General features: G+C 52.3%; 91 protein-coding genes. 38 read left to right on the top strand and 53 right to left on the bottom strand.

The features are described 5' to 3' along the window. The 4 genes from PMI41_RS07115 to PMI41_RS07100 form a co-directional block, all read left to right on the top strand. Nucleotides 1-503: FtsX-like permease family protein (locus tag PMI41_RS07115; protein ID WP_040853997.1), on the top strand; the 503-nt coding region annotated here is incomplete at its 5' end. Between the two features lie 248 nt (nucleotides 504-751). Then, nucleotides 752-1,210 carry a (2Fe-2S)-binding protein gene (locus PMI41_RS07110; protein WP_008123220.1) on the top strand — a complete coding sequence of 153 codons (459 nt, stop codon included), beginning with the start codon at nucleotides 752-754 and terminating at the stop codon, nucleotides 1,208-1,210. Nucleotides 1,211-1,214: 4 nt separating this feature from the next. Beyond that, nucleotides 1,215-3,371 carry a xanthine dehydrogenase family protein molybdopterin-binding subunit gene (locus tag PMI41_RS07105; protein WP_008123218.1) on the top strand — a complete coding sequence of 719 codons (2,157 nt, stop codon included), beginning with the start codon at nucleotides 1,215-1,217 and terminating at the stop codon, nucleotides 3,369-3,371. An 11-nt stretch (nucleotides 3,372-3,382) separates the two neighbouring features. Continuing rightward, nucleotides 3,383-4,033, top strand: coding sequence for a hypothetical protein (locus PMI41_RS07100; RefSeq protein WP_008123216.1), 651 nt, complete (start codon nucleotides 3,383-3,385; stop codon nucleotides 4,031-4,033). Nucleotides 4,034-4,042: 9 nt separating this feature from the next. Here PMI41_RS07100 and PMI41_RS07095 read toward each other — a convergent pair whose 3' ends face one another. The 16 genes from PMI41_RS07095 to PMI41_RS07020 all read right to left on the bottom strand — a co-directional run bounded on the left by PMI41_RS07095 (nucleotide 4,043) and on the right by PMI41_RS07020 (nucleotide 22,482). Then, nucleotides 4,043-4,681: a nucleotidyltransferase family protein gene (locus tag PMI41_RS07095; RefSeq protein ID WP_008123214.1), complete on the bottom strand. Its 639-nt coding sequence runs from the start codon at nucleotides 4,679-4,681 to the stop codon at nucleotides 4,043-4,045. A gap of 91 nt (nucleotides 4,682-4,772) precedes the next feature. After that, entirely contained in the window at nucleotides 4,773-5,588 is an 816-nt protein-coding gene (locus PMI41_RS07090; RefSeq protein ID WP_244423914.1) for an ABC transporter permease subunit, read from the bottom strand. Nucleotides 5,589-5,623: 35 nt separating this feature from the next. Beyond that, nucleotides 5,624-6,397 (bottom strand): taurine ABC transporter ATP-binding protein, encoded by a 774-nt coding sequence (locus PMI41_RS07085; protein WP_008123211.1) that lies wholly within the window; start codon nucleotides 6,395-6,397, stop codon nucleotides 5,624-5,626. A gap of 30 nt (nucleotides 6,398-6,427) precedes the next feature. Continuing rightward, a complete protein-coding gene (gene tauA, locus PMI41_RS07080) occupies nucleotides 6,428-7,396 on the bottom strand; it encodes a taurine ABC transporter substrate-binding protein (RefSeq protein ID WP_244423913.1) in 969 nt (322 codons plus the stop codon). A gap of 188 nt (nucleotides 7,397-7,584) precedes the next feature. After that, on the bottom strand, nucleotides 7,585-8,910 hold the full coding sequence (locus tag PMI41_RS07075) for an NtaA/DmoA family FMN-dependent monooxygenase (protein ID WP_008123209.1): 1,326 nt from the start codon (nucleotides 8,908-8,910) through the stop codon (nucleotides 7,585-7,587). A 41-nt stretch (nucleotides 8,911-8,951) separates the two neighbouring features. After that, nucleotides 8,952-10,313 carry an LLM class flavin-dependent oxidoreductase gene (locus tag PMI41_RS07070; protein WP_008123208.1) on the bottom strand — a complete coding sequence of 454 codons (1,362 nt, stop codon included), beginning with the start codon at nucleotides 10,311-10,313 and terminating at the stop codon, nucleotides 8,952-8,954. A gap of 49 nt (nucleotides 10,314-10,362) precedes the next feature. Further along, nucleotides 10,363-12,036, bottom strand: coding sequence for an ABC transporter ATP-binding protein (locus PMI41_RS07065; RefSeq protein WP_008123207.1), 1,674 nt, complete (start codon nucleotides 12,034-12,036; stop codon nucleotides 10,363-10,365). Beyond that, nucleotides 12,033-12,905, bottom strand: a complete 873-nt coding sequence (locus PMI41_RS07060; protein ID WP_008123206.1) for an ABC transporter permease — start codon at nucleotides 12,903-12,905, stop codon at nucleotides 12,033-12,035. The genes PMI41_RS07065 and PMI41_RS07060 overlap by 4 nt, the downstream gene beginning before the upstream one ends. After that, entirely contained in the window at nucleotides 12,902-13,903 is a 1,002-nt protein-coding gene (locus PMI41_RS07055; protein WP_008123205.1) for an ABC transporter permease, read from the bottom strand. The genes PMI41_RS07060 and PMI41_RS07055 overlap by 4 nt, the downstream gene beginning before the upstream one ends. A gap of 49 nt (nucleotides 13,904-13,952) precedes the next feature. Next, nucleotides 13,953-15,578, bottom strand: coding sequence for an ABC transporter substrate-binding protein (locus PMI41_RS07050; RefSeq protein WP_008123204.1), 1,626 nt, complete (start codon nucleotides 15,576-15,578; stop codon nucleotides 13,953-13,955). 53 nt (nucleotides 15,579-15,631) lie between these two features. Next, a complete protein-coding gene (locus PMI41_RS07045) occupies nucleotides 15,632-17,263 on the bottom strand; it encodes an ABC transporter substrate-binding protein (RefSeq protein ID WP_008123203.1) in 1,632 nt (543 codons plus the stop codon). A 73-nt stretch (nucleotides 17,264-17,336) separates the two neighbouring features. Further along, nucleotides 17,337-17,894, bottom strand: coding sequence for a GNAT family N-acetyltransferase (locus PMI41_RS07040; RefSeq protein ID WP_008123201.1), 558 nt, complete (start codon nucleotides 17,892-17,894; stop codon nucleotides 17,337-17,339). Nucleotides 17,895-17,922: 28 nt separating this feature from the next. Continuing rightward, nucleotides 17,923-18,927: an MsnO8 family LLM class oxidoreductase gene (locus PMI41_RS07035; protein ID WP_008123199.1), complete on the bottom strand. Its 1,005-nt coding sequence runs from the start codon at nucleotides 18,925-18,927 to the stop codon at nucleotides 17,923-17,925. Nucleotides 18,928-19,136: 209 nt separating this feature from the next. Next, nucleotides 19,137-20,210: an amino acid ABC transporter permease gene (locus tag PMI41_RS07030; protein ID WP_008123198.1), complete on the bottom strand. Its 1,074-nt coding sequence runs from the start codon at nucleotides 20,208-20,210 to the stop codon at nucleotides 19,137-19,139. Beyond that, complete coding sequence (locus tag PMI41_RS07025; protein WP_157179333.1) at nucleotides 20,207-21,418, bottom strand: ABC transporter permease subunit; 1,212 nt, start codon at nucleotides 21,416-21,418, stop codon at nucleotides 20,207-20,209. The genes PMI41_RS07030 and PMI41_RS07025 overlap by 4 nt, the downstream gene beginning before the upstream one ends. A gap of 20 nt (nucleotides 21,419-21,438) precedes the next feature. Next, nucleotides 21,439-22,482 carry an amino acid ABC transporter substrate-binding protein gene (locus tag PMI41_RS07020; protein ID WP_008123196.1) on the bottom strand — a complete coding sequence of 348 codons (1,044 nt, stop codon included), beginning with the start codon at nucleotides 22,480-22,482 and terminating at the stop codon, nucleotides 21,439-21,441. A gap of 382 nt (nucleotides 22,483-22,864) precedes the next feature. Here PMI41_RS07020 and PMI41_RS07015 point away from each other — a divergent pair, with 382 nt between their 5' ends. Beyond that, nucleotides 22,865-23,068: a hypothetical protein gene (locus PMI41_RS07015; RefSeq protein ID WP_040853994.1), complete on the top strand. Its 204-nt coding sequence runs from the start codon at nucleotides 22,865-22,867 to the stop codon at nucleotides 23,066-23,068. 14 nt (nucleotides 23,069-23,082) lie between these two features. On the opposite strand, the gene cysE is transcribed toward PMI41_RS07015, so the two are convergent. The 6 genes from cysE to PMI41_RS06985 form a co-directional block, all read right to left on the bottom strand. Then, entirely contained in the window at nucleotides 23,083-23,877 is a 795-nt protein-coding gene (cysE, locus tag PMI41_RS07010; protein WP_008123195.1) for a serine O-acetyltransferase, read from the bottom strand. 155 nt (nucleotides 23,878-24,032) lie between these two features. Next, the gene (gene msuE / locus PMI41_RS07005; protein WP_008123194.1) at nucleotides 24,033-24,596 is read right to left on the bottom strand and encodes an FMN reductase; all 564 of its coding nucleotides are present in this window, start codon (nucleotides 24,594-24,596) and stop codon (nucleotides 24,033-24,035) included. A 161-nt stretch (nucleotides 24,597-24,757) separates the two neighbouring features. Continuing rightward, on the bottom strand, nucleotides 24,758-25,063 hold the full coding sequence (locus tag PMI41_RS07000) for a hypothetical protein (RefSeq protein WP_008123193.1): 306 nt from the start codon (nucleotides 25,061-25,063) through the stop codon (nucleotides 24,758-24,760). Continuing rightward, entirely contained in the window at nucleotides 25,060-26,091 is a 1,032-nt protein-coding gene (locus PMI41_RS06995) for a saccharopine dehydrogenase NADP-binding domain-containing protein (protein ID WP_008123192.1), read from the bottom strand. The genes PMI41_RS07000 and PMI41_RS06995 overlap by 4 nt, the downstream gene beginning before the upstream one ends. A gap of 1 nt (nucleotide 26,092) precedes the next feature. Beyond that, entirely contained in the window at nucleotides 26,093-26,488 is a 396-nt protein-coding gene (locus PMI41_RS06990) for a VOC family protein (RefSeq protein ID WP_008123191.1), read from the bottom strand. 14 nt (nucleotides 26,489-26,502) lie between these two features. Beyond that, nucleotides 26,503-27,246 (bottom strand): SDR family oxidoreductase, encoded by a 744-nt coding sequence (locus PMI41_RS06985; protein ID WP_008123190.1) that lies wholly within the window; start codon nucleotides 27,244-27,246, stop codon nucleotides 26,503-26,505. Nucleotides 27,247-27,379: 133 nt separating this feature from the next. Between PMI41_RS06985 and PMI41_RS06980 the strand changes: the two genes are divergently transcribed. The 6 genes from PMI41_RS06980 to PMI41_RS06955 all read left to right on the top strand — a co-directional run bounded on the left by PMI41_RS06980 (nucleotide 27,380) and on the right by PMI41_RS06955 (nucleotide 35,857). After that, the gene (locus PMI41_RS06980) at nucleotides 27,380-28,267 is read left to right on the top strand and encodes an AraC family transcriptional regulator (protein WP_008123189.1); all 888 of its coding nucleotides are present in this window, start codon (nucleotides 27,380-27,382) and stop codon (nucleotides 28,265-28,267) included. A gap of 195 nt (nucleotides 28,268-28,462) precedes the next feature. Then, nucleotides 28,463-29,446 (top strand): TerC family protein, encoded by a 984-nt coding sequence (locus PMI41_RS06975; RefSeq protein ID WP_008123187.1) that lies wholly within the window; start codon nucleotides 28,463-28,465, stop codon nucleotides 29,444-29,446. A gap of 217 nt (nucleotides 29,447-29,663) precedes the next feature. Continuing rightward, a complete protein-coding gene (locus tag PMI41_RS06970; RefSeq protein WP_008123186.1) occupies nucleotides 29,664-30,506 on the top strand; it encodes a MipA/OmpV family protein in 843 nt (280 codons plus the stop codon). 173 nt (nucleotides 30,507-30,679) lie between these two features. Beyond that, a complete protein-coding gene (locus PMI41_RS06965) occupies nucleotides 30,680-31,420 on the top strand; it encodes a response regulator transcription factor (RefSeq protein WP_008123185.1) in 741 nt (246 codons plus the stop codon). Further along, on the top strand, nucleotides 31,420-32,829 hold the full coding sequence (locus PMI41_RS06960; RefSeq protein WP_008123184.1) for an ATP-binding protein: 1,410 nt from the start codon (nucleotides 31,420-31,422) through the stop codon (nucleotides 32,827-32,829). Before PMI41_RS06965 ends, PMI41_RS06960 begins: the two co-directional genes overlap by 1 nt. A gap of 412 nt (nucleotides 32,830-33,241) precedes the next feature. Further along, the gene (locus PMI41_RS06955; RefSeq protein ID WP_040854039.1) at nucleotides 33,242-35,857 is read left to right on the top strand and encodes a glycosyltransferase family 39 protein; all 2,616 of its coding nucleotides are present in this window, start codon (nucleotides 33,242-33,244) and stop codon (nucleotides 35,855-35,857) included. 3 nt (nucleotides 35,858-35,860) lie between these two features. Here the strand turns inward: PMI41_RS06955 and PMI41_RS06950 are convergent, their stop codons facing one another. The 4 genes from PMI41_RS06950 to PMI41_RS06935 all read right to left on the bottom strand — a co-directional run bounded on the left by PMI41_RS06950 (nucleotide 35,861) and on the right by PMI41_RS06935 (nucleotide 39,088). Then, nucleotides 35,861-36,928 carry an ionic transporter y4hA gene (locus PMI41_RS06950; RefSeq protein WP_244423910.1) on the bottom strand — a complete coding sequence of 356 codons (1,068 nt, stop codon included), beginning with the start codon at nucleotides 36,926-36,928 and terminating at the stop codon, nucleotides 35,861-35,863. A gap of 147 nt (nucleotides 36,929-37,075) precedes the next feature. After that, nucleotides 37,076-37,258: a hypothetical protein gene (locus tag PMI41_RS06945; RefSeq protein ID WP_040853991.1), complete on the bottom strand. Its 183-nt coding sequence runs from the start codon at nucleotides 37,256-37,258 to the stop codon at nucleotides 37,076-37,078. Between the two features lie 234 nt (nucleotides 37,259-37,492). Continuing rightward, on the bottom strand, nucleotides 37,493-38,452 hold the full coding sequence (locus PMI41_RS06940; protein ID WP_008123180.1) for a pyridoxamine 5'-phosphate oxidase family protein: 960 nt from the start codon (nucleotides 38,450-38,452) through the stop codon (nucleotides 37,493-37,495). A gap of 24 nt (nucleotides 38,453-38,476) precedes the next feature. Then, nucleotides 38,477-39,088 carry a glutathione S-transferase gene (locus PMI41_RS06935; protein WP_008123178.1) on the bottom strand — a complete coding sequence of 204 codons (612 nt, stop codon included), beginning with the start codon at nucleotides 39,086-39,088 and terminating at the stop codon, nucleotides 38,477-38,479. 115 nt (nucleotides 39,089-39,203) lie between these two features. On the opposite strand from PMI41_RS06935, the gene PMI41_RS06930 reads away from it, so the two are divergent. Both PMI41_RS06930 and PMI41_RS06925 read left to right on the top strand, forming a co-directional pair. Continuing rightward, nucleotides 39,204-40,103, top strand: a complete 900-nt coding sequence (locus PMI41_RS06930) for a LysR family transcriptional regulator (RefSeq protein WP_008123177.1) — start codon at nucleotides 39,204-39,206, stop codon at nucleotides 40,101-40,103. Between the two features lie 327 nt (nucleotides 40,104-40,430). Then, complete coding sequence (locus PMI41_RS06925; RefSeq protein WP_008123175.1) at nucleotides 40,431-43,523, top strand: hypothetical protein; 3,093 nt, start codon at nucleotides 40,431-40,433, stop codon at nucleotides 43,521-43,523. Nucleotides 43,524-43,531: 8 nt separating this feature from the next. Here the strand turns inward: PMI41_RS06925 and hutH are convergent, their stop codons facing one another. From hutH to PMI41_RS06870, 11 genes are all read right to left on the bottom strand, one after another. After that, complete coding sequence (gene hutH, locus PMI41_RS06920) at nucleotides 43,532-45,001, bottom strand: histidine ammonia-lyase (RefSeq protein ID WP_008123173.1); 1,470 nt, start codon at nucleotides 44,999-45,001, stop codon at nucleotides 43,532-43,534. Next, complete coding sequence (locus PMI41_RS06915; RefSeq protein ID WP_040854036.1) at nucleotides 44,998-45,999, bottom strand: ornithine cyclodeaminase family protein; 1,002 nt, start codon at nucleotides 45,997-45,999, stop codon at nucleotides 44,998-45,000. Before PMI41_RS06915 ends, hutH begins: the two co-directional genes overlap by 4 nt. Nucleotides 46,000-46,013: 14 nt before the next feature. Then, nucleotides 46,014-47,339: an LLM class flavin-dependent oxidoreductase gene (locus tag PMI41_RS06910; protein ID WP_008123169.1), complete on the bottom strand. Its 1,326-nt coding sequence runs from the start codon at nucleotides 47,337-47,339 to the stop codon at nucleotides 46,014-46,016. Further along, entirely contained in the window at nucleotides 47,336-48,406 is a 1,071-nt protein-coding gene (locus tag PMI41_RS06905; RefSeq protein ID WP_008123167.1) for an LLM class flavin-dependent oxidoreductase, read from the bottom strand. The genes PMI41_RS06910 and PMI41_RS06905 overlap by 4 nt, the downstream gene beginning before the upstream one ends. A gap of 16 nt (nucleotides 48,407-48,422) precedes the next feature. Beyond that, a complete protein-coding gene (locus PMI41_RS06900) occupies nucleotides 48,423-49,355 on the bottom strand; it encodes an ABC transporter ATP-binding protein (protein WP_008123165.1) in 933 nt (310 codons plus the stop codon). Next, complete coding sequence (locus PMI41_RS06895; RefSeq protein ID WP_008123163.1) at nucleotides 49,352-49,993, bottom strand: ABC transporter permease; 642 nt, start codon at nucleotides 49,991-49,993, stop codon at nucleotides 49,352-49,354. The genes PMI41_RS06900 and PMI41_RS06895 overlap by 4 nt, the downstream gene beginning before the upstream one ends. A 4-nt stretch (nucleotides 49,994-49,997) precedes the next feature. Further along, a complete protein-coding gene (locus tag PMI41_RS06890; protein WP_008123161.1) occupies nucleotides 49,998-50,615 on the bottom strand; it encodes an ABC transporter permease in 618 nt (205 codons plus the stop codon). A 106-nt stretch (nucleotides 50,616-50,721) separates the two neighbouring features. After that, nucleotides 50,722-51,603, bottom strand: coding sequence for a glycine betaine ABC transporter substrate-binding protein (locus PMI41_RS06885; RefSeq protein ID WP_008123159.1), 882 nt, complete (start codon nucleotides 51,601-51,603; stop codon nucleotides 50,722-50,724). 245 nt (nucleotides 51,604-51,848) lie between these two features. Continuing rightward, on the bottom strand, nucleotides 51,849-52,184 hold the full coding sequence (locus PMI41_RS06880) for a hypothetical protein (protein ID WP_040853989.1): 336 nt from the start codon (nucleotides 52,182-52,184) through the stop codon (nucleotides 51,849-51,851). 134 nt (nucleotides 52,185-52,318) lie between these two features. After that, nucleotides 52,319-53,017 carry an anti-sigma factor gene (locus tag PMI41_RS06875; RefSeq protein WP_008123155.1) on the bottom strand — a complete coding sequence of 233 codons (699 nt, stop codon included), beginning with the start codon at nucleotides 53,015-53,017 and terminating at the stop codon, nucleotides 52,319-52,321. Continuing rightward, nucleotides 53,014-53,616 carry a sigma-70 family RNA polymerase sigma factor gene (locus PMI41_RS06870; RefSeq protein WP_008123153.1) on the bottom strand — a complete coding sequence of 201 codons (603 nt, stop codon included), beginning with the start codon at nucleotides 53,614-53,616 and terminating at the stop codon, nucleotides 53,014-53,016. Before PMI41_RS06870 ends, PMI41_RS06875 begins: the two co-directional genes overlap by 4 nt. Nucleotides 53,617-53,799: 183 nt before the next feature. On the opposite strand from PMI41_RS06870, the gene PMI41_RS06865 reads away from it, so the two are divergent. The 6 genes from PMI41_RS06865 to PMI41_RS06840 all read left to right on the top strand — a co-directional run bounded on the left by PMI41_RS06865 (nucleotide 53,800) and on the right by PMI41_RS06840 (nucleotide 57,664). After that, a complete protein-coding gene (locus PMI41_RS06865; RefSeq protein ID WP_008123151.1) occupies nucleotides 53,800-54,585 on the top strand; it encodes a DUF4394 domain-containing protein in 786 nt (261 codons plus the stop codon). Between the two features lie 139 nt (nucleotides 54,586-54,724). Further along, nucleotides 54,725-54,970 (top strand): hypothetical protein, encoded by a 246-nt coding sequence (locus tag PMI41_RS06860; protein WP_040853986.1) that lies wholly within the window; start codon nucleotides 54,725-54,727, stop codon nucleotides 54,968-54,970. 87 nt (nucleotides 54,971-55,057) lie between these two features. Then, the gene (locus PMI41_RS06855; RefSeq protein ID WP_008123146.1) at nucleotides 55,058-55,393 is read left to right on the top strand and encodes a hypothetical protein; all 336 of its coding nucleotides are present in this window, start codon (nucleotides 55,058-55,060) and stop codon (nucleotides 55,391-55,393) included. Nucleotides 55,394-55,506: 113 nt separating this feature from the next. After that, the gene (locus PMI41_RS06850) at nucleotides 55,507-55,938 is read left to right on the top strand and encodes a BA14K family protein (RefSeq protein WP_008123144.1); all 432 of its coding nucleotides are present in this window, start codon (nucleotides 55,507-55,509) and stop codon (nucleotides 55,936-55,938) included. 191 nt (nucleotides 55,939-56,129) lie between these two features. Next, on the top strand, nucleotides 56,130-57,002 hold the full coding sequence (locus PMI41_RS06845) for a lipid kinase (RefSeq protein ID WP_008123143.1): 873 nt from the start codon (nucleotides 56,130-56,132) through the stop codon (nucleotides 57,000-57,002). An 80-nt stretch (nucleotides 57,003-57,082) separates the two neighbouring features. Beyond that, on the top strand, nucleotides 57,083-57,664 hold the full coding sequence (locus tag PMI41_RS06840) for a GNAT family N-acetyltransferase (protein WP_008123140.1): 582 nt from the start codon (nucleotides 57,083-57,085) through the stop codon (nucleotides 57,662-57,664). A 9-nt stretch (nucleotides 57,665-57,673) separates the two neighbouring features. Here PMI41_RS06840 and PMI41_RS24190 read toward each other — a convergent pair whose 3' ends face one another. Continuing rightward, nucleotides 57,674-58,294: an isoprenylcysteine carboxylmethyltransferase family protein gene (locus PMI41_RS24190; RefSeq protein ID WP_052025848.1), complete on the bottom strand. Its 621-nt coding sequence runs from the start codon at nucleotides 58,292-58,294 to the stop codon at nucleotides 57,674-57,676. A gap of 162 nt (nucleotides 58,295-58,456) precedes the next feature. Here PMI41_RS24190 and PMI41_RS06830 point away from each other — a divergent pair, with 162 nt between their 5' ends. Beyond that, nucleotides 58,457-59,131, top strand: coding sequence for a response regulator transcription factor (locus PMI41_RS06830; RefSeq protein ID WP_008123136.1), 675 nt, complete (start codon nucleotides 58,457-58,459; stop codon nucleotides 59,129-59,131). Then, nucleotides 59,128-60,471, top strand: a complete 1,344-nt coding sequence (locus tag PMI41_RS06825) for a HAMP domain-containing sensor histidine kinase (protein ID WP_008123134.1) — start codon at nucleotides 59,128-59,130, stop codon at nucleotides 60,469-60,471. Before PMI41_RS06830 ends, PMI41_RS06825 begins: the two co-directional genes overlap by 4 nt. 1 nt (nucleotide 60,472) lies before the next feature. Here the strand turns inward: PMI41_RS06825 and PMI41_RS06820 are convergent, their stop codons facing one another. Continuing rightward, entirely contained in the window at nucleotides 60,473-60,862 is a 390-nt protein-coding gene (locus PMI41_RS06820) for a hypothetical protein (protein ID WP_008123132.1), read from the bottom strand. A gap of 377 nt (nucleotides 60,863-61,239) precedes the next feature. Between PMI41_RS06820 and PMI41_RS06815 the strand changes: the two genes are divergently transcribed. The 3 genes from PMI41_RS06815 to PMI41_RS25555 all read left to right on the top strand — a co-directional run bounded on the left by PMI41_RS06815 (nucleotide 61,240) and on the right by PMI41_RS25555 (nucleotide 63,830). Beyond that, the gene (locus PMI41_RS06815) at nucleotides 61,240-62,766 is read left to right on the top strand and encodes an ABC-F family ATP-binding cassette domain-containing protein (RefSeq protein ID WP_008123130.1); all 1,527 of its coding nucleotides are present in this window, start codon (nucleotides 61,240-61,242) and stop codon (nucleotides 62,764-62,766) included. A gap of 101 nt (nucleotides 62,767-62,867) precedes the next feature. Then, the gene (locus PMI41_RS06810) at nucleotides 62,868-63,575 is read left to right on the top strand and encodes a glutathione S-transferase N-terminal domain-containing protein (protein ID WP_008123129.1); all 708 of its coding nucleotides are present in this window, start codon (nucleotides 62,868-62,870) and stop codon (nucleotides 63,573-63,575) included. 129 nt (nucleotides 63,576-63,704) lie between these two features. Then, complete coding sequence (locus tag PMI41_RS25555) at nucleotides 63,705-63,830, top strand: hypothetical protein (protein WP_280113445.1); 126 nt, start codon at nucleotides 63,705-63,707, stop codon at nucleotides 63,828-63,830. A gap of 24 nt (nucleotides 63,831-63,854) precedes the next feature. Here PMI41_RS25555 and PMI41_RS06805 read toward each other — a convergent pair whose 3' ends face one another. Next, a complete protein-coding gene (locus PMI41_RS06805; protein WP_008123127.1) occupies nucleotides 63,855-64,178 on the bottom strand; it encodes a hypothetical protein in 324 nt (107 codons plus the stop codon). A gap of 246 nt (nucleotides 64,179-64,424) precedes the next feature. On the opposite strand from PMI41_RS06805, the gene PMI41_RS06800 reads away from it, so the two are divergent. Continuing rightward, nucleotides 64,425-64,670: a hypothetical protein gene (locus PMI41_RS06800; RefSeq protein WP_008123126.1), complete on the top strand. Its 246-nt coding sequence runs from the start codon at nucleotides 64,425-64,427 to the stop codon at nucleotides 64,668-64,670. 7 nt (nucleotides 64,671-64,677) lie between these two features. Here the strand turns inward: PMI41_RS06800 and PMI41_RS06795 are convergent, their stop codons facing one another. Beyond that, complete coding sequence (locus tag PMI41_RS06795) at nucleotides 64,678-65,148, bottom strand: flavin reductase family protein (RefSeq protein WP_052025850.1); 471 nt, start codon at nucleotides 65,146-65,148, stop codon at nucleotides 64,678-64,680. 465 nt (nucleotides 65,149-65,613) lie between these two features. Here PMI41_RS06795 and PMI41_RS24975 point away from each other — a divergent pair, with 465 nt between their 5' ends. Beyond that, nucleotides 65,614-65,763, top strand: a complete 150-nt coding sequence (locus PMI41_RS24975) for a hypothetical protein (RefSeq protein ID WP_008123124.1) — start codon at nucleotides 65,614-65,616, stop codon at nucleotides 65,761-65,763. A 243-nt stretch (nucleotides 65,764-66,006) separates the two neighbouring features. Continuing rightward, on the top strand, nucleotides 66,007-66,165 hold the full coding sequence (locus tag PMI41_RS24970; protein WP_008123123.1) for a DUF5320 domain-containing protein: 159 nt from the start codon (nucleotides 66,007-66,009) through the stop codon (nucleotides 66,163-66,165). 202 nt (nucleotides 66,166-66,367) lie between these two features. On the opposite strand, the gene PMI41_RS06790 is transcribed toward PMI41_RS24970, so the two are convergent. Then, a complete protein-coding gene (locus PMI41_RS06790) occupies nucleotides 66,368-66,814 on the bottom strand; it encodes a host attachment family protein (RefSeq protein ID WP_008123122.1) in 447 nt (148 codons plus the stop codon). Nucleotides 66,815-67,051: 237 nt separating this feature from the next. On the opposite strand from PMI41_RS06790, the gene PMI41_RS06785 reads away from it, so the two are divergent. Together PMI41_RS06785 and PMI41_RS06780 are read left to right on the top strand one after the other, a co-directional pair. Beyond that, on the top strand, nucleotides 67,052-67,231 hold the full coding sequence (locus PMI41_RS06785; protein WP_008123121.1) for a hypothetical protein: 180 nt from the start codon (nucleotides 67,052-67,054) through the stop codon (nucleotides 67,229-67,231). 66 nt (nucleotides 67,232-67,297) lie between these two features. Then, nucleotides 67,298-67,663 carry a putative quinol monooxygenase gene (locus PMI41_RS06780; protein ID WP_008123119.1) on the top strand — a complete coding sequence of 122 codons (366 nt, stop codon included), beginning with the start codon at nucleotides 67,298-67,300 and terminating at the stop codon, nucleotides 67,661-67,663. Nucleotides 67,664-67,705: 42 nt separating this feature from the next. Here PMI41_RS06780 and PMI41_RS24965 read toward each other — a convergent pair whose 3' ends face one another. After that, on the bottom strand, nucleotides 67,706-68,092 hold the full coding sequence (locus PMI41_RS24965; RefSeq protein ID WP_157179328.1) for a hypothetical protein: 387 nt from the start codon (nucleotides 68,090-68,092) through the stop codon (nucleotides 67,706-67,708). On the opposite strand from PMI41_RS24965, the gene PMI41_RS06770 reads away from it, so the two are divergent. The 5 genes from PMI41_RS06770 to bfr all read left to right on the top strand — a co-directional run bounded on the left by PMI41_RS06770 (nucleotide 68,077) and on the right by bfr (nucleotide 70,840). Next, the gene (locus PMI41_RS06770; RefSeq protein ID WP_008123117.1) at nucleotides 68,077-68,385 is read left to right on the top strand and encodes a hypothetical protein; all 309 of its coding nucleotides are present in this window, start codon (nucleotides 68,077-68,079) and stop codon (nucleotides 68,383-68,385) included. The genes PMI41_RS24965 and PMI41_RS06770 overlap by 16 nt on opposite strands. Nucleotides 68,386-68,596: 211 nt before the next feature. Continuing rightward, on the top strand, nucleotides 68,597-68,842 hold the full coding sequence (locus tag PMI41_RS06765) for a hypothetical protein (protein WP_008123116.1): 246 nt from the start codon (nucleotides 68,597-68,599) through the stop codon (nucleotides 68,840-68,842). 142 nt (nucleotides 68,843-68,984) lie between these two features. Continuing rightward, on the top strand, nucleotides 68,985-69,446 hold the full coding sequence (gene rirA, locus PMI41_RS06760; RefSeq protein ID WP_008123114.1) for an iron-responsive transcriptional regulator RirA: 462 nt from the start codon (nucleotides 68,985-68,987) through the stop codon (nucleotides 69,444-69,446). A gap of 631 nt (nucleotides 69,447-70,077) precedes the next feature. Continuing rightward, nucleotides 70,078-70,389 (top strand): (2Fe-2S)-binding protein, encoded by a 312-nt coding sequence (locus PMI41_RS25185; protein WP_081497110.1) that lies wholly within the window; start codon nucleotides 70,078-70,080, stop codon nucleotides 70,387-70,389. After that, nucleotides 70,355-70,840: a bacterioferritin gene (gene bfr / locus PMI41_RS06750; protein WP_008123110.1), complete on the top strand. Its 486-nt coding sequence runs from the start codon at nucleotides 70,355-70,357 to the stop codon at nucleotides 70,838-70,840. The genes PMI41_RS25185 and bfr overlap by 35 nt, the downstream gene beginning before the upstream one ends. A 66-nt stretch (nucleotides 70,841-70,906) precedes the next feature. Here the strand turns inward: bfr and PMI41_RS06745 are convergent, their stop codons facing one another. The 6 genes from PMI41_RS06745 to pcsA form a co-directional block, all read right to left on the bottom strand. Then, nucleotides 70,907-71,974, bottom strand: a complete 1,068-nt coding sequence (locus PMI41_RS06745) for a BMP family ABC transporter substrate-binding protein (RefSeq protein WP_086003511.1) — start codon at nucleotides 71,972-71,974, stop codon at nucleotides 70,907-70,909. A gap of 70 nt (nucleotides 71,975-72,044) precedes the next feature. Continuing rightward, nucleotides 72,045-72,965 (bottom strand): ABC transporter permease, encoded by a 921-nt coding sequence (locus tag PMI41_RS06740; protein WP_008123108.1) that lies wholly within the window; start codon nucleotides 72,963-72,965, stop codon nucleotides 72,045-72,047. 1 nt (nucleotide 72,966) lies between these two features. Beyond that, nucleotides 72,967-74,058: an ABC transporter permease gene (locus PMI41_RS06735; RefSeq protein WP_008123105.1), complete on the bottom strand. Its 1,092-nt coding sequence runs from the start codon at nucleotides 74,056-74,058 to the stop codon at nucleotides 72,967-72,969. After that, the gene (locus PMI41_RS06730) at nucleotides 74,058-75,644 is read right to left on the bottom strand and encodes an ABC transporter ATP-binding protein (RefSeq protein ID WP_008123103.1); all 1,587 of its coding nucleotides are present in this window, start codon (nucleotides 75,642-75,644) and stop codon (nucleotides 74,058-74,060) included. The genes PMI41_RS06735 and PMI41_RS06730 overlap by 1 nt, the downstream gene beginning before the upstream one ends. A 115-nt stretch (nucleotides 75,645-75,759) precedes the next feature. Beyond that, entirely contained in the window at nucleotides 75,760-76,737 is a 978-nt protein-coding gene (locus PMI41_RS06725; protein ID WP_040853981.1) for a quinone oxidoreductase, read from the bottom strand. Continuing rightward, nucleotides 76,737-77,489, bottom strand: coding sequence for a phosphatidylcholine synthase (gene pcsA, locus PMI41_RS06720; protein WP_040854018.1), 753 nt, complete (start codon nucleotides 77,487-77,489; stop codon nucleotides 76,737-76,739). The genes PMI41_RS06725 and pcsA overlap by 1 nt, the downstream gene beginning before the upstream one ends. Nucleotides 77,490-77,641: 152 nt before the next feature. Here pcsA and PMI41_RS06715 point away from each other — a divergent pair, with 152 nt between their 5' ends. Beyond that, nucleotides 77,642-78,841 carry a UbiH/UbiF family hydroxylase gene (locus tag PMI41_RS06715; protein WP_008123097.1) on the top strand — a complete coding sequence of 400 codons (1,200 nt, stop codon included), beginning with the start codon at nucleotides 77,642-77,644 and terminating at the stop codon, nucleotides 78,839-78,841. Here PMI41_RS06715 and PMI41_RS06710 read toward each other — a convergent pair whose 3' ends face one another. Together PMI41_RS06710 and PMI41_RS06705 are read right to left on the bottom strand one after the other, a co-directional pair. Then, nucleotides 78,842-80,188, bottom strand: a complete 1,347-nt coding sequence (locus PMI41_RS06710) for an Nramp family divalent metal transporter (RefSeq protein WP_008123095.1) — start codon at nucleotides 80,186-80,188, stop codon at nucleotides 78,842-78,844. Between the two features lie 89 nt (nucleotides 80,189-80,277). After that, entirely contained in the window at nucleotides 80,278-81,222 is a 945-nt protein-coding gene (locus tag PMI41_RS06705) for an AEC family transporter (RefSeq protein ID WP_008123093.1), read from the bottom strand. Between the two features lie 89 nt (nucleotides 81,223-81,311). Between PMI41_RS06705 and hspQ the strand changes: the two genes are divergently transcribed. After that, on the top strand, nucleotides 81,312-81,644 hold the full coding sequence (gene hspQ, locus PMI41_RS06700) for a heat shock protein HspQ (RefSeq protein ID WP_040853979.1): 333 nt from the start codon (nucleotides 81,312-81,314) through the stop codon (nucleotides 81,642-81,644). Nucleotides 81,645-81,705: 61 nt separating this feature from the next. Here hspQ and PMI41_RS06695 read toward each other — a convergent pair whose 3' ends face one another. Next, complete coding sequence (locus tag PMI41_RS06695; RefSeq protein ID WP_008123088.1) at nucleotides 81,706-82,326, bottom strand: invasion associated locus B family protein; 621 nt, start codon at nucleotides 82,324-82,326, stop codon at nucleotides 81,706-81,708. A 377-nt stretch (nucleotides 82,327-82,703) separates the two neighbouring features. Between PMI41_RS06695 and PMI41_RS06690 the strand changes: the two genes are divergently transcribed. After that, nucleotides 82,704-84,428 (top strand): extracellular solute-binding protein, encoded by a 1,725-nt coding sequence (locus tag PMI41_RS06690; RefSeq protein WP_244423912.1) that lies wholly within the window; start codon nucleotides 82,704-82,706, stop codon nucleotides 84,426-84,428. Nucleotides 84,429-84,436: 8 nt separating this feature from the next. Beyond that, the gene (locus tag PMI41_RS06685) at nucleotides 84,437-85,102 is read left to right on the top strand and encodes a DsbA family oxidoreductase (protein WP_008123084.1); all 666 of its coding nucleotides are present in this window, start codon (nucleotides 84,437-84,439) and stop codon (nucleotides 85,100-85,102) included. Here the strand turns inward: PMI41_RS06685 and mfd are convergent, their stop codons facing one another. Beyond that, the gene (gene mfd / locus PMI41_RS06680) at nucleotides 85,103-88,603 is read right to left on the bottom strand and encodes a transcription-repair coupling factor (RefSeq protein WP_008123082.1); all 3,501 of its coding nucleotides are present in this window, start codon (nucleotides 88,601-88,603) and stop codon (nucleotides 85,103-85,105) included. It abuts the gene before it with no gap. Between the last annotated feature and the right edge of the window lie 31 nt (nucleotides 88,604-88,634).

Below are 88,634 nucleotides of genomic sequence, written 5' to 3'. Positions count from 1 at the left end.
CAGTGATGCTGACTGACTGGCGTCAGCGTAATGTAAGCTTTTTCTCCGCCCTGCAAGTGCAGCGCAATGTGATGTTCATGATTTTGACGTTGATTGTTCTGGTGGCGGCTCTGAACATCATCTCCGGGCTGATCATGCTGGTGAAGGACAAGGGTCGGGATATCGCCATTCTTCGCACAATGGGTGCCACACGAAATTCAATCCTGCGCATATTCCTGATGACCGGAGCGGCTATCGGTGTGACCGGCACGATTGCGGGTGTGATCTTGGGCGTTCTTGTTTGCCTGAACGTCGAACGCATCCGCCAATTCTTCTCCTGGTTATCCGGCACTACTCTGTTTGACCCGAAGCTTTATTTTCTCAGCACCCTGCCCGCCAGAATGGATTTCAATGAAACTTTTTTGGTCATTATGATGGCGCTTGTCTTGTCGTTTCTGGCAACGCTTCTCCCAGCTTGGCGTGCAGCCAAACTCGATCCTGTTGAAGCTCTGAGGTATGAATAACCTCAACTAATGGCAACTTGTCGCTTAGCTATAACCAGATTCGTTTGCACGCTAGTCGGTTGTATTCTCAGGTGGGTCGCTTAAATTTGTAATTAGGATCATTCTTCGGCTGATGAATCTTTTCAACTAGAAAAATCATTCACATCCATGTTGATTGGCAGATAGACTTTTTGTGCTATCGTCAAACGAGATAACGACCAACTCAAGCCAGCACCAGTTGCGTGCACAGCCAGATGCGGGATATCAAGATGATCACTTTCAAACTCAATGGTCAGCAACGGACTTTCGATGGAGATCCCGATACTCCGTTGCTTTGGGTCCTACGCGACTTCGAAAAACTCACCGGCACGAAATACGGGTGCGGCATAGCCCAATGCGGGGCATGCACCGTTCATCTCGATGGCATGACCCGACGCAGTTGCATTACACCGATTGCAACTGTTGATGGATCAGAAGTTGTCACGATTGAGGGCATCGAAGGCAAGGAGGCCGAAGCCGTCCAGAAAGCCTGGGTAGCAATTGATGTGCCGCAATGCGGCTATTGTCAGTCCGGGCAGATCATGTCGGCTGTATCCCTGCTTCAGATGACACCAAAGCCGAGCGATGATGATATCGATGGTGCGATGGCAGGCAATATCTGCCGCTGTGCCACCTACCAGCGCATCCGGCAGGCAATCCACGACGCTGCCGATACGATGGAGGGTTGATCCCATGACCGTACATTCAATCAAAAGCACACGTCGTTCATTTCTGGCTGGCGCAGGACTCGTCATCGGCTTTACCCTTGCGCCAAGAATGTTTTCAGCCCGCGCGATGCAGGGTGTTCAGGCGGGTGGCGATACCGCATTGTCGCCGATGAATGCCTTCGTCAAGATTGGCGCGGATGATACCGTGACTGTCCTGTCAAAACATATTGAGTTCGGTCAGGGACCGTTTACCGGGCTTGCCACGATTGTGGCGGAAGAGCTTGACGCTGATTGGAGCCAGATGCGGGCTGTCCACTCTCCGGCAGATGACAAAGTCTATGCCAATCTCGCTTTTGGCTTGCAAGGTACAGGCGGTTCCACGTCGATTGCAAATTCCTATGAGCAGTTGCGAAAGGCTGGTGCTACCGCACGTGCCATGCTGGTCGCTGCAGCGGCAGAGGAGTGGAAGGTTCCTGCAAGCGAGATCACAGTTGAGAAAGGCCGCATAAAACATGCTGCTACGTCCAAGGAAAGTGGTTTTGGTGCATTCGCCAGCAAAGCCGCCACCAAGACACCTCCCGCTGAACCCAGGCTGAAGGACCCCAAAGATTTTATCCTCATTGGACAAGAGCTTCCTAAGCTCGATACGGTCAGCAAAACGAATGGCAAGGCTGTATTTACGCTCGACGTGACCGCCGACAACATGCTGTATGCCACGGTGGCTCATCCGGATCATTTTGGAGCCACGGTAAAATCATTTGACGATTTGCAAGCCCGAAAAGTTCAGGGCGTCGTTGATGTCAGGCAAATTCCCCAAGGTGTGGCGGTATACGCGGAAAATACTTTTGCGGCGCTCAAGGGTCGTGCTGCGCTTGAAATCGAATGGGATCTTACCAAGGCTGAAACCCGATCCAGCGATCAGTTGACGGCTGATTATGAAAAGCTCTTTGCCGAAAAGGGTCTTGCCGCGACCAATAATGGCGACGTTGAAAAGGCTTTCTCCGGCAATGGCGTGCAGAGCATTGAAGCAGTGCTTGCTTTCCCCTTCCTTGCCCACGCCCCGATGGAGCCGCTGGATGCGGTATTCGTCAAGGCTGTTGATGGTTCTGTAGATATCTATACTGGAGCGCAGTTTCCGGGAATGGATAAGAGCACCGCTGCGAAGGTTCTTGGACTGGATCCGGAAAAAGTTCGGGTTAATACCCAAATCACTGGCGGGAGTTTCGGGCGGAAAGCCCAGTTTGGCTCACCTTACATGCAGGAAGCTGCGGCAGTCTTTGCGGCGACTGATGGCAACCGCCCTCTCAAACATATGTGGACGCGTGAAGACGATATTCGTGGCGGCTACTACCGGCCCATGTATGTGCACAAGATGCGCGGTGCCGTAGATGCCGATGGCAAGATTGTCGGCTGGGATCAGTCTATCGTTGGTCAGTCCATTATGGCCAAGGCGGATCTCGATGAAACTTCTGTCGAAGGTGCATCCAACCTGCCCTATGACATTCCCAACCTGCGGGTCATTTCGCATAACACCACACTGGTGGTGCCGCCACTATGGTGGCGCTCGGTCGGCCATACCCATACCGGGTTTGCTGTAGAGACATTTGTGGATGAACTGCTTGAAAAAGTTGGCAAGGATCCCGTCGAAGGGCGTCTTGCCCTGCTGTCCAAGGAACCTCGGCATATCGCGACACTGAAGAAGGTTGCCGAGATGGCAAATTGGGGTTCTCCTGTCCCTGAAGGACGTCAGCGGGGTGTAGCCGTCGTCAAAAGCTTCGGTAGCTATGTTGCTCAGATTGTCGAAGTATCAGTGAGTAACGAAGGCTCGCCTCGCGTTCACAAAGTTTGGTGCGCTGTTGACTGCGGTATCGCGATCAATCCCAATGTTATCAAAGCCCAGATGGAGGGTGGTATAGGTTATGGTCTGGGCGCTGTCCTGTTCGATGCAGTTACGCTTGGACCGGGTGGCAAGATCATCCAGTCGAACTTCCACGACTATCGTTCCTTGCGCATCAATGAAATGCCGGCTGTTGAAGTTGCCGTTATACCCTCCGGCGAACCGCCGACCGGCGTAGGAGAACCCGGCGTCCCGCCTATTGGTCCTGCTGTGGCCAATGCATGGCGACGGCTGACCAACAGTCCAGTTCGGCGCTTGCCGATTGTCAATGTTCTTTCCGCTTAAGGGGACGCAGGATGATACGGAATATCACGTTCACCTCGATATCAGTGTGCCTCGTTCTCAATGCGGTAATCGCTGCTTCCAATATTTCATGGGCGCAGGACAAGGTTGCGGCCAAGGCTGTCGAACTTAAGCCGGTATCGACGTTCCAGTCTATCACTGATGAAAAGCAGCGTTCGGTTGCACTTTTTGAAGAGGCCGGAAAAGTTATCCAGCATCCGCGCTGCGTCAATTGCCATCCTGCAACTGACCGGCCGCTGCAGAACCTCACCATGCATCCGCATCAACCGCCTGTTACCCGCGGTGACGGTGGCATGGGCGTTCCGGGCATGATGTGCACCACCTGCCATGGTTCAGAAAATGTCCCGGTGATCGGGCAGGCGGAAACCATTAAAAGCATTCCCGGCAATCCCAATTGGCATCTGGCACCAATCGAAATGGCCTGGGAAGGCAAATCACTGGGTGCAATCTGTGCGCAGATAAAGGACCACGAGCGGAATGGCGGTAAATCGATCGATCAAATCGTCGAGCATATGGGTCAGGATCATCTGGTCGGTTGGGCATGGAACCCGGGCGAAGGTCGCGAACCGGCTCCTGGCACTCAAAAAGCGTTTGGCGAATTGATCAAAGCATGGGCGCAGACTGGGGCAGCCTGTCCGTCATAGGCAAATCAATTACAATTCAGTTTGACTTGCCTCTTGATCAAGAAGACCTCCTGCTGCGATGATCGCTTCAGGTGTATCAACGTCGCGGATGGCTGCATTCCCTATATCTACCTCAATTGTATCGCCTTTGGATTTGTCCATGATTTGCCGGGCTCCAAAATCACCGTTCAAAGCAATTACCCTCTCGTAAAATGTTGAGGGTAAAATAACGGGATGGCCGGGACTGCTTCCGGATACTGCGCGGACAATGGACCTGCCGTTGTTTTCCCGAAAGACTGCGATCAGCCTGTTCAGATGCTCAGTTTCCAGTTTCGGCATATCGGCAAGCATTATGATGGCACCAGCTGCGGATTTTACGTGTGATCCTGAAAAGCCAGCCACGATAGAGCTGCCAATGCCGACAGAAAAATTCGGATTGTGCACAATATGCGCGCCCATGCCGTCAATGGAGTTTTCGATATCGTCGCGCCGGTAACCTGTGACAACCGTAACGGATGATGACCTGCTTGCCATTGCGATTGAAACTGTTCGTCTGATTAGCGGTACGCCGTCAAATTTGGCCAGCAATTTGTGACCGTGATCACGCATTCTGGTTGCGCGGCCCGCAGCAAGTATAATTGCTGCGACAGTGATACTGGATGGATTCATAATTCACTCTATCGCAAAAAATCTTCCGTATCAGTCGAAAAGGTAATTCTGCGATCTACGAGTTGGCAGCGCGCTTTTGCCTGCCGAAATTTCACTCGCGTCCGGACCAAGGCACCAGCCAGCGTTCAAGCCGTCTGAGCCCGACTTCAAGAATGAACGCGATAATGGCAATCGTGAATATGCCCATGATCACAACATCGGTTACAAGAAACTGCGCAGCCGACTGGATCATGAATCCTAATCCGCGCGTAGCCGCTACAAGTTCGGCAGCAACAAGTGTCGTCCATCCCGTACCCAGCGCAATGCGCAATCCGGTAAGAATTGAGGGAGTGGCGCTGGGCAGAATGACATTCAGCACCAGTTGGATGTTGCTGGCGCCGAGCGTTTTCGCGGCATTGATACGATCATGCGATACGCCCCTCACCCCTGAGGCAGTGGAAATGGCAATAGGTGCCAGCATGGCAATCGCGATAACAAGTATTTTTGAGGGCTCGCCTATACCGAACCATATAATCACCAGAGGCAGATAGGCTAGCGGCGGAATTGGTCTCAAGAATTCGAGTATCGGATCAAAAATGCCTCGTCCGATCCTGCTGATACCAATGGCGATACCGACAGGAATTGCCACCAGCAACGAAAAGAACAAGGCAGCAAACACCCGTAGAAGGCTTGCGCTCAAATGCTGCCATAGGGTGGCGTCAACAAAACCTGAGGTGGCTACTGTGTAGAATTTCCAAAGTACAGCCAAAGGCGATGGGAGGAATACGGGAGATACAAGCCTGAAATAGGCAACAAGTGTCCACGCGATGAAAAACAGTGCTATCGTGCCAAGGCTGATTGAACGCGTACTCCACAGATGACCCGCTTTTGTGCGGCGCCCTGGTGAAGCTGCCGGTTCTCCACGCAGCTCAGCAATATCGCGCTGGGTTTCAACGGAGAGCGTCACACGGTCTCTCCTTCAAAAATCGAGTCCTCGATGTCCGCCCGAGCCAGAGCGAATGCGGGATCGGCCTTGATTGATCGCACCGTTTCACCTTCGACATAACGTCGCCCAAAGCCTGTTTCTATCTCGCGGATAATGCGTCCCGGTCCCGGTGCAAGTACGACAATCCTTGTTGCAAGCAGCAAGGCCTCGTCGATCCCGTGTGTGACCATGAGAGCACCGACTTTGCTTTGAGCCCATATGTCGAGAAGCAATGTCTGCATGCGCTCCCTCGTCAATGCATCAAGGGCACCCAAAGGTTCATCCATAAGCAGGAACGCCGGTTGTGCCGCCAATGCACGCGCAAGTCCGACCCGTTGCCGCATGCCACCTGATAGTTGCCAGATTTGCTTGTCCCCGAATCCATCAAGCTTGACCAGACCAAGCAACCGATCGGCCATCTCCCCGCGATCTTTACGGGAAACACCGCGCAGCTTGAGGGCAAACGCAACATTCTCACGAGCGTTGAGCCAAGGAAACAGGGCATCATTCTGAAACACCAGCGCGCGATCAGCGCTGGGCCCTGTTATTGTCTCTCCATCGATGCGGACCCTGCCATCCGTAGGCTTCAACAGTCCGGCGACCACATTGAGCAGCGTCGTCTTTCCGCAACCGGAGCGGCCGACGAGAACGACGAATTCACCCGATTTCACGTAAGTAGACGCTCGGGTCAAAGCCGGCCTTTGCTGACCGGGATAATAAACCGAGATATCTTCAACGGCGAGATGAGGCATGATTACCCGATTGACCAGTTGCCCGTCTTATCAATTCGAAACGGCTGCCTCTTTGACATATTTTGTCGTGACATAATTGCTGTAGTCGGGCAGCACAGCGTCCACCTTGCCTTGTTCCTTAAGGAACTCCGATGTTGCTGCGATAGCCTTTACGGTGTCGGCTCCAAGGAGTTTGTCTGATGCCTGCTCTGCCAAATTCGGAAAAACGTAACCCTTGAGCAGTGCTGGCACCTCGTCCTGTTTCGCTCCTGTCAGGCGGCTGATCTTTTCAGCTTGTGGTGATGAAGCGGACCAGGATTCCGGCTTTGCCAGATATTCGGCATATGCCTGCCCGGTCGTCTTGACGAAATCGCGCACCGCATCCGGATGCTTTTCGGCAAATTCGGTCCGGACAATCCACGCGTCAAACGTTGGTGCACCCCATTCTGCCACTTTGGCAGAATCCACGATGATGGTGCCGCTTGTGCGTATTTGCCCAAGGGCGGGGTCCCACACATAGGCAGCATCGATATCACCACGCTCCCAGGCTGCGGCAATTTCCGGCGGGCGCAGATTGAGGATCTCGACAGTCTTCGGGTCAACTTTCTCATGCTTCAAAGCCGCCAGCAGGCTGTAATGGGTTGTAGAGACAAATGGCACAGCCACTTTCTTTCCAGCCAAGTCAGTGATTTTCGAAACACCTGAGCCATTGCGGGCAACCAACGCTTCGGATTCGCCGATGAGACCGACCACCAGAATGGTCTGAATTGGCAACTCACGGCTGGCAGCGGCTGCAAGCGGACTGGACCCGACATATCCGATGTCGACCGAACCCGACGCTACGGCTGTGATGACATCGGCACCGGAATCAAACTTTCGCCAATCAATTTTTGCTCCGGTGGCTTTCTCATAGGTGCCATCAGCCTGCGGTACTTTTGATGGCTCTACCACAGTTTGATAGCCAATCGTAAATTGGAGATCTTCGGCACGAGCGGACCCGAATCCTCCAACAACCAGCATGACGGTGCTTGCAAGAAACAATTGGCGACGATTTAGCATTGAGAGAAAATCCTAGTTGAAATCTGCCGTCAATTTTCGCCATCCCAATCGGATTGTAGAGATATGTTCTGCCAACTTTAGGCAAAAGGCGGGAATTTAATTCCCGCCCGCATGGTGAAAAGCTTGTGCCACTTGAGCGCGAACTTGTCTCAACCGGTGCGTGCCGAAAGTTCTTCTCCGGCTTTTACAATGGCGGGTAATCCAAGGTTCGCACGGAATCCGCCCTCCAGATATTCCTCATCAATGAGGAAGCGTTTGCGCAACTCCGGCAGGAGACCGTTTAACAGTAAATCCTCCTGATCCGGGTTTCCCAGACCGTGAAGGGAAATAACATCCAGCGCATTGGCACGGAAACGTTCTTCCAGAGCATCAGCAAGTTGTACAGGCGTGCCAGCAAGTGACCAGTGGCCGGTTTCCTGTGCTTGAATGATCAATTCGCGCAGGGTCAGACCGCTCTGAGCATAGCGACGAAATATTTCGACCCGCCCGCGGCGTCTGTTGACACTTTCCACATCGGGAAGCAATCCTTCGGGAAGAGGCTCATCAAGCCGTAGTTCAGACAGATCAAGATCGCCGCCAAGCATATCAGCCAACTTCAAGCGGCCTTGTTCGTAATCAATCTTCTCATGCTTTTCCCGAACCCGGCGTGCAACATCCGCTTCGCTTTCTCCGATAACTGCATGGAATGAATTCATTATCAGTGGAAGATTATGGCCACGGCCAAAGGCGCGGGCCTGGCGCCGAAGTTCACCAGAAAAGCTGATGGCCGCTTCGAGTGTTGGCTGGGACGTGTAGACCACTTCAGCGTAGCGCGCACCCAATGTGACGCCTTCCGTAGATTGACCTGCCTGAAATTGCACGGGCCTTCCCTGCGGCGGCGTCGGCACGTTCAGTGGGCCTTGCACCTGAAAATGCTCACCAGCGTAATCGATCCGGTGCAGTTTGGCCGGATCAACGCCGATTGATCCATTTGGATTTCTGAAAGCTGCCCGTTCATCATTGGCGTCAAAAAGTGCGTTAATCACTTCAATGAATTCCGTGGCGCGTGCATAGCGCTTTGCCGGGTCCGGCAATGTATCACCGCCGAAGTTCTCTTCGCCCACCGAAGATGTAACAGCGTTCCATGCTGCCCGCCCGCCGCTCGCGTGATCCAGTGTCCCGATCAGTCGTGCCAGATTGTAGGGATGGTGATAGGTTGTCGAGACTGTAGCGACAAGACCAATATGCGATGTCACCTGACTTAAGGCGGCAAGTGCAACAATCGGTTCTTGTGTGCCGGTCGTGCCTGCCAAGCCAGCCGGATCTATATGCAGCAGGTCGGCGGTAAAAAGACCGGTAATCTTTTCTGCTTCCGCTTTGCGGGCCAATTCAACGGCACGGCGTGGACCTGTGGTGGCGTCAATGTCATTGCTGGCAAAAGCGAAATTTCCGGCACCCACAAGAGTTTTCAAACGGCGTGGACGTAGGGCGGTCATGACGATACTCCTTGGATAATATGGTTTGGCTCAAAGTGTGCTCAGCTAGCGCGAGCGATTACTTCTTCAGGAAAATCCGCATAACGATTGACGGGGAACGGCAAACCCAGATGCTCGCGGAGCGTGGAACCTGCGTAATCCTCACGGAACAATCCGCGCGCCTGCAGCAGGGGAACAACATTGTCGACAAAATCGTCGAATGCCGTTGGTGTACCACCTCTCACAATGAATCCATCCGTCGCTCCGGCTTCAAACCATTGCTGGAGTCCGTCAGCCACTGTTTCAGCTGTGCCAAGAAATGATGGCAGCGGCGTAGCGGCCTGCAGGGCGACTTGGCGCAGTGTGAGGCCATTTTCTTGGGCATTGCGTTTGATGGTGTCAGTGGTACTGCGGAAACTATTCTGACCAAGGTCACCAATATCCGGAAATGCCTCGTCCAGTGGATGCTGCGAGAAATCATGGTGCTCGAAATAACGTCCGAGGTAATCAAGCGCATTATCGATTGTCACCAGCTCGGCTGTTTCCCAATATCTGCGTTCTGCATCTTCCTGCGTTTCACCAACGATCACGCTGATGCCCTGAAAGAGCAGCAGACTATCTTCGCGGCGTCCGTTTTCGAGCAGCCGTTTTTTGACATCGCGGTAGAAGTCCCGTGCAAGCTCTATAGTTTCCTGCCGGGTATAAATTGCATCGGCTTCTGCGGCTGCAAGCCATTTGCCATCTTCTGATGCGCCAGCCTGAAAGACTATGGGACGGCCTTGCAGCGAGCGCCCCACATTCAGCGGACCTTCAACTGAAAAATATTCGCCGCGATGATTGAGCGTATGGAGCTTGTTGGGATCGAAGAAAACACCGGATTCCTTGTCACGCACGAATGCATCATCTTCCCAGGAATCCCAAAGACCTTTTGTGACTTCCAAAAACTCCTTGGCAATACGATAGCGCTTGCCGTGCTCGGGATGTTCGCTGCGGGAGAAATTCTTGGCCGAGCCTTCCAGCGGAGATGTGACGACATTCCACCCGGCCCTGCCATCACTCACATGATCAAGACTTGAGAACTGGCGGGCCACCGTAAAGGGATCGCTGTAGGAGGTGGAAAGTGTAGCGACCAATCCAATATTTGAAGTCACGGCCGCCAGCCCGGACAACAATGTCAAAGGCTCGAAGCGGTTAAGGAAATGGGGAATGGATTTGTGGTTGATGTACAGACCATCAGCGACGAACAGGAAGTCAAACTTGCCGACTTCTGCCTTGGCGGCGAGTTCCTTGCAATATTTGAAATTGATACTCGCATCCGCGACCGCATCCTTGTGACGCCACGCTGCCATATTGCCGGATGCACCCTGAATGATCGCTCCAAGCTTTATCTGCCTGCCACTCTGGGCTTTTCTTTCATTAATCATCTACGAGCTTCCTTTGGTCATTCTGAATGTTCATCTTCGCCCAGATGGATCAGGCGATGCTGGGAATGGCCTCCAGCAGGGATTGAGTGTAGCTGTGGCGCGGTGCCGAGAACACGGAATCGACATTTCCTGTTTCGACAATCCGGCCCTCCTTCATCACTACGACGCGGTCGGTAAGATGATGAACCACGCCAAGATCGTGAGATATGAAAAGCAGTGATGTGCCCGATGCAGCCTGCAGTTCGGCCAGCAGATCCAGCACTTGCGCCTGAATGGAAACATCAAGCGCGCTGACGGGTTCGTCGGCGACGAGCAGTTTCGGTCGTGGCGCAAACGCACGCGCGATGGCAACTCTTTGCCTTTGCCCGCCGGAAAGGTCACGCGGATGCCGATTGAGATATGCGGGCCCCAGGCGTACTGAATCGAGGACTTCAAGGACCCTGCGTCTGCGCTCGGCTCCAAAGACAGCCACCGAGTCGAGACTTTCACCCACGATCCGCTCAACGGTATATCTTGGATCGAACGAGCTCAGCGCGTCCTGGGCAATGAGTTGTACCCCCGCCCTATGCGCTCGGCGTTGACCTTCGCTCAGTTCACTCCATGGCTGTCCGTCAATTGATACTTTTCCAGCATCGGGTTTGACAAGACCGAGCACAATTCTGGCGACTGTTGTCTTGCCGGAACCGGACTCTCCAACAATTCCCAAGGCTTCGCCAGCGGACAGATCGAATGACACATCGTTGACAACGAGAGAAGCGGCGGCGCCGCTTCCATAATGTTTGGAAAGATGCTCGACACGCAGCATCTTTCGTTTTGGATCAATCGATTTTGCGGGAAGCAGAACTTTCAAGCGCTCAACCTGCCCAATCACTGCCGGGTTTTCAGCAGGCGATGATGAAACGACGCTACCAAGGTCGGGGGCTAATCGATAGCCTCGTGAAGTGGCTGATGGTATCGCATCGAGCAATTGTCTTGTGTAGGGATGGCTCGGAGCAGAAAGAATTTCTGCAGTCGGCCCCTCTTCAACGACTTCGCCGTTTCGCATCACCAGAACACGATCGGCAAGCCGCGAGACAATGGCAAGGTCATGACTGATCAACAGCAGCGTATTGCCCGCCCGCTTCCTTTCGGCAAGCAGATCGAGAATTTGTTTCTGCACCGTTGCGTCAAGTGCAGTTGTAGGTTCATCGGCAATCACGAGTGCGGGCTCGCGGGCTATTGCCGTGGCAATTAATGCCCGTTGACGCAAGCCACCTGAAAGCTGGTGCGGATACTGAGGCAAACGCTGTACAGGATTGGGTATACCGACCGAATTGAGCAACGTCAGGCTTTCGTCATGAATATCACGCCGGCTGAACAAGCCACCATTGCCGAGTGCGTCCGAAACCTGCTGGCTGATGCGTCGCAGCGGGTCCAACGAGACCAAGGCGTCCTGCAAGACAAATCCAATCTTGCTCCCGCGAAGCTGCCGCCATTTTCGCTCGTGAAAATTGAGTGCATTTTCGCCGTCAATATCGAAAACATCGGCTGTAACGCTGGCGCCTTGCCCGGTCAGTCCAACGAGCGAGCGGGCAGTTACGGATTTGCCGGAACCGGATTCTCCGACAAGCGCTACGGATTCGCCGCGATGAATGGTAAGATCAAGACCGCGGACAACGACATTGGCCTCGTGGCCTTTGGGAAATCCAATTGTAAGGTTTCGGATATTGATGAGCGCAGTCATTGCTGCCTCCTGCCTTCAAATGCCGCCTGCCACTGACGTCCGAGAACGCTTACGGAAATAACTGTCAGCGTGATTGCGACACCCGGCCAAACCCCGATCCACCAGGCAACGCGCAGGTAGTTTCTGCCTTCGGCCAGCATTGCGCCCCACTCTGGAATGGGAGGTTGCGGCCCCATGCCAAGAAAGCTCAAACCCGCTGCTCCAATAATTGCAGTACCAAGCCCGATGGTGGCGAGGATTGGCACTTGAGCCATCGCGTGAGGAAGAATGTGGCGCAACACCAGCACTGCTGGAGTAAGCCCAAAGGTTCTTGCCTGTTCGACATATCCTGACTCGGCTATGACAAAAGTTTGAGCCCGCACCACTCTTGCAAAACGCGGTATGGACGCGACGCCAAGGGCGAAGATCAGATTGAATGTACCGGGTCCTGTGAAGGATATCAGCACGAGTGCCAGCAGCAGATCTGGAAATGCCGAGACCACATCGAGAAACCGTGTGATCGCTTCGTCTACAATGCCGCGTGCGAGCCCTGCAAACAGCCCGAGGATCGATCCGACGACTGCAGCGATAACAACCGCACTGACGCCGATGAGGATCGAATAGCGTGCGCCATGTACAACTCGTGAAAACACGTCGCGTCCGAGCTGGTCTGTGCCAAACCAGTGCGCTGCACTTGGAGGCAATTGCGCCTGCAACGGATCGGCGGCAATCGGATTATAGGAAGTCAGCAATTGTGGCCAAGACGTGCCCGCAGCGATGATGAGGAGAAACACTACAGCCGCGAGCAGGCCGGGACGGCGCAGAGCACTGTAAACAATCTGCCGTCCGTTGAACCCGGCCAGCGGAGTACCTGTCGAAACGACGCTCATGTTCGTGCTCGCAATCGCGGATCCAGCAGCAAATACAGCGTATCTACCAATGTGCTGAGGACGACATATATAAAAGCCGAAAGGATCGCGACGGCCAGAACCACCGGCAAGTCCTTGCCAAGTACGGCATCAACCGTGATCTTTCCCAAGCCGGGTCTGCCGAAGACTTGCTCGGTAATCACTGCCCCAGACAATAGATTGCCGATCAGCCAGCCTGTGAGTGTCACTGCAGGTAATGCAGCATGCCGCAGGCCATGCCTCAGTCGTAAAGTCAGTGCGTTGGCGCCCCAACTCCGCACCGTCAGTGCAAAGGGTTCTTCCAGCGCACGCTCCAATCCTTCACGCAGGACCTGGCCGATAACTGCGCCAAGCGATAGCCCTAAAGACAATGCCGGTAGAACCAGCGCGGCAAAATTCCTGTCTCCGGCGACTGGAAACAGCTTGAGTGTAAACGAAAATACAAACAGCAGGACTATGCCAAGCCAGAACGATGGCGTGGAGACCAGAACTAGTTCCATGCCACCAGCGATCCGGCGTGGCCACCGCAGTCCCGCAGTGGCCACTGCGCTCACCACAGCAAAAACGACTGCGACAACCAGAGCTGCTCCGGTCAACTTGAGTGTCGGCCATATCTGCGAGAGGACCAGTGTCGCAACGTCTGTCTGCAATACGTAAGAGCGGCCAAAATCGCCGTGCAGAACCCTCCAGAGATAGGAAAGATATTGCTTTATCAAAGGCTCATCGAGGCCCCACTCGGCCCGAATGGCAGCTTCGATCGCGGGTGTGCGAATTTGTTCACCTATCAACAGGCTGACAATATCACCCGGAGCGACGTGCAGGCTGATGAAGCTCAGCGTGATCGCAGCCCAAAGAACTATGATACCAGAGCCGATACGTCCGAGTATCTGCGAGAGCAGAGTGGTGCGTATCGACGAAAAACGGCCCTGCAAACTGGCAATAGGTGCCTGATGAAGCGCGGTCACATTTTCTACGTCCATATTCTCTCTCCCTATTTCACATCGTGTGAGCGAAAAGCGGTTGGCTTCACTATTCGCTGCGCCAGATGTCGTAGGCGCTTTCCGGCAGTTGCTTGAATTGGCGGAAGCTGATGCCCTTGACGTAGGAAGCCGCGGCAATCTGATCCTCAGGTTCATAGAGCGGCAGCGCATAGGCCTGTTCGATAATGGCAAAGCGCTGTAGTTTTGCGTAAAGCGCAAAGCGCTCTTTGGCATCCAGAGTAGATGCGGCAGCTTTAAGCCAGGTCAGAAGCTCCGGAGCCGAAGCACGACTGTAATTGATGGAGCCGCCCTGATCGATTGGCAGATAGTGGTACTCAATATCAATCGCATCGGTTGGGGTGTTGGAATTGGCGATGGAGCCGAACTGGCCGGTTTTGCGGCGGTCGGTGTAGGTGCCCGCATCCACATAAGACACGCTCAGATCAATGCCTGCGTTTTGCCGTGCTTGCGCTTGGACAGCCTCAAGCAATACGTTGCGCTGATCGCGAACTGTTGCCTGCGCCTGTACAATTTCGATAGAAAGGCGCTTGCCATCCTTGGTGCGGAAGCCCTCACCATCGCGTGCGCTCCAACCGGCTTCATCGAGCAACTGGTTTGCAAGCTTGGGATCGGTGCCATAAGCGCCTTCAATCGTCTTGTCATAGAATTGCGCATCAATCGGTGACGTTATGCCCCAAGCCCGCGTGCGCTCACCACGGTAGACGGATTTGAGCACTGCATCGACATCCACAGCGGCAAGCAAAGCCTTGCGCACTTTGACATCTTGTGTCGGACCATAGGTTACATTCAAGAACAGCGAATAAGGCGTCCCGGTGTTCAGTGCATTTTGATACGTGAAATCAGGATTATCCTTGAAAAGACCGGCGTCATTTCCGGAAATGCCTTCGATCACATCAACCTGACCGGATGACAACGCACCCGTCCTGACGGAAGATTCAGGAAGGAATCTGTATGTAACTTCGTCCAGATAGGCAGGGCCTTGATGAGCTGCGGTCTTCGGCGCCCAGTTATAGGCGGCGTTCTTGACGAAATGGATGTCCTGCCCTTTGACATAGCGCTTCAGAATGAACGGGCCTGTACCGGCAATTTCAGTGCCACCTGACTTGAGCTGTGCGGAATCAAACGCTTTTGGCGAAAGGATCTCGAGGCTAGCCGCAAAATCGAGAAAAGGTGCATATACTTCGCTTAAAGTCAGCTCGACGGTATGCGCATCCAGTGCCTTGGCATCGGCAACCTTTGATACCGGACCGGCGCTCGCGCTGCCGGAATAGGCCGCGTCTTTCAGCCGGGTAAAATTCTTCACAACTGCCGCAGCATCAAGCTTCTCGCCGTCGGTGAAAGTGACGCCGTCCCGCAAGGTGAAGGTATAAGTCTTACCATCATCGGAAATCCGGTACTCATTCGCCAGCCAAGGGACGTAGCCGCCGTCCGCCGTTCGCGAGAGGAGCGATTCAAAGACATTGCGCAACAACAGTTTCGTCTTATCTTGGCCGTTAAGTTGCGGATTGAGTGTTGCCGGGTCGGTTTCCACACCCCAGACGAGAGCGCCCCCTGTGACAGGCGTTGCGTCGGCGGCCTGTGTGACACCGGCAGCAAATGTTGTGCCGGCGGCCGCAATGAGCGGGAGGAAGTACTGGCGGAAAGGTATCTTCATGGACTAACCCCTTGATCTGAAACTGGCGACAAGCCCGGAAAAGCAACAAACGCTTATCGCTCAACCCATATGTCGTATGCGTTTTCCGGAAGATGTTTGAACGGGCGGAATTTTACTCCGCGAACATTGACAGCAGCGGCAATCTGATCTTCCGGCACGTAGAGCGGCAGACCATAAGCCTGTTCGAGAATGGCGAAGCGCTGCAGCCTGTTGTAGATTCTCGAGCGTTGCGCGTGGTCCAACGTGGAGGCTGCCTCTTTCAGCCATGCCAACACCTCCGGCGCTTCTGTCCGGCTGTAATTGATTGAACCGCCAAGGCTTCTTGGTAAATAATGGAAGTAAATGGTTACGGCGTTTTCCTGAGTGGTTGTGGAGTTGGGAACCGCGCCATATTCGCCATTTTTTTGGCGATCCACGTAAGTACCCGCGTCAACATAGTTCAGAGCAAGGTCGATGCCTGCATTCTGTCGCGCCTGCGCCTGCAACGCTTGAAGAAGCACATCACGCTGGTCACGCAATGTTGCTTGGGCCTGCACGATTTCAATGGACAAACGCGCCCCGTCTTTCGTACGGAAACCGTCGGCATCGCGCTTTGTCCAACCCGCATCATCGAGCAGATCATTGGCTAGCTTCGGGTCGTAACCATAGCTACCTTCGATACTCTTGTCATAGAAGTCCGTGTCGGCGGGCGTCAGCACGCCCCAAGCCCGGGTTCGTTCACCGCGATAGACAGAGTCGATTACCTTGGCCACATCTATGGATGCGAGAACCGCCTTGCGTACCTTCACCTCTACAGTCGGACCGCGTGTAACGTTGAGATATAGCGTGTAAGGCGTTCCGGTGTTTATGGCGCTCTGATAGGAAAATTCCGGATCGTCTTTGAAAACAGCTGCATCATTGCCGGAGATACCTTCGATGACGTCTACCTGTCCTGACGCCAAAGCGCCTGTGCGAACTGCGGACTCCGGCAGAAAACGATAGGTAACTTCATCAAGATAGGCCGGGCCTTGGTGTCCGGCATTCTCTGGTGCCCAGTTATAGGCAGGGTTTTTCACGAGATGTATTTCCTGACCTTTGACATAGCGATCAAGAATGAATGGTCCTGTTCCGGCTATCTCCGGGCCTCCGGATTTCAACTGTTTCGAGTCAAAACCTTTTGGTGAAATGATTTCAAGACTTGCTGCGCCATCCAGGAACGGGGAGTAGACGCTATCGAGTTTCAAGATGAGCGTACGTGGATCGGGCGCAAGCGCTTCAACCACATGCGAGACATGTCCTGCACTGATACTGCCCGAATAGGTCGGTTCCTTGAGTTTTGTGAAGTTTAGCGCGACTGCGGCGGCATCAAGCTTTTCACCATCACTGAAGGTGACATCGTCGCGCAATGTGAAGGTATAGGTCGTCCCTTCATCTGAAATCTTGTAATCCGTAGCCAGCCAAGGGACGTAACCGCCATCAGCAGTACGTGCCAGCAGGGATTCATAGACATTGCGGAGAATGAGCTTCGCCTTTGCCTGCCCGTTCAAATGGGGATTGAGCGTGCTTGGTTCTGTCTCGACGCCCCAAACCAGCGAACCGCCTGATACAGGTGTCACCGTTTCCTGCGTGTAAGCGCTTTGCTGTCCGATCATGGTGGACACGACCAACACGCTCACACCGCCGATGAAGGCTCTTCTCGTCACCATTTGCCGAACTCCGAAATCTCGTGAACTCCTTCGTTCGTATTAGGGTGCTGGTGTAAATGGGGTGTTGGTTTCGTCATTGTGCGTGCGCCAATAGAGGTTCAAAGCGTTGATATTCAGCCACTTCCAGTGTTTCGTAGATGTGTTGGTTCAGGATTTTACGCAGAAGAACCATTTCATCGCCGTCCTTGTCGCGCTTGTAAAAGCCTTCATATCCACGCCGTTCGTAGATGCCGACAAGCCACGGGTGCCGTGTTGCAGTGGCGAGATAGACAGCCGGCGCTTTGATCTGATCGCGGAGGAAGTTCAGTTCAACATAGTCAAGTAAAGAGCTGCCAATTGATTGGCGCTTGAGTTCCGGCGCAACAGCAAACCAGTGAAGAAACGGATAACTTGTCAGGTGATTTTCCCCCATCGGCCAGGGAAACCGGACCGATATTGTCGCTATGATCTGAGCATCGCGCTCGACCACAAAAGTGGTGTGCCGTTCAATTTTCTCACGCACCAGATCAACATCCGCAGTCGTGGCGGTGAACTTGATGTTCATCTCCCGCAATGGCTCGTAAGAGGCCTTTATCAGGCGGTGTAGAGCTGTCGCATCTTGGGCTGTTGCTATCCGAATAGAGTCACTCATGATTAGCGAGCCTTGATTCTGTTATGGGTCATGCTGCAACTGCCAGATGTGATTCAGCCAACAGCCTGAATGAATTAATCCGGCTTGCAGCTTCTGTTACGGGGCAATCGATGATGAATTCCTTCACTCCATAGCGCGCGTGCAGCCGCTCCAGCTCGCCATGAATGCGGCCGGGCGTCCCACGGATGACACCGGGCATTTTTTCTTCGATACGGTAATCGGTTATGCCGGATTGGCGGATATATTCCTGTGCCTGTGCCAGGCTGCCAACGGTGACGCCCTGCCCGTTTGCTACTTCGACCTTAAATCGCCTCAGATCACCTTCAAGACGCTCCGCCAACGCGTCGGACTCGGCGGCAATCACACCAATGGCGAGTATTGGTACCTGTCCGTTTGTCACCTCGCTATAGGTGGTAAACACGTCGTGCAGCAGGGATTCGTCGCCGTTCAGATGGCCTGCATAGACAAATTGCCAATCATGAGCTGCGGCCAGTTTTGCACTTTCAATACTTGCGCCAAGCAGAAAGCGTTCCGCAGGAATAGGAGGCGAAGGAATGGCCCGCAGATTGGTCGCCGGGTCGGCACTTGCCGCCGCATCACGCAGATAGATGTCCAGTTCACCAAGCTGGTCGGCAAATGCCGGTTTCTGCTTTTGGTCAAAGGCTTTTTGCAGCGTCTTTGTGGAAAGAGGTAAGCCTCCCGGCGCTTTTCCTACCCCAATGTCGACCCTTCCGGGTGCTAGCGTGGCCAAAAGATTGAAGTTTTCGGCAACCTTATACGCGCTGTAGTGCTGCAGCATGACGCCGCCTGAGCCTATGCGGATTGCTGAGGTATGAGCCAGCAGATGCGCAATAAGTATTTCAGGTGACGAGTTTGCCAGCCGTGCATTATTGTGGTGCTCAGCAACCCAGAAACGGCGAAAACCCCAGTTTTCGGCCTGCCGTGCCAGAAACAACGTTCTTGCCAAGGCTTGGCCAGGTGCTTCTTCTCCGTCAACCGGGCTCTTGTCGAGCAAACTTAGTGAGTAATTCATTCAGCGTACCATTTGTTTCACTGCTGAAACTATAGTAATCTGGTCGAGTATAAGACGAGGAAGGATGTTCCAATGTTGCAGTGTATTGCAGAAGATATTTCGTAACTTGAGAGCAATCCTGATACCTGCGATGAGATTGCTACTTCTGTTGAAGCAGACATCTTCATTTTGTTACCCGCCAAACCATTGTCCCGATTAAAGCGTGACGCTTATTTCGCAGCACGCAAATGCCGTTCGAGCCAAAGGCTGTAGCGGGATGCAGAATAGCAAAGTGCGAAATAAATCACACCGACAAAGACATAACTCTCGTCGTAAAAGCCGAGCCAAACCGGGTCATTTGCAGCATTCTTTGCAGCGTTCAGCAGATCAAAAATTCCAATCACCGCAATCAATGTAGAATTCAGCAATATGCCGATTGCCAAGTTGACCAGCGCCGGAATCACTGAGCGCAGAGCTTGCGGCAGGATGATCAAGCGCAGCGTGGTCCAATAACCAAAACCAAGGGATGCGGCGGCTTCCGCCTGACCATCCGCCACAGATTGGAGCCCTGCCCTTACAACCTCCGCCAGATAGGCCGAGACGAAAAGTGTCAATCCGATCTGCGCGCGAACAAAGGCATCGGGTGAAAGCCCCGGCAGCATCATGGGTACAAGCAGCATGGCAACGTACAAAATTGCGATCATGGGCACACCGCGCACCACTTCAATGAATATGATCGATACAGTGCGAAGGCCCGCCATCTTAGACCGTCTGGCCAAGGCAAGAAGCACCGCAATCGGGAATGCACAGGCAAAGCCGACGACCGAAATTAGCAGAGTTAGTGCCAATCCACCCCATCGCCCCGTCGGCACTGATGGTCCAATGAGAGTGCCCGCCATAAGAATCCAGACGGTTACAACTGTCCCTATCCACAACAGCACGAGATGCCGTGACCAAAATCTGGGCGTACCCGTGATCACAAGCAAGAGCGCTATCAACCCAATCGTCAGCGCGGGTCGCCAATCCAGTTCGGGCGGATAAAGCGCAAACAATATGAAGCGTATCTTTGCCCCGATAAATGCCCAGCATGCGCCGGTTGACGCCGCGCAATCCTTGGCGCTTCCGGTCCATGTTGCGTCGAGTAAAATCCAGCGAAACAAAGGTGGAATTGTCCAAAGGAGAAAGCCGGCCGTAGCCAGCGTGATAAAAATATTCAACCGTGTTCCGAACAGGCCGTCGCGCCATTTTTGCCAATGGGCTGACGATGCCGGACGAACGCTTCCAGTGTAAAACAATGCAGTCATCGCGGCAGGAATCCACGTTGTTCGATACGTTTGTTGTATTTGTTCATGATCGTTGAGACGGACAAGTTGATCGCCAGATAGGACACGACGATTATCGCCAATGCTTCAAGGGCCTGACCGCTCTGGTTTGCCGTGGTGTTGAGAACGCTGACGAGATCCGGAAAACCGATTGCCACGGCAAGGCTCGAGTTTTTAGTCAGATCAAGGTAGCTTGAGGTCATCAGCGGGACGATAACCCGCAGGGCCTGGGGCAGTATTACCAGCCTCATGATACGCCCGGGTTGGAGCCCCAGAGACCGCGCTGACTCCCATTGGCCGGAGGGTACGGATTGAATGCCGCTTCTGATGATTTCCGCTATGGTGGCGGATGAGTTGACGACGAGACCGATCAGCAATGCTGCAAATTCGGGCGTGAGGTTAAATCCGCCGGCGATATTGAATCCGCGCAGCAATGGCAGTTCAAGCGCGACACTTGCTCCGCTCAGCCGAAAGGCCAGTCCAAACCCTAAAACGGCCAGCAGGCCCATTGCTGAAAACTCAATAATGCCGTGTCGTACACTCCGTTTTGAACGCACCTTATAGAACGCGAACAGTGCGGCAATACACACGACCAAGATGGCTAAAGTGACCAATGACAATTCGTGCAGGCGGAATGCGGGAATCGAAACCCCTCGATTGCTTAGGTAAAGAATTCCCAATGGATTGAAGGCCTGACGCGGTGGCGGAAGTGCGTGTGTAACAGCACTCCAGAAAAAGAGTTGCAGAAGCAAGGGCGTATTACGGATGATTTCGATGTACCAGCGCACAAGGCCTGAAAGCAGCATGTTCCCGGAGAGACGTGCTATCCCCAGCGAGACGCCAAGAAGCGTTGCCAGAATACAGCCGGAGACTGCGATCGCCCCCGTATTGAGCAAACCGACGAATGCTGCCCGCCCAAATGTGTCACTTGGGGAGTAGGCAATCAGACTCTCGCCAATGGCGAAGTTGGCGCTCTGGCTCAGGAATGCAAAGCCTGGCTGAATGCCAAGCCGGTGCATGGTGTGCACCATATTCGATCCCATCAGCCAGAATATGCCGATCAGGCCGATAAGCACTGCCAGTTGCGTAATCGGGTAGCTTCCCCACCACTCACGAATAAAATAACCAATACCGGGCTTGGGAGAGCCCGGTATTGGCAATGGCTTTGATGTTATTCCACTCACGGACATTTCACCGGAAACCATCAGCCTCAGCGGAATGGTGGCGAGTAAAGCAGACCGCCTTGAGTCCACGGTTGGTTGTAACCGCGCTCAAAGCCTACTGGTGATCCCTTGCCGATAGTACGTTCGAATATTTCGCCGTAATTGCCAAGTGTTTTGACGATGTTATAGGCGAACTTGGGATCCAGTCCAATCGCTTCACCAAGCGATGGGTCAGTGCCAAGAAACCTCTTGATTGCCGGATCTTCGCTGGTCAGGAACGTATCGATATTATCCTTGGTGATCCCGAATTCTTCAGCCTGAATAGTGGCATTGACAGTCCAGTTGACGATTTCAAGCCAACGGTCATCACCGGCAGCAATTGCTGGAGCCAACGGCTCTTTTGACAGGCGTTCCGGCAGCAATATGTAGTCATCTGGATTTTTCAAAAGGGTGCGTCTCAAGGCTAGATCAGATGCGTCTTGAGTCAGTGCATCAACGCGGCCGGATTCGAGCGCCTTCAAAAACTCATTGCTGTCTTCAATTGTAACTGGAGTGAACTTATGTCCGGATTTGCGGAAGAAGTCGGCAATATTCAACTCGCCTGTCGTTCCGCTCTGCACGCCGATGGTTGCGCCATCCAGGTCGCTGCCCTTGGTCACCCCAAGCGATTTGTTCACGAGCAAGCCCTGCCCGTCATAAAAAATTGTCGGCCCGAAGTGAAAGCCCAGTTTAAAGGCGCGTGTGATGGTCACGGTCACGCCCGAAAGCAGGATGTCGAATTCGCCAGACTGAAGGGCTGGCAATCGCTGTTGCGGCGAGGAAGAGGTAAACTCGACCTTATCCGGATCATTGAAAACAGTAATTGCGAGTGCTCTACCGAACTCGACAAAGAAGCCTTGCCATTTGCCACTTCCGTCCGGTGCAAAGAAGCCCGGCGAAGTGCCAACTCCGACCTTGATCGTGCCACGCTGCTTGATTTTATCGAGTGTAGGTCCGGCGTGGGCAATACCCGTGAACAATGTCGCGGCGGCCACAAGACCGGCAGCAATCTTAGTTCTCCAGCCATGTGACTGGTTTTGTTCTGCTCGCATAATCCAAATTCTCCTGATGAAGTGCGTTCCACGGGTCAGATAAGTCTGGATCGTGCGATCCCCCTGCTAGCCCCACGAAAAGACTATTGAATTGGTGGGCTGAAAGGAGACATCGTTTTGCGAATGCGAGGGAGAGTTTGTAGTATCTTGCTCAAATAAAGTGCATTGGCGGTTTAATTTCTCAGCAGAAATCCTTCGCTTTTAGTCGTTATAGCGGTGTGTAATCGATGATAATACTGCTTGGGCGGAACACGTTTCTTCTTTTTTCGAAAGCAAGAGCAAAGCTTTCCACATCAACGCCAAAACCATACTTTGGCGTGCGTTGCGCAGGTCCAATTCGTTAGCCAGAATCCAGCGAAGGAATATTGTAATGGGCAATTGAATGACGATGCTTACCAGAACGGAAATAATTGCGCGATTCAGGCACATACTTCAGGGAATCAAGGAGGCCGACAGTGATAATTTTGCTGGTCAACGCGAGCTTGATATTGTGCGAAACACGCTGGAGTTCTCTATCTCGCGGCTGCGTCACACGGATGCGACGCCAACAGCGAATGACAACCCGCCAGCGCTTGATCCGAGATGAGGTCCTTAAGCCGTTTATAGACCAACATCAAAGAGCATGTGGTTCATGGTCTTGGCGGGCTCTTTCTCTTTAACCCCTCCAACAACACGGGCGGGAACGCCGGCAACCGTTTTGCGCGCTTCTACAGCCTTCAAGACGACAGAACCGGCACCGATCCGTGAGTTGATACCGATGTCTATGTTGCCCAAGACGGTGGCTCCCGCCCCAATCAAAACACCGTGCCTTATCTTTGGATGACGATCACCTGTGTCCTTGCCGGTACCGCCAAGTGTTACCCCTTGGAGAATTGACACGTTGTCTTCAATGACTGCCGTTTCACCGATAACAATGCCTGTGGCGTGGTCAAAGAAAACGCCAACGCCCAGTTGCACTGCAGGATGTATATCGACCTGTAAGACCCGGGAAGATCGCGATTGCAGGTACATTGCAAGATCTGCCCGTGCCGTTTTCCAAAGGTGATTTGCGAAACGGTGAATCTGGATCGCGTGAAAACCTTTTAGGTACAAAAGAACATGAAGTGGGCGCGTAGCCGCCGGGTCTCTCTCCAAGACCGCCCGAATATCCCGCGCAAGTCCATGCAGCAGCCGTGGCTCTTCGGACCTTATACTATCAAAAAGCTCTATTAATCGGTTTCCTGATAGCGAACCATTGGCCAATAGCTCTGACAACACGCGGCAAAGTGCATCTTCCAGATTATCGAATTGAAATACGGACTCTCCGAGAAATGATGCCAGCCATGGTTCCGAATTCGCCACTTGTTCGGCATGAGCGACTATCTGTCGCCAAATTACTCCAGTCGTAGCAGGCATGGTGTGACCTTTGGAATTATCGAAGAGATATGTAGCAGATATTCAGCATAATATGGTTCAGGTTCTGCTTATAAACAATCGATATTTTCCATATATTTCATGTAGTTAAAGTAAAAATCATTGAAACAGCTTGAGCCTTGGTGATCCGGTTTCTGCTATTCTGCCGCGCTTGCAACCACCGGGCTTTGCCTTGTCAACAATGGTTGAACTTCACTGACGACCTGATCGATCTGGGCGCTGATGTGCGCAGCAGCAACTTCGTGGTTCTGAAAATCCCGATCCGTCGCATAAATGCCGGTTGGCAGGGTGTGTGCTGCAAAGAATCCGAAAAGTGGCCGCAACTGATGTTCTATGATGAGAGCGTGCCGGTCGCCTGCCCCTGCGGCTGTCAGAACAACCGGCTTTCCCTGTAGGGCGCGAGCATCGATCAAATCGATGAAGTGTTTGAACAGTCCGGTGTAACTACCCTTATATGTCGGAGTTCCAACCACAAGAATTTCGGCGGACAGAACTTTTTCCAGTATATTGCTGGCCGCCGGGCTGAGTTCATTTATATGGCGCGCAGAACCGAGTGAATCGCCGATATCGATAAGATCATAAACTTCCTGCGTCAGACCGTAGCTCTCACTGATGCGACTGACCACGCTTGTGACGAGTGCCCTTGTCTTCGAAGGGCGATGGAAGTTGCCGGAAAGGCCAACAACGGTCGGGTTGGACATGATCTGGATCCTCGGTAATTGCGTTTGCCGTTGGACGGCCATCGGCAAACATTACCAAAGCAGTTCACATAAAAAAGGAAACTGACCCTGAAGTATGCCCCTGTTGTAGTATATTTTTCTCAAGCGCCCGATTGCAGTCACGCCATGGTTGGGAAAGCCTGCTAGCCGTCCATTGTGTGGTGGACGGCTGAGATTGTCCAATCGACTGTGGATTGGTTTATTGCTGCGTGAACAGGTGAACCGGCCATTTCCGTGACAATTCCAGAGGCTGCCCTTCGGCCATCTTCGGCGGATTTCCAGATCAGCATGTCGAGTATGGAGCCATCATCACGTTCGCAGATACGACGAGACACAAATCCCTTCTGGCTCTTGAGCCAAATATTGATGTCCTTATTGGCCTTTATGAAGTCCTTCATCGTCAGGCCGTGTGCCAGTTGAAACGTTGTGATTTCGACGGCCTCGGTCATTGTGAATTCGCCTTCTTGTATGAGTATTGTTCGGGCATGTTGAGATGAACGTGGGTGATTGTTGTATCGGCGATGGTTTCTGCAAAATATTTGCCGAACAGCCCGGCTGGCGTCTGGAATCCCGGGCGTAGCTCTCCTTCCAGCACCCTGCGTCCGGCTTCCGCTGCCGCCAAGGCGGTAAAACTATAGCCATTTACAGTATCCAGAACTGACCGGAAGACCAATCCGTGTGCATCTGTGACCTCCGCTACAGCCTGATACCGGTTAGCCAGCCGTTCCTCATGGCTTGGCCCATCGGGTAGTTTGGAAAGATCACCTTGAGGAAATCCGGCTCCCGTCACATGAACGAACGTTTCGACGTTGGAAATGCCGGTTGCGCGCCAGATGGTTATGAGATCCGGCAAAGTGACAGGGAAACAATCCACGGGACCTCTGCCGAAATCGAACTGTTGAAGGTTGTTGACGGCACGATCAACCAGAGCACCATTCAAGCGTTCCAGACATTGGACAGTCAAATTTTCTGTTGCGCTGATCGCAGATCCTCGTGAAAGGCCTCCGGCAACATGAAGTGCGACCCTGATCCGGCGAGGATCAGTCACCCGATCAAAGGTTCGTTGCGCAAGGCAACCAAGTATTGCCACACTGCCGCCGCTTCCCGGCAGGAGCATGACACCAGCCGAATTTGCCTCCGTGTCCAGCGTCTCCGCAAGACGATAACTGTCGAGTTCTGCTGCAACGTCCAGATAGTGTACGCCATTTCGGATTGCTGCCCTCATCAGAATACCAGCCGTCCGCATGAACGGGCCGGCACAATTCAAAATGGCCGACACTCCCGACATTGAACGATCAATCGCTGCGGTGTCTTCAAGCGTAAAGACACGGTATTCCGCATCGAGTCCAGTGGCCAATCGCGCCAGCATTGCCTCGCTGCGTCCTGCAAGAATGATAGGTGTTCCGGTTGCTTTTGCATGCTCGGCTACCATGCGACCGGTATAGCCAGTCGCCCCATAGATCATCAATTTCTTCATATCAGTGCTGCCATTCCTTGTGGACGAATTCCAGGCTGTAGCCGTCCGGATCAAGGACATTCGCCGCATAGTAACGGGGATCATAATAAAGGCGTGCGCTTGGCACGCCATTGTCGGTGGCTCCCGCATCGATAGCTGCCGCATAGGCCGCGTCGACCTGTTCTGTGCTTTTGGCGACGAAACCGACATGCGCGGCCCGCCCTTCAACCACGCCTTCACGCAGCCAGAAGAACACCCGGCCATTTGCGCCGAATCCTTTGAGATCAGGATGTCCGGCAGGGCCATCTTTTCCGTTGTAATCAAGCACATGGGTAATGCCGAGCGGCGCAAGTGTGCGCTCGTAGAATGCTATAGAACGGGCGATATCACTTACCGATATGAATACGTGATCCAGCATTATCTATCTCCTTGTCAGATTATGTAACCGCCAGCGACTTCGATGTTCTGGGCATTGATCCAGCGGTTTTCATCAGAAAGCAGACTTGCAATGACACCTCCGACCTCTTCGGGTTCACCGACGCGGCCAAGAGCTGTCTGTCCGGCAAGCAGCGCTTCGAATTCGTCGTTCAGTCCGCCGCCAAGCTCTGTCCGTATCGCTCCTGGTGCAATCGAGTTCGCCCTTATCCGGCGCTCGCCAAATTCCTTGGCCATATACCGCGTCAATACTTCAAGCCCGCCTTTGAATGCAGCATATGGCGCGACGCCAGCCGTAGCCACGCGGCTAGTTGCACTTGTCAGGTTGATAACATGCCCCCCATCTTCCATCAGGGGTAGCAGAGTTTGGGTCAGAAAGAATGGCCCTTTGAGGTGAACATTGAAGAGACCGTCAAACTGCTCATGTGTCACCGTAGAGATCGGATTGTAGAGGCCGTATCCGGCATTATTGACGAGATAATCAAAGGTTTGGCGCTCCCAAATGCTTTCAAGCTTGGAGCTGACAGTCTTGCGAAACTCATCGAACGTACTGCTGTCTGCAACATCCAGCTTCAATGCCACCGCTTTTCCGCCTTGCGCGATGATGGTGTCCACCACTTCGCCTGCTCTCTCGGGATTTGCGTTGTAGGTGACAATAACACCCATGCCGCGCTCTGCGCATTTCAGGGCTGTACTTGCACCCAAACCCCGGCTGCTGCCGGTTATGATTACGATCTTCATTCATCTCTCCTGTACGTTGGTGTGAGAAGAACCTACGTCTATCGGTCGGTTTGCACTCACCCGATCCTCGTCAAAACTTGCCTATTTCTGCTTTTACCTTGCGCGAGCCCACAGCCTCTGTCAGGCTAGTTTCATGGAACAGCAATTGCAGGAACTTCGACGGTTAGCTTCAAAGGCAGAGAACCGGCGCACCGAGACGGGCATTCCGCGCATTGCCATGGTTCAGGGAGAAATCCCCGAGCATCAGCTTTCCGCGCTCTATGATCCCATGGTCAATCTGATCCTCACGGGATCCAAAACCATGACGATTGGCGATCGTACGTTGCATTACGATCCTGCCACCTATTTCGTCATGTCTATTGATCTTCCGGCTGCCGGGTCAGTTCATCCTTCGGTCTCGGGCGATCCGTATTTGGCGATCAGCCTGACGCTCGACCCGACGATCTTGGCAAAACTGCTTTCTGATTTACCGAAACCGTCCGGCAGCAGATCGTTCGATACGGGATTTTCGGTAGCGCCGGTGACGCCTCATCTTCTCGACGCCTGGCTCCGGATGATGCAGCTTCTCGAGCGCCCCGATGAGATCGTCGCGCTTGCTCCAGTCTATGAACGGGAAATTCTTTTTCGTGTACTGCAGGGACCGCACGGATGGATGCTGCGGGACATCGCGACGCCTGACACTGCGATTTCGCGTATCAGTATAGCGATTGACTGGATCAGAAGAAATTTTGCCGAGCAAATGCGAGTAGAGTCACTTGCAGATATGACTGCTTTAAGCGTTTCTGCGTTCCATCGCCACTTCAAGACGGTCACTGCACTCAGCCCTCTGCAGTATCAAAAGCGTGTGCGCCTGCTGCACGCTCGCTCGCAACTTATCGCCGGGCAGGAAACCGCCACGTCTGTCGCCTTCAGTGTGGGATATGAAAGTCCCAACCAGTTCAGTCGCGAATATGCCCGCCTCTTCGGGTTGCCGCCGTCACGCGATATTGCAAAGGCGATGCGCGATTTGAGAGCCGCCTAGATCGGAAGGCGATTCCACTTTCGGCAAGCATTGACAAAAGTTTGATACGAAATTCTCTGTCTCACTCTTGAATCATCAATTCGGCCTGCCTAAGTTCTCGGCAACCCGCTGGTCCGGGCCCCTCTGGCAAGTTCCCCGGCTAACTTGCGATGTCGGACCGTTTCCCGACAACGCACGCCGGAGGAGAAATCCGTTTTGGACACCACCTTCTTTTTTGTCGACTGGCTGGGTAAGCCGGTCTGGATGTGGCTGAGCTTTTTTGGCTTGGTTCTTGCCATTCTCTCATTCGACCTTGGAATTTTGCACAAGGAAAACAAAGAGATCAACGTCGTTGACAGCCTGAAGCTGTCCGCGCTTTACATTTCACTGGGTCTCGCTTTCGGCGGCTGGGTCTGGTGGTATATCGGACCCGATGCCGGCATGGCTTACGTAACAGGCTTCGTCGTCGAAAAGACACTCGCGCTAGACAACGTCTTTGTCATAGCCCTGATTTTCTCCTTCTTCGCTGTCCCTCGCCTCTACCAGCACCGTGTCTTGTTCTGGGGTATTCTTGGCGTCATTGTGCTGCGCGCTATAATGATTGGCGTTGGCGCAACCTTGGTCGCTGAGTTCTCGTGGCTACTCTACATCTTCGCTGCATTTTTGATCCTCACCGGCCTCAAGATGTTGTTCATGAAGGAAGCCGAGCCTGATATTGCCAATAATCCGCTCGTCCGCTTCATGCGCCGACGTTTCAATGTCACCGAAAACCATCATGGTGAACATTTCTTTGTAAAGCAGGCTGACCCGAAGACCGGTAAGTTGATCTGGTTCATCACACCGCTCTTCATGGCACTTGTCCTGATTGAAGTCGCCGATGTCATATTTGCAGTAGACTCGGTGCCAGCCATCTTCGCCATCACAACCGACCCGTTCCTGGTCTACACCTCGAATATCTTTGCCATCCTCGGATTGCGCGCTCTGTATTTTGCACTCGCAGCGATGATCCATCGCTTCCGTTATCTGAAGCCAGCGCTGGCGCTCGTTCTGATCTTCATCGGTTCGAAGGTTTTTGCGGCAGATATGTTGGGCCTCGAAAAATTCCCCGCCGCACTGTCGCTCGGCGTTACCTTTGCCATCATCGCCAGTGGCGTGGTCTGGAGCATAATCAAGACCCGCAACGACGAGATGGAAGCGTAACACGGTGCTGCAAAACGTTTTTTAACCGACTGAACAATGAACGAGGCTGCCTATTCGGGCAGCCTCGTTCTGTTGCCTTCGGAAGCACATAATTGCGCAACATTTCTTAACATTACAAAACCCCTGAAAATACGGAAATGGCGATAATCCTGATTGATGAGGGCAGATGGCTGCCAGTTGGACAAGGTCCCTCGGACAATCTCAGGAGCAGTTTTATATGCCAGTCACCAAGCACGTTCGTTTTGAGCTACGATTGCTGCTGCCAATCGTGGCATTCGGTATCATCTGTTTGGTGCCTCAACGGGCGATCGCCCAAAGTTCAGATGAAGCAAGCCCCGAGCGCATCAATCCGAGCCGTTTCGAGAAAATCACTGATCGGCTGAACAAATGGAATGTGGTGATTGGTGCAGGTGGCATCTATGCGCCGAAGTTTGAAGGGTCTGATGAATTTGAAATTCAACCCTTTCCTATGTTTTCCGCAACATTTGGCGAGCATGTAACTGTCGATCCGCGGGGTATTTCCATCAATATCTACCGCAATCAAAGCTTCAGTTTTTCCACCAAGATCGGCTACGATTCAGGCCGCGACGAAGATGACAGTGATCATCTTAAAGGGCTGGGAGACATAGATGCCGGTGCCGTCATTGGTGGCAAGCTGACATATGAGCTCGGGCCCGTGGAATTGTTTACGTCCTTTGACAAGACGATTGGTGGCAGTGATGGCCTGGTCGGTACAATTGGTGCGAGTGTCTCGCATTCCTATAACCAGTTTCTTTTTTCGGCTGGAGCTTCTGCCACATGGGCCGACTCCAATCACATGGATGCATATTTCGGGGTGACGAAAGCTCAGTCTGTGCGATCCGGCCTTGCGTCATATGATGCCGGGGCGGGATTTAAGCGCGTCGATTTCGAAGCTTCTGTGATGTACGTGACGGAGAAGAGTTGGCTCATTCAGGGTCAGGTAGGCATTGGCTATCTTGTCGGTGACGCAGCAGACAGCCCAATCGTCCAGGATGCATTTCAGCCGTCGGCCATGCTTATGATTGGCTACAAATTCTAGCCGCGGATGGGCCACAGAAATGTTGCAATGCTACGGCACCCAAGCTCGCAGATGTCATGTTTGGCTGCCTGATTCACAACGAAATCAAATATGGCCGCGAGTGACAGTATAACGCCATTCATGGGACACGATTTGCCCCCACTAACGGCGATGCTTTTTTGGGGGACTTGGGGATGAATATTCAAATGCGCATTCCAGTCTCAGATTACACTGCCAATATTCTTCTGGTCGAAGATGACAAGGAAATCGCCAAAATGGTGATCGAAACCCTGTCGGACAACGGGTTTTCAGCTGTCTCAACAGGATCGGCTGCCGAAATGGAGGTTCTGCTTCGCGAACAGTCGTTCGATCTGATCATGCTGGATGTCATGCTTCCCGGTGAGGACGGCTTCAGCATCTGCCGCCGGTTGCGTGCACAGGCAACCACGCCGATTATCATGCTCACCGCGTTGGGCGATAATATTGATCGTGTCGTCGGCCTTGAATTGGGCGCGGATGATTATGTCACCAAGCCTTTCAATTCACGCGAGCTGCTGGCAAGGATCAAAAGCCTGCTTCGTCGGTCGTCCTATACGTCTGCCGGTCCGCAGGCACAGGAACCAATGCAGTTTGAAGGATGGCATATCGATCCTGTGCTGCGACGCCTTCGCGATCCCAATGGCGTTCACATTTCCATGACAACCGCCGAATTCGATGTGCTCCTCGCTTTCTGCCGCAATCCCGGCAAAGTGCTCGCCCGCGAACAACTCCTTGGACTAACACATGCAGGTCTTGCGGGACCGGTAGAGCGCAGCATTGATGTTCATGTCAGCAGGGTCAGGCAAAAAATTGAGCCCAATGTCCGCGAACCCACCCTGATTAAAACGGTTCGCCTTGCGGGGTATCTCTTCACACCCAAAGTGGAGCGTGCGTGATGTCGCAATCATCCAATCTTGATACTATCCGGGGACAGATCATAGCACTCGCAATCGTGCCAATTTTGATTGCCTGCGCCATGGATGTGGTCACCGAACCTCTGGTGTCCGACGACACCATCCCGTATCACCGCTCGACAGCAATCAAGATTGATACGGTCGTAAATCAGTTTCTGGCAGCTAAAACTCCAGAAACCAGCAACGCTATTTTGGAAGCAACGGCCAATAGCGATATTCCGGTTGAAAAGATTAGTGCCGCAGAATTCAACAGCGCGGCAAGCGACACCGAGCAGACGAATGATTTGGGAACGCGTGTACGCGATGCTCTTGGAAACAAGTTCACGATGGCACTGGAGTCATCCAATATTTCTGGCGAACTGCGCAATACATTGCTCGTCAAAGTCAATGCTACCGACGCGCTCGCCTTTTCCATACGCCCGGAGCCAAAGGAATTCTGGTTGCCGGAAACGCGTTTCAATTCTGTTCTCAAAGGATTGCTGATTGTCGTTCCGGTTATTCTGCTGGCGTTTTATGCCGGATGCATGATCGTTGCTCCGCTGTCACGTTTTTCGGCTGCGGCTCTTGTATTGGGCGCAGATGAAGGACCGGACAGGCCCTTTGAAGAACGTGGCGCGCAAGAAGTCGTTGCTCTCGCCCGCGCGCTTAACGATATGCGCAGCCGCTTGCGCAGTATGATGAATGATCGAACGCGGATGTTACGGGCCATTGGCCACGATCTAAGGACACCGCTTACGCGTTTGCGACTCCGCGTCGAGCGCTCAAAAGAAGGTGCTTTGCGCGAAGCGATGCTGAATGACATCGCCACTATCAACGGGATGATGGAAGAAACCCTCACCTATCTCGGTAAGGAAGTGGCTTCGGAAGCGGCACTACGTTCGGATTTGCCCAGTCTCTTAGGTACAGTCTGTTCAGACTTCGCAGATGTGGGATTCAATGTGAGCTATTCGGGTCCGGACCGCCTCGCCTATTCCTGCAAGCCTCGCGCACTCAGTCGGGCCATTACCAATCTGGTAGATAATGGTACCAAGTTTGGCACGCAGGTCGTGGTGTCGCTCATACCATCGCCTGACGGCGCTTTGGTAATCGAAGTTTCCGATGATGGCCCGGGACTACCGGTGGAGCTTCAGAACACCGTGTTCGAACCGTTCTTCAAGGCTAGTCCGGCACGCTCCACCAGCGGGTTCGGCTTGGGCCTTTCCATTGTTCAAGACATCATTAGGGGGCATGGCGGCTCAATCTATCTGAGGAACAAGCAAACGTCTGGATTGATCGCTCGTATTAGCCTTCCGTGTGATCCAGCCGTAGCGGACAAGAAGCGAGCCTTGATGACGACAAAGCCCGGGTTACTGGCTATGTACAAGACTGTTTCGGACACAAGTTTTCTTTAGTTGAAATAACCAATTCGAAACCGAAGTATTGACTTTGTAAACTCTGTATCAATTCATCGATATTATCAGTCTGATGATACAAAATCATATAGTCTGAAACATATCTAAACATAGTTTCGCAAAATAAGCCGGTTTTAAGCTGATAATCGCTGGAATACCGCCATTTGAGGTGGGAATATATTTACCAGTGAGTATCAATGATCCACGTTAATCGATCAGTTCGCCGTAAATCACGACGCTTCAGGCTTCTGGCGCGGCGATATTCATTTGCGGAAGAACCTGCGGGATAGCTCCGTTTTAGCAAACGCATAACGTTATCAATCTCCCTTTGCCGGCTATGTATCGCCTCCTTCTGCACAAACAGAAGGTGAGCATTGGGAACCTGTTGTCTCCGCGAGCTCCCGATTACATCATGAAACATATTCATTCAGTCTCAATTGTCGTGCCTACACTCAATGAGGTAGACAATATCGATCTCCTGTTATCATCCATTTTATCCCAGCCAGCCCCAAATATAATGCTCGAAATCCTTGTGGCGGACGGCGGTTCAACGGACGGGACACGGGAACGCGTTCAGGCTTGGGAGGCAAAATCCCCTGTCCGACTCATTCGCGGAGATGGAACACACGGTCTGGCCGGTGACGTTTTAACAGCCACGCGTTGCGCCAATGGCGGTATCGTGGTGGTGATGGATGCGGACCTCAGCCATCCCCCGGATCGCATCCCGGATCTGATAAAGCCGATAATGGATGGCAGCTTCGATATGATGGTCGGAAGCCGTTATGTGCCGGGTGGTGCAACGCCCGACTGGCCTAAATCCCGCCGCCTCCTGTCACGCCTTGGCGGTGCCTTGGCATGGCCGATTACCGAGTTACGCGATCCCATGTCCGGTTTCTTTGCGGTTCGAAAGGAGCATCTTCTGGCTGTAGACTCCGACGCGAGCGGCTTCAAGATCGGTCTTGAGGTGATTGCCACGGGCGGGGAGCATTTTCGCGTCAGCGAGATACCAATCATCTTTCGCGACAGGGTCCTGGGGCAGTCAAAGATCGGCCTTGGGCAAATGATCAGTTACATTCATCGTCTACTGGCTTTGGGTGGCGGTGTTGTGTCGTTTGGCACTGCAGGCCGCTTTGCAGGCGTTGGATTGATCGGTCTGGCTTCGGATATACTCATATTCCAGGTCCTGTTTGCTGCGGGCTTTGGTTTGGGTGTGTCTCACGCCGTGGGTTTCGCCTTTGCCGCAATACTCAACTATATCCTCAATTCCCGGTGGGCATTTGCGCCGAAGATTGCCCATAATCAACGGCGCGACTGGACGCGATTTGCCCGGTTTCTGACGGTCTGTCTTCTGGCCTTCTCATTGCGCGGCGGCATAATCGCCTGCGCCGTCCAGCTCTTCGGCTGGCCTCCACAGGTGTCATTGATTTTAGGCATTGGAGCTGCCGCCGCAGTGAACTATTTCGGCAATGCTTTCTTTGTTTTTCCATCCCCTAAAGAGCGTGCGTCATTTGTCATCCCTTGGCGCGTCGCTGCCATTGGTGTTCTCGGATATGTGCTCTTGCTTCGATTGGCTTTTCTCGGGGTCGTGGATCTCATTCCGGAAGAGGCATATTATTGGAACTACGCACAACATCTTGATATTGGGTATCTTGATCATCCGCCCATGGTTGCGTGGCTCATCTGGTTGGGAACATCACTTTTCGGCAATACCGAGTTTGGTGTGCGTATCGGCGCATATGTCGCGTGGATAGCGACGGCCATCTTTGTGTTTCAGTTCTCCCGCAACCTGTTTGGAAAATCGGCTGCACTTGTCAGTGTTTTACTCGTAGCAACTTTGCCGTTTTTCTTTTCGACCGGGATCATGATGATGCCGGACGCGCCTCTTACTGCGGCATGGGCTGGCACCCTCTATTTTCTGGAAAGAGCACTGCTTGGAGATAAGCGCTGGGCATGGCTCGGCGCAGGTGCCTGGGTCGGTTTCGGTATGCTCTCCAAATATACGATTGTCCTGCTCGGGCCAGCCACGCTGATTTTTCTTCTAATCGACGCCAGGTCGCGACGTTGGTTGTTGCGGCCGGAGCCCTATATTGCGTTCGCAATCGCTGTGGCACTGTTCTCGCCGGTTATCATATGGAATGCGATGAATGAATGGGTATCGTTCGCCTTCCAAAGCACGCGTCGGCTCGACAGCTCAACCAATTTCTCACTTCCGGCGTTGGCGGGCAGCATTGCAGTTCTGTTGACTCCATTCGGATCAATCGCCGCGCTCCTTGCATTCCGCCGGCTGAACTTCAAAGACAAAGCTGCGGAAAACTTCCGCCGCTCGACCTTCGTTGGGGTCTATACAATCGTCCCGCTATCAGTGTTTGTCATGTTCAGCCTCTTTCACAGCGTAAAACTGAATTGGACCGGACCGATCTGGCTTGCGCTTATTCCGGCAATTGCCGCCTCCATTGTGGCGGCAACCGGTAAAGCGTCAAAGTTCGACAATATGGTCCGGCAATTATGGGTTCCCACCATGGCTTCAACGCTCGTTATATATGGACTTGGGCTGCACTATCTGGTTCTGGGGCTGCCTATGACTGGTTATGTCGGCACCATTCGCACCCTGCCCGTTGCTTGGCAGGAATTTGGCCATACGGTCGGGCTCGTCCAAAACGAGATTGAACGAGCGACAGAGAAACCGGTACTGCTCATTGGCATGGACCGGTATTTTCTTGCCAGCCAAACCGCATTTTACAATCGTCTCGATGAAAATGCGGTCAAAAGCTCTGTCGGAAGCGGTGTCGTCGGCAAAAACAGCCTGATGTATAATTACTGGTTTGAGCCGGAAAATCTGATGGGCAGCAATGCAATCCTGTTCAGCCTGAAGCGTCATGAGCTGGAACAGGAATCTTTAACCAAATACTTTCAGAGCCTTACTCAGGTTCATCAGCGTGAAGTCGTCAAGCAGGGCGTTCCGGTCGGCAGGTTTTATTACCGCATCGGCTATCAGCTTCGTAACTGTGCAGTCCCTGAGTGCCGGTGATGCTTATGGAATTGCGGAAAAAAGCATGAAGACCGCGAAAATCACAAGATGGACTGCGCCCTGCAGCACGGTTGTTCTTCCCGTACCAAGCGTAAGCGTGCTGACAAAGAGCGTAAGCAGGAGCAGCGTCATGTTCGCCGGAGATATGCCAAGCACGAGATTCTGATTGAGCATCAGCGACACTATCGCGACTGTCGGAATGGTTAGTCCGATACTCGCGATAGCCGAACCCAAAGCGAGATTTATACTGTTCTGGAGCTGGTTTTTAACGGCGGATTTGGCTGCCGCGATCCCTTCCGGCAAGAGCACGATTGCGGCTATGACGACGCCAACAAAGGCTTGCGGAAGACCCGCAAAGGCAATTGCCTTGTCCAGCGATGGCGACAGCGCTTTTGCCAGAAGAACGACGGCAACAAGCGAAATCAGCAAAAGCACAAGTGAAGCCAGCGCTACACGATCAGTTGGCTTTTCGTATTGCGTGTCGTTCTCATCCACGCCTTGGGTCACGACAGGCGCGTCCACGAAATAGTTCCGGTGTTTCACGGTTTGTACGAATACGAAAACACCCCACAAAACCAGCGCGACTGCACCGACGAATATTACCTGCGTGCTGGAAAAAGATGGTCCCAGCGCTGTCAGCGTATAATTCGGCAGAATAAGTGTGAGTGCAGCCAGGGTGCCAAGAACCGCAAGCGCTGAAGATGCTCCCTGCAGCTGGAATTTCTGCTCGAAATGCCGCGCCCCACCCATGACAAGGCAAAGACCGACAATGCCATTAAGCACAATCATCAGCGCGGCAAATACCGTATCGCGAGCCACAGCGTCGCTACCGGGCGCACCCGATGCCATGATTGATACGATCAGCGCCACTTCAATGACAGTGACTGCAACAGCGAGGAGAATTGACCCGAAAGGTTCGCCGAGCTTGAACGCCAGCACTTCAGCATGATGGACTGCGGCGAAAACGGAGCCTCCAAGAAATATGCCTGCCAATACGAGTAGGATGGCTGCATCGCCCGGGACGAGATCAAGAAATTTGAGTGCCAGCAGCCCGGATGCCAAGGCAGGCATGACCCATGTCCAAGTCGGGATTGTCGCATGGTGGGCACTGGCCATAGCACTAACTCTCAATTCAAAAATCGTAAACTCTCTCTAACATTGGCATAGACTTAAGTTCTATCCCTGATGCCAGAATAAGTTTCAAAAAGTGATTTAAGGTTATTGTCCGAGATCATAACGGATCGTATTGATCCGCTCAGTCAAAGTCAGAGAAAAACGGGCATCTCCGACGCTGGAAGCCGTTCGTGCAATAACGTCAAAGTCGATAATGTCTGAAATGCCATTTGCCGATAAATTCGATAATATTCCGGCAATCAATGTGCGTTCCACTGCATAATCCATACTAAGTCTCTCAATCATGTCTGATTGTTCTTTCAGTATGCCGGGTAGACCATAGGAGTTAGATTTCATCGATTTGCCGTGTCTGGATGCCATGTGAATCAAATATCGAGATTCTGCCTTCGCTGGCATACGTCGTTTTAGCTAATTGAACAGTTGTTAGCTCGACAATTCGGATTACACCCTATTCGGCAAGCGGCGAATAAGAACGCCGCGACCATTTTGACGCCTTGTGGGTCAACTTGCAGCTTTCCAAACGCCCGTAGACAGGGAATTGGGTGACCAGCCATTATCGGCAATCTGCAGGTCCAATGGAAAGCGCTCCAATCTCCGAACGATTTTCCTGGGGGAGAATTTCCAGAACATTTCTGCTCCTTCGAAATCCTGTTTTGGCACGTTGGCCAGGATTTCCACTGTTCCGGTCATTTGCAGCAACTGCCCGTTTTCAATGAACACGATTCCGGCTCGCGGGTTGACCAGAAAGTTTCCAAGCGTGTTGTAGAAACGATTTCCCGTGAACTCCGGAATGATGAGAGAACCGTCCTTTGTTACGCCTGCAAAACCGGCGCGCCCGCCACGATGAGAAACATCAACCTGTCTCAAACCATCCGGCCGATCGATATAGGAAGCCACGAAGAACGTATCCGCTTCCGTAATAAGCCGTGTTGCTTCACTGTCCAGACCTGTAAATGACTCGGCAATACCAGCATATGGCCGCTTCGGATCGTCCAGCAGTTCCATAGTGCGAAGCTGAATATATTTGGGGCAATTGCCAAAACTCTGCTCAACATTAAGCAGAAACGACTCGTCGTTGGCACGGCTGATATTTCCGTTCAGTCTGTTTCTCCGGCGCGTGCGCAAGTCTATTCCAAGCAGGGCCAATGCCGCTCCATCCTGCATGCCCGCATCCGCAGGGTCGGATGGGTCGCGCGGAAGATCAATATGAAGGGCATGTGCATCAGGCGCAGACATGAAACCCGGATGGCCTGCGCGAACGGTTGCCCAGACATCGCCTGCCTCATCGACTGAACCCAGTACCGCCATCGGTAGCAGCGGATAAAAATCCCGGTGCTGCTCGATCAGTTCCGTCCGGATGATTTTCTTTCCAATTTCCGCCATGCGTTCTGCAACACCCACATGGTTTTGCAGTGCCACTTCCCCCGCATGCCAGGGTGGCTGGATTTCATGGTGCAACATGGCAGTATTTCCCATCAATCCCGATCAGGCTGCAGCAACTGCAGGCGTTTCCTGAAAAGGAACAAAGTTTGGCAATTCCTCCATCCGTCGCAGCCAGGCATGTACCGCGGCATAGTCCGAAAGATCAACATTGCCTTCTGGCGCACGAGCGACATAACTATAGAGTGCAATGTCCGCAATTGTCGGTTTGCTGCCAACGATCCACTCATGCGCGGTCAGTTCCGCCTCGATCAGTTTCAGAATGCCGTGAGCCCGGTTTATCACCTCGTCAGGCCGGAATGGCGCATTGAACAGCGTCACAAGACGTGCAGCCGCCGGACCGAATGCTACCTGCCCGGCTGCAACCGAAAGCCAGCGCTGTATTTGGGCTGCACCCAGAGCATCTTCTGGCAACCAGTCTGTACGACCGAACTTCTTGGCCAGATAAACGAGAATTGCATTGGAATCGGCGATGATCGTTGAGCCATCAACGAGAACCGGTATCTGCCCGAAAGAATTGAGTTTCCGGAATGAATCGGACTTGTGCTCCGCAGTCTTGATATCAACAAGGACCAGCTCATACTCCGCGCCAATAAGTGAAAGGAAAAGGTGCGCCCGGTGCGAGTGACCTGAAAGTGGATGGTAGTGGAGTTGCATTGGATTAACCTCGCTGTTCAATCATGTTGACGGAATGTGATTGCTTTTCGTGAGCAACTCAATCCATAAATATTGCACTTAACTATTGCGGAATTTGCAATAATCAGGAGTGCCGATGGATCGCTTGGAATGTATGCGGGTTTTCAGCATGGTGGCCGAACATGGTGGTTTCGCCAGTGCTGCAAAGTCTTCTGGTATGAATCCGGCAACTGTCACGCGGGCCGTGGCCAGTCTTGAGCAGTCTGTCGGTGCAAAACTGCTGGTCAGGACGACGCGTTCCGTCAAATTGACGGAAGCCGGTCTTCGATACCTTCAGGACTGCCGCAGAATTCTTACAGAAATTGCTGAGGCGGACGCACAGGCTGCGGGGAGTTTTTCTGCGCCCGCGGGTACTTTAACCATTACAGCGCCGACACTCTTTGGTCGCCTCTACGTTCTGCCGATCATTCTGGAGTTTCTCGACCTTTATCCGGGAATAAGTATACGCACGGTCTTTGTTGATCGCGTTACCAGCTTGATCGACGAAGGGATTGATGTCGCGGTGCGAATTGCCCATCTGCCGGATTCCGGATTGAACGCAATACGCGTTGGCTACGTACGACGCGTTGTCTGCGGTGCCCCAGCCTACTTCATGAAACATGGAGTTCCCCAAACTCCCGGAGAGCTTCGCCAGCATAGGCTCATTGCCCGCAGCGGAATATTCGGAACGCTCGAGTGGAGCTTCGGAAAGGACTCGCAGATCAGGGTTCCGGTCAGCAGCCGTTTCCTGTGTAATACAAATGAAGCTTCGATTGATGCAGTCGCCGCAGGTTGGGGCATATCCCGGTTCCTGTCATATCAGGTAGCGCATGACATCCAGTCGGGAAAATTGCAGCGTGTTCTCGTCGATTTTGAAGAAGAACCAGTGCCGATCCACATCATTCATGCAGAAGGGCGCACTGCTTCAGCAAGGATGAGAGCGTTTGTTGATTTTGCGGCAAAGCGGCTAAGATCGAACGAACACATCAGAAAATAGAAGGTGTGATAAAGTCCGCAAATTCAGTTTTTGCAACATGTACATTCAAATAAAGTATCAGCGTTGATAATATTCGTGAGATGTACGAAATCAAAAGTGTATCAGTACAATTTATGATGCGTCTTTATGAGAAATACTGCGTTTATTTGCTGCAAACATTATGAAAATTGCCATAGCATTGTTTTTGTCAGTTTATGTCAGCATAGATTACGGCACGCATTTACTCTTCGGATTAGCAACGCAGCGTATACACCGGTTGCCAAAGTAAATCGGCTTACATAAATTCGCTGGCAATTCGATATGACCATTACGCTGAGGTAGTCTGCCATGGGACTTTTCGATCGTAGCCGCCTGTTCTCCCCTCTACTACGCAATCCGGTTTTCAATCCAGCGGCTCCCGCCAATACTGATGTGTTCAGTAAGGCGGTGCAAACGGCGAAAAAGCCGGATGTTCCGCAGGGAAATCCTGAGCAGGAGAAAGACGGGCGTATTGACCACGGCATTCTGAAAGGACAGACGCTGAGCGGTATCGCGCCGCTCTACCAGCAGGAAATTCCCGATATCCTTCTCACCAATCCTGAAATCCGCAATCCTGATTTGATAAATGAAGGCGGTTCTCTGCGTGTATTGAGTGAAGAACGGCGCACCAGCCTGCAAACAATTCAAAATCTGCAGAGCGAAGCGAATGCCGCCACGGACCCGGCAGTTAAAGAAGAAAAGACCAAGGCTTTAAAAGTTGCGGTCAATACGGATTTGCTTTCGGCCGGCGAGAATGGAGCTTACACACCAGAAAACCTCAAGACTTTGCTTGATGATCGCCAGAACGATCTGGTGGCGCTTGGGCCAAAGGATGATTCCTACAAGACATTGGTCGAAGGCGAACGAAAGACTATCGAGACTGATCTCAATGCAATTTTTGCTCCGCTTAGCGACAAAATAATTGTCGCGCAGGATAACCCGGCCAAATGGCCGGAGGTACAGGCGGAAATTACCAATCAGTTCGATCAATTGGCAAAAGGCTCTCCAGACAAGGGCGAGGCAGCGATTAATCGCGCCCGCGAAACCTTGAAGCAATTCGGCCCGGAGGATGCCAACTTTGTTCAGGCACTTGATGCCAGCGGGCATGAAATCCTCGTCGCTCGTCCGGCAAAGGCCGTTCAGGATGCGTACCGCAAAGGCGAATATGTCTTCTTAGGCGGTGATGACGCTTTGAAGAAAGAGGTGCAAAAGGAAGATGGTGCAAGGCTGGCGGCCAAAGCCCTGAATGACGTTACGAAGGGCGTTACTCCGGAAACTGCCATTTTGATCATGCAGGAGGCCAACAAGCCAACGGACGCTTTCGGCGAGAAAGTGCAATTGGTCAGCGAGATCGAAAAGACGATCGGCAAGCGTATTGCAATCGAGTCAGGCGCAATTCCAAACCATCGGCTGGGCGGCAAGAACAGTAATATTTCCGAGGAAATCAAGCTGTCAATCAATATGGGTACGGGTGCCATGGTTGGTGATCTATCGGAATTGATGGATCGCATTTCCACTGCCCCACAAGGTAAAACCGTGATCGAGAACAGCGCCAAGTCCATAGCCAATGCCATGGCTGCGACGGAAGAGCAGACGTTCAAGGATTGGGAAGGTAAACTTCCGGAAAAAGTCAGGGATTTTACGCTTGATGAAAAGAAGATGATCGGCAAGGAGATAGGCATTCCCTATCCTGAGATCAAAGCCGCCGATCCGAGCAAAGTCGGCGATCCTTTCCGTCTGGCAATCGCAGATGGCAAGGGACCGCCACTGACACTTGCTCTCATCACGCAGCTGAAATCGTCTGGAAAAACGTCTCAGGCCAATAATCTGTTGGGTGCCACCATAAAAGGCACAGACGAATTCAAGTCTAACAGCCAGAATGTTGTTGGAGAATTCGCCAAGGATAATCTCGTTGTTGCTTCGGACTGGAAGGACGCCCTTTCGAGCGGACAACTTACCAAAGGCATCAATGACTCGCTGACCAAGCATCCTGACAGCAAGGCAAAGATGGATGATCAGGGAGCAAAAATCGTCCGCACTCTCGATGCGTTGCATGCGGGCGAAGAAGGGCTGAAAGGACTGGATGGCTTCGATAATTACCAGAAAGCAGTCAATGGACTGCAGACGGACGAAAAATCCTCCTTTGCTGTGACCAACAGCGAAAGCGCCTGGACCGAAATGGGAAGGCTCTATGTGACAAGCGTAGAAAAGCCGAAGGGCGAGGAAGTTCCCAGCACGCCGACACTTTACTGGACCGGACGCTCGATCATAGGTTTGAAGCGTACTCTTTCCGCTTATGGTGATCTGGGCGGAACAAAATTGTTTCAGCCCCCCACACAGGGCAGCATTGATACTGCTTCACGCATCAGTCCGCAGCCAACGGACCCACGTCTGGCCCAGCTTGCATCAGGTTATCTTGCAACACCTGAAGCTGCCAAAAACCCGGCCATGCGCCAAAAGGCCATCGAGGATATCAGCAAGGCTTTCGAGGGATCGAAATTCGACCCGCGTATCGGCATCACCACGACATCGCCATTCGGAAAAGGCCTGGCAGGTGTTCAGGGCTCGCTCTATTTCCTGAGCGCTCAGGATACTTTTGCTGCCGATAGCCCTCTCTATAAGGCTTTTGGTGCATTTCTTTATACCGGCGCAGCCTATGAAGTGGCGCAAATGGGTGCCGGCCAATTGCAAAACTTTGTCCAAAGCGGTCGGCTGCCTGCAGGCGGTTTCTGGGACAAGACATCGCAATTTGCCAACGTCAATGGCACGCCGCGCTGGGGCTGGTTCAGCAAGTATTTTGATCGCGTCGGAGGCGCACTGATGGTTGGCTATACGCTTGATTTTGCGGCCAAAGGCCAATGGGCCAATTCCGCCTTTGCGGCAACAACAACGGTTGGCACGTTCCTGTCGATGATGAAATCACCAAAGGCTGGTCTTTGGGGTGCCGGTCTCGCACTTGTCGGGGTTATCGGCGAATTCGCCTATAATTCTTACCGCAAGAGTGAAGCTGCTGCCTATTATGAGGGATCGACCGAGCAGTTTCTTGTTCAGGCTGGTTTCAAGCAGGAATCTGCCAAAATCCTTGCAGATCATGACGGCGACGGCAATAGTGTCGGGCCTGCCCTAACCCCATTGGCCAAGGAACTTGGCATGACGCCGCAGGCTCTGACAGAAGCACTGCGCAAAAATGACGATCTCGCCAAATTGCGCCTGTTTGTAGATCAGGTGCACGGTGTGCAGCCAAACAAAGAGGGTGTTTATCCTTTGACTGCTCCACCCCGTCAGGATCCCATCGAGATGCCTGATGGCGGCGTAGTCTACCCGAGCGGACCTCCCGGCCAATCGCGATCCATACAGGAACTCGCACAATGGGCCAGGGATAATCTGGTTCTGACGAGTTGATGCAAGGTTCAGCTCTGAATCATTGAACAGGCGAGTTTGGAGAGATCGTCGCTAAGCGCCCGGTCTTCGATCAATTGAGCTGAAGAGTTGCGCACGAACTGATGTACCTTCAAGGTACCTGTCCCGCAGCTGTGTCCGGGCTTTAGATCGACTGCCTGTGCCGCAGCCAGCAGTTCGCAAGCCACGATCTGGCGCCACAGGTCGATCGAGTCAGCGCATTTGGCGACTGCCAGAGGCGATTGGGTAGCATGGTCTTCAACGCCTTCCGAAACCGGCAGGAAATCCAGCATGACGGGATTGGCTTTGTGGCGGATGGCTGCAAGCAACGCTACGACTGTCTTTTGCAATGGGATGAAGCCTGCCGATGCACCGCCGACAGGCGTAAGATATTTTGGAAGACCATTGCGTGACGATCCGGTTAGCTGAATGAATCGCGCAGCACTGACCGCTGCGGCTTGCGCTATGGCGAGGCCCAATGTCTCGAACGCCAAAGCCAATGCGGGGGTATGAAAATTGCCGGTTGAAAGCACACGCTCTTCTTCAATAATCACCAAGGGATTGTCAGCCGCGGCGTTAAGTTCGATTTCTATCGCGAGTCTGGCATCCTTCAATGCCGAGGCCAATGCGCCATGGATAGAAGGGATGCAACGCAGGCTTAAGGGATCCTGTATGGCGGATTTTGCCGTAAACAGTGCTGATCCATCCAGTAGCGCCGCAAGCTTTTCGGCTTCTTCTATTTGACCGGCGGCAGGTCGTGCGCGTTGCAGTGCGGGTACAAGAATTAGCGGATTTCCGCTCAAACCTTCAAAACTCAAGGCAGCAGCCTGACGCTGAAAATCAAACAAAGCCAATGCATCAACGACCGCAAGTGCACCTTGCCCAACCGATACGGCAGAAGCATTGAGCAATGAAAGTCCATCCTTTGGACCAAGTTGCGAGGGTGCAAGTCCCGCAAGTTGCAGCGCCTGACCTGCCGGATGAATCACTCCCTGATATTCCGCGCTGCCTTCACCTATCAGGCTTTGGGCAAGCGCCGACAAGAGCACGAGATCCCCTGCTCCAATCGATCCTATCGAAGGCATGACCGGATGAACCTGCCTGTTCAACAGATTGAGCAAATCATTAAATACGTTTGGCGAAATGCCTGAGCCTCCCGCCGTTAGCATTGACAGCCGTGTCGCCATAATCGCACGCGTCAATTCCCGGGACATAGATGGTCCCGTTCCCATACCGCGGCCGCGTATCAACTGCTGCTGAAACCCGGCTATGTCACTGCTGACGGATGTTTTGAGATTGGCACCAAGACCAGTGTTCAGGCCGTAAATCTGCTGGCCTGAAGCGGCAGCGCGATCGAGTATGGTTCGGGCTTTCTCCAACCGCGCATATGCTTCAGTCGCAACGTCAACAACGACGTTCTTGCGCGCAATATCCGCAATATTTGCGATGCTGACAGGTCCATGGCCAAAAGTTACGGTCATGCAAACCGCAATCGCTGGCCGATATTGGCTGCTTTGGCTTTCTCAAGCATGGCATAGCCGAGCGCAATGTCGCTCAATGACAAGCCACGGTGCCAGAAAAGGATGGTTTCGTTATCGCTCTCTCGGCCAGACTTGTGCCCGGCAACGATCTGGCCCAGTTCCGCATGGAGTGTCTGTTCGGAGAGCTTTCCGGCTTCCACGTGCGCGCGGAGCGAACCGAACTTGCCGCCCTTGCATTGCCCCCAATCATCCACGACCAGTTTGTCCATGATGTCAGTCAAAGACAATTCAACGGCACTCATTGTGCCATAAGGCACGACAAAAGCTCCCGGCTTGATCCACGCGGTTTTCAACATCGGCTCAGGTGACGGCAATCGCGATGCTTCAACAACGATGTCGGCACCTTCAATGCAACTGCGCCAATCATCGGTGACGATGATCTTTTTACCCAGATCATTTGACAGTTTTTCGGCAAAAGCTTCGCGGCTTTCGGGGCGGCGGGAATGCACTCTGATCTCGTCGAAATCATAAAGATGATTAAGCAGCCGCACATTCCAGTACGCAGTGCCACGCGCGCCGATATGGCCGAGTATTTTTGAGTTCTTTCGCGCCAGATGCTTTGCGCCCAAGGCTGTGATTGCACCTGTCCGCATATCCGTAATGGCCGTGGCATCAATGATCGCACGCGGAACGCCGGTGCGTGGGTCAAACAGGTTCAGCACGCCGAATTCGGACGGATAGTTCTGTTTGTAGTTGTCGACAAAATCGCCAACAATCTTGACGCCAGCCAAATCCAATGGCGCAACATACCCGCGCAACACATTGAAATGACCATTAAAACTTGCATCGGGTTCAAGATGTACGCGGGGCTCGATTACGGTCTGGTTGTTACCTTGTGCGGCAAGCGACTTCTCGATGGCACTAAGAACTTCCGCATCGGTCAACGCCAGCGCTTCGATATCGAATGCGTTCAAATAGTCAATATAAACGGGTTTCATGTTGTTTTCTTTGCTCATGCGGCGCGCTCCGGAATTCTGATGCCCAGATTTTCACGCAGTGTTTTGCCTTCGTATTCTTCACGGAAGAGACCACGGCGGCGAAGTTCAGGCATAACCAATTCGATAAAATCCTTCAGCGCGCCGGGAAAATATGGGGCCATGATGTTGAATCCATCTGCAGCTTTGGCACGGAAACGCTCTTCCAGCTCATCCGCAATCTGCTTGGGTGTTCCGATCAATTGCCAGTGTCCACGTGCACCGGCAAATTTGCGGGCTGATTGCCTGATATTCAGATTTTCCCGCCGTGCCTGATCGATAATCAATTGCTGGCGGCTTTGAATACCGTCTGTCGGAGGCATGTCAGGTAAAGGGCCATCAAGCGGGTATTGCGAAAGGTCTTTAATGCTCAAATAACTGGCAAGAAGTGCAACACCAACCTCGTCGGGGATCAGGTCCTGCAACGCTTCATACTTGGCCCTCGCCTCGCTTTCGCTATTGGCGACAATCGGCGAGACCCCCGGGAGTATTTTCAGATCATCCGTCTGCCGCCCAAACGCCACCATCCGCGATTTCAGGTCTGAATAATAAGCCTGTGCTTCCTCGATAGTTTGCGCGGCGGTAAAAACCACATCAGCCGTCCGGGCAGCCAAATTTTTGCCCGCGTCAGAAGCCCCGGCCTGCACCATCACTGGACGGCCCTGCGGCGAACGCGGACTGTCGAGTATGCCGCTTACAGTGAAATGTTTGCCGTTATGATCCACCGGATGCAATTTGTCCGGATCAGCATAAACACCATCACTTAGACGATAAGCGCCTTCATCCACGCTATCCCACAAGGCCACCGCTGCACCGGCAAACTCTTCAGCGCGCTCATAGCGTTGAGCGTGCGGCCTCAATCCGCTGGAAACAAAGTTCTCGGCCTCGAGTTCGCTGGCAGATGTCACGAGGTTCCAGCCTGATCGCCCGCCGCTCAATTGATCCAGCGAGGCAAATGCCCGCGCCAGACCATAGGGTTCATTATAGGTGGTCGATGCCGTGGCAACCAGCCCGATATGCGATGTATTCACCGCGAGTGCAGCCAGAAGAGACAGCGGTTCAAACATTGTCGACCGTGCCGCCTGACTGGCAAGGTTGGGGTCGCGCTCGCGAATTGCTGCTGCGTCCTCGACAAACACCATGTCAAACTTTGCTGCTTCAGCCATGCGCGTCAGTTCGATGAAGTGGTCAATATTTACACCGGCATCGGCAATAGCATCAGGATGCCGCCAAGCTGCGATGTGGTGTCCGCCAGCCATAAGGAAGGCACCCAGTTTCATCTGGCCTGAGTTTCTGGGGGTCATAGTGAATGCTCCGGGGCAATGGCAGCCGGATGGGCCGGCCTTGGCAAACCAAGATGATCCCGCAAGGTTTTTCCCGTGTAATCGTCGCGAAACAGACCGCGATTGCGCAATTCCGGAATGACACTTTCAACGAACGTCTCGCGCTCATCGGACACTATTGCAGGCAGTATGGTAAAGCCGTCAACCCGTTCGGCCAACTCTTCCAAATGGTCAGCAATAGTCTGTGCTGTACCGATTAATTCGATGCCCGAGAGACTGACATTGCTTGCCAGACCATCAAGCTCCTGTCGAAGTTTATTAGCGTCGGCTTCAGACGTGCTAACGTAAGGTACGACATTCGCGAGAATCCTTACATTACGTCGATTACGACCATTGCGATCAAAAGCCCGCTGCAAATCTGACAGGTTGGATTTCAGCTCCTCTGACGTGGTCACGTCTATGAAAATAACCTCAGCCTTTTGCGCTGCAATTTCCAGTGTCTGCGACTGCAGCAAAGTGGCAATAACGGGTTTTCCTTGCTCGGATCGATTGACATTGAGCGGCCCGCGAACCGTGAAGTTTTCGCCCGCGTGATCAAGGACGTGCATTTTCTCAGGTAGAAAGAGACGGCCCTTCGCCTTGTCATATATGAAGGCATCATCCTCCCAGCTATCCCACAATCCGCTGACGACATCGATATATTCGGCAGATTTTGGCACAGAGGCGGACGCAATCAGATTCCACCCTGCCCGGCCGTGACTGATCGTATCAAGCGAGGCAAAACGGCGGGCGAGATTATAGGGTTCGTGTTGGTCGATTGCCGCGCTGGCGATCAATCCGATCTCATGTGCCACTGTTGCCAGTGCGGATATCAGAGTCGTTGGCTCGAAAGGCACTTGTGTGGTCAGATTTCCCACAGGGCGGATTCCGGAATTGTCTGCGAAAAGGGCAAAATCAAATTTTGCATCCTGCGCCTGTTTTACCTGCTGGGAAATCCGGTTTAACTGAAGCGAATTTGATGATCCATTTTTTTGCCAAGCACCGGGATGATGCCCGAATGGCGTAATGGATATTCCAAGATGCATCATTGCATTTCCTTGAGAATCAAACCGAAAAAATGGCGTCACGGGTTAGCTTGCCCGTCACCGTGCCATGCTGGTCGACCACCGCAAGAACGTCGCTGTTGGCGGCAACCATCAGCGCCAGCGCATCGCGCAGATTACTCGTTTGCCCGACTGTGCTTGCATTCTTTGCTGGTGCGTCACCATTCATGGCATCACCGACAGTAAACAGGCTAAGACGTTTGATCGCCCTGTCTATACCGACGAAGTTTTCGACAAAAGCGTCTGCCGGATGCGACAGCACTGTGTCTGGCGTATCATATTGAATGATCTTGCCGTCTTTCATAATAGCAATGCGATCGCCAAGCCTGATCGCTTCGTCAAGGTCATGTGTCACCAGTACGACCGTCTTTTTTACTCGTTGCAATATCTGGCGGAACTCGGCCTGCAGCCTTGTGCGCGCGATCGGATCAATCGCTCCGAAGGGCTCGTCCATCAGCAACACGGGTGGGTCAGCTGCCAACGCGCGGGCAACACCAATACGCTGCCGTTGTCCACCCGATAATTGGCGCGGGTATCGCTTGAGCATTTCCTTGGGATCAAGACCAACCAGATGCAGCAGTTCTTCCGTCCGGCTCCTGATCTTCGCATCATCCCAGCCGAGGAGTTTTGGTACCGCCGCAATATTCTGCGCTATGGTCATGTGCGGAAACAGGCCGACCTGCTGGATTACATACCCGATATGACGGCGCAGTTGCACAGGATCGACCTTGGTCACATCTTCGCCATTGACGATGATCTTGCCTTCACTGGGATCAATAAGACGATTGATCATCCTCATTGTCGTGGTCTTGCCGCAACCTGATGGGCCAATGAGCGCTGTCGTGGTTCCTTCGGGTATGACAATGGACAGATCGTCAACCGAAGCAGGCCCGCCGTCAGTATAGCGTTTCGTGACATGTTCCATATTGATCATGCGGCAGATCTTTCTGAAAAGAAGACTTTTTCGGCAAGGCCAAGGATGAATTCAGTCCCCAGCGCCAGAAGTGCGATTGGAATTGCGCCAACAAGCAGGCGTGACATATCCATCATGCTGATGCCAACCGCGATGAAATCGCCAAGCCCGCCGCCGCCAATGAAAGGTGCCAAGGTCGCGCCTGCAAGCACCTGAACGGCAGCTGTGCGTGCTCCGGCAAACATGGCGGGTGCAGCCAGCGGAATGCGGATTTTGCGCAATACCTGCCCGCGGCTCATGCCCATCCCGATTGCCGCTTCAACAGCGTCCGCGTCAACGTCGCGCAGACCGATAAAGGCATTGAGCAGGATTGGCGGGAGAGCCAGAACAGTAAGTGCAACGATGGAAGGCCAGAGGCCGATACCCAGTAAAGGCATCATGATGGCCAGAATGGCGAGGCTCGGAACCGTTCGCAACGCATTGACCGTATTGATAACGGTGAAGGCAAGATTGCTTCGATTGATGATCAGGATCGCCAGCGGCAATCCAATCGCAAGTGCAATTGCAAGGGAAACACCCGACATGACGAGATGCCGACCCAATGCCTGATAGAATTCGGGCTGATGTTCAATAATCCAGGTGAAGGCTGTGCTTAACATGATGTCACCGCCCCCTCGCCATCAGTTTTTCAGCCTGGCTTAGAACGACATCGAAAAATGTCGCCATGAGCGCCGTCAATATGCCGCCAACGAGAATCTTCTCGGTATATTCCTGATCAATCCCGGTCAGGATGATCGTTCCCAGACCGCCGCCATCAATGAAGGCAGCAACCGTTGCAATGCCGATTACTGTGACGAGCGCAATTCGAATGCCGGAAAGAATAAGCGGCATTGCCAGGGGTAATTCAATACGGACCAGCCTTTGCCAGGCGCTGTAGCCCATTCCATCCGCTGCATCCAGCACATCGGCCGGAACGCCACGCAACCCCGTCACGACATTGCGCAACAGGATGAGCAGACAATAAGAAGACAAGCCGACAAGCGCAGGTTTGGTACCAAGCCCGAGCCACGGAATAAGCAAGGCAAATAATGCCAGGCTGGGGATGACAAAGATTATGCCGGTTATTGTCAGCACGAAAGCGTAAAGCTTCTGGCGGCGGGCGCAGATGATGCCGAGCACCAGTGCAATTACCAGCCCTATCAACACCGAAGTGACCGACAGAAACAGGTGCTGCCATGTTGCGGCCAGTATTTCAGGGATATTTTTGGGAGCCCAATTCAAAGGAATGTCCTGTATCGCCGGTTCTGTAATGAAACAGCGGAGATGCAATCATCTCCGCCGGTTCTTATCGAATGGTCAGTGGAACTTTTGGTTCCGCTAGAAACCCTTAGATATTGTTGGCTTTCAGGAATTCTTCAGCGACTTCCTTTGGTTCCTTTTTATCCCGCTCAACGGCAGCGTTCAGATCTCGCATATTTTCATTGTTCAGCAATGGGCTGATCTTGTTGAGCACTTCAGCAATCTTCGGGTTCTTCGCAAGCGTATCCTGACGAACTACAGGCACAAGGTAATAGGGTGGGAAAAGATGCTTGTCGTCATCAAGCACGACGAGTTTACTGTCGGCAATCTGCCAATCCGTGCTAAAACCATAGGACACGTCGATATTACCGCTTGTCAGCGCGCTGTAACGGATGCCAAGCTTGGCGAAAATACGGAAATCCTTGAATTCAATGCCATAAGTCTGCTTCAGGCCGGGCAATCCATCCTTGCGCTCGCCAAAACCACCTTCGGCACCGAAGGACAGTTCTTTGGAAGCAGGTCCAAGATCGGTCAATGTCTTGAGCTTGTATTTCTCGGCTGTTGCCGGAAGCGTAATGATCGCATAGCCATTGTTGATCTTTGTTGGCTCAAGCAAGGTCAGCTGCAGGTTCTTCTCGTAGAAATCCTTGACTTCCTTGTAGATTTTATCGGCAGAACCAGAGAGGTCACCTTTGACCACGGACGCCAGCGCCGTACCGGTATATTCCGGATAAAGATCGATTTCACCGTTTGTCAGAGCCGAGTGCGCAATAAGCGTCGCACCAAGGTTCAAACGGCGTTCAACAGTGACGCCGGCCTTCTCGAGAGCCTGCGCATAGATTTCCGCAACGACAAACTGCTCAGTGAAGTTCTTGCTGCCGATCTTTACCGTTTGGGCAAAACCGGCACTCGCACCAGCGAGTGTTACAAGTGCGCCAAGACCAAGCGCGGCGATACGTTTCAAGATCATGATATTTCCCAAAAGCTGGCGTAAGATCTCGTCGTATCTTACTGGTTTAAATAATCATTTTTCATGTTATCAATCTTGATCGTGCGTTTCGTAGAATGGTTTCCCATTTTCTCCCGTATAAGTAGAAATTATTTACTAGTGGATTGCAACCGCTGTTCGAGCCAATGCTGCCATGCTGCGACAAGAAGTTTTGATCCTTGAAGCGCATTGGCCCTGCATTTTTGGTTGGGCTCGGGAGAGCGTCGCTACTTTGCAGCTGGACCGTAAAGCGCGTCCACGGCTTCCTGTGCCTCGGAGATCAGCGCCATGCAGTCACCCCGGTTGATGGGCGTGGCAAGCCTGACGGTCTTGTTCTTCAAAGCATCGTCCAAGGCGGTGACGGTTTTCTCGCTGAATGAAGTTACGCCTTTCAGCTCCGCAATTGTCTCGATCACCCTGTTCCGCTTTGATCGATACAGAGGATCGTCGCAGAAAAAGGAAAGTTTCAGCAGTTCGATCTGCGCCGCAACGATCGCATCACCTTTTTCGATGCTCCCGACAGATACAAGCGCGCCAAGCAACAATACTGTAATCATCATCATTCCCCGTTGGATATTCGGTCGAATGGTGCTGGTGTTTAATTACAATTCTATTGATACTTTACCGCGCGAACTAATCCCTTCGATGTATATTGCCATCGCCATTTCGACGTAACAATTCCTTGTTGGCAATGGTATCAATGTGCTGCTTTCGAGAAGCCTTTAACCAGGATAGGACCTGTCGGACGACCTGTTGGCGAGCCGCCGCTCTGTTCAACCGTAATTTCGTATAGCTGATCGAGCCGAGGCTTTGGCAGTTCAGGCCCGTCAAGCAATGCGGTGGTTGATGTCGACAGAAGACCCAAAGACACCGGCCCCATTTCCTGAGACGGCAAGGTCCAGACCTGCATCACCTTGTCTTTGGGAACTGTGAAATCGGTCAGAAGGGTAACCTTTGCGCTGCGATCTCCAAAATCTTCCACCAGCGCCTGCGCCTGCCCCTTTTCGTCGAGAAGTACGGCGATAACCAAGGGGTCGGGCCGATTCTGCAAACTCCAGCCAAGCCCGATTGCCAAGAGAATTGAAGCTGCAGAGGCTGCAAGGGCAAGCCTGCGCCAGAACAGCCCGTTGTTGTTTGCTGCAACCGGCGGAGCTTCCTGTCCGCGCACGACCTTATCAAGCCGTGTTGCGATGCCATCCCAAAGAGCTTGTGATGCCGGTACCGGCTTTGCAGTCATATCGAGTTCGAGAAAGCGCTCACGGCTCGCTGACACTGCATTTTGCATCGACACATCCGTAATCAATGCAGTCTCAAACGTTTCCAGCTCACTGCCTTCCAGCAAGCCAAGAACATAGTCATCAGCACGATCATCAATAGAACGGGCTTCGTTGCTCATGCCATGCACTCCCGCAAAGCTGATAGCCCTCTTCGTATCCATGCTTTGGCAGTGCCGAGCGGAATACGCAGTCGCCCGGCAATTTCACCGTGGGTATATCCGCAAATATATGCCATGAGAATCGGCTTCCGCTTGGTTTCCTCTAGCGCTGCAAGACATTGCCTCAGGCGGCTCTGGGCTCCCAGGTCTGCCCAGGCCTGGTCCACTTCGTCATCCGTATTTGCATCTGCCAGCGTTACCAGAATATCAGGCTCTGTAAGGTCTTCATGCCTGCTGGCCCTTATCGTATTAAGCGCCTTGTTGCGGACAATGGCATATATCCAGCCCCGTGCGGAGCCTCGCGAAGTATCGTACTGATGAGATTTGGTCCAGATTTGCACGAAGCTGTCCTGGACCACCTCTTCAGCAAGTTCCCTGCGGCGCACAATCCTTTGGGCAATTGCGATCAGCCTGCCGCCTTCTGCTTCGAAAATGGCACGTAAAGCCTGCTTATCACCGTTCGTGCACCGGATGAGTGCAGCGGCAAGGTCCGGTTGCGCAATGCCAGTCGTTTCATTGTCCCGCATGATTACTCGCAAATTCAAGCCCGATCCGGCCATCGTCTATCCTTGCCATGAATTAAACAGTTCCGTCCAGCGTCGGAACTGTGCCTCTATTCCCGACTACACAGCAGTCGGTGATTTGGATGCAAAGTTTTTTGATTGCCCCTGCATCCAAAAATGCAGTTGGCGTGTCTCCCCTTTGAAGCGGTCAACCTGACCTGCTCAAAAGGGAGACTAGACATGAAAATCATTAGTTTTTTTGCGGTTGCAGCCAGCTTGGGAATTACAGGCTCTGCGGCTCTTGCCGCGCCTGCGGTTGGACTTGTTGGAGACAAGACGCTGATATTCTTTGATACGGACAAGCCGGAAGTCTCGAAGTCCGTTGACGTGGAAGGCGTCGATAAACTTGTGGGCATAGATTTTCGCCCGGGAAACAACACGCTCGTTGGCGTGACGCCAGATAGTGGCATCGTCACGATCGATCCTTCAACCGGAGCAGCTACAAAGCTTTCAGCGATGAACAAGCCGCTTGAAATTGGCTCTGCCCCGGTCATCGTGGACTTCAATCCGATGGCAGACCGGCTGCGCTATATGACCGGCACTACCAATCATCGCGTCAATGCGGATTCCGGTGAAGTCACCGTCGATGGTCCATTGGCATTTGCAGAAGGCGATATGCACAAAGGCGAAAAACCAAACATCGTGGCAGCTGCCTATATCAATTCCTACGGAAAGCCGGAAAAGACGGCGATGTACAATATTGATGCGACAATCGTCGCTCTGATCCAGCAGGCACCGCCGAACGATGGTCAGCTGAAGGCTATCGGCAAGCTTGGTATAGAAAAGCCCGCAGCAAACTATGCATTCGATATCCATACGGACAAGGACGGAAAAAACACCGCCTGGCTCATCAATGGCAGTAACCTCTATACCGTTAATCTCGAATCGGGAGCCGCAACGCTGTCGAATGAGATAAAGGGGGCAAGCGGCGAACCCCGTGCGATTGCGGTCATGCAGGCCAAATAACCGAATGCTACCCGCCGGATGGCTATAGCGCCATCCGGCGATTTTTGATTTTTGGTGGAACTGGCCCTTATCCCGCGAGTTCTATGCTAGCTGTACAAAAGGCAGCATAGCCTTCCTCCGGTCGCGGGTAGATCAGATCATGAATAATTACTGGTTCAATATGTGGCTTCTGGGTGCAGAATCGCAGCGCGTGGTCTGGCTCCGAATGTGGAAAATGTCAGTCGGCGGTCCTGCCGCGATGGCGGAAGCAAATCTGATGCTCCAGGAAAAAATCGATGCTGCCGGTCAGTCGGCCTTTCGTCTTGCCATGGGGTCTTCGCCAGCTTCAATCGTCAGTAATTACCGCCGAAAAGTCAAAGCAAACGAACGGCGTTTATCGCGCTGATAACAGGCTGTCAGGATCGGTTTACATGAAGGGTATTCTCCTTAAAATATTGCGCTGATTCACTTCGTTCTGTTCTGGAGACCATTCATGAAACTGTATCGATACGCTCTCGCCGCTCTTGTGGTTGCGCAAGCTGGAGCTGCTTTTGCTCAATCCTATGATCCGAAAACCGCAACACCCCAGCAAAAGGCAGAGGTCAATGCGTCATTCCTTGTGTCGGTCTCGCAGGAGTGCGGAAAGTTCAAAAATGATCCATCCATTTATGAAAAAGGCGTAGCGGATGCCAAAGCCGGTCTGATCGAAGCTGGTGTGGCTGAAAGCGATGCAGACGCGCAAATAGCCAAGCTCAAGAAAGAAGCTGAGACTGCACTAATCAAACCGGTTCAGGGCGAAACCGCCTGCACCGTTCTGCCTGCAAAGTAGTCACTCGCAAGATTACAAAAACGTAATCTTTTAGGGCACTTAGATAGCGTACTGTTCATCCGGCATTCATATGGCAGAAGCCATTCTGAACTTCTTATTCAGGAGGAATAGTGATGAAAAAAATAGTTTCCGCAATCTTCGCAGGCGCACTGAGCATGGCTATGGGCGTTACATCGATCATTCCTGCGACCGCAGCTCCTTTTGTACCTGCCCCGCTTGAAATCAAGTCCAGTGTCGATCAGGTCCAGTACCGTAGTGACAGACGCTGGCGTGGTGGTCACCATTGGCGCGGGCATCGTGGCTATCGCCATTCCCGCCCGGGCTATCGCCGCCATAATGATGGATGGTGGTATCCTTTGGCAGCCTTTGGGGCGGGTGCGATCATTGGCGGCGCAATTGCCAACCAACCTCGCCGGGTAGCACCAGTACGCGGCAGCGCACACGTTCAGTGGTGCTATAACAAGTATCGTTCGTACCGGTCTTGGGACAATAGCTATCAGCCTTATGGCGGTCCGCGGGCGCAGTGCTATTCGCCCTATAATTGATAGGCGATAAAGAAAGGCGGTTCCTCGGAGCCGCCTTTTTCTTTGGTTTCTACCAGAAGCGCAAACATCAAGCATCGTATTTTGTTGAATACCGGCTCCTGCCGCCACATATGCTGAAAATCGCCGGAAAATGAACTGAATCATACTGGCAATGTGTAAGCAGTGATTTTACCCCCAATCTGGAGATCGGTTTGACAGCGAAGAGAGCTTTGGTTCTGGTGAACCCCTATGCCCGCCGTGGCAAGGCCAGCATTGTTCAGGTTCGGCAACTGCTGGATCAGGCCGATATTGATGTTATCGAAGATGCACCCAGCCGGGGTCAGCCCCTGTCGGATCTCATTCATAAACATGCAGCGAACATTGATCTGGTGATTGTTGGAGGCGGCGACGGCTCGCTGAATGATTGCGCCAAGGCTTTGCTCGACACCGGCCTCCCCCTTGGCGTATTGCCCCTGGGGACAGCCAATGATTTTGCCCGCACCATAGGCATTCCACTGGATATTCCGGCCGCGATCGACAGTATCGTCAAAGGCAAAACCACGCTCGTCGACCTTGGCGATGCCAACGGATTTCCGTTCTTCAACGTTGCCAGCATTGGCTTTAGTGCGGATCTCGCCATGTCGCTCACCGAAAAAGCAAAGAAATATTGGGGTAAGCTAGGCTACGGTCTCGTTGCCGCACGGCTTTTGGCAGACTCCCGTCTTTTCACAGCCACATTGGAACATGATGGCGTCAGCGAAGAGTTGCGCACCCTGCAGATCGCGGTCGGCAACGGCAGGCATTATGGCGGCGGCATGACCGTTCATGAGGATGCAACGGCAACCGATGGTCTGCTCGACTTCTATAGTCTTGAGGTTGACCATTGGTGGCGTTTGCTGACCCTTTTGCCTAGTCTGCGCAAAGGCACCCATGGGCAATGGGATGATGTGCGGGCATTCTCAACCAAAGATTTGACAATCCGCACGCGAAAGCCGCGCCGGGTCAACCTGGATGGCGAATTGAAGACCGAAACGCCTGTTCGTTTTACCATACGGGAAAAGGCAATTGCGGTTTTTGTGCCCTGATTGCAGATATTTGTGGCGGACTTGTAAATCTGTAAATCGCTGATCTATTACTGTCTTCTTTTCTCAAATCCCACGAGCCCATGAATCTCAAGAGTTCACCCCTGCCTTTGATAACGGATCGTCTTGTGTTGCGTGCATTCGTGCCTGCTGATTTCACAGCTTATGCCGCTTATCATACACTTCCAGAACTATACCGGTATCTCTATACCGCACCCTTGTCCGTGCCTGAGATTCAAAAGAAATTTGACAGTATTGTCGGTGCGCCGTTTGAAAATGACGGAGATGCTTTTCGTGTGGCCGTCATCTCCCGCAACGATGATGCACTTGTTGGAGACGTGAGCCTGAAGCTTGCCAGCCGCGATGCGTTGCAAGGTGAAATTGGCTATATATTCAACCCTCAATTTTCCGGCAAAGGCTATGCAACAGAAGCCGTCAAGACCGTGATGAATGTGGGTTTCATTGAATTTGGTTTCCACCGGATTTTTGCCCGGCTGGATGTGGATAATAAGGGCTCGGTCGGAGTTGTCGAGCGACTGGGGCTCCGCCGCGAAGCACATCTTATTCAAAATGATCGATTCAATGATGTGTGGGGTGATGAGTATGTGTATGCCGCCTTGGCGAGTGAATGGCAGGATATGTGCGCAAGGACAGCCCGCTCATAACAAGCGGCATTAAGGCAAAGTAAACACGACAGGCAATCCGCCCGACGCGTGCAAGCTTTCCAAGAACCATGCGAATGGTATGACCGCGAAATAGTGAAGCGAGTCAAGAAGGCCCGCGGCGGCTGTTTCGGCGGAGTAATTGGCCAGACGACCGGTGCGCCAACGGCGTATGCTTGGAACCAGCCGCCTGATGTGACGGCGGTAATATTCATACTCGACACCGTGCAGGTTTGACAGAAAACGTTCTTCTCGTTTTATCGTCGAAGAAAAGACAACCAACGCGGTGATACCTGCTACAAATCCATAAATAAGGCTGCCCAGCTGAAATCCGGCACCAACTGCTCCTAGAACCGAGAACAGATGATAGGGATTACGCACAATGGAATATGGACCGTAGGTAATAAGTGGCCCGGTTCGGGTTTGGGGAATATACAGTCCGCACCAGCAGCGTCCGGCGACACAAATTGCGATGAACACAAGGCCTGTCAAACGGATCGAAGTGGAGGTTGCACTTTCAATAGCCCATTGCGGCTGTGTGGCCAACAACATCACTGCGAGCGTACCCAATGCAAAAATGGTTCGCTTTCGCTTTAGCGCTGGCCGCCCTGCCGTCCCCGAAAGATTTGCCATACTTGACCCCATTCGCTTCGAACAAACATGAGCAATGATGAATCGATGGGATTGCAGCAGCATTGCGAAACGTTCCCATATCGTGAACAAGCACGTAATACTGACGCAACTGTCTGTCCCGATATTGCGGAGAAATTCATAGCGTTGGAAATGAGGAATAATATGCGTTTATTGCTTGTCGAGGACGAGCCGCAAATGGCCGAGGCACTAAGCCAAGCCCTCACGCAGTTCGATATTATTGTCGATCATGCGCCGACGCTTGAAATAGCCAAATATGCAGTGAGCGAACAGGTGCACGATGCCATTGTGCTGGACCGGCAATTGCCTGACGGCGATGGTATATCGCTGCTGACCTATCTGCGATCAACCAATGTGAGCATTCCGGTTATTGTCCTTACAGCTCTCGGCTCCGTACCCGACCGCGTTACTGGACTTGACATGGGAGCAGATGATTATCTGGCAAAACCTTTTGCCGTAGAGGAATTGCTGGCTCGCCTGCGGGCGCTCCTGCGTCGTCCTTCGGCTATAGCGCCTCTCATTGCCACTTTGGGCAAACTTGAGTTCAATCTTGATAATCGCGAAGCACGCGTTGATGGAGTAATCCTCGACTTGCCGCGGCGTGAATTGCTGGTTCTGGAGGCGCTTATTCGCAGGCAAGGCCGTACAGTTCTTAGAGGTGCTCTCGAAGAGGCAGTCTATGGTTTTGATGATGAAATTCAGTCCAATGCATTGGATTCGCACGTGTCCCGCTTGAGGAAAAAACTTTCAGACGCGGGTGCAGATGTCGAAGTACATGGCATACGCGGCGTGGGTTATCTGTTGCGGTGTCTTTCATGACGTCATTTTCCCGCAATTCGCTGAAGCGCAGGCTGATCTGGCAATTGCTGCTGTTTCAGGTTGTGTTGCTCTTCCTGTTTGTTCTGGCGCTTGTGGCGCTGCTGGTGCGAGCCGACTTGGGTGGCGCACTGGTCGATCCTGAAGTCACCGAGATTGCTGCGCGAGCGATGGTCAGGGATGAAAACGGGCACCTGCGGTTGGATGAAACGGAGGAACTGAAGGCATTGCGTAATGCTGTGCCGGACTTCTGGTTTGTCGCTCGCAGCGATCGAGGCGAAGTCATTACGGTTGGAGACGTTCCGCCGGTTTATCAGAGTATGGCAAAACATCTTGATCGGGTGAGCTTTGCCGATATCCGCGATATGGTCCAACCCTATACCTATTCTGCCGTAATCAGAAAAACGTCCGGCCCGGCAGGTGGATTTACCGTTCTGGGTGAAGGACGCCTTTTCAGTCTGACCTTTGTTGTGCTGTTTCTCTCCAATCTCCTGATGATCCCGATCCTGCTCATCCTGACGCTCATTACGATCATAGCTATCCCATGGATCGTTACGCGTGCTTTTTCCGGGTTGGCTGTGGTTGCGGGTCAGGCAGAAGAAATTGATATTGACCGGCGGGGTGACCGGCTCCCGGAAAACAATGTTCCTGCTGAAGTGCGGCCTCTTGTCCATGCCGTTAATGGTGCATTGCAACGTCTTGATGCGGGTTACGAGCGGCATCAACGATTTATCCTTGATGCGGCACACGAGTTGCGTACGCCAATTGCCATTCTGCAAACGAGAGTGGAAACCATGCCCGCCAATCCGCTTCGTACACGGCTTTTGGCTGATACAGGCCGGATCGCGGCTCTTGCTGAGCAACTTCTGGACTTGCAGCGTCTGGATCGCGATAAGGCCAGCTTCAAGCGTGTCGATCTTGCGGTCATTTGCAAAAGAGTTGCCGCCGATCTTGCCCCGCTCGCCATTGCGTCAGGCTACGAACTGTCCGTGGAGGCAGGAGTAAGCGGCGTATTCGTTATGGGCGATACAGGGGCACTTGAGCGTGCTGTCATCAATCTCGTCCAGAACGCTATCGAATATGGCGGGCAGCAGGGTGATATAACGATACGCGTTGAACGGGATGGCGTCATCGAGGTGTCCGATGAGGGTAGCGGGATACCTGTCAGCGAACGAGAGCAGGTGTTCGAGCCATTCTACCGCTTGCACCCGCGCGACCATGGCGCGGGATTGGGGCTCAATCTGGTGAAAGAGATCGTCAGCCGGCATAACGGGCATGTGACCATAGTAGATGGAATCTCAAGCGGTGCTTGTTTCCGGATCACAATACCCCTCGCCGGCTAACTCATTCGCATTCAAGCTTTGGTTTACGGAAGTCGATGACGTACCAGCGACCATTGATGTAATCCGCATAGAATGTGTAGAAACATTCGGTTTCCTGCACATAACCCGGCGTCTCGATGGTCTGATAAGTTCTGCCATGTCTGGTTTTGCGAACTTCCTCGGTAGATGTGCCGGGAACCACGTTGGTATTGATCTTGCGCCATTGATAGGCTTTGCGGCCCGGACCCATTTCGATAACATTTGTTGGTGGACCATAATCGAGCACAACGGATTCCAGCGGCTTTCCGATATAGCCTTTCATGATGTCCGATGCACATCCAGCAAGAAATGCGGTGCTTAAAAGAACGGTCGCCACGATGCGCGGCCAGCGTTTGATGTTGGAAACTGACATATATCCCCCTGACTGAGTTGATGCTCAGCTGATAGGATTGTCAGATTACGCTGGCATTACGCTTGAGGGCGCGCTGATTGCATCCGGCAAAAAGCAATGTTATCTATGCGCCGAACACTATCAAGAAAGGAGGGCTGCACATGACCGGACCATTTCATCAGCATCGTCAGCGCGGCCCTGTCTATGCCCTGCAATCGCGTTTGCAGGGCTGACCGGAACTCTCTTTCAAGTTCATATCCTGGTCTGCCCTTCGTGGAGTGCAGCGTTCGACCTGAAATCAGGCGCGCTGCCAATCGATAATTCACCGAGTATTGGCGATCTCCGCCTTCGATTCGCATCCGGAATGCAGAATCTGCTCGGCAGTCCAGAGAACGAACATGACTTTGATCAACGTTAGAAACCTTGGCATTACCCTCGGTGCACCGCTGTTCACCAATCTTAATCTAGCAATCGCAGCCGGTGACCGGCTCGGGATTATCGCAGCCAATGGGCGCGGTAAATCCACCCTTTTGCGCAGTCTTGCCGGTGATCTTGAACCAACAACGGGCGACATAACCCGCACGCGAGGTCTGCGAGTGGGCCATGTCGAACAGATCGTGCCCGAAAGATTTATGAACACGCCTTTCTATGAAGCAGTGCTAATGGCCCTACCCGCCGATCAGATCGATAGCGAAAGCTGGCGTGTGGATATCGTGCTCGATTCGCTCAATGTGCCGGATGAGTTGCGCCAGCGTGTCCTTTCAAAACTTAGCGGCGGCTGGCAGCGGCTTGCATTGCTTGCACGCATTTGGGTGACGGATCCGGATGTCCTGCTGCTTGATGAGCCGACGAACCACCTCGATTTGTCAAAGATTACCCAGCTGGAGCGCTGGATTAATAATCTGCCGCGTGACGTGCCGATCATCATTTGTAGCCACGACCGTGCATTTCTTGACGCGACCACAAATCGCACGCTGTTTCTGCGGCCGGAGAATTCGCAAGTCTTCTCACTGCCCTACAGCCGTGCCAGACAGGCTCTGGATGAGATTGACGCATCCGAAGCCCGGCGTTTTCAACGGGATATGAAGGTCGCGCAACAGCTTCGTCAGCAGGCAGCGAAACTGAACAATATCGCCATCAATTCGGGCAGCGATCTGCTGACTGTGAAGACCAAGCAGTTGAAGCAACGTGCTGAACGGCTGGAAGACTCTGCCAGACCGGCGCATCAGGAGCGCTCTGCCGGCGCAATCAGGCTCAGCAATAGCGGTACTCATGCAAAGGTTCTCGTGACGCTGAACGATGCGCCGGTTACCACGCCAGATGGTACAGTTCTGTTCAACACCGGCAAGCGCTGGATTTGTCAGGGTGACCGCATTGTCCTTCTGGGACTGAATGGTGCAGGCAAGACGCGCCTTGTCGACATGATCCGAAAATCAATCACCAATCCAGCCGCATCGTCTGATTCACTCAAGGCAACGCCTTCGCTTGTGCTCGGCTATGGCGATCAGGCCTTGTCAGACCTTTCGGACAATTCAACGCCGTTCGATACGATCAGCAGGCGCTTCGATGTTGGTGATCAGCGTGTTCGCACTTTGCTGGCGGGCGCGGGGCTTGGCATTGATATCCAAAACAAGTCAAACAGCGTTCTTTCCGGTGGGCAAAAGGCGCGGTTGGGAATGCTGGTTTTAAGATTGTCCAATCCTAACTTTTATCTTCTGGATGAGCCGACAAACCATCTGGACATTGAAGGTCAGGAGGCGTTGGAAAACGAGCTTATGGCGCATGAGGCCAGTTGTCTGGTGGTCTCCCATGATCGCAGTTTTGTGCGGGCTATCGCAAACCGTTTCTGGCTGATCGAGAAGCGCCGCCTGATTGAAGTTGAAGGGCCGGAAGAATTTTTCGCATCCTTCTCTGCAACTGCCTGATCAAGCAAAAGTGTTTCGGTGAAACAGCATTTCGCCGGAACACTTTGACGGGCGATCATGCTAGCTTCCCACGACTCGTAAACGCCAGAACGGAATATCAAATGACTGATTTGTCCTCTTTTCCCATCGACACCAAATGGCCCGCACAACATCCTGACCGTCTGCAGCTTTACTCGTTGGCTACGCCCAATGGTGTGAAGGTTTCCATAGCACTGGAAGAACTTGGCATCCCTTATGAGCCTCACTTCGTCGATATCACGAAGAACGAGACATGGACGCCGGAGTTTCTGTCGCTAAATCCAAACGGCAAAATCCCCGCAATTATCGATCCGGACGGTCCGGGCGGCAAGCCGCTTGCCCTGTTTGAGTCGGGCGCGATCCTGCTTTATCTGGCGGAAAAGACCGGCGAGCTTCTCCCTGCCGATCCGGCGAAACGCTATGAAACCATCCAATGGGTATTCTTCCAGATGGCGGCTATCGGGCCGATGTTCGGTCAACTCGGGTTCTTCCATAAGTTTGCAGGCCGCGAATATGAAGACAAGCGTCCGCACGAGCGCTACCGCGCTGAATCACAGCGTTTGCTCGGCGTTCTTGAAACCCGTCTTGAAGGCCGTGATTGGATCATGGGCGATGAATACACCATTGCTGATATCTCCATGCTTGGCTGGGTCCGTAACCTGATCGGTTTCTATGGCGCTCGCGAGATTGTCGAGTTTGATGCTCTCAAGAATGTTCCAGCTTGGCTGGAACGTGGCTTGGCACGCCCAGCCGTACAACGTGGACTGGAAATTCCCGCCCGCCTCGAATAAGGGCGGCCTAAAATTCAGGCAGTGTTGAAACTGTTTGCATTTTGATGCGTTATCTTACTACCATAAGTAATCTGAGGGTTGGAGCCAGTGGCAAGCGCCCTCAGAACATCCACCGGAAGGATCGGATTATTGGTAGTAGATGATTTCGACGAAGACGATGAAGATGCATGGGCAGTGCATAATTCCCAAGGCTGGTATCTTGCGATATTTGGTATTGGTGTCGCTGTCGCAGCCTTGATCGTCTATATTTGCTGAATCGTCTGACCCAATTCAGCAACACTACTCCACAGCGGAACGCGCATTCTCCAATGCACGCATTGCGGCAAATAGAACTTCCCTATCCCGCTGATGTGCCTCAAATAATTCGACAAATGCCGGATTGCTAATTTCATGCGGTCTCGGTGCGGATTTTGCCCGTAACAGACTTTGGTCTGCCGCAGCTCTGGCCAAGGCAACCTGCTGTTTAGCAGCATCGATATGTGAAATTGCCTGACGCAATTTATTGCTTGTCTTTGCATGAATGGCCGTTCCTGCCAGCATGGATGCCAGAAGTTTTTCGCCGGCCACCTCCGGATTCTCAGTTGGAACGACTCGCCCGTTCATTTCACGTATGCTTTCCGTCTACGATTCAATTGTCCCTATTATAGGCATTGGTTTATGACAGCAGAACGATGTGGCGATTAAATTGCGCGATGATCGGGGTAGGCAATTCCTGATTTCGGCCAAGTTGTGGAATTCAGTTGCGATTGGTGCCCGGGCACTCATTAGCGGGGCAAACTGATTTGACTGTGTGGACTTATTCAGTTGTAATCGCAGGCAATGATTGTATGTGGACTGCAGGAGTAAAGTATGGACCGCTATGAAACCTTCGCAACGTGGATATTCATTGTCTTCGGAGCGCTTATCATTGGCGGGCTGATGGCGTTTGCCATTTCTACCGGCGACAAACCGGCATTTATTTTTGCGCTGGCATCTGCTTGCAGTGCGTTCTTCTTGGGTTTTGCTGTCATTTTTGACCGCCCGCGTCTGTACGGGCTGATCCTTTTTGTTTCATTTGCATTAATCGCAGGTTCTGTAACCACGATCGTTACCTGAAAGACGTTCAGGCGCTGACGATCGGTGCGGTAATGTGCCGATAGGCGCCATGCCAGTATAGCAGAGGCTCCGCTTCTGTACGCAGCGTAACTGCCCTCACCCGTCCGATCAGTATGCCGTGGGAATGCCGCTCGACGGCTTCGTCAAGCTCGCAATCGAGCACGGTCAGAGCGTTTTTCAGCGCTGATGTTCCCGTCACGAGTTCCTGCCATTCCGCATCGCGATAGCGCTCAAGACCCTTTATACCGCCTCGCCCTGCAAAATTATCTGCAATGTGCTTCTGGTCATGGGCAAGCACGTTCACGCAAAAGCTGCGATGGCGCTGCAGCACAGCCCAAGAAGATGATTCACGATTGAGGCTGACAATCACCGAAGGCGGGTCGATAGCCAAAGAAGAAACTGAGGTCGCTGTAAAGCCGCTGCGATCATCGCCTCGTCCAACTGTAATGACACTCACTGCGCCCGCAAGATGGCGCATCGAATCCTTGAACGAAGCGGATTCCACAGTCAGATCATTATGAACCGGCAAGTTTTGATGAACTTGCGCGGCTCCTGCTTGAAGTAAAGCCATTGGATTGTCATTCCTCGATTGCTGCCGACATGTACGTGGAGAACGAGACTCTCCGCATTTCCTATTGCAGCACATCCCCTATACCGTCAGCCAGATTACGATTTGCTCAGCAGCCGCCTATTTCGCGATATTGTTTTTGCGTATCGCCTGATTTCGAGAAATCGAATTCCCAAAAGACAAAACGCCAAGGATAGCACGAGCCCAACGCAGCAGGGTTATTCAGATAGCGCCGAATTGCGAGGATAAAAATATTCTGTTGCAGGCGCATTATGCGCAAACTTCATCCGCAAAGCCGCCAGTTTAAATAATCTCTATCGTTTTAATCGTGTATCAATTCACGCATTATCTTCCCTGAAAATGAGGGATATCTGCATGAGCCTGATTGAAGCCAATAGCTGCGAAACCATGCCTGTTAAACAGGAGAAGTTTATTCGTTCTGATCGTCTGACAGGTTTGCTGATATTCGCCGGTGCTGTTGTTTTCCATCTGGCCGTAATCTTCAATCTCCTGCCGTCGGCATAATAATCACCTTACCTCAAATATTTTTTCAAACAGTTGGAACCAAATATTGGGGAATTGCATTTCGTGTGTACTGGTTCCCCCAAACCAGTCTTGGCTAAACCCCACAAGCCAACAGCCCAGTCCTCACGCCCCTGAGGATTGGGCTTTTCTTTTACATCAAGTTGGAGCACCTTTTCGGGCAGGCAAAATTGTACGGTGAAAGCCGACTTTTGTATCGCTCAAGGTGGTTGTGGGAGGAGAACGATGTCGCTCGAAAACGCGAGGCAAGCAATTGAAGCTGCTATTCATAGCGGAGATTTCAAAAGTATGGGCGTAGCAGTTTTTAAAGCCATCAATGCTTTGGAAGAAAGAATTAAAGTATTGGAAGAGGAAAATGAACGCCTGAAAGCCCGATTGAAATAATACGTGCTCGGGTCGGTCGTTGAATCTGACGACAGTTGTGTTAAAATGGCAGTAAGTTGAGTGTAGCGGTGCCTTGAGCCTGAGCCGCACTGAAACGATGCGCGATATATTTATCCAGAGTCCAGTTTGTTAGAGCCGAATCAAGCCTCAACTTGCAAAACCCTTGACCGCATGGCCAAGGGTTTTGTTTGAAATAACCCGGCTAAGCAGCGAGAATTGACTGAATGTCACTGATCGGGTGATTGGTGAGTGTCTTCGGTATTTCGCTCACGACCTTGTCTGAAACTTCCTTGTGGAATTCCTGACGCATTTCACCCAGCACAACCGGCGGAGCGATGATCACAAGCCGTTCGAAATCGCCCTTATGTGCAAAGCTGTAAAGCTCATCGGCAACCTCTTTTGCAAAGCGTTTTTTTGCAATCTCATGCCAGTCGGTTTCTTCGGCGGCACTGCGGTGCGCTGTCGGTCCGTCTGAAAAACGCCCGGGCTTATCTGTGCCCTGCTCACGTGTTGCGGGATTGCTCTGTGTCATTTCATGGATAGTGCGCAGCTCAACATTGTTCACTTCACGCTGGTTTTGAAGAAACAGGGCTTTTTCACCATCTGCAACAACGATCCAGGTTTTCCGGTTCAACATTACATCCACCATTTTAAACTCCACTATTCGAGTTTTGGTACTGGACAAGTTTCATTGGGAGTTTCCTTCCGTTTGAGACTAGGGTGGTCTTTACCCTTGGCTGCAGGTGCAACCGTGCTTATCGCACTCGATCGGCATTGTGGTATGCCTGCATGCGATGGCGGACTAAAAACTAACGCCCGGATTCTCGAGATGTTCCGGATTTTTTGTTTGAATTTTCATTGGCGAAAAATGGGATGTGGAGGACAGATGAAAGTTATTTTGAGGATCATTGCGGCACTGCTGATCATAGCTGGCTGCATATGGACGCTTCAGGGGTTGAGCCTGATTGGTGGCAGTTTCATGGTGGGGCAGACCCGTTGGCTAGTGATAGGCCTTTGCACCATGATCATGGGTGCGCTTTTATTGGTTTTCCTGCGACGGCAGTGAACGGCTGTCTGGATTTAACCTGTTGGCCCTGTTAGACCTTTTTTATCCAGATGGGAGACAGGATTCATGACCGCATTGACTATTATCGTTGAGTTCGAAACGAATGAAGGCAAGGAAGAGGAGTTCCTGACCCGCATTCGCGAACACGCCAGAAAGACTCTTGAAGAAGAGCCCGGCTGCCTGCGCTTCGAAGTTATAAAGCCGATCAAGCGGGACGGAACACCTATTCCAAACAAGGTAATGGTAAACGAGCTTTATGCCAACGAAGCGGCGGTGACTGCTCATGAATCCAATCCGCGTCTTGCAAGGGTGCGTGAAGCAAATGGTCCCCTATTGAAATCCAGCAGACTTATTCTTGCGCAAGCCGTGGATGGTAAAACGCCGGCTGAAGGACTAACGCCGCAGGAACTCAACGCCAGCAATGATGATTGATTTGATCCTCTGCAACGAAAGTATCATGGTGCAACCTGTGCGTTATATGGCATGCTTGCTGAAGCCCGTGATGTTTGCGAATGGCCCTATTTGAAAGTCTGAAATGATGAGAATATTAGCGACGGTTGTTATTCTGCCCTGCATGCTGGCGCTGACGGGATGTGGCGCAATGCGATGGGCTGATAAGAATCCGCCGAGAAACTCGAATTGCGCCGGCTGGAACAAGATCAGGATCAAACCTGAGACGGCGGTATTTCTTGCAAAGAACGATTTTTCTGCAGGCATCGATATCGATTCGCATAATCTGAATGGCCAGAATAACGGCTGCTGGAAATAGCTTTTCGGTTCTATACGGAACCAAACATTCCCTTTGACGTTTTGCAAACGATAGAAATGACAAAGGAATGTTTGGAATGGCAACGAATACATCGAAAGTTCGCGACACAATTGAAGACGATCTGGAAACACAGATCGCTTCTTTGCGCAAAGAGCTTTCCTCGATCAGCAAATCACTCTCCGACCAAGGATATGATCTGTACGATCAGGCCAGTTCCACCTACGACAGCGTAAAGCAAAGCGGTCGCAGAGCAGCGAGATTCGTTGGTGATGAGGCGCAATATGTTGCCGATAAAGCCAAAGAAAATCCGTTGACCGCTGTCGCAATCGTTTCAGCGGTTGCTGCGGTAGGCCTGCTCATTGGATTAAGTGCTTATCGCCGCTGATATATGCATCATGGATAAACAGGCCGGGTTTTCCCGGCCTTTTTTGTGCCTACCATCCTTCTTGGGCACTTATTTGCCGGGATTGAAGGAAATATTGCTTTCGCACGGTTGAACGGTCTATGTAATGGCCAATATGTCGGTCTTGGCCGCAATTTATGACTGGAAGGCGTGGCCTTTCACAATATGAAGTTCTGAGAGTGAGTTACCTGAGATGGACAAGTTCGAGAATTACGCCCTGGCTTTGATGGTCGTATTCGGCGCTCTGATCATTGGTGGCCTGATGGCTGTCCATATAGCCTGGCTGCACAAGGCGGGTTTTCTGCTGGCGCTTGGCGCTGCTATTATTGTGTGGGCCGCAGGCTTCGCCGTGCTTTTCGACAAGCCACGTCTTTACGGGCTTTCGCTGCTCATCGCTATTGGCCTGATCGCTTCCTCAATTGCTGTTCTGATCGTCTGATTCATCTCACCATCGTGATGCTTGCAATCAATAATATGAATTTTAACATCATATTTATTATTTACTTTATCCAGAATAATTCTAAAGTAGGATGCCTAGTGAGTGAACATGCCTGACATTTCGGGTTGAGAAAGACATTCCAATGCGACTTACACGACAGACAAATTACGCCATTCGTATTCTGATGTACTGCGCTGCAAATGACGGCAAACTGAGCCGAATTGGTGAGATCGCGCAAGCCTATACGGTATCCGAATTATTTCTTTTCAAGATCCTTCAGCCTCTCGTTGAAAACGGTTTTATCGAAACTGTACGTGGCCGTAATGGTGGCGTGAAGCTTGGCAAGCCTGCAGCGGACATCACATTGTTTGATGTTGTCCGTGTTACCGAAGAAAACTTTGCAATGGCCGAGTGCTTTGAAGCAGACGGTGCTGATTGCCCGCTCATCGACAGCTGCGGTCTTAACTCCGCACTTCGCAAGGCACTGAACGCATTCTTTGAAGTGCTGGCCCAATATTCCATCGACGATATTGTCGACAAGCGCGATGTGCGTGCTTTGCTCGGAATAGATGCACTGGCACCGCGCCTCGCCACTGCCAGCTGAATTCGTTTCAACATTGATTATGACTGGGGTTTTTTGCCCCGGTTAACGCTGTAATGCGGTTCTGATGAAGCTTCACCGCAAACGGATTCGGTTTGCGAGAGAATTGAGCGAATCTGGGAGCAAAAAGCTCTGATTTGCGACTGAAATTGTGCCCCTTGGTTGAAATTTGATTGTGTCCGGTTGTAATCGCTCCTGCCTGAGAGGTCTATTGCTGGCGCATTCCGGCAAATGAGACGTTATGACACACGTCCTTTCAGGGTAAAAAATAGCACGCTTCCAACCCGTATTTACTGAAACATGATTGAAATGGTTATGTTATTTTTCTAGTTTAGAACTATTCTAAGCTATTGAAATCATGACGCAATCTGGCCTGCCCGTTTGACAGAAGCCGCAAAAATACGTTTTATGTGCTCAGCGTTGCATAGACGCATGACCTTTAATGTTTGGGCCTTGAACCCTTGCGATTGGAGGAACCATTGTCTGGTTCGGAAGTATTACCCGCTTGCGGGAGCGTGTTCTCAGCTACAAAATCCCGGCTTGAGGTCCGCCTTCGACGTTTTCTTGGTATTTCCAAGAAAACACACAGCATTTCCAATGGCTTGTCTACTTCGCAATACGGCGTCAAAACACGATGCTAGTTTGCCATTGCAATATCATTACACAAAAAGAGATCGAGAATACTATCATTGAGTTTCTCGATGCTGACCCTTGGCAGCTTCTTGTTCCTGCCAAAATTTACCATGCTCTGAAGAAGCGTGGCCGCTGCTGCGGCTGCTTCCCAAATGTCGTCGAAACCATCATAAAGGTGACGGAAGATTATCACCTCCGCCATGGTTCGAACGACTCCGATGCTGTGTTGTTCATTGACCGTGTGCGGTCATTAAGACACGAATACGGGAGTTCACGACATGAAGGGCGATCCAAGGGTCATCGAGCGGCTTAACGAGGCACTTTTCCTCGAACTGGGAGCTGTCAATCAGTATTGGTTGCATTTCCGTCTTCTCGACGACTGGGGCTTCAAGAAGCTCGCAAAGAAAGAACGTGCTGAATCCATTGAAGAAATGCAGCACGCAGATCGCATTATAGAGCGCATTATTTTCCTTGAAGGCCATCCTAACCTGCAATCCATTGGTGCACTGCGTATTGGCCAGAACATCAAGGAAGTGCTTGAAGCTGACCTTCAGGGTGAAATGGACGCAGTTGCTTCTTACAAGAAGTCCCGCGAAATCTGCTCCGAACTGGGCGACTATGTTTCCAAGGAACTCTTTGACGAACTTCTCAAAGATGAAGAAGGCCATGTGGACTTTCTGGAAACCCAACTCGACCTGCTCAACGCAATCGGCATCGAACGCTATGGCATGCTGAATGCCGCTTCGGCAGACGAAGCAGCCTGATCCTGTTTCCATTAAAGCTAAAAAAGGGCGCTCTGGGCGCCCTTTTTTTATCCGGAGAATCCGAAATCAGTTCGGAAGCTTGTCGTCCACGCCCGCGACATAAAAGTTCATGCTCAGGATTGTCTTGTCGTCAGCAGTTTCGCCTGCCTTCAACCATTCAGAGCCATCCTGCTTTTTCAGCGGACCGGTAAATGGCTTCAATTCACCGGAAGTGATCTTGGCCTGTGTCTCCTCGGCGAGCTTCTTCACATCATCCGGCATGTTCGTGTACGGCGCCATGACGACGAGCCCTTCCTTCATGCCTTCGAAAACATTGTGCGACTTCCAGCTGCCATCAATTACAGCCTTGGCGCGCTCAATGTAGTACGGACCCCAATTGTCGACGATAGATGTCAGCTGGGTCTCCGGACCGAACTTGATCATGTCGGAGGCCTGACCGAAAGCCTTGATCTTGCGCTCGGACGCGACCTGCATGGGAGCTGTCGAATCCGTATGCTGCGTGATGATGTCCACGCCCTGATCGACGAGAGCCTTGGCCGCGTCGGCTTCCTTGCCCGGATCGAACCAGGAGTTCGCCCAAATAACCTTGACCTTGAAATCAGGATTGACCGACTGAGCGCCGAGCATGAATGCATTGATGCCTTGCACGACTTCAGGGATCGGGAAAGAACCGATATACCCGGCAACGCCAACCTTTGACAGTTTTGCAGCAATTACGCCCTGTACATAACGGCCTTCATAGAAGCGGGAATTATAAACCGAAACGTTTTCAGAGGTTTTATAGCCCGTTGCATGTTCGAACTTCACATCCGGAAACTTCTGCGCAACCTTGATTGTCGGGTCCATATATCCAAATGAGGTTGTGAAAATCAGCTTGTTGCCGGCGCGTGCCAGTCGCTCGATCGAACGCTCTGCGTCGGCACCTTCCGGTACGCTTTCAAGGAAAGTTGTCTCAACCTGATCGCCGAGCGCTTTCTCCATTTCCTTACGGCCCTGATCATGCTGATAGGTCCAGCCAAAGTCGCCGGGTGGTCCGATATAGATAAAACCAATTTTCAGTTTTTCCGCTGCAAAGGCTGCACCTGTTGCAGCGAAGCTGGCTGCACCTAGAGCTGCTGCTATGGTCAGCCCCATAATCATTTTTTTCATTGAAGTTCACCTCTCTGTTAAAGCAATGCGTTGTTCTTCTTGGTCCCTGCTGCAATCAGCGGTCAGGGACAAAAGCTTTGCCAAGTGATGTTGGCGTGTTCATTAGCGTCAGGCGCTTGTTTCTGGAAATCAACACCAGGACGATTATCGTAGCAAGATAAGGCAGTGCCGACATTAGCTGCGAAGGCACCCCAATTCCCAAAGCTTGCGCGTGAAGCTGACCAATGGTCACTGCGCCAAACAGATAGGCACCAGCGAGAATGCGCCAAGGCCGCCAAGAGGCGAATACCACCAAGGCCAAGGCGATCCAGCCACGGCCTGAGCTCATGTTTTCGACCCATTGCGGCACATAAACCAGTGAAAGCTGTGCACCCGCAAGGCCGGCACAAGCGCCGCCAAACAGCACTGCGAGGTAGCGAATCCTGATCACCGGCACACCTAAAGCATGAGCCGATGTGTGGTTATCGCCGACAGACCGAAGCGTCAGTCCAGCGCGGGTTTTAAACAGGAACCACGCCACTGCAGCAGTCAAAAAGATGGATAAATAGAAGATCGGATCTTGTCCGAAAAGAAACTTTCCAACATAGGGAATATCCGTAAGCCCTTGAATATAAAGCGATTGCATACGAATTCCCGGCAGGCCGACGAAGCTTTCGCCAATCATCGCTGAAGCACCCAGACCAAGCAAGGTGAGCGCCAATCCCGTAGCGACCTGATTGGTCGCCAGCGTCAGCGTCAGAAACCCGAAAAGCAAAGAAAACGCTGCTCCTGCAAGCACTGCTGCAAGCAGTCCGAGCCAGGCAGATCCGGTCATTTGGGCGGCCGCAAAACCCGAAACAGCGCCCATGATCATCATGCCCTCAACGCCCAGATTGAGAACACCTGAACGTTCGACGACAAGCTCGCCCAAGGCAGCGATCAGCAGCGGCGTAGCGGCCGTTGCAATCGTCAGTAATATGGCCTCGAACATCGTCATTTCACGCGCCTTTCGCCGCTGTGTCGCCCAAACGGGACACAATCCGGATGCGATAATAAATCAGGGTGTCACTGGCGAGGATAAAAAACAGCATTATGCCTTGGAATATTCGAGCCGACTTCTCCGAAATACCCAATGATATTTGGGCTGCCTCACCTCCAAGATAGGTCAAAGCGAGTACCAGTCCTGCTGCAACGATCCCTAGCGGATTGAGCCTGCCAAGGAATGCAACGATAATTGCCGTAAAGCCGTAACCCGGCGAAATGCTGGTGCGAAGCTGCCCGACAGCGCCCGAAACCTCGGCTATTCCTGCTAGTCCTGCCAAAGCGCCCGAGATCAAAAATGCAAAGAATGTCAGTCGCCCGGCGCTGAAACCGGCGAAACGTCCTGCCCTTGCACTACGGCCAAAAACCTTGATTTCAAAGCCGCTTAATGTTCGCGATAGTGTGAACCACACTGCAAGTGCAGCAATCAGGGCAAGAATGAAACCCCAATGTGCTCTGCCCGACTCGGTCCATATTTCCGGCAGAATCGCACTCGCATTGAACTGGATTGTTTCGGGAAAATTGTACCCTTGCGGATTACGCCACGGTCCACGAACAAGCCAGTCAAGAAATAGCTGCGCCACATAAACCAGCATCAGGCTGGTCAGGATTTCATTGGTGTTGAAGCGCACTTTCAGTAATGCCGGGATTGTAGCATAGGCGGCACCACCGGCCATCCCGAGAAGCAGCATGATAGGCAGGACGTACCAGCCCTGAAAATCGGGAAATACAATAGGAAGAATTGAACCTGCGATGCCTCCCGCAATAAACTGTCCCTCGGCACCGATATTCCAGTTGTTTGAAAGAAAACAGACAGATAGCCCGACGGCTATGAGGATCAGCGGAGCAGCTTTTATGAGCAATTCGTGGATGGACCAGATTTCGGTCAACGGCTCTATGAAATAGGAATAGAGCGCTGCAAATGGGTTTTTTCCCAATATTGAAAACAGGATCGCCCCGGCAATCAGCGTTAAAAGCAATGCGATAAAGGGTGATAAAGCACTGAACAATGCTGAATGCTGCGGACGCCTGACAAGTTCTATACGCATCAGGCTGCTCCAACGTGAATGGGGCCGGAAGATGCGTCAGCGCCGCCCATCATCAGGCCTGCACGCTCCATATTCATTGCTTCAATAGGTACGGATTGGGACAATCTTCCGTGAACCATGGCAGCCATCATGTCTGAAATTTCAAACAATTCATCGAGGTCTTGACTGATGACGACAACAGCGGAGCCACTACGTGCAAGATTCACCAAGGCCTGCCGAATGAGCGCCGCTGCCCCGGCATCAACGCCCCAGGTGGGTTGATTGACGACCAATACGGACGGCGCGCGATCAAGCTCTCTTCCAATGAGAAACTTCTGCAAATTTCCACCCGAAAGTGCGGAAGCATCAGGATTATCGGCGCTTTTCCGCACGTCCATTCTGGATATGATGCGCTTTGCCGCCGTTGCGAGGCTGGACTGCGCAACGAGTTTAAGCAGCCCGCCCGATACAAACACTTTTTTGTCCGTCGAGTGGCGGGAAAGCAGAAGGTTTTGGGTCAGAGCCATATCCGGCACCGCCCCATGACCCAAGCGCTCTTCCGGCACGAATGCTGCTCCAAGTTTGCGGCGCGCCGAAATACCCAAAAGACTGGCATCCGTGCTTCGAATTGTAACTTTTCCAGCCTGTTCCTGACGCACCTCTCCTGAGATCGCATCAAATAGCTCGCCCTGCCCGTTGCCTGCTACGCCAGCAATACCAAGCACTTCGCCGGAATTAACCACGAGATTTATGTTATGCAATGCGACTGAAAACGGCCCGCGCGGCTTCTGTGATAATCCGTTGATTTGGAGCAGCGGTGTCGGTTTATTGGCCAACTTTTCTACGGACGGGCGTTCAATAACGTGAATGTCGCTTCCCACCATCATGCGCGCAAGAGACGATGCTGTTTCGCCTCGCGGATCACAATGACTGACTACTTTGCCATGCCTCAGAACAGTTGCGCGGTCACAAAGGCGACGCACCTCTTCGAGCCTATGGCTGATGTAAAGAATAGACTTTCCCTCAGAGCGCAGCCTTTCCAGTGTCAGGAACAGCAGGTCAGCTTCCTGTGGTGTAAGCACGGAGGTTGGCTCATCGAGGATAATCAGATCGGGATTTTGCAGAAGGCAGCGGATGATCTCGATACGCTGGCGTTCACCCACAGAAAGATCGCCTACCAATGCATCCGGATCTACTGGCAAACCATAGGTCTGGCCAATCTCTCTGGCACGCTCGGCAATACTGTCCAAAGGTGCTTTCTCATCAAGTGAAAGCGCAATGTTTTCTGCTGCAGTCAGCGCATCGAAAAGCGAAAAATGCTGAAAAACCATACCGATGCCAAGCGATCTTCCGACAGCAGGGCTTGATACCGTTACAGGCTCGCCTTTCCAGGATATGCCGCCGGATGTGGGCTGCAGCGCGCCAAACAGCATTTTGACAAGCGTGGATTTCCCTGCACCATTTTCGCCCAGCAAGGCATGAATTTCGCCTTTACCGATTGTCAGGTCGATTGCGTCACACGCCTTCAATGTTCCGAAAATTTTGGTGAGCTTGTCTGCTTCCAGTAGCGGATTTTCGGAGCCGTCTTTTATTGTTGTCGTTGTCATAGTTCCCCGCGGCCAAGACCGTGTTTGATCCTATGTCAGGCATAATCCGCTTGGGAAGCGTAATTTGTATATTGCGGCTATTTGCGCACATTATTCGTGCATCGGCAAAAATGGCTTAAGGAATAAGCACAGTTGTTCCCGTTGTTTTGCGCGATTCAAGCTCGCGATGAGCCGTAGCTGCATCTTTCAGTGGAAAGCTTTGCCCCACTTCGATGCGGATTACACCCTTTGCAACGAGGTCAAATAACTCGCTCGATGCTTTCACCAATGCTTCGCGTGCCGCTACATACGTTACCAGCGTGGGCCGCGACAAAAACAGCGATCCTTTGCGTGCCAGAATGCCAAGGTCAAATGGTGGAACCGGACCTGAGGACTGGCCAAAGCAAACCAGCATGCCTAGTGGGCGCAGGCAATCCAGCGATCCATCAAACGTATCCTTGCCAACGGAATCATAGACAACATCGACACCCTTGCCGCCGGTAAGATCTTTTACGCGCTCAACGAAGTTTTCGGAGCGATAGTTGATAACGTGGTCATACCCGTGCTCCAACGCCAGCTGGACCTTTTCGTCAGAACCGGCCGTGCCGATGACTGTCGCTCCAAGGTGTTTTGCCCATTGACCGGCAATCAGGCCAACGCCTCCAGCGGCGGCATGGAACAGGATGGTATTGCCTTTCTTTACCGGGAAAGTCTGCCGCAAAAGGTATTGTGCAGTCATCCCCTTGAGCATCATCGAGGCAGCCTGTTCAAACCCGATAACATCGGGCAGCTTCACCAACCGCGCAGCTGGAATCAGGCGTTCTTGCGCATAGGAGCCCATAGGGTCAGCATATGCGACCCGGTCCCCCTGCTTGAACTCCTGCACATCAGGACCAACAGACAGTACGACGCCTGCTCCTTCATTACCCGGTACAAAAGGGAGGCCTTTAGGAGCCGGATAAAGCCCGGTACGAAAATAAACGTCTAGGAAATTCAGGCCGATGGCCTCATTACGGATATGAACCTCGCCAGGACCCGGCGCAGCAATTGAGACATCCTCATAGGTCAGAACCTCGGGGCCGCCCGTCTGATGTACCCGAATGGCTTTGACCATCATGCTTTCTCCGTACGTCCAAGATTAGGAAATGCCTGCATTACGGCACCGATGCAGAAGAGATATATACCGGTCACCGAAATACCAACGCGAACCCACAAGGGTGAATCCAGCTGCTGATAGAGCGAAATAGCACCGAGTGCACACCAGCCAAAGAATATGGCCAGATTAAGCGGCCGCAATCTTTGTACACGCACTGGATGAAGGAAATAGATCGGCAGGAAGGAGACGATCGCTGCGGCGAGGACGATAGCGAAAGCAACCCATTCACCTGGTCGTACGATAAACAGTGTAAAAACGACCATGTTCCACACGACCGGAAAACCTTTGAAAAAGTTCTCTTTGGTCTTCATGCCTGTATCGGCGTAGTAAATAGCGCTTGAAACGACGATGATGGCGGCTGCCAGAAATGATAGCCCCTCGCCCATGAAACCACGCTGATAAAGCGCAAAAGCGGGAATGAGCACGTAGGTCATGTAGTCGATAATATTATCGAGCAATTCGCCCGACCAGTTGGGCAGCACATATTTGACATCGAGCTTGCGAGCGATTGGCCCGTCAATGCCATCAACAAAAAGCGCCAGACCCAGCCACCAGAACATTGCAGTCCAACTTTCCTCGCTGGCTGCTACCACGGAAAGAAAAGCCAGAAATGAACCTGAGGCTGTGAGAAGATGAACGGAGAATGCTTTTGCCTGCGGTGCAGTAACCTTCTTGGGCTTTATGCCCTTGGGTAAAGTTGGTTTTTTCACAGTCCGCGCCAATCTGCTGCATGATAATTGTCTGCTCGCCATTATATCTTACGCATGCCGAGCATTTTGTGAGCAGCTTTTCTTGAAAATGGCCCAAAGTGCAAGCAAAGAAGCATATATAAGCTGTTGAAAGCTATGAAATGGAGAAAACCATGACCAATACCATTACCGATCCAATCATTGTGGCGGGTGCAGGTCATGTTGGATTGATCGCAGCTCTCTCTTTGGCGAAGTCAGGGCATAACGTTATCAATCTGGGGGAAATGCCCGGCAGCAGCGACAAGCGCACCACCGCATTGATGATGCCGGCCATCCATTTTTTGCAAAGCGTCGATCTTTGGACAGATATTGAACCACATGCAGCGCCGATGACTACAATGCGTATTCTCGATGGCACGAGACGCCTTGTCAGAAGCCCTTCAGTTACGTTTGAAGCCACCGAGATCGGTGAGCCTGCCTTTGGCTATAATATTGCTAACAGCACACTCACCGCGGTGCTCAGCGACGCAATGAAGAAATCAACTGTAGAGCACCGTGCTGTGCCCATCGTGAAATACGACCATGCAGGAGAGACCGTCCTGGTAGAAACTGGTGATGGCTCGACCTTGACGGCCAATGCAATTGTGGCTGCTGATGGTCGGTCTTCTCTGGCCCGCGATGCTGCCGGGATCACCGCCCGCACCTGGAGCTATAACCAGACCGCAGTGGTTTTAAGTTTTGCTCATACGCGCGATCATCATGACATTTCAACTGAATTTCATACGGAATATGGCCCGTTCACTATTGTCCCGCTTCAGGGGCAGCGTTCCAGCCTTGTCTGGGTTACCACGCCGGAAATGGCCGCTGAGCTACTCGTATTGGATCGCGACGAACTGGCGAAGCGCGTGGAAGAGCGGATGCAGTCCATGCTGGGCGCAGTCACGATAGAGGTAGCACCGCAAAGCTGGCCACTGTCCGGCCTCGTACCCACTTCGTTTGCACGAAACCGTATCTTTTTGGCTGGTGAGTCAGCCCATGTGTTTCCGCCAATTGGTGCGCAGGGTCTCAATCTCGGCATTCGGGACGTAGAGGCCCTTACCGAAACACTGCCGGAAGATGGTGAGGATTTGGGTTCCGCGAGTGTCATATCCGCCTACAATCGTAAGCGCAGCCCGGATATTCTTGCCCGTACCGGCGCTGTTGATGCGCTGAATCGCTCCCTCCTGTCGGATTTCCTACCTGTACAGATGGTTCGCAGCGGCGGGTTGGAGCTTTTGCGCGCCTTTTCACCATTGCGCAGCTTTGTGATGCGTGAGGGATTGCGCCCGGGAAGCGGCTTTCGCCTCTCCGCCCGGAACGCAGGTCAGCAATGATCAGCCGATAACAAAATCGCTGAGCAGTTTCACGTTCAGCAGTGCAATGACAATTGCGATGAACATGGCGAATGCCGAAAGCCAGCGCGGTGACACAAGCTCACCCATTTTCGTCTTGCTTGCGGTGAATATCACCAAGGGAAAAACGGCAAATGACAGTTGAAGGCTGAGCACGACCTGCGTCAGGATCAGTAGTCTGGCGGTGCCTTCATCGCCAAACCAGATTGTAACAATGGCTGCCGGAACAATGGCGATGCCTCGGGTGATAAGGCGTCGCAGCCATGGTGACAGTTTGATGTGAAGAAAGCCTTCCATCACGATCTGTCCGGCCAATGTGGCGGTGACGGTAGAATTAATGCCGCAGCAGAGCAGCGCAACCCCGAATAATGTCGGTGCGATGGCCCAACCCAGTAATGGCGCAAGCAGCGAATGTGCATCGCCAAGTTCAGCCACTTCGGTTTGGCCGGTCTTGTGAAATGTTGCTGCCGCAAGAATAAGGATTGAAGCGTTTATCAGCAGCGCAAACATCAGCGCTACAGTGGAATCTATCGTTGCGTATTTCAAAGCCTGACGCTTTTCAGGCACGGTGTGACCATAGTCACGGGTCTGCACGATGCCCGAATGCAAATAGAGATTGTGCGGCATGACTGTTGCGCCAAGAATGCCCAGAGCCAGATAAAGCATCTCCGGATTGCGGACAATTTCAGTCGTTGGTGCAAAACCCTTGATGACTTCACCCCATACGGGATCTGCAAGGAAAATCTGAATGCCGAAGCAGACAGCGATAACGCCAAGCAAAGTGATGACCAGTGCTTCAACCCATCGAAATCCCAGCTTTTGCAGGTAAAGAATGAGGAATACATCGAGTGCAGTGATCAGAACACCAATTTCCAGCGGAATTCCGAAAATGAGATTGAGGCCAATCGCTGTTCCGATAACTTCGGCAATATCAGTCGCAATAATGGCAATTTCAGCCAGAAACCAAAGCACATAGGCAACTGGCCGGGGAAAAGCGTCCCGACACGCTTGTGCAAGATCTCTTCCCGAACCTATCGCTAAGCGGGCGCAAAGTGCTTGCAGGACAATCGCCATGATGTTCGAGACAAGTGCGACGACCAGCAAAGTGTAGCCGAATTTGGAACCACCGGCGAGCGAAGTCGCCCAGTTTCCCGGGTCCATATATCCCACAGCTACGAGATAACCGGGACCAACAAAAGCGGCAGCCCGCCTCCAGCCCGGGCCATGGGTGCGAACGGCGATAGAGCGGTGAACATCCGATAGCGAAGCCTCACCTCGCTTACGCAACCAGCCTTCCGGCTGAGCGTCCACCTGTCTCAATTCATCCATGATGCCTTATCCGCAATTGCAAATCATTTGCAATTATATACATTCTAAACTGCAGACTGCAAGCTGCTGCGATAAGAGAACTGCTTATTCTACGGAATAAGTCCGTGGGTCATGGCATAAAGCCAACCAGTCAGGGTCAAAATCGAAAATAACGTCGTGGCCAGAATGCTGCTTGATGCCCGTTCTACCCAGACGCCGTATTGCTGAGCAATGACAAAGACATTGGTGGCTGTTGGTAATGCGGCCATCAGCATGGCGGTATACACCCAGACCGGCGGAAAGTTACCTACCAGTCCCAGTGAAAAATAGATCACGAGTGGCTGGATAAAAAGCTTCAAAGGCACGATGAGATAAAGCTCTTTGGGCACTCTCTTCAATGGCCGTAAGGCTAATGTTGCTCCCATGGCAAACAGGGCGCAAGGCGCAGCAGCGGCAGCCAGCAGATCGATCATCCGTGTCAAAGCCAATGGCGGCGTTAATCCCATTACAGCAGCGCCAACGCCTAAAATCGTAGCAATAATAAAGGGATGAAAGAAGATCTTCTTCAAAACACCCAATATCAATTGTGATGTTGATCGCTTGTCGTTTCCCGATATCGCCATCAGCAAAGGCGACATTACGAAATGCAGAATATTGTCGAAGCAGAAAATTAGGGCAACGGGTACAGCTGCCGGGGCTCCAAAGGCCAATATTGCCAATGGCGGCCCCATATATCCGATATTGCCATAAGCGGCTGCGAGACCCTGAATGGCGCTTTCGTCCACCCTTCGTGTCCGTATCATCCCCACAACAAACATAATCGCAAAAATGCAGAAGGTTGAAGCGGTACAGCCAATAATGAAGGCCCATTGTGTCAGTTCGGATACGGGCGTGCGCGACAGTATCTGGAAAAACATGGCCGGAAGAGCCACATAAACGATAAAGGTGTTCATCCAGCCCAGCGCTTCGAGAGGCTGACGATTGATTCGCGCCACGAAAAAGCCGAGAAAAATCAGTCCAAAGAAGGGTAGCACCAGATTAAAGACGCTGACCATGGCTGGCTTTTAATGTTGTAGCGGGCAAGAACCCATGATTTATGCTCGCGTGATTTAACAGAAACAGATACTTATAACGAATGAACACGATGACACAGATACGACATGCAAAATTTCAGATCGGCCAGGTGGTCAGCCATCGGATATTCGCTTTTCGCGGACTGATCTTTGATGTCGATCCGGAATTCAATAATACGGAAGAGTGGTATCGCTCCATTCCCGAAGATATCCGCCCTCGCCGCGACCAACCCTTTTATCACCTTTTTGCCGAGAATGCAGAAAGCGAGTACGTGGCCTATGTTTCAGAACAGAACCTGGTCGCAGACACAACCGGGTTGCCGCTACGACATGCACAAATCGACGAGATGTTTGTGAAGGTCGATGACGGTACTTACCGCGTGAAAAGCCCGCATATAAATTAACGAACTTGATCAAATCCAATAAAAAAGGGACGCATTTGCGTCCCTTTTTCTGACATCGCGATTATTGCGGTGTTTTTGCCTTGTCTTGTTCCAGCTTCATCTTTTCCTGGAATTCTTTCTGGCGCTTCTGAACTTCTTCCTGAAGTGTCTTCTGGCGCTCTTCAAGTTCATTCTGCTGAAGGCCCGGACCGTCATAAGCCTGTGTGAATCCGGTCAATGCAACATTGATCGGGTTTGGCTTATTCTGGAAATTAACCGAAGTCAGTGTCAGCTGATTTCCCTTCTTGAAGGAAGCCAACAGTTCGTCTGACAAAGCAACTTCCGAAATGCAGCGATCCGGGAAGCAGATGGCGTAGTCAACCTTGACTGTCTTGGCGCCATTTACCTGAAGCCCAACGCCAGGACCAATCAAACGGCCGGTCGGGACGGAAATCTGGAAAATCTTGCGGTTTACCTTGCCTTTGATCTCAATGAGATTGACGGCAGTAAGAAGCTGGCCGCTGTCGGCGGTAACAATGTTCTGCGTATTGCAGATATCGTTGTCTTCCTGCTTCGAGCAAACCTTGAACCAGCCTTGCGGCGCTCTCTGCTGCTGGGCTGATGCTGGCACTGCAGCGATGGCAAGCAATGCAATGGCACCCGCAATAGATGTGGTTGCAGCGAAAATCTTAGGGCTGGACATGGTCAACTGGTTCCTTTCAGCGCACTATCCGAAGTGTGACTTGATCACTTAAATTTGCTCGTCTGGCTTTTGGGTGCCAAATAAGGCAACAGAGTGACCCTTGTTATCGAACGCCGTGTTACACTGCAAGGCAATGCAAATCCAGCCACCATTTGTGCTACTTATTGATTCAAACGCCAGTTTATAGCTCATGCGCCGCATAATTGTCGTCAAATGATAGTCTTTGGCACGAATCAGAATAAACCACTCGGCAGAGCGCAGACTAAGGGCGTAGGGTCCAACGAATGATCAGACAAAGTTTCAAGGCGCTGTCGCTGGCCTTTGCATGTTGGGCGACAGTGACGGCCGCGCCAGCTGAGCCCAGCTATGGCCTGGCAATGCGTGGTGAACCCGCCCTGCCCGCCGATTACACGCATTTTCCCTATGCCAATCCGGATGCACCGAAACAGGGAACTATAACTTACGGCGTAGTCGGCACGTTCGACAGTCTGAATTCATTTCTCGTCAAAAGCTTGCGAACCACAGCGCGTGGTGTTTTCAACGACCCGCAGTTTGGCAATCTAGTCTACGAAACCTTGATGCAACGCAGTGCCGATGAGCCTTTTACGCTTTATGGTTTGCTGGCGGAAAAGGTTGAAACAAATGATGAGCGAACGTGGGTAGAGTTCACTCTAAATCCGAAAGCCAAATGGTCTGACGGCGAGCCGGTTACCACTGATGACGTTATATTCACTTTCAACATTCTCGCCGAAAAGGGCCTGCCGCAATATAAGCAGCGCATGGACCGTATCGAGAAAATCGAAAAAGTCGGCGAGCGCGGCATAAAATTCACTTTCAATGATAAGGCTGACCGTGAGTTTCCTTTGGTACTTGGCTTGATGCCAGTCCTGCCGAAACACGCGATAGATCCAACCCAGTTTGATCAGTCGCCTTTGCGTATTCCGGTTGGTAGCGGTCCGTATCTCATATCGAAAGTCCAACCCGGTCAGCGCATTATTTATAAGCGCAATCCCGACTATTGGGCCAATGACCTGCCGAGCAGACGTGGTTTCAATAATTTCGAGACCATCACCGTTGAATATTTCCGCAATGACCAATCGCAATTTGAGGCATTCAAAAAAGGTGTTTTCGACGTTTTCATGGAAGGTGATCCCAATAAATGGGCGTCTTCCTATAATTTTCCTGCATTTAGGGACGGTCGCGTCGTTCAGGAAACATTCGAAACCAAATCGCCTTCCAACATGTTTGGTTTTGTATTCAACACACGGCGACCCAAATTTGCAGATCGCGATGTTCGTGCTGCATTGGGAATAATGTTTGATTTCGAATGGACGAATCGGAACCTCTATGCCGATCGTTATCAACGCCTAGCAAGCTTCTGGCAGGGGTCGGAATTGTCGGCATTCGGAATTCCTGCAAGCGCTGCAGAACTGGAAATACTTGCGCCTTATCCAAATGCAGTGATGCCTACAGTTCTGGATGGAACTTATGTTCCGGCAAAGACAGACGGATCAGGCCGCGACCGTAAGGAAATGAAGCGTGCTTTCGATCTTCTGACGAGCAAGGGCTATTCCATAAAAGATGAACGAATGCTGGATGCTCAAGGCAATCCTTTCACATTCGAGATTATGACACGCTCCGTAGCAGAAGAGCGTTTGGGACTTGCGTACAAACGTACGCTCGAACGGTTGGGCATCGGAGTGACGATCCGTACAACCGACGATGCGCAGTATCAGAAGCGCCTCGAGACATTCGATTATGACGTGATACTCGGTGCTTATTCGGGCTCGTTGTCGCCTGGATTCGAACAGTTCAGGCGCTGGAGCAGTCAGTTTCGCGAGGTGAATGGAAGTTTCAACTATGCGGGTGTCGCCGACCCTGCGGTTGATGCCTTGATCGGCAAGATGCTCGCAGCGCGCAAACAGGATGAATATGTAGATACGGTCCGTGCACTGGATCGTGTGTTGATGTCTGGCAATTATTTCGTACCAATCTATTTCCAGCCCGCACAGTGGGTTGCACGCTGGACATATATCAAGCACCCCGAGAAAACCTCGCTCAATGGCTACCAGTTCACCACTTGGTGGTCAGACAAGAAATAGGCCTGATAATGACTGAGAAAAAATTCACGATTGATGTTGTGTCTGATGTTGTTTGCCCTTGGTGCTATCTCGGCAGAAAGCGCCTTGAAAACGCATTGGCGATGAATCCAGACATCGATGCCACGGTAAACTGGCGGCCATTCCAGCTTGATCCAACGATTCCCCGGCAAGGCAAGGATCGTAATCGCTACATGCAGGAAAAGTTCGGTAGCTCCGACAAGATATTCGAGATTCACCAGCAATTGATTGAGTTGGGCAAGGAAGAAGGCATCGAATTTGATTTCGAGGCCATTGAGATTGCTCCCAATACACTGGATGCTCACCGGCTTATCCGCTGGGGATCACAAGCCAACCCCAATGTTCAGGACGCTGTGGTCGGCATTCTTTTCTCCTACTATTTCGAGCAGGGAAAAGACATTGGTGATCGCCAGGTTCTGCTTGAAGCTGCCGAAGAGGCCGGCATGGACGTTGCCATCGTCGATAGTCTGCTTGCCACAGATGCTGATACTGTAGGTGTACGGCAGGAAATCGACACGGCCAATCAGGTAGGCGTCCGCGGCGTTCCCTGCTTTATTCTCGATCAGAAATATGCGGTTATGGGTGCGCAATCGGCTGATGCACTGGCGGATGCTATTCGCCAGACTGCCGACGGCTACGAACCGCGCCCTGTGTGATCAGGACGCTTCTGCCAGTTTTGCCAATTGCGTCATGACTACCGCCGCGCCGTTAAGCCGCTTGTCTGCTGTAGGCCAGTCTCTAACGAAGACGATGCTCTGATCCGGACGGATTTTGGCCATTGAACCCTGTTCGCCGATCATTTTGACCAAGGCTGCCGGGCTATTGAACGTCTTGTTGCGGAATTGGATAACGACGCCCTTTGGACCCGCATCGACTTTCTCGACATTCGCGCGGCGGCAGAGCGCCTTGATGTATACGATCTTGAGCAGATGCTGGACTTCCTCCGGGAGCGGGCCAAATCTGTCGATCATTTCCGCGCCAAAACCATCGATTTCCTGCAATTCTTCCAGATCGGCAAGGCGGCGGTAAAGCCCAAGGCGCAGTTGCAGGTCCGGCACGTAGGTTTCCGGAATCATGACAGCTGTGCCAACGGCAATTTGAGGCGACCAGTGACCGTCCTCAACCTCGCCCGTTCCCTTGATCTCCGCCACCGCTTCTTCAAGCATCTGCTGGTAAAGTTCAAAGCCAACTTCACGGATATGGCCTGATTGTTCTTCGCCGAGCAGATTGCCTGCACCGCGAATATCCATGTCATGGCTTGCAAGTTGAAAGCCTGCTCCCAGCGTATCGAGTGATTGCAGAACTTTGAGCCTGCGATCTGCCATTTGTGTAAGCACTTTATTGGCGGGAAGTGTAAACAATGCATAGGCGCGTTGCTTGGATCGCCCGACACGACCTCGTAGCTGGTAAAGCTGTGATAGGCCAAACATATCTGCACGATGTATGATCAGCGTGTTGGCTGTTGGAATATCCAGCCCTGACTCCACGATTGTCGTTGAAAGCAGCACGTCATACTGGCCGTCATAGAAAGCATTCATGATATCGTCGAGTTCGCCGGGGGCCATTTGGCCATGCGCAACAGCAACTTTGAGTTCCGGCACCTGTGCGTCGAGGAATTCCTTGATTTCATTAAGATCTGAAATGCGCGGGCAAACATAAAAGCTCTGTCCGCCACGATAGCGCTCTCGCAGCAATGTCTCGCGGATCACCAGAGGATCGAAAGGCGAAACGAATGTACGCACGGCCATACGGTCAACTGGCGGGGTTGTTATAAGGGAAAGCTCCCTCACACCAGTCAATGCCAGCTGCAATGTGCGGGGAATTGGCGTCGCTGACAGGGTCAGCACATGCACGTCTGACTTGAGTTCTTTCAATCGCTCTTTGTGTTTAACGCCAAAATGCTGCTCTTCGTCGATAATCAGCAGTCCAAGGTTCTTGAACTTGATGCCTTGCCCGAGCAAAGCATGGGTACCCACGGCGATATCAACCTGCCCTTCCGCAATGCCCTTTTTATTGTCTGCGAGTTCCTTCGAGCCAACAAGCCGAGAAGCTTGGGCGACATTGACTGGCAATCCTTGAAACCGCGATGTGAAAGTCTTGAAATGCTGGCGGGATAGCAAAGTTGTTGGAACAACGACTGCTACCTGAACGCCATTCAATGCCGCCACGAACGCTGCACGCAATGCGACTTCAGTTTTACCGAAGCCAACATCGCCGCAGATCAGGCGATCCATAGGCTTGCCTAGCGACAAATCATCAATAACCGCATCAATAGCGCGATCCTGATCTTCAGTCTCGTCATATGGGAAACGGGCTGCAAACTCTCCATAAAGCCCGTCAGGTGGTAGCAAAACCGGAGCACCGCGCATCTGACGCTCTGCCGCAATGCGGATCAAATGCCCGGCAATATCCAGCAGCCGCTTTTTAAGCTTGGCTTTACGCGCCTGCCACGCACCGCCACCCAGCTTGTCCAGAACAGCCGTTGAGGTTTCCGAGCCAAATCGTGAAAGAAGCTCAATATTCTCCACGGGAAGGAATAGCCGGTCATCGCCAGCATAGTGAAGTTCAAGACAGTCATGCGGCGCACCGGCAGCGGTAATTGTGCGCAAGCCGATAAACCGGCCAATGCCGTGATCTACGTGGACCACGATGTCTCCAGCATTCAGTGCTGCAACTTCACTGATGAAGTCCCTATCCCGCTTCCGCCGTTTCGAATGACGGATAAGCCGATCGCCCAGAATGTCCTGTTCGGCTACGACAACGATTTCACCAGCATCAAAGCCAGTCTCAAGAGACAACACACCTGCTGTAACTTTATCGCGGGCGAGCGCTTTTACGGTACGAAGGTCTTCGACCAGTTCGATTTTTTCCAGACCGTGCTCGCTTAGAACCTGTACGAGCCTGTCTCGAGTGCCCTCACTCCAGGCAGCGAGAAGCACTTTTTTGCCTGCGGCGCGTTCGTCGGCAATGTGTTTGACCACACTGTCGAACACATTGGCATCCTTGGCAGTGCGCTCCTCGACAAAGGTTCGGCCACGATGCGCTCCCGCATGGATTGTCGAACGTCCGGTTACAAATGGCGCATCAAAGGGTGTAAAATCAATGCGCATGCCGGATGCAAGAGCAGCGGCATCAACCTGATCAGGTGTCAAATAGAGCGAGCCCGGTTCAACGGGTTTGTAAGGAATGGTATCACCCGGCTCTTTGCCATCAGACTGCCGCTTGCGTGCTTCATAGTGATCAAGCACCATTTTATGGCGTTCAGCCATGGATTCATGCGCCAGATGGTCGAAGACAATCGGCATGTCTCCCGCATGATCAAAAAGCGTTTCAAGGTTGTCGTAGAACAGTGGCAGCCAGTGCTCCATACCTGCGAAGCGACGACCCTCGGAAATCGACTGATAAAGCGCGTCATCACGCGATGGTGCCCCGAACTTTAGAACATATTGTGTTCGGAAATGGCTTATAATTTCTGGAGAGAGCGTAATCTCGCTCATCGGCTGCATGGAGAATTCAGTTTTTTGGCTCGATGTTCGCTGCGATGCCGGGTCAAACGTTCGGATTGTCTCCAGCGTATCGCCGAAAAAATCCAGTCTCAACGGTTCTTCTGCTCCCGGTGCGAAGAGATCTAATATGCCGCCGCGTACGGCATATTCGCCAACATCGCGCACAGTTGGCACCCGCTCAAACCCATTACTTTCAAGGCGTTGAACAAGAGAGTTCATTTCAATTCTATTGCCGGGTTTCGCCAGAAATAGCTGTTGGCTGAGAATTTTACGCGGAGGCAATTTCTGCAGCACGGAATTAGCGGTCGCAAGAATGACGCCGGGGTGCTTCCCATCACGCAATGCTGCAAGCCCAGCCAGCGCACTCAACCGGCGGGCGGATGTATCGGCACCGGGTGACACGCGATCATATGGAAGGCAGTCCCAAGCAGGCAGTTGTAATACCGGCAATTCCGGCGAGACAAATCCCAGTACCTGTTCGATATCGGCGATACGCTGACCATCTCGTGCAATAAAAAGCACAGGCCCACCCGCCCCGGCTTCGGCAACGACTTTTGCCAGAGCAAAGGCTTCATAGCCATCGACAACACCATCAACGACAATGTGTCCACGTGCGTCCGGTCTCAATCCGAGTTTGGTAAAAGCAGTCATTTCGATTTCAGGATTTCATTTTGGGGCATGC

Origin of the sequence: Phyllobacterium sp. YR531, assembly GCF_000282595.1 — a bacterium.
In the GTDB taxonomy this organism is placed as follows: domain Bacteria; phylum Pseudomonadota; class Alphaproteobacteria; order Rhizobiales; family Rhizobiaceae; genus Phyllobacterium.
This window is presented reverse-complemented; position numbering and strand designations above follow the sequence as displayed.

Excerpts from the sequence above, each read along its gene's own strand:
- PMI41_RS07110 (WP_008123220.1), top strand. The coding sequence starts at position 752 with ATGATCACTTTCAAACTCAATGGTCAGCAACGGACTTTCGATGGAGAT.
- PMI41_RS07105 (WP_008123218.1), top strand. The coding sequence starts at position 1,215 with ATGACCGTACATTCAATCAAAAGCACACGTCGTTCATTTCTGGCTGGC.
- PMI41_RS07100 (WP_008123216.1), top strand. The coding sequence starts at position 3,383 with ATGATACGGAATATCACGTTCACCTCGATATCAGTGTGCCTCGTTCTC.
- PMI41_RS07095 (WP_008123214.1), bottom strand. The coding sequence starts at position 4,681 with ATGAATCCATCCAGTATCACTGTCGCAGCAATTATACTTGCTGCGGGC.
- PMI41_RS07085 (WP_008123211.1), bottom strand. The coding sequence starts at position 6,397 with ATGCCTCATCTCGCCGTTGAAGATATCTCGGTTTATTATCCCGGTCAG.
- tauA (WP_244423913.1), bottom strand. The coding sequence starts at position 7,396 with ATGCTGGTTGTTGGAGGATTCGGGTCCGCTCGTGCCGAAGATCTCCAA.
- PMI41_RS07075 (WP_008123209.1), bottom strand. The coding sequence starts at position 8,910 with ATGACCGCCCTACGTCCACGCCGTTTGAAAACTCTTGTGGGTGCCGGA.
- PMI41_RS07070 (WP_008123208.1), bottom strand. The coding sequence starts at position 10,313 with ATGATTAATGAAAGAAAAGCCCAGAGTGGCAGGCAGATAAAGCTTGGA.
- PMI41_RS07065 (WP_008123207.1), bottom strand. The coding sequence starts at position 12,036 with ATGACTGCGCTCATCAATATCCGAAACCTTACAATTGGATTTCCCAAA.
- PMI41_RS07060 (WP_008123206.1), bottom strand. The coding sequence starts at position 12,905 with ATGAGCGTCGTTTCGACAGGTACTCCGCTGGCCGGGTTCAACGGACGG.
- PMI41_RS07055 (WP_008123205.1), bottom strand. The coding sequence starts at position 13,903 with ATGGACGTAGAAAATGTGACCGCGCTTCATCAGGCACCTATTGCCAGT.
- PMI41_RS07050 (WP_008123204.1), bottom strand. The coding sequence starts at position 15,578 with ATGAAGATACCTTTCCGCCAGTACTTCCTCCCGCTCATTGCGGCCGCC.
- PMI41_RS07045 (WP_008123203.1), bottom strand. The coding sequence starts at position 17,263 with ATGGTGACGAGAAGAGCCTTCATCGGCGGTGTGAGCGTGTTGGTCGTG.
- PMI41_RS07040 (WP_008123201.1), bottom strand. The coding sequence starts at position 17,894 with ATGAGTGACTCTATTCGGATAGCAACAGCCCAAGATGCGACAGCTCTA.
- PMI41_RS07035 (WP_008123199.1), bottom strand. The coding sequence starts at position 18,927 with ATGAATTACTCACTAAGTTTGCTCGACAAGAGCCCGGTTGACGGAGAA.
- PMI41_RS07030 (WP_008123198.1), bottom strand. The coding sequence starts at position 20,210 with ATGACTGCATTGTTTTACACTGGAAGCGTTCGTCCGGCATCGTCAGCC.
- PMI41_RS07025 (WP_157179333.1), bottom strand. The coding sequence starts at position 21,418 with ATGTCCGTGAGTGGAATAACATCAAAGCCATTGCCAATACCGGGCTCT.
- PMI41_RS07020 (WP_008123196.1), bottom strand. The coding sequence starts at position 22,482 with ATGCGAGCAGAACAAAACCAGTCACATGGCTGGAGAACTAAGATTGCT.
- PMI41_RS07015 (WP_040853994.1), top strand. The coding sequence starts at position 22,865 with ATGACGATGCTTACCAGAACGGAAATAATTGCGCGATTCAGGCACATA.
- cysE (WP_008123195.1), bottom strand. The coding sequence starts at position 23,877 with ATGCCTGCTACGACTGGAGTAATTTGGCGACAGATAGTCGCTCATGCC.
- msuE (WP_008123194.1), bottom strand. The coding sequence starts at position 24,596 with ATGTCCAACCCGACCGTTGTTGGCCTTTCCGGCAACTTCCATCGCCCT.
- PMI41_RS07000 (WP_008123193.1), bottom strand. The coding sequence starts at position 25,063 with ATGACCGAGGCCGTCGAAATCACAACGTTTCAACTGGCACACGGCCTG.
- PMI41_RS06995 (WP_008123192.1), bottom strand. The coding sequence starts at position 26,091 with ATGAAGAAATTGATGATCTATGGGGCGACTGGCTATACCGGTCGCATG.
- PMI41_RS06990 (WP_008123191.1), bottom strand. The coding sequence starts at position 26,488 with ATGCTGGATCACGTATTCATATCGGTAAGTGATATCGCCCGTTCTATA.
- PMI41_RS06985 (WP_008123190.1), bottom strand. The coding sequence starts at position 27,246 with ATGAAGATCGTAATCATAACCGGCAGCAGCCGGGGTTTGGGTGCAAGT.
- PMI41_RS06980 (WP_008123189.1), top strand. The coding sequence starts at position 27,380 with ATGGAACAGCAATTGCAGGAACTTCGACGGTTAGCTTCAAAGGCAGAG.
- PMI41_RS06970 (WP_008123186.1), top strand. The coding sequence starts at position 29,664 with ATGCCAGTCACCAAGCACGTTCGTTTTGAGCTACGATTGCTGCTGCCA.
- PMI41_RS06965 (WP_008123185.1), top strand. The coding sequence starts at position 30,680 with ATGAATATTCAAATGCGCATTCCAGTCTCAGATTACACTGCCAATATT.
- PMI41_RS06960 (WP_008123184.1), top strand. The coding sequence starts at position 31,420 with ATGTCGCAATCATCCAATCTTGATACTATCCGGGGACAGATCATAGCA.
- PMI41_RS06955 (WP_040854039.1), top strand. The coding sequence starts at position 33,242 with ATGAAACATATTCATTCAGTCTCAATTGTCGTGCCTACACTCAATGAG.
- PMI41_RS06950 (WP_244423910.1), bottom strand. The coding sequence starts at position 36,928 with ATGCCTGCCTTGGCATCCGGGCTGCTGGCACTCAAATTTCTTGATCTC.
- PMI41_RS06945 (WP_040853991.1), bottom strand. The coding sequence starts at position 37,258 with ATGGATTATGCAGTGGAACGCACATTGATTGCCGGAATATTATCGAAT.
- PMI41_RS06940 (WP_008123180.1), bottom strand. The coding sequence starts at position 38,452 with ATGTTGCACCATGAAATCCAGCCACCCTGGCATGCGGGGGAAGTGGCA.
- PMI41_RS06935 (WP_008123178.1), bottom strand. The coding sequence starts at position 39,088 with ATGCAACTCCACTACCATCCACTTTCAGGTCACTCGCACCGGGCGCAC.
- PMI41_RS06930 (WP_008123177.1), top strand. The coding sequence starts at position 39,204 with ATGGATCGCTTGGAATGTATGCGGGTTTTCAGCATGGTGGCCGAACAT.
- PMI41_RS06925 (WP_008123175.1), top strand. The coding sequence starts at position 40,431 with ATGGGACTTTTCGATCGTAGCCGCCTGTTCTCCCCTCTACTACGCAAT.
- hutH (WP_008123173.1), bottom strand. The coding sequence starts at position 45,001 with ATGACCGTAACTTTTGGCCATGGACCTGTCAGCATCGCAAATATTGCG.
- PMI41_RS06915 (WP_040854036.1), bottom strand. The coding sequence starts at position 45,999 with ATGAAACCCGTTTATATTGACTATTTGAACGCATTCGATATCGAAGCG.
- PMI41_RS06910 (WP_008123169.1), bottom strand. The coding sequence starts at position 47,339 with ATGACCCCCAGAAACTCAGGCCAGATGAAACTGGGTGCCTTCCTTATG.
- PMI41_RS06905 (WP_008123167.1), bottom strand. The coding sequence starts at position 48,406 with ATGATGCATCTTGGAATATCCATTACGCCATTCGGGCATCATCCCGGT.
- PMI41_RS06900 (WP_008123165.1), bottom strand. The coding sequence starts at position 49,355 with ATGATCAATATGGAACATGTCACGAAACGCTATACTGACGGCGGGCCT.
- PMI41_RS06895 (WP_008123163.1), bottom strand. The coding sequence starts at position 49,993 with ATGTTAAGCACAGCCTTCACCTGGATTATTGAACATCAGCCCGAATTC.
- PMI41_RS06885 (WP_008123159.1), bottom strand. The coding sequence starts at position 51,603 with ATGATCTTGAAACGTATCGCCGCGCTTGGTCTTGGCGCACTTGTAACA.
- PMI41_RS06880 (WP_040853989.1), bottom strand. The coding sequence starts at position 52,184 with ATGATGATGATTACAGTATTGTTGCTTGGCGCGCTTGTATCTGTCGGG.
- PMI41_RS06875 (WP_008123155.1), bottom strand. The coding sequence starts at position 53,017 with ATGAGCAACGAAGCCCGTTCTATTGATGATCGTGCTGATGACTATGTT.
- PMI41_RS06870 (WP_008123153.1), bottom strand. The coding sequence starts at position 53,616 with ATGGCCGGATCGGGCTTGAATTTGCGAGTAATCATGCGGGACAATGAA.
- PMI41_RS06865 (WP_008123151.1), top strand. The coding sequence starts at position 53,800 with ATGAAAATCATTAGTTTTTTTGCGGTTGCAGCCAGCTTGGGAATTACA.
- PMI41_RS06860 (WP_040853986.1), top strand. The coding sequence starts at position 54,725 with ATGAATAATTACTGGTTCAATATGTGGCTTCTGGGTGCAGAATCGCAG.
- PMI41_RS06855 (WP_008123146.1), top strand. The coding sequence starts at position 55,058 with ATGAAACTGTATCGATACGCTCTCGCCGCTCTTGTGGTTGCGCAAGCT.
- PMI41_RS06850 (WP_008123144.1), top strand. The coding sequence starts at position 55,507 with ATGAAAAAAATAGTTTCCGCAATCTTCGCAGGCGCACTGAGCATGGCT.
- PMI41_RS06840 (WP_008123140.1), top strand. The coding sequence starts at position 57,083 with ATGAATCTCAAGAGTTCACCCCTGCCTTTGATAACGGATCGTCTTGTG.
- PMI41_RS24190 (WP_052025848.1), bottom strand. The coding sequence starts at position 58,294 with ATGGCAAATCTTTCGGGGACGGCAGGGCGGCCAGCGCTAAAGCGAAAG.
- PMI41_RS06830 (WP_008123136.1), top strand. The coding sequence starts at position 58,457 with ATGCGTTTATTGCTTGTCGAGGACGAGCCGCAAATGGCCGAGGCACTA.
- PMI41_RS06825 (WP_008123134.1), top strand. The coding sequence starts at position 59,128 with ATGACGTCATTTTCCCGCAATTCGCTGAAGCGCAGGCTGATCTGGCAA.
- PMI41_RS06820 (WP_008123132.1), bottom strand. The coding sequence starts at position 60,862 with ATGTCAGTTTCCAACATCAAACGCTGGCCGCGCATCGTGGCGACCGTT.
- PMI41_RS06815 (WP_008123130.1), top strand. The coding sequence starts at position 61,240 with ATGACTTTGATCAACGTTAGAAACCTTGGCATTACCCTCGGTGCACCG.
- PMI41_RS06810 (WP_008123129.1), top strand. The coding sequence starts at position 62,868 with ATGACTGATTTGTCCTCTTTTCCCATCGACACCAAATGGCCCGCACAA.
- PMI41_RS06805 (WP_008123127.1), bottom strand. The coding sequence starts at position 64,178 with ATGAACGGGCGAGTCGTTCCAACTGAGAATCCGGAGGTGGCCGGCGAA.
- PMI41_RS06800 (WP_008123126.1), top strand. The coding sequence starts at position 64,425 with ATGGACCGCTATGAAACCTTCGCAACGTGGATATTCATTGTCTTCGGA.
- PMI41_RS06795 (WP_052025850.1), bottom strand. The coding sequence starts at position 65,148 with ATGCGCCATCTTGCGGGCGCAGTGAGTGTCATTACAGTTGGACGAGGC.
- PMI41_RS24975 (WP_008123124.1), top strand. The coding sequence starts at position 65,614 with ATGAGCCTGATTGAAGCCAATAGCTGCGAAACCATGCCTGTTAAACAG.
- PMI41_RS24970 (WP_008123123.1), top strand. The coding sequence starts at position 66,007 with ATGTCGCTCGAAAACGCGAGGCAAGCAATTGAAGCTGCTATTCATAGC.
- PMI41_RS06790 (WP_008123122.1), bottom strand. The coding sequence starts at position 66,814 with ATGGTGGATGTAATGTTGAACCGGAAAACCTGGATCGTTGTTGCAGAT.
- PMI41_RS06785 (WP_008123121.1), top strand. The coding sequence starts at position 67,052 with ATGAAAGTTATTTTGAGGATCATTGCGGCACTGCTGATCATAGCTGGC.
- PMI41_RS06780 (WP_008123119.1), top strand. The coding sequence starts at position 67,298 with ATGACCGCATTGACTATTATCGTTGAGTTCGAAACGAATGAAGGCAAG.
- PMI41_RS06770 (WP_008123117.1), top strand. The coding sequence starts at position 68,077 with ATGGCAACGAATACATCGAAAGTTCGCGACACAATTGAAGACGATCTG.
- PMI41_RS24965 (WP_157179328.1), bottom strand. The coding sequence starts at position 68,092 with ATGTATTCGTTGCCATTCCAAACATTCCTTTGTCATTTCTATCGTTTG.
- PMI41_RS06765 (WP_008123116.1), top strand. The coding sequence starts at position 68,597 with ATGGACAAGTTCGAGAATTACGCCCTGGCTTTGATGGTCGTATTCGGC.
- rirA (WP_008123114.1), top strand. The coding sequence starts at position 68,985 with ATGCGACTTACACGACAGACAAATTACGCCATTCGTATTCTGATGTAC.
- PMI41_RS25185 (WP_081497110.1), top strand. The coding sequence starts at position 70,078 with ATGCTAGTTTGCCATTGCAATATCATTACACAAAAAGAGATCGAGAAT.
- bfr (WP_008123110.1), top strand. The coding sequence starts at position 70,355 with ATGAAGGGCGATCCAAGGGTCATCGAGCGGCTTAACGAGGCACTTTTC.
- PMI41_RS06745 (WP_086003511.1), bottom strand. The coding sequence starts at position 71,974 with ATGGGGCTGACCATAGCAGCAGCTCTAGGTGCAGCCAGCTTCGCTGCA.
- PMI41_RS06740 (WP_008123108.1), bottom strand. The coding sequence starts at position 72,965 with ATGACGATGTTCGAGGCCATATTACTGACGATTGCAACGGCCGCTACG.
- PMI41_RS06735 (WP_008123105.1), bottom strand. The coding sequence starts at position 74,058 with ATGCGTATAGAACTTGTCAGGCGTCCGCAGCATTCAGCATTGTTCAGT.
- PMI41_RS06730 (WP_008123103.1), bottom strand. The coding sequence starts at position 75,644 with ATGACAACGACAACAATAAAAGACGGCTCCGAAAATCCGCTACTGGAA.
- PMI41_RS06725 (WP_040853981.1), bottom strand. The coding sequence starts at position 76,737 with ATGGTCAAAGCCATTCGGGTACATCAGACGGGCGGCCCCGAGGTTCTG.
- PMI41_RS06715 (WP_008123097.1), top strand. The coding sequence starts at position 77,642 with ATGACCAATACCATTACCGATCCAATCATTGTGGCGGGTGCAGGTCAT.
- PMI41_RS06710 (WP_008123095.1), bottom strand. The coding sequence starts at position 80,188 with ATGGATGAATTGAGACAGGTGGACGCTCAGCCGGAAGGCTGGTTGCGT.
- PMI41_RS06705 (WP_008123093.1), bottom strand. The coding sequence starts at position 81,222 with ATGGTCAGCGTCTTTAATCTGGTGCTACCCTTCTTTGGACTGATTTTT.
- hspQ (WP_040853979.1), top strand. The coding sequence starts at position 81,312 with ATGACACAGATACGACATGCAAAATTTCAGATCGGCCAGGTGGTCAGC.
- PMI41_RS06695 (WP_008123088.1), bottom strand. The coding sequence starts at position 82,326 with ATGTCCAGCCCTAAGATTTTCGCTGCAACCACATCTATTGCGGGTGCC.
- PMI41_RS06690 (WP_244423912.1), top strand. The coding sequence starts at position 82,704 with ATGCGTGGTGAACCCGCCCTGCCCGCCGATTACACGCATTTTCCCTAT.
- PMI41_RS06685 (WP_008123084.1), top strand. The coding sequence starts at position 84,437 with ATGACTGAGAAAAAATTCACGATTGATGTTGTGTCTGATGTTGTTTGC.
- mfd (WP_008123082.1), bottom strand. The coding sequence starts at position 88,603 with ATGACTGCTTTTACCAAACTCGGATTGAGACCGGACGCACGTGGACAC.